99 protein-coding genes, 3 tRNA genes and 1 pseudogene are annotated in these 110,736 nt (G+C 49.5%); 43 read left to right on the top strand and 60 right to left on the bottom strand.

Annotation, left to right across the window (positions count from 1 at the left end):
- A partial coding sequence (locus F566_RS36370; RefSeq protein WP_020405615.1) for a transposase occupies positions 1–212 on the bottom strand: 212 nt, incomplete at its 3' end.
- Between the two features lie 245 nt (positions 213–457).
- Between F566_RS36370 and F566_RS36950 the strand changes: the two genes are divergently transcribed.
- A complete protein-coding gene (locus tag F566_RS36950; RefSeq protein ID WP_020408407.1) occupies positions 458–631 on the top strand; it encodes a hypothetical protein in 174 nt (57 codons plus the stop codon).
- Between the two features lie 44 nt (positions 632–675).
- The gene (locus tag F566_RS0117980) at positions 676–888 is read left to right on the top strand and encodes a hypothetical protein (protein ID WP_020408408.1); all 213 of its coding nucleotides are present in this window, start codon (positions 676–678) and stop codon (positions 886–888) included.
- A gap of 4 nt (positions 889–892) precedes the next feature.
- Here F566_RS0117980 and tmk read toward each other — a convergent pair whose 3' ends face one another.
- The 9 genes from tmk to F566_RS0118025 form a co-directional block, all read right to left on the bottom strand.
- The gene (gene tmk, locus F566_RS0117985; RefSeq protein WP_020408409.1) at positions 893–1,519 is read right to left on the bottom strand and encodes a dTMP kinase; all 627 of its coding nucleotides are present in this window, start codon (positions 1,517–1,519) and stop codon (positions 893–895) included.
- A gap of 19 nt (positions 1,520–1,538) precedes the next feature.
- Positions 1,539–2,549 carry an endolytic transglycosylase MltG gene (gene mltG / locus F566_RS0117990; RefSeq protein ID WP_020408410.1) on the bottom strand — a complete coding sequence of 337 codons (1,011 nt, stop codon included), beginning with the start codon at positions 2,547–2,549 and terminating at the stop codon, positions 1,539–1,541.
- Between the two features lie 16 nt (positions 2,550–2,565).
- Positions 2,566–3,408, bottom strand: coding sequence for an aminodeoxychorismate lyase (gene pabC, locus F566_RS0117995; RefSeq protein ID WP_020408411.1), 843 nt, complete (start codon positions 3,406–3,408; stop codon positions 2,566–2,568).
- A gap of 103 nt (positions 3,409–3,511) precedes the next feature.
- Positions 3,512–3,745 carry an acyl carrier protein gene (acpP, locus tag F566_RS0118000; RefSeq protein ID WP_020408412.1) on the bottom strand — a complete coding sequence of 78 codons (234 nt, stop codon included), beginning with the start codon at positions 3,743–3,745 and terminating at the stop codon, positions 3,512–3,514.
- 146 nt (positions 3,746–3,891) lie between these two features.
- Complete coding sequence (fabG, locus tag F566_RS0118005; protein WP_020408413.1) at positions 3,892–4,623, bottom strand: 3-oxoacyl-ACP reductase FabG; 732 nt, start codon at positions 4,621–4,623, stop codon at positions 3,892–3,894.
- A gap of 23 nt (positions 4,624–4,646) precedes the next feature.
- The gene (gene fabD / locus F566_RS0118010; RefSeq protein ID WP_051085369.1) at positions 4,647–5,570 is read right to left on the bottom strand and encodes an ACP S-malonyltransferase; all 924 of its coding nucleotides are present in this window, start codon (positions 5,568–5,570) and stop codon (positions 4,647–4,649) included.
- 126 nt (positions 5,571–5,696) lie between these two features.
- A complete protein-coding gene (plsX, locus tag F566_RS0118015) occupies positions 5,697–6,701 on the bottom strand; it encodes a phosphate acyltransferase PlsX (protein ID WP_085942886.1) in 1,005 nt (334 codons plus the stop codon).
- Positions 6,702–6,726: 25 nt separating this feature from the next.
- On the bottom strand, positions 6,727–6,906 hold the full coding sequence (gene rpmF / locus F566_RS0118020) for a 50S ribosomal protein L32 (RefSeq protein ID WP_020408416.1): 180 nt from the start codon (positions 6,904–6,906) through the stop codon (positions 6,727–6,729).
- Between the two features lie 39 nt (positions 6,907–6,945).
- On the bottom strand, positions 6,946–7,467 hold the full coding sequence (locus F566_RS0118025) for a YceD family protein (RefSeq protein ID WP_020408417.1): 522 nt from the start codon (positions 7,465–7,467) through the stop codon (positions 6,946–6,948).
- A 108-nt stretch (positions 7,468–7,575) separates the two neighbouring features.
- On the opposite strand from F566_RS0118025, the gene F566_RS0118030 reads away from it, so the two are divergent.
- Positions 7,576–8,172 carry a Maf family protein gene (locus F566_RS0118030; RefSeq protein ID WP_020408418.1) on the top strand — a complete coding sequence of 199 codons (597 nt, stop codon included), beginning with the start codon at positions 7,576–7,578 and terminating at the stop codon, positions 8,170–8,172.
- Positions 8,173–8,201: 29 nt separating this feature from the next.
- On the opposite strand, the gene F566_RS0118035 is transcribed toward F566_RS0118030, so the two are convergent.
- The 3 genes from F566_RS0118035 to rluC form a co-directional block, all read right to left on the bottom strand.
- Positions 8,202–9,176 carry a S49 family peptidase gene (locus F566_RS0118035; RefSeq protein WP_020408419.1) on the bottom strand — a complete coding sequence of 325 codons (975 nt, stop codon included), beginning with the start codon at positions 9,174–9,176 and terminating at the stop codon, positions 8,202–8,204.
- A gap of 132 nt (positions 9,177–9,308) precedes the next feature.
- Complete coding sequence (locus F566_RS0118040) at positions 9,309–9,956, bottom strand: HAD family hydrolase (RefSeq protein ID WP_020408420.1); 648 nt, start codon at positions 9,954–9,956, stop codon at positions 9,309–9,311.
- Positions 9,957–10,035: 79 nt separating this feature from the next.
- Positions 10,036–10,986, bottom strand: coding sequence for a 23S rRNA pseudouridine(955/2504/2580) synthase RluC (rluC, locus tag F566_RS0118045; RefSeq protein ID WP_083921124.1), 951 nt, complete (start codon positions 10,984–10,986; stop codon positions 10,036–10,038).
- A gap of 579 nt (positions 10,987–11,565) precedes the next feature.
- Here rluC and rne point away from each other — a divergent pair.
- Together rne and F566_RS0118055 are read left to right on the top strand one after the other, a co-directional pair.
- On the top strand, positions 11,566–14,886 hold the full coding sequence (gene rne / locus F566_RS0118050) for a ribonuclease E (RefSeq protein WP_020408422.1): 3,321 nt from the start codon (positions 11,566–11,568) through the stop codon (positions 14,884–14,886).
- A 140-nt stretch (positions 14,887–15,026) separates the two neighbouring features.
- On the top strand, positions 15,027–15,578 hold the full coding sequence (locus F566_RS0118055) for a YecA/YgfB family protein (protein WP_020408423.1): 552 nt from the start codon (positions 15,027–15,029) through the stop codon (positions 15,576–15,578).
- 9 nt (positions 15,579–15,587) lie between these two features.
- On the opposite strand, the gene F566_RS0118060 is transcribed toward F566_RS0118055, so the two are convergent.
- Both F566_RS0118060 and F566_RS0118065 read right to left on the bottom strand, forming a co-directional pair.
- Complete coding sequence (locus tag F566_RS0118060) at positions 15,588–16,718, bottom strand: phospholipase D-like domain-containing protein (RefSeq protein WP_020408424.1); 1,131 nt, start codon at positions 16,716–16,718, stop codon at positions 15,588–15,590.
- A gap of 18 nt (positions 16,719–16,736) precedes the next feature.
- A complete protein-coding gene (locus tag F566_RS0118065; RefSeq protein WP_020408425.1) occupies positions 16,737–17,588 on the bottom strand; it encodes a PHP domain-containing protein in 852 nt (283 codons plus the stop codon).
- A 243-nt stretch (positions 17,589–17,831) separates the two neighbouring features.
- Here F566_RS0118065 and F566_RS0118070 point away from each other — a divergent pair, with 243 nt between their 5' ends.
- The 3 genes from F566_RS0118070 to F566_RS0118080 all read left to right on the top strand — a co-directional run bounded on the left by F566_RS0118070 (position 17,832) and on the right by F566_RS0118080 (position 19,367).
- Complete coding sequence (locus F566_RS0118070; RefSeq protein WP_020408426.1) at positions 17,832–18,131, top strand: YciI family protein; 300 nt, start codon at positions 17,832–17,834, stop codon at positions 18,129–18,131.
- 74 nt (positions 18,132–18,205) lie between these two features.
- Positions 18,206–18,886 (top strand): TIGR04211 family SH3 domain-containing protein, encoded by a 681-nt coding sequence (locus tag F566_RS0118075; RefSeq protein WP_020408427.1) that lies wholly within the window; start codon positions 18,206–18,208, stop codon positions 18,884–18,886.
- Positions 18,887–19,055: 169 nt separating this feature from the next.
- Complete coding sequence (locus F566_RS0118080; protein ID WP_157496875.1) at positions 19,056–19,367, top strand: PilZ domain-containing protein; 312 nt, start codon at positions 19,056–19,058, stop codon at positions 19,365–19,367.
- Positions 19,368–19,466: 99 nt separating this feature from the next.
- Here F566_RS0118080 and rraA read toward each other — a convergent pair whose 3' ends face one another.
- The 4 genes from rraA to ppsA form a co-directional block, all read right to left on the bottom strand.
- Positions 19,467–19,955, bottom strand: coding sequence for a ribonuclease E activity regulator RraA (rraA, locus tag F566_RS0118085; protein ID WP_020408429.1), 489 nt, complete (start codon positions 19,953–19,955; stop codon positions 19,467–19,469).
- 49 nt (positions 19,956–20,004) lie between these two features.
- Complete coding sequence (locus tag F566_RS0118090; protein WP_020408430.1) at positions 20,005–20,697, bottom strand: NAD-dependent epimerase/dehydratase family protein; 693 nt, start codon at positions 20,695–20,697, stop codon at positions 20,005–20,007.
- Positions 20,698–20,699: 2 nt separating this feature from the next.
- The gene (locus tag F566_RS35595; RefSeq protein ID WP_020408431.1) at positions 20,700–21,632 is read right to left on the bottom strand and encodes an alpha/beta hydrolase; all 933 of its coding nucleotides are present in this window, start codon (positions 21,630–21,632) and stop codon (positions 20,700–20,702) included.
- A 254-nt stretch (positions 21,633–21,886) separates the two neighbouring features.
- Positions 21,887–24,253, bottom strand: a complete 2,367-nt coding sequence (gene ppsA / locus F566_RS0118100) for a phosphoenolpyruvate synthase (RefSeq protein ID WP_026180117.1) — start codon at positions 24,251–24,253, stop codon at positions 21,887–21,889.
- 362 nt (positions 24,254–24,615) lie between these two features.
- Here ppsA and ppsR point away from each other — a divergent pair, with 362 nt between their 5' ends.
- Entirely contained in the window at positions 24,616–25,434 is an 819-nt protein-coding gene (gene ppsR / locus F566_RS0118105; RefSeq protein ID WP_020408433.1) for a posphoenolpyruvate synthetase regulatory kinase/phosphorylase PpsR, read from the top strand.
- A gap of 108 nt (positions 25,435–25,542) precedes the next feature.
- Here ppsR and F566_RS0118110 read toward each other — a convergent pair whose 3' ends face one another.
- Together F566_RS0118110 and F566_RS0118115 are read right to left on the bottom strand one after the other, a co-directional pair.
- Positions 25,543–28,473: an insulinase family protein gene (locus tag F566_RS0118110; RefSeq protein WP_020408434.1), complete on the bottom strand. Its 2,931-nt coding sequence runs from the start codon at positions 28,471–28,473 to the stop codon at positions 25,543–25,545.
- A gap of 79 nt (positions 28,474–28,552) precedes the next feature.
- Complete coding sequence (locus tag F566_RS0118115; RefSeq protein ID WP_020408435.1) at positions 28,553–29,008, bottom strand: methylglyoxal synthase; 456 nt, start codon at positions 29,006–29,008, stop codon at positions 28,553–28,555.
- An 81-nt stretch (positions 29,009–29,089) separates the two neighbouring features.
- Here F566_RS0118115 and F566_RS33345 point away from each other — a divergent pair, with 81 nt between their 5' ends.
- The 5 genes from F566_RS33345 to F566_RS0118140 all read left to right on the top strand — a co-directional run bounded on the left by F566_RS33345 (position 29,090) and on the right by F566_RS0118140 (position 34,084).
- Positions 29,090–29,782: a hypothetical protein gene (locus F566_RS33345; protein WP_020408436.1), complete on the top strand. Its 693-nt coding sequence runs from the start codon at positions 29,090–29,092 to the stop codon at positions 29,780–29,782.
- A 183-nt stretch (positions 29,783–29,965) separates the two neighbouring features.
- Positions 29,966–31,366 (top strand): PEGA domain-containing protein, encoded by a 1,401-nt coding sequence (locus F566_RS0118125; protein ID WP_020408437.1) that lies wholly within the window; start codon positions 29,966–29,968, stop codon positions 31,364–31,366.
- A 42-nt stretch (positions 31,367–31,408) separates the two neighbouring features.
- On the top strand, positions 31,409–32,527 hold the full coding sequence (locus tag F566_RS0118130) for a response regulator (protein ID WP_020408438.1): 1,119 nt from the start codon (positions 31,409–31,411) through the stop codon (positions 32,525–32,527).
- 33 nt (positions 32,528–32,560) lie between these two features.
- Positions 32,561–33,145 (top strand): NUDIX hydrolase, encoded by a 585-nt coding sequence (locus tag F566_RS33350; RefSeq protein ID WP_157496877.1) that lies wholly within the window; start codon positions 32,561–32,563, stop codon positions 33,143–33,145.
- A gap of 87 nt (positions 33,146–33,232) precedes the next feature.
- Positions 33,233–34,084, top strand: a complete 852-nt coding sequence (locus tag F566_RS0118140) for a 6-pyruvoyl trahydropterin synthase family protein (protein WP_020408440.1) — start codon at positions 33,233–33,235, stop codon at positions 34,082–34,084.
- Positions 34,085–34,114: 30 nt separating this feature from the next.
- Here F566_RS0118140 and F566_RS0118145 read toward each other — a convergent pair whose 3' ends face one another.
- Complete coding sequence (locus F566_RS0118145) at positions 34,115–35,989, bottom strand: MFS transporter (protein ID WP_020408441.1); 1,875 nt, start codon at positions 35,987–35,989, stop codon at positions 34,115–34,117.
- A 275-nt stretch (positions 35,990–36,264) separates the two neighbouring features.
- Between F566_RS0118145 and F566_RS0118150 the strand changes: the two genes are divergently transcribed.
- Positions 36,265–37,128, top strand: a complete 864-nt coding sequence (locus F566_RS0118150; RefSeq protein WP_020408442.1) for an AEC family transporter — start codon at positions 36,265–36,267, stop codon at positions 37,126–37,128.
- Between the two features lie 79 nt (positions 37,129–37,207).
- Positions 37,208–37,486, top strand: coding sequence for a hypothetical protein (locus F566_RS0118155; RefSeq protein WP_020408443.1), 279 nt, complete (start codon positions 37,208–37,210; stop codon positions 37,484–37,486).
- 484 nt (positions 37,487–37,970) lie between these two features.
- Here the strand turns inward: F566_RS0118155 and F566_RS0118160 are convergent.
- The 6 genes from F566_RS0118160 to F566_RS35600 all read right to left on the bottom strand — a co-directional run bounded on the left by F566_RS0118160 (position 37,971) and on the right by F566_RS35600 (position 45,513).
- Positions 37,971–38,046, bottom strand: a tRNA-Glu gene (locus tag F566_RS0118160).
- A gap of 29 nt (positions 38,047–38,075) precedes the next feature.
- Positions 38,076–38,151 (bottom strand) — tRNA-Ala (locus F566_RS0118165).
- A 72-nt stretch (positions 38,152–38,223) separates the two neighbouring features.
- Complete coding sequence (gene gltX / locus F566_RS0118170; protein WP_020408444.1) at positions 38,224–39,720, bottom strand: glutamate--tRNA ligase; 1,497 nt, start codon at positions 39,718–39,720, stop codon at positions 38,224–38,226.
- A gap of 89 nt (positions 39,721–39,809) precedes the next feature.
- A complete protein-coding gene (locus F566_RS0118175; protein WP_026180118.1) occupies positions 39,810–42,308 on the bottom strand; it encodes a bifunctional diguanylate cyclase/phosphodiesterase in 2,499 nt (832 codons plus the stop codon).
- A gap of 1 nt (position 42,309) precedes the next feature.
- A complete protein-coding gene (locus tag F566_RS0118180; RefSeq protein ID WP_020408446.1) occupies positions 42,310–43,488 on the bottom strand; it encodes a polyamine ABC transporter substrate-binding protein in 1,179 nt (392 codons plus the stop codon).
- A gap of 396 nt (positions 43,489–43,884) precedes the next feature.
- Positions 43,885–45,513 (bottom strand): sensor domain-containing diguanylate cyclase, encoded by a 1,629-nt coding sequence (locus F566_RS35600; RefSeq protein ID WP_020408448.1) that lies wholly within the window; start codon positions 45,511–45,513, stop codon positions 43,885–43,887.
- 495 nt (positions 45,514–46,008) lie between these two features.
- Here F566_RS35600 and F566_RS0118205 point away from each other — a divergent pair, with 495 nt between their 5' ends.
- Positions 46,009–46,434 (top strand): hypothetical protein, encoded by a 426-nt coding sequence (locus F566_RS0118205; protein ID WP_020408451.1) that lies wholly within the window; start codon positions 46,009–46,011, stop codon positions 46,432–46,434.
- Positions 46,435–46,540: 106 nt separating this feature from the next.
- Here the strand turns inward: F566_RS0118205 and msrA are convergent, their stop codons facing one another.
- Both msrA and F566_RS0118215 read right to left on the bottom strand, forming a co-directional pair.
- Positions 46,541–47,188: a peptide-methionine (S)-S-oxide reductase MsrA gene (gene msrA, locus F566_RS0118210; protein WP_020408452.1), complete on the bottom strand. Its 648-nt coding sequence runs from the start codon at positions 47,186–47,188 to the stop codon at positions 46,541–46,543.
- Between the two features lie 121 nt (positions 47,189–47,309).
- Entirely contained in the window at positions 47,310–48,113 is an 804-nt protein-coding gene (locus tag F566_RS0118215) for a UDP-2,3-diacylglucosamine diphosphatase (RefSeq protein ID WP_020408453.1), read from the bottom strand.
- Positions 48,114–48,396: 283 nt separating this feature from the next.
- On the opposite strand from F566_RS0118215, the gene F566_RS35605 reads away from it, so the two are divergent.
- On the top strand, positions 48,397–49,995 hold the full coding sequence (locus F566_RS35605) for a response regulator (protein WP_157496879.1): 1,599 nt from the start codon (positions 48,397–48,399) through the stop codon (positions 49,993–49,995).
- 110 nt (positions 49,996–50,105) lie between these two features.
- Here the strand turns inward: F566_RS35605 and F566_RS35610 are convergent, their stop codons facing one another.
- Positions 50,106–52,511, bottom strand: a complete 2,406-nt coding sequence (locus F566_RS35610) for a parallel beta-helix domain-containing protein (protein WP_083921125.1) — start codon at positions 52,509–52,511, stop codon at positions 50,106–50,108.
- Positions 52,512–52,820: 309 nt separating this feature from the next.
- Here F566_RS35610 and F566_RS0118230 point away from each other — a divergent pair, with 309 nt between their 5' ends.
- The 3 genes from F566_RS0118230 (at position 52,821) to F566_RS0118240 (ending at position 55,626) form a co-directional block, all read left to right on the top strand.
- Positions 52,821–53,414 carry a TetR/AcrR family transcriptional regulator gene (locus F566_RS0118230; protein WP_020408456.1) on the top strand — a complete coding sequence of 198 codons (594 nt, stop codon included), beginning with the start codon at positions 52,821–52,823 and terminating at the stop codon, positions 53,412–53,414.
- A 431-nt stretch (positions 53,415–53,845) separates the two neighbouring features.
- Positions 53,846–54,679, top strand: coding sequence for an SGNH/GDSL hydrolase family protein (locus tag F566_RS0118235; protein WP_157496881.1), 834 nt, complete (start codon positions 53,846–53,848; stop codon positions 54,677–54,679).
- 323 nt (positions 54,680–55,002) lie between these two features.
- Positions 55,003–55,626: a cation diffusion facilitator family transporter gene (locus tag F566_RS0118240; RefSeq protein ID WP_020408458.1), complete on the top strand. Its 624-nt coding sequence runs from the start codon at positions 55,003–55,005 to the stop codon at positions 55,624–55,626.
- A gap of 74 nt (positions 55,627–55,700) precedes the next feature.
- Here the strand turns inward: F566_RS0118240 and F566_RS0118245 are convergent, their stop codons facing one another.
- Positions 55,701–56,177 (bottom strand): Cd(II)/Pb(II)-responsive transcriptional regulator, encoded by a 477-nt coding sequence (locus F566_RS0118245; protein WP_020408459.1) that lies wholly within the window; start codon positions 56,175–56,177, stop codon positions 55,701–55,703.
- 304 nt (positions 56,178–56,481) lie between these two features.
- Between F566_RS0118245 and F566_RS0118250 the strand changes: the two genes are divergently transcribed.
- The 3 genes from F566_RS0118250 (at position 56,482) to F566_RS0118260 (ending at position 59,043) form a co-directional block, all read left to right on the top strand.
- Positions 56,482–57,237, top strand: coding sequence for a substrate-binding periplasmic protein (locus F566_RS0118250; protein WP_020408460.1), 756 nt, complete (start codon positions 56,482–56,484; stop codon positions 57,235–57,237).
- A 72-nt stretch (positions 57,238–57,309) separates the two neighbouring features.
- Positions 57,310–58,110, top strand: a complete 801-nt coding sequence (locus tag F566_RS33370; RefSeq protein ID WP_020408461.1) for a substrate-binding periplasmic protein — start codon at positions 57,310–57,312, stop codon at positions 58,108–58,110.
- 105 nt (positions 58,111–58,215) lie between these two features.
- Positions 58,216–59,043, top strand: a complete 828-nt coding sequence (locus tag F566_RS0118260; RefSeq protein WP_020408462.1) for a substrate-binding periplasmic protein — start codon at positions 58,216–58,218, stop codon at positions 59,041–59,043.
- Positions 59,044–59,066: 23 nt separating this feature from the next.
- On the opposite strand, the gene F566_RS0118265 is transcribed toward F566_RS0118260, so the two are convergent.
- A complete protein-coding gene (locus F566_RS0118265) occupies positions 59,067–59,447 on the bottom strand; it encodes a DoxX-like family protein (RefSeq protein ID WP_020408463.1) in 381 nt (126 codons plus the stop codon).
- A gap of 412 nt (positions 59,448–59,859) precedes the next feature.
- Between F566_RS0118265 and F566_RS0118270 the strand changes: the two genes are divergently transcribed.
- The 4 genes from F566_RS0118270 (at position 59,860) to F566_RS35615 (ending at position 63,891) form a co-directional block, all read left to right on the top strand.
- Positions 59,860–60,300, top strand: a complete 441-nt coding sequence (locus tag F566_RS0118270; RefSeq protein WP_020408465.1) for a hypothetical protein — start codon at positions 59,860–59,862, stop codon at positions 60,298–60,300.
- Between the two features lie 419 nt (positions 60,301–60,719).
- Entirely contained in the window at positions 60,720–61,481 is a 762-nt protein-coding gene (locus F566_RS0118275) for an AfsA-related hotdog domain-containing protein (protein ID WP_020408466.1), read from the top strand.
- Positions 61,482–61,501: 20 nt separating this feature from the next.
- Entirely contained in the window at positions 61,502–63,193 is a 1,692-nt protein-coding gene (locus F566_RS0118280; RefSeq protein ID WP_020408467.1) for an FAD-binding protein, read from the top strand.
- Positions 63,194–63,294: 101 nt separating this feature from the next.
- Complete coding sequence (locus F566_RS35615; protein WP_020408468.1) at positions 63,295–63,891, top strand: hypothetical protein; 597 nt, start codon at positions 63,295–63,297, stop codon at positions 63,889–63,891.
- Between the two features lie 114 nt (positions 63,892–64,005).
- On the opposite strand, the gene F566_RS33380 is transcribed toward F566_RS35615, so the two are convergent.
- Positions 64,006–64,863, bottom strand: a complete 858-nt coding sequence (locus tag F566_RS33380; protein ID WP_020408469.1) for a LysR family transcriptional regulator — start codon at positions 64,861–64,863, stop codon at positions 64,006–64,008.
- A gap of 146 nt (positions 64,864–65,009) precedes the next feature.
- On the opposite strand from F566_RS33380, the gene F566_RS0118295 reads away from it, so the two are divergent.
- Positions 65,010–65,738, top strand: coding sequence for an HAD family hydrolase (locus F566_RS0118295; RefSeq protein WP_281169115.1), 729 nt, complete (start codon positions 65,010–65,012; stop codon positions 65,736–65,738).
- Positions 65,731–66,663 carry an SMP-30/gluconolactonase/LRE family protein gene (locus tag F566_RS0118300; RefSeq protein ID WP_157496883.1) on the top strand — a complete coding sequence of 311 codons (933 nt, stop codon included), beginning with the start codon at positions 65,731–65,733 and terminating at the stop codon, positions 66,661–66,663. Before F566_RS0118295 ends, F566_RS0118300 begins: the two co-directional genes overlap by 8 nt.
- An 89-nt stretch (positions 66,664–66,752) precedes the next feature.
- Here the strand turns inward: F566_RS0118300 and F566_RS0118305 are convergent, their stop codons facing one another.
- A complete protein-coding gene (locus F566_RS0118305) occupies positions 66,753–68,414 on the bottom strand; it encodes an FAD-dependent oxidoreductase (RefSeq protein WP_020408472.1) in 1,662 nt (553 codons plus the stop codon).
- A gap of 393 nt (positions 68,415–68,807) precedes the next feature.
- On the opposite strand from F566_RS0118305, the gene F566_RS0118310 reads away from it, so the two are divergent.
- Complete coding sequence (locus tag F566_RS0118310) at positions 68,808–69,803, top strand: zinc-binding dehydrogenase (RefSeq protein WP_020408473.1); 996 nt, start codon at positions 68,808–68,810, stop codon at positions 69,801–69,803.
- Positions 69,804–69,816: 13 nt separating this feature from the next.
- On the top strand, positions 69,817–70,233 hold the full coding sequence (locus tag F566_RS0118315; protein ID WP_020408474.1) for a nuclear transport factor 2 family protein: 417 nt from the start codon (positions 69,817–69,819) through the stop codon (positions 70,231–70,233).
- A 72-nt stretch (positions 70,234–70,305) separates the two neighbouring features.
- Here the strand turns inward: F566_RS0118315 and asnS are convergent, their stop codons facing one another.
- Positions 70,306–71,703, bottom strand: coding sequence for an asparagine--tRNA ligase (gene asnS, locus F566_RS0118320; RefSeq protein WP_020408475.1), 1,398 nt, complete (start codon positions 71,701–71,703; stop codon positions 70,306–70,308).
- A 541-nt stretch (positions 71,704–72,244) separates the two neighbouring features.
- Between asnS and cmoA the strand changes: the two genes are divergently transcribed.
- Both cmoA and cmoB read left to right on the top strand, forming a co-directional pair.
- Positions 72,245–72,994: a carboxy-S-adenosyl-L-methionine synthase CmoA gene (gene cmoA, locus F566_RS0118325; RefSeq protein WP_020408476.1), complete on the top strand. Its 750-nt coding sequence runs from the start codon at positions 72,245–72,247 to the stop codon at positions 72,992–72,994.
- A 196-nt stretch (positions 72,995–73,190) separates the two neighbouring features.
- The gene (cmoB, locus tag F566_RS0118330; RefSeq protein ID WP_020408477.1) at positions 73,191–74,165 is read left to right on the top strand and encodes a tRNA 5-methoxyuridine(34)/uridine 5-oxyacetic acid(34) synthase CmoB; all 975 of its coding nucleotides are present in this window, start codon (positions 73,191–73,193) and stop codon (positions 74,163–74,165) included.
- A 61-nt stretch (positions 74,166–74,226) separates the two neighbouring features.
- Here the strand turns inward: cmoB and F566_RS0118335 are convergent, their stop codons facing one another.
- Positions 74,227–75,024: a methyltransferase domain-containing protein gene (locus tag F566_RS0118335; protein WP_026180123.1), complete on the bottom strand. Its 798-nt coding sequence runs from the start codon at positions 75,022–75,024 to the stop codon at positions 74,227–74,229.
- 70 nt (positions 75,025–75,094) lie between these two features.
- Between F566_RS0118335 and F566_RS0118340 the strand changes: the two genes are divergently transcribed.
- Entirely contained in the window at positions 75,095–75,544 is a 450-nt protein-coding gene (locus F566_RS0118340) for a CopD family protein (protein WP_020408479.1), read from the top strand.
- Positions 75,545–75,564: 20 nt separating this feature from the next.
- On the opposite strand, the gene miaA is transcribed toward F566_RS0118340, so the two are convergent.
- Genes miaA through F566_RS0118360 form a run of 4 tightly spaced genes read right to left on the bottom strand, consistent with a single transcriptional unit; the run spans position 75,565 to position 79,169 of the window.
- Positions 75,565–76,509: a tRNA (adenosine(37)-N6)-dimethylallyltransferase MiaA gene (gene miaA / locus F566_RS0118345; RefSeq protein WP_020408480.1), complete on the bottom strand. Its 945-nt coding sequence runs from the start codon at positions 76,507–76,509 to the stop codon at positions 75,565–75,567.
- A 17-nt stretch (positions 76,510–76,526) separates the two neighbouring features.
- On the bottom strand, positions 76,527–77,432 hold the full coding sequence (locus tag F566_RS33385; RefSeq protein ID WP_020408481.1) for an RluA family pseudouridine synthase: 906 nt from the start codon (positions 77,430–77,432) through the stop codon (positions 76,527–76,529).
- Positions 77,419–78,540, bottom strand: a complete 1,122-nt coding sequence (locus tag F566_RS0118355; RefSeq protein ID WP_020408482.1) for a class I SAM-dependent methyltransferase — start codon at positions 78,538–78,540, stop codon at positions 77,419–77,421. The genes F566_RS33385 and F566_RS0118355 overlap by 14 nt, the downstream gene beginning before the upstream one ends.
- Positions 78,537–79,169, bottom strand: coding sequence for a flavin reductase family protein (locus F566_RS0118360; RefSeq protein ID WP_020408483.1), 633 nt, complete (start codon positions 79,167–79,169; stop codon positions 78,537–78,539). Before F566_RS0118360 ends, F566_RS0118355 begins: the two co-directional genes overlap by 4 nt.
- A 488-nt stretch (positions 79,170–79,657) precedes the next feature.
- Between F566_RS0118360 and F566_RS0118375 the strand changes: the two genes are divergently transcribed.
- Both F566_RS0118375 and F566_RS38075 read left to right on the top strand, forming a co-directional pair.
- Positions 79,658–80,287: a chalcone isomerase family protein gene (locus tag F566_RS0118375; RefSeq protein WP_020408485.1), complete on the top strand. Its 630-nt coding sequence runs from the start codon at positions 79,658–79,660 to the stop codon at positions 80,285–80,287.
- Positions 80,288–80,527: 240 nt separating this feature from the next.
- A complete protein-coding gene (locus F566_RS38075) occupies positions 80,528–80,605 on the top strand; it encodes a hypothetical protein (protein ID WP_342662560.1) in 78 nt (25 codons plus the stop codon).
- Positions 80,606–80,707: 102 nt separating this feature from the next.
- Here F566_RS38075 and F566_RS0118385 read toward each other — a convergent pair whose 3' ends face one another.
- From F566_RS0118385 to F566_RS0118400, 4 genes are read right to left on the bottom strand one after another with little or no spacing between them, the layout of a single operon-like run.
- Positions 80,708–84,595: a translocation/assembly module TamB domain-containing protein gene (locus F566_RS0118385; RefSeq protein WP_157496887.1), complete on the bottom strand. Its 3,888-nt coding sequence runs from the start codon at positions 84,593–84,595 to the stop codon at positions 80,708–80,710.
- 14 nt (positions 84,596–84,609) lie between these two features.
- The gene (locus F566_RS0118390) at positions 84,610–86,484 is read right to left on the bottom strand and encodes an autotransporter assembly complex protein TamA (protein WP_020408488.1); all 1,875 of its coding nucleotides are present in this window, start codon (positions 86,482–86,484) and stop codon (positions 84,610–84,612) included.
- Between the two features lie 48 nt (positions 86,485–86,532).
- On the bottom strand, positions 86,533–86,952 hold the full coding sequence (locus tag F566_RS0118395; RefSeq protein ID WP_211210684.1) for a hypothetical protein: 420 nt from the start codon (positions 86,950–86,952) through the stop codon (positions 86,533–86,535).
- A complete protein-coding gene (locus tag F566_RS0118400) occupies positions 86,942–87,181 on the bottom strand; it encodes a DUF1653 domain-containing protein (protein WP_026180126.1) in 240 nt (79 codons plus the stop codon). The genes F566_RS0118395 and F566_RS0118400 overlap by 11 nt, the downstream gene beginning before the upstream one ends.
- Positions 87,182–87,446: 265 nt before the next feature.
- Between F566_RS0118400 and F566_RS0118405 the strand changes: the two genes are divergently transcribed.
- Entirely contained in the window at positions 87,447–88,172 is a 726-nt protein-coding gene (locus F566_RS0118405) for a VC0807 family protein (RefSeq protein ID WP_020408491.1), read from the top strand.
- Between the two features lie 65 nt (positions 88,173–88,237).
- On the opposite strand, the gene can is transcribed toward F566_RS0118405, so the two are convergent.
- Positions 88,238–88,882: a carbonate dehydratase gene (can, locus tag F566_RS0118410; protein WP_020408492.1), complete on the bottom strand. Its 645-nt coding sequence runs from the start codon at positions 88,880–88,882 to the stop codon at positions 88,238–88,240.
- A 291-nt stretch (positions 88,883–89,173) separates the two neighbouring features.
- A tRNA-Glu gene (locus F566_RS0118415) sits at positions 89,174–89,248 on the bottom strand.
- A gap of 231 nt (positions 89,249–89,479) precedes the next feature.
- On the opposite strand from F566_RS0118415, the gene F566_RS0118420 reads away from it, so the two are divergent.
- Positions 89,480–90,679, top strand: coding sequence for an EAL and HDOD domain-containing protein (locus tag F566_RS0118420; RefSeq protein WP_020408493.1), 1,200 nt, complete (start codon positions 89,480–89,482; stop codon positions 90,677–90,679).
- 46 nt (positions 90,680–90,725) lie between these two features.
- Complete coding sequence (locus F566_RS33390; RefSeq protein ID WP_020408494.1) at positions 90,726–91,565, top strand: TatD family hydrolase; 840 nt, start codon at positions 90,726–90,728, stop codon at positions 91,563–91,565.
- Positions 91,566–91,666: 101 nt separating this feature from the next.
- Here F566_RS33390 and F566_RS0118430 read toward each other — a convergent pair whose 3' ends face one another.
- Positions 91,667–92,068 carry a hypothetical protein gene (locus F566_RS0118430; RefSeq protein WP_020408495.1) on the bottom strand — a complete coding sequence of 134 codons (402 nt, stop codon included), beginning with the start codon at positions 92,066–92,068 and terminating at the stop codon, positions 91,667–91,669.
- A 621-nt stretch (positions 92,069–92,689) separates the two neighbouring features.
- Between F566_RS0118430 and F566_RS0118435 the strand changes: the two genes are divergently transcribed.
- The 3 genes from F566_RS0118435 to pta all read left to right on the top strand — a co-directional run bounded on the left by F566_RS0118435 (position 92,690) and on the right by pta (position 98,676).
- Positions 92,690–95,110, top strand: a complete 2,421-nt coding sequence (locus tag F566_RS0118435; RefSeq protein ID WP_020408496.1) for a bifunctional diguanylate cyclase/phosphodiesterase — start codon at positions 92,690–92,692, stop codon at positions 95,108–95,110.
- Positions 95,111–95,160: 50 nt separating this feature from the next.
- On the top strand, positions 95,161–96,393 hold the full coding sequence (locus tag F566_RS0118440) for an acetate kinase (protein ID WP_020408497.1): 1,233 nt from the start codon (positions 95,161–95,163) through the stop codon (positions 96,391–96,393).
- Positions 96,394–96,525: 132 nt separating this feature from the next.
- Positions 96,526–98,676 (top strand): phosphate acetyltransferase, encoded by a 2,151-nt coding sequence (gene pta / locus F566_RS0118445; RefSeq protein ID WP_020408498.1) that lies wholly within the window; start codon positions 96,526–96,528, stop codon positions 98,674–98,676.
- A 79-nt stretch (positions 98,677–98,755) separates the two neighbouring features.
- On the opposite strand, the gene der is transcribed toward pta, so the two are convergent.
- The 12 genes and pseudogenes from der to F566_RS36375 all read right to left on the bottom strand — a co-directional run.
- The gene (der, locus tag F566_RS0118450) at positions 98,756–100,171 is read right to left on the bottom strand and encodes a ribosome biogenesis GTPase Der (protein WP_020408499.1); all 1,416 of its coding nucleotides are present in this window, start codon (positions 100,169–100,171) and stop codon (positions 98,756–98,758) included.
- 97 nt (positions 100,172–100,268) lie between these two features.
- Positions 100,269–101,420 (bottom strand): outer membrane protein assembly factor BamB, encoded by a 1,152-nt coding sequence (gene bamB, locus F566_RS0118455; protein WP_020408500.1) that lies wholly within the window; start codon positions 101,418–101,420, stop codon positions 100,269–100,271.
- A gap of 60 nt (positions 101,421–101,480) precedes the next feature.
- Positions 101,481–102,134: a YfgM family protein gene (locus tag F566_RS0118460; protein WP_020408501.1), complete on the bottom strand. Its 654-nt coding sequence runs from the start codon at positions 102,132–102,134 to the stop codon at positions 101,481–101,483.
- Between the two features lie 132 nt (positions 102,135–102,266).
- Positions 102,267–103,541: a histidine--tRNA ligase gene (gene hisS, locus F566_RS0118465; protein WP_026180127.1), complete on the bottom strand. Its 1,275-nt coding sequence runs from the start codon at positions 103,539–103,541 to the stop codon at positions 102,267–102,269.
- A 154-nt stretch (positions 103,542–103,695) separates the two neighbouring features.
- Positions 103,696–104,808, bottom strand: a complete 1,113-nt coding sequence (gene ispG, locus F566_RS0118470) for a flavodoxin-dependent (E)-4-hydroxy-3-methylbut-2-enyl-diphosphate synthase (protein ID WP_033416538.1) — start codon at positions 104,806–104,808, stop codon at positions 103,696–103,698.
- 10 nt (positions 104,809–104,818) lie between these two features.
- The gene (locus F566_RS0118475) at positions 104,819–105,853 is read right to left on the bottom strand and encodes a RodZ domain-containing protein (protein ID WP_020408504.1); all 1,035 of its coding nucleotides are present in this window, start codon (positions 105,851–105,853) and stop codon (positions 104,819–104,821) included.
- Positions 105,853–106,686, bottom strand: a complete 834-nt coding sequence (gene pilW / locus F566_RS0118480) for a type IV pilus biogenesis/stability protein PilW (protein ID WP_020408505.1) — start codon at positions 106,684–106,686, stop codon at positions 105,853–105,855. Before pilW ends, F566_RS0118475 begins: the two co-directional genes overlap by 1 nt.
- Positions 106,687–106,796: 110 nt before the next feature.
- Entirely contained in the window at positions 106,797–107,975 is a 1,179-nt protein-coding gene (gene rlmN / locus F566_RS0118485; RefSeq protein ID WP_020408506.1) for a dual-specificity RNA methyltransferase RlmN, read from the bottom strand.
- Positions 107,976–108,073: 98 nt separating this feature from the next.
- Positions 108,074–108,502, bottom strand: a complete 429-nt coding sequence (gene ndk, locus F566_RS0118490) for a nucleoside-diphosphate kinase (protein ID WP_020408507.1) — start codon at positions 108,500–108,502, stop codon at positions 108,074–108,076.
- A gap of 129 nt (positions 108,503–108,631) precedes the next feature.
- Positions 108,632–109,810: an IscS subfamily cysteine desulfurase gene (locus F566_RS0118495; protein WP_020408508.1), complete on the bottom strand. Its 1,179-nt coding sequence runs from the start codon at positions 109,808–109,810 to the stop codon at positions 108,632–108,634.
- 43 nt (positions 109,811–109,853) lie between these two features.
- Entirely contained in the window at positions 109,854–110,342 is a 489-nt protein-coding gene (gene iscR / locus F566_RS0118500; protein WP_020408509.1) for a Fe-S cluster assembly transcriptional regulator IscR, read from the bottom strand.
- Between the two features lie 134 nt (positions 110,343–110,476).
- Positions 110,477–110,736 (bottom strand): annotated as a pseudogene (locus F566_RS36375) (IS4 family transposase); the annotation flags it as partial.

The raw sequence follows: 110,736 nt of genomic DNA on the forward strand, positions 1-110,736 counted from the left end.
AGGTTTATGGGGACAAATGCCGACGTGGTAGAGCCGAGTTTCTTCGCGTCGCTGATCCAGCGTCGAACCAGATTGGCATTGAGCCCGTTATCCAGAGCGATGGCAGAAACAGAGACCCCCGGCTGTTGGCAGGCAGCAATAATCTTAGCTTTAAATTCTGCGGAATATTGGCGACGTTTTCTGGAGGAGCGAGGTGCGCTTATGACAATCATAACAAGTGTCCACTAAAAAATAAGTGGACACTATCCAGTCAGTTGGTAGCGCGCTCAAGATGGGGTTACCGGACGCTTACAATTAAACAGCTAGGCGTGAAGGACGTTTACATAGACACCCTTCGAGGCTTGGACGCAAAACACGCTCCAACCCAACAGGAAGTCGATCAACTAAACCAGCAAAAACTGGAAAAAGCGGCTCCCTGCGGCCTAGCAACAAACCCCGCATAAGCGTTACTAATGAGATGGTAGCAGCCAAAAAAATTCACGATCAAGCCATCGATCTGGTCAACTCTGCTCTTGAAGACATAAAGCTGGGCGCTGCCATAGAAATCGCCAGCTTCGAGGAAGTGGCCGAGAACATGGTAGACTCCATCTTTCGTAACCACAGCGCACTCACCTGGACAGTTCGCTGGTAGATCACTTCATAAGATGTATTGGTATTTATCCGGTCGGATCACTGGTGTTACTTGAAAGTGGAAAGCTTGGAGTGGTAACCGAGACCAACGAAGCAGATCAACGTCTCCCCACGCTCAGAGTAATGTATCACACCAAATTTCGGACATTTATCAAGGTTAAGACACTGGACTTGGCCAGACCCATTGTTCAGGATCGCATCGTCAAAGCAGTTGATCCAAGACATTACGCCATCAAAGTCGCCGATTTTTTATCCTGATCCGTTATTCAGCCAGCTTATTCAACAGAGCCTGTCGGATTTTCGGCTGAATGAGCTCTAAAGGGTCCTGAGCATTGATAACACAGTAGCGCTCAGGCGCTTCAGCGACCCGCTTCATATAAGCATCTTGAACTCTTGTATAAAATTCGAGCTTTTCCTGCTCAAACCTGTCCAGCTCTCCCCTTTTTTTGGCTCGCGCAATACCTACTTCAGGGTTTACACATAAAAGTAGTGTCAGATCTGGCCGGAAATTTCTCTGGACTATTTTCTCCAGATTGGCAATCAGCTCCCAGGACAAGCCCCTGCCACCTCCTTGATAAGCATAGGTCGCATCAGTAAACCGATCAGACAAGACATGAACCCCCGATTTGAGCAAAGGCATGATCTTCTGCTCCAGATGCTGAGCCCTGGCGGCAAACATCATCAACAACTCAGCTGTCGAAGACACTTGCTCATCTCTGGGCCTCAGCAATAGCTCCCTGATCTCTTCAGCCAGCGGCGTTCCCCCAGGCTCTCGAGTCGTCACGACCTCCATATCCAGTTCGCCCAGGACCGAGCGCACAAATTCGAGATTTGTCGTCTTTCCAGCCCCCTCAATCCCTTCGACTGTAATAAATAGACCACGACTCAAGGTGTATCCTCCAAAGAGTTTATTGGCTGGAACGGTAATCTGAACGCCGTTTTAGCTGATAAGCGCGGACAGCATTGGTATGTTCACGCAGTGTTTTGGAAAAGGCATGCGTGCCATCCCCCTTGGCCACAAAATACAAATCCCCTGTAATATCCGGATTCAAAGCAGCCTTTATACTCGCCTCCCCCGGCATGGAAATCGGAGTTGGAGGCAATCCCTTGATAACATAGGTATTATATGGAGTCGGTTGCTTCAGATGCTTGCGAGTGATATTTCCCTGATAAGCCTCACCCAATCCATAAATAACGGTTGGATCGGTCTGCAAGCGCATCTTCAGTCGCAGTCTTTCTGTAAATACACCAGAAATCACTTCCCGCTCTGAATCCACACTGGTTTCCCGTTCAACAATCGAGGCCAAAATCAGCGCCTCATAAGGACTCTTGACGATAGCGTCAGATGATCGCTGCTTCCACTCTTTCGACAACACCTCCATCGTCTTGCGATAAGCTTGCTGAAGAATATCCAGATCACTCATACCCTTACGATAAAAATAAGTATCGGGAAAGATCAAACCTTCCGCATGCGGATACTCCATCCCCAACTGACTGGCAACCTCTGCCGGGTCTTTAGAGTTGAGCACTCTTTCGAGTTTGGGATGATTATCCAGCTCCGCCAAAACCTCGCGAATATTCCACCCTTCAATAAAGGTAATACTGTAATTAACCGTTTTCCCGGACGTTAAAACAGGAAACAGCCCCATAGCTGTATACTCTGGAGACAGCCAATATTCGCCAGCCTTCAGCAAACGCCCCTGCTCCTTGAATCTTCCAATCCAATAGAACCAGAAGCCGGAGTTTATCACCCCTTCGCCTTCAAGCCGTTGAGTAACACTTCTGAGTGTATCCCCCTTTCTCACCTCAAATACTGCCGCCTCTTGAATACCAATAGGCTCCTGCAACGCCTGCACCCCCTGATACACCACCCCGATCGCGGCAAAGCTCACAACCAGAGAGAGAATAACGAGATACAACGCGATCTTCTTAAGACTAAAAGAACGGGATTTCTTTGTGGATTTTGTCTTGGACTTCTTGGAGGACACTGTATACGTCTAATTCAGTTTCGTTAAATCTATTGACGGGAATGATACCGAAAACACTATTCATAAGCGCCATGGCCTGAATGCCAGCCAATTCTGCCTGACCCAACCGACCTTCTTCAACCTTCAATCCCAATTTTTCAGACTTGGCCAACAAATACTGCCGAACAACCCCATTAACACCTGCAAGCGATAATTCAGGCGTTATCCATCGCCCCTTAATCCTGACCAGTATATTGGATCTTGTTCCTTCTATAAGCTGCCCGTCAGGAAGACACATTATCCCCTCAAACTCGTCTTCCTCCAACTCAGCCGAAGCAATCACCTGATCCAGGCGATTCAAGTGCTTGTGCCCGGCCAGCAACAGGTTTTGGGAAACTGGAGTTTTCAGGGTTCTGACGGCCACCCCATGAAGATAAAGCTCAGATGAAAAACTGGGCGCAGGATAAACGGCGACGATCTCTGTCGGATTAACCTTTCCCGGAGGGCGATAACCTCTGCCACCACTTCCTCGGGTGACAATAATTTTGATAACGTAACGGTTATCGGAACTGGAGTGGGACTCACACCAAAGATCTATCAATGCCAACACACGCGATAATAATACCTCGCGGTCAACCAGATAGGGAATTCCCAGTGCACAGCACCCCTTCTCCAGCCTGGTTAAGTGCTCTTTCCAAAGCACAGGGGTCAGCTTTTGCACCAGTATGGTTTCAAACACACCATCACCATATTGCAGACCTCTGTCTGCTACCTGGCAACCATCTGTTAAAGTACCATTAACCAGGAACACGTGACCAACCCCAGCAGTTAACCTGATACCTCACACAAACAAAAAAGCCGTCTGCAAATTATTGCAAACGGCTACTTTATGCTTGGCGTGAAAAATTTTCAGATTATTGATTAGCTACAATAAAGTCGATAGCGTCTTGTACTGTTGTAATCTTTTCTGCTTCCTCATCAGGAATCTCAGTTTCAAACTCTTCTTCCAGAGCCATAACCAATTCAACGGTATCAAGCGAGTCGGCACCCAAGTCCTCAACAAACTTTGAGGTCAACTGGACTTCAGCTTCCTTAACGCCTAACTGTTCACAAACAATTTTCTTTACTCGCTCTTCGACAGTACTCATATTTTCCTCACTAACTCTAGTTTCAAACCAAGCACTTAGTTCGCGTGCTAGTCTAGTTTAACCCTATTTAATTAATCAAGCTAAAATGAGACTTTGCCTACAACTGAAAGACAGTTCAATCAATTTATCGACAAAAGTCCACAATCTTAGCTCATATACATGCCGCCATTCACGTTCACTGTTTCACCAGTAACGTAGGCTGCAGCATCAGATACCAAAAACTCAACAACTCCGGCAATTTCAGCGGGACTTCCCAACCTTTGCAAAGGAATTGCCGCAAGAAGCGCCTCTTTCTGCGCTTCAGGAAGCTCATTGGTCATATCCGTCTCAATAAACCCCGGAGCCACAGCATTAACCGTAATATTACGGGAACCAAGCTCTTTGGCCATTGACCGGCTCAACCCTTCTATCCCGGCTTTGGCTGCCGCATAGTTAATCTGACCGGCATTCCCCATGGACGCAACCACGGAGCTAATATTAACAATACGACCCCAACGCGCCTTCATCATTCCCTTCATAAGCGCCTTGCTCATACGAAACACAGAGCTGAGATTAGTCTGAATCACCTGATCCCAATCCTCATCCTTCATTCGCATGAGCAATGTATCCTTGGTGATCCCAGCGTTATTCACCAGGATGGTCGGAACACCGAACTGCTCTTCAACACTCTTGATACATGCCTGAATCGACTCCGGTGATGCAACATCAAGCACCATGCCAGCACCCTTACCGATCGCCCCGAGACGCTCTGTAATTTTTGCAGCACCCGCTTCGGAAGTTGCCGTTCCAACAGTGACGTATCCTTTTTCCGCAAGTTTATCGGCAATTGCAGCACCGATACCTCTTGAAGCACCTGTGACAAGTGCAACTTTATCCATAGTCATTCCTCTATCCGGTTCACTTATTCAGCTGATGACTGCCAGGCAGCCAGGTCAGACAGGCAAACGACATCGAAGCTACGGTCCACTTTCTTCACCAGACCAGCCAGGACTTTACCCGGACCACACTCATAAAATCGATCAACACCCAGACCAGCCATACTCTGCACACTCTGCGTCCACAACACAGAAGAGTATAATTGCTTGATCAGATTGGCTTTTAGCTCATCAAGACCAGAAGGTACCGCGGCATTAACATTCTGGATCACCGGAATGGATGGCTCATTCAGGGCAACACTTTCTAGCGTCTCCGCCAGAAGGTCCGCGGCAGGCTTCATTAATGCACAGTGTGAAGGCACGCTCACAGCCAACTTTATCGCTCTTTTGGCTCCAGCCTGCTTCAGCCCTCCGATCGCCCGATCTACAGCCGCAGCATCACCGGCGATGACCACCTGTCCGGGACAATTGAAATTAACCGCTTCCACGCACTCATCCAGAGCCGAATCACGACAAACATCAACGACCACCTGATCTTCCAATCCAAGAACAGCCGCCATTGCAGTCTCACGACCTTTAACAGCTTTTTGCATGAGCTGCCCCCGCTGCTCTACCAGCTTAACACCAGTAGCCAAATCAATAACACCAGCCGCAACCAGGGCACTATATTCACCCAGGCTATGACCTGCAAAGCATTTGGCTTCAACGGGATTGACGGATTGGAGAAGACGCCACAACGAAATACTGGCCGTTAGAATTGCCGGCTGAGTAACTTCAGTTGAGTTAAGACGTTCTTCAGGACCTTCCTGCGAAACCTGCCAAAGGTCATACCCCAAAGCATCAGAGGCTTCCTGAAAGGTGTCTTTAATTTGAGGGTAAATGTCACAAATGTCGGCCAACATGCCGAGACTTTGCGAACCTTGTCCTGGAAATAGAATTGCTGTAGTCATGGGCGCATGATACTCAATGATTTCTTCGGGTAGTAATTAGATCAAAGTTGTATGACAGAAAGTAGCCAACAATAGCTTCCTTTAATAAACAAACACTAGTTGGGAACAGCAAACAGCTATAGCCGATCAGATCAACTCATCCAACCGAGCATTTATCATTTCAGGAACACCGCGCTGCGCTTCAAATAAAGCCTGGTTTATTGCCGTGTAAAACCCTCTTTCCGTAGCATTCCCGTGACTTTTTACCACAGTGGCCTGCAATCCGATGAGACTGGCCCCATTATGCCTAGCCGGATCAAATATCGCCTGCAGCCTGCCAAGAATTGGCAACGCCAGATAACCGACACACTTGCTATACCAGTTACGCTCGAAAGCCCCTTTGACCACTTTCAACAGTAGCTCAACGACCCCCTCGCCCGACTTAAGCGCGACGTTCCCGACAAAACCATCACAAACAACCACATCGGCGATTGTCTTGAATATATCACCACCCTCTACATAGCCGATGTAATTCAACATCTCACATTCAGCCAGCATCCGTGAGGCCAGCCTGACCTGCTCATTCCCCTTGATGTCTTCCTCGCCGACATTCAGAAGTGCGATCCGAGGCTCGGAAGTATTCTCCACCGCCTCCACCAACGCAGACCCCATCAAGGCGAACTGATACAGATGCTCTGCAGTGCAGTCGACATTCGCCCCCAAATCAAGCACATAACAGCGATTACTGGGCGAAGGTATCTTTTTCACTATTGCCGGCCGATCAACTCCCGGGTGGGTCTTAAGGATTGACCTCGCCAACAACATCAGAGCGCCAGTATTACCTGCACTGACACAGGCATGAGCCTCCCCATCACGAACGAGACCAAGCGCCACAGCCATCGATGAATCCTGCTTTTTCCTCAGAGCATGACTCGGCCTGTCATCCATTCTGACAACATCCGGAGCATGGACGATCGAAATACGAGGGCAGTGCTGACCTTTGAGAAGATTTTTCAACTCAAGCTCATCACCAACAAGAATCAGGGAAGCGAAAGGATTTTTTTCTACAGAACGAAGTGCGGCAGGGACAACGACGGCGGGACCGAAGTCACCGCTCATCGTATCAATTGCAACAGTGATATTGCGTTCCAAAACTCAAAGTATGTTTTGGAGAAAATCAGTCTTGCGAGGTTTCAACCACTTTCTTGCCACGGTAAAAACCGTCGGCAGACACGTGGTGACGACGATGCTTCTCACCAGTAGTCGGGTCGATAGACAAAGCGGAAGTATTCAGTGCATCGTGCGAACGACGCATACCACGCTTGGAACGAGTTTTACGGTTTTGTTGAACAGCCATTCTAAATCTCCTGAGCCAGCTCTTTTTTCGCGAATTCAGCTACTTTTTGAGCAGTTCGCCGAGAACTGCAAACGGATTGTCTGCTCTTTGTTCTTCAGCTTTGCTCTTAATATCATTCAACTCACTACTGCAATGCTCATCATCGTGATACGCAAACATTGGTAAACTTAGCAGTAGTTCGTCTTCCAGTGCCTGAAACAGATTAACTTCCTGATTTTCGACCAATACCGGATCGTAAGATTTAGGTAGCAACTCCAGATCTTCCTCATTATCGGAAAATACCAGGGTTACCTCCCCTTCGATCTTATAATCCACTCTTCCCAGACATCTCTGACATGGAAGCTTGGCAGAAGTATTATATGACATTGCTGCCACTTTAAGATTCTGCTCATCACGATCAAATCTAAATTTAACCGTAACCACCTCCAGATCACCCACACCCTGCATTTGCAGGTCGGCAAATCTGGGAAGATTTTCAGTCGAAACAGCGCCCTCAAAGGTGAGTTTTTTCTCACAGCTTTTAGTTGGGTCTACAAGTTCCGGGATACCAGGCGTTTTCATAAGCGCGCAATTTTAGTGAGCCGCCCTGCCAAAGTCAAAGAGTTGTATGTAAAATCCTGATACTCAGCCTTAATTTTTCACTTATCAACCGGAATTTACCTGTTTTCTATGAAAAATCCCCCTCTTCCAACCCAAATTGTGCTTGCTTCGACCTCCAGCTATCGGGCCTCACTCATCAAACAACTGGGATTGGAGTTTACCACCGAAGCACCAAACTTCATTGAAGAACACACATCCGAGAGCCAACCGAAGCAGATTGCTGAATTTTTTGCCCAGGGGAAAGCCCTCTCTCTAAAGGACAAATACAAGCAGCATCTCATCATTGGCAGCGACCAAACCGCCTCACTGGAAGGTCGCCTTCTAACCAAACCCGGAACAATAGATCGGGCATGCGACCAACTTGAGCGCTGCGCAGGCAAACAGGTAACTTTCTATACAGGACTGGCTTTACTGAACAGCCAAACAAATCGACTGCAATCCTGCGTTGACACGATTGAAGTATCTTTCAGGAAGCTCACCCAGAACCAAATTGAAAATTACGTGAAGCGCGAACTGCCACTAGATTGTTGCGGCAGCTTTAAAGTTGAAGGCCTGGGGATTTCACTATTTACTTCAATAAACGGCAAGGACCCCAATAGCCTGATTGGGTTACCGCTTATTGATTTGGTAACTTTTCTCAATAAAGAAGGGGTTAACATCCCTTAACCCCTTCAGACGAATGATAACCATCCGCTCTAGCGAAGCTGGACAGCGTTACCCATTACCGTCTGCGCAACCCCTTTACCAATACTGGCCCCAAGCTTACTGAATATCTCATCCAACTTGCTTGGGCGAGGCGTGTAATTGACAATTTCCTCCACTCCAACAACCTCTCTGGCAACATAGCTACTGCTACCCAAGCCATCAATCAAACCAATATCCAGTGCCTGCTCCCCGCTCCATACAACGCCAGAATACAGAAGTGAATTATCTTTTTTCAGACGATCTCCCCGCCCCTTTTCAACTTGTTCGATAAACTGCTTATGTGTTGTATCGAGCACCTCTTGCCAAAACACCTTCTCCTCTTCATTCACCGGAAGAAATGGATCAAGAAATGTTTTATGCTCCCCGGCAGTAAAAATCCGCCGCTCCACACCGAGCTTATCCATCGTTTCAACAAAACCGAACCCAGAAGCCGTCACCCCAATTGAGCCCACAAGACTGGCTTTATCAGCATAGATCTCATCAGCCGCTGCTGCTATATAGTAGCCGCCACTGGCGCCAATATCGGCAATGACCGCATAGACTTTTTTATCGGGATACTCCAAACGCAGACGCACGATTTCATCATAGATATAACCTGCCTGAACCGGACTTCCTCCCGGACTGTTAATCCGGATAATCACAGCCCTGGCCTCCGATTTCTCAAACGCATTGCGCAACCCGGTCACCACCAGATCAGCACTGGCATCTTCCGACGCAGCAATCACGCCCTGCACATCGATTAACGCTGTATGAGGACCCGATTTGAGCGACACCCCGGATTCCAACCCCGGACGAAGCAGAATGACCAGCAACGCAAACAAATAGACAAATGTCAGAATTTTGAAGAATATCCCCCAACGACGCGCTTTCTTCTGCTCTCCCACAGAAGTCATAATCAGCTTTTCAATAAGACGCCACTCTTTTTCTGTCGCCGGACGAGAAGAGGACTGATCTGAATCATACATAGACATTTAATTCCCTAAACCCAAATATTTTAGTGCTCTACAAGACGCTATTTATAATCTTTTCACCACTGACTCAACTTAAATGTCTGCAAGTGTTGCCAACCAACCCTGCAGACCTGAATATCCGCCACCTCAATCCATGACCAACTCCAGCAACTCCAGAGGCGCAGCGATGATTGCTTCCGGCCCGAATGCAGCTAAACGATCAGGAGCATGAGCACCGTAATCAACACCTATACGAGGCATACCTATTTTGAAAGCCATATTCATATCGTATTCAGTGTCCCCGATCATGACCGCCCGTTGCGGAATCACCTTATGCTCATCAAGCAACTGCTCCAGCATCAACGGATCAGGCTTAGAACGCGTTTCATCAGCACACTTTATTCCAGAGAAGTATTGCAACAGATCCAACTGCTCCAGAGCCCGATCCATCCCGCGTCGACTTTTTCCAGTTGCGATTGCCAGTTGGCACCCCATCGACTGGAGACGCTCAAGCGTTTCTACAGCCCCCTCATACAGGTCTTCACGACTCATCGGCGCACGAAAAAAATACTCCGAGTACGCCGTCCGAAAACGATCAATAAAGCGCTGGTCCCGCTCTCCAAACAGCTGAACCAATGCCTCGTGCATCCCTAGCCCAATGATATTGCGCGAAGCCTCACTTCCAGGAAACTCTTCTCTGGTAACCTCGCAGGCATGACGTATGCAGTCCACAATATGCCCCGTGGAATCAGCAAGTGTCCCATCCCAATCGAATATCACCAACTCATACTTCATAAAATTATTACCACTATCTATATAAGCCCCCGCCCCCTATATGGACACCAGAAGCTTCAGACCGCCAATTATGAGCAATCTAGTCATCACGAAGCAGTGGGCTATATTCCATTTCCCAGGGAGCATCAATTCGCTGCATCGGGCGATCCGGCCAACGCAATTCCAGCGCCCTTGCATGCAGACACATACGCCGAACACCTTTCTCTTTATAGTGCTTCAACGATTCATCAGGACAGTATTTTTCATCACCGATAATCGGATGACCGGCAAACTGGGCATGAACCCTTATCTGATGGGTTCGACCGGTAATGGGGCGCGCCTGAACCAACGAGTGGCCATCCCCAACATATAATACGTCGAACAGCGTTTCACTTGGCTTACCATCCTGGCTGACGATCACCATTCGCTCACCAGACTTCAGCGAATTCTTCCTTAGCGGAGCAGTCACTTCCGTCTTGTGTTTAGGCCAGCGTCCAACAACCCAGGCCTGATAGATTTTATTAACCCGCCCGTTCTGTAACATGTTATGTAATTGAACCAGCACCCGCCGTTTTTTAGCCAACATCAGCACCCCAGAGGTATCACGATCCAATCGGTGCACCAATTCAAGAAAGCGCTGCTCCGGGCGCGCGGCGCGCAATATTTCTATCACACCAAAACTTAACCCACTCCCACCATGGACCGCCAACCCAGCCGGCTTATTTATGACCAGCAATCCATCATCCTCAAAGAGCACACTGTCATTTAAAGTCTTTAGCAATGACTCAGGCACCCGAATCTGGCCGCCTTCGTTTTGCTCCAGCCTGATTGGCGGTACTCTGACCTGATCTCCGGACCTGAGCTTTGTTTCGGGCTTGCATCGTCCTTTGTTAACCCTCACCTCACCTTTGCGGATGATTCGATATATCTTGCTTTTGGGGACACCTTTTAGCTGCCTGATTAAATAATTATCGAGCCGCTGCCCCTCTGAGTCACTGTCAATGGACAAAAACCGTACATTTGCTGATGATGTTGAACCTGATGAGGACACCTGAACCTAACCATTATGATGATAGACTGTCTAACAAGATTGAACGCCTAGGGGTAACCTGCTATATTTCCAAGGCGCTAACTCGACTCCATAACTGTAACTTTTAGTATCGAAGCTTACTTAGTCCAGCTTCGGGATAGTTACCCAGCAGCCGGGAGATGCTTCATACAAAGCATCGGGCGCGAGAGATTATACAGCGACAAACCCACTGATGATACCGAGGTTTGTCATGAAGACAATGCTAGAAAGTCATAGCAACCAATAAACTGGGTGCTGACATCAAGGCAGGAACCAGAACGAATTCTGTTGAGGAAGCAGTAGCTTCCCAACCAGCTTGGATGCCAAATGGGCATCGGGGCTTAAAGCGAGAATTAGGGTTGGTAATAGCAAAACATTTACCGTAACCCGTTAATAAAAGACGATTTTCCACAAGATAAAGACTGTGGAAATTAGCCCCATAAGCTTGTTACCCAAGCCATGGGGCTCGCTAGCGCGAGCCTGTTCGCTTCAATGATGCCCGGCCCACCTTCGTTCCCTTCCCGCCTGCTGTTAATGCCCCTTATGCAAAACGGAACATAGATGAAACGTATGTTAATAAACGCAACTCAACCAGAAGAGTTGCGTGTGGCTCTGGTGGACGGACAAAAACTTTACGACCTCGACATTGAGTCAGGTACGAGAGAGCAAAAAAAAGCCAATATATACAAGGGCAAAGTCACCAGAATAGAGCCCAGCCTTGAAGCAGCATTTGTTGATTTCGGCGCAGAACGCCATGGCTTCCTCCCCCTGAAAGAAATTTCCCGCGAATACTTCAAATCCCAACCCCAGAAAGGCTCCCGCATGAATATCAAGGAGCTGCTTCAGGAAGGTCAGGAGGTGATCGTTCAGGTTGACAAGGAAGAACGTGGCAATAAAGGCGCCGCACTGACCACCTTTATCAGTCTGGCTGGCCGATATCTGGTACTGATGCCTAATAATCCACGGGCAGGCGGCATATCACGTCGAATCGAGGGAGAGGAAAGAGACCAGCTGAAAGAAGCTATTTCTGGCCTGAACGTCCCCAAAGAAATGGGCATGATTGTCAGAACCGCCGGAGTTGGACGCTCCAGTAAAGAATTGCAATGGGATTTTGATTATCTGATGCAGTTCTGGGACTCCATCAGATCAGCGGCTGAAAGCAAATCAGCCCCGTTCCTGATTTACCAGGAAAGCAACGTCGTTATTCGCGCCGTCCGTGACTACTTACGTCAGGATATCGGCGAAGTTCTGATTGACCATCCCCAGGTTCAGGAAGAAGCCCTGAATTTTGTCAAAGCCGTCATGCCGAACTTCGAAAACCGAATCAAGCTCTACCAGGACGACATCCCCCTGTTTAACCGTTATCAGATCGAAAGCCAGATCGAAACCGCCTACCAGAGAGAAGTTAAACTTCCTTCTGGCGGCTCTATCGTTATCGATCCAACGGAAGCCCTGGTATCAATAGACATCAACTCTGCCAGAGCCACAAAAGGCGGCGATATTGAAGAAACCGCCCTGCAGACCAACCTGGAAGCTGCTGACGAGATTGCACGCCAGTTGAGACTTCGCGATATCGGCGGTCTAATCGTCATTGATTTTATCGACATGACACCCGCAAAAAATCAGCGGGAAGTTGAAAACAAACTGAAAGCCGCACTTGATTTGGATCGCGCCAGAGTTCAGATCGGCAAGATCTCACGGTTCGGCCTACTTGAAATGTCCCGTCAGAGACTACGCCCCTCTCTGGGTGAGACCCGGAATGAAATCTGCCCACGCTGTAAAGGTCAGGGCACCATTCGTGGCATCGAGTCCCTCGCCCTGTCGATAATGCGCCTGATTGAAGAAGAAGCCTTCAAAGAGCGCACCGCAGAGGTCAGAGCTATCTGCCCGGTGACAGTAGCCACTTATTTGCTCAACGAGAAACGCGTACATCTGGCCAAGACAGAGAAACGTCATGGCGTCAAAGTGGTTGTCGTACCGAATGCACATATCGACACCCCACATTTTGAGGTACAGCGAATTCGCGATGACAACGAAACCATCAATGAAACAAGCTATAACTTGAGACCTGAAGCTGAGGAAGAAAGCGAACTGGAAGTGATGCTGCAAAAAGACGTAGTACGTCAGGAAGCAGCAGTTAAGTCTGTCGTACCTAAATCACCCGCTCCAGAACCCGAAGTCAGCGAAGTTGGCCTACTCAAGAGAATTAGTCTGCGAATTGCGCGTGCATTCAGCTCAGAGAAATCTGAACAGGAATCCGAAAAAGAAACGACTCCGGCGCGCAACAAATCAGACCAAGGTCGTCGCAAAGTTAAAGTAGGAGACCAGAAAGATAGACGGGACTCCTCAGACAAACAGGCACGAGACAACCGGGACAACAGCAAGCGTGACCGGAATGATCGGGGCGACCGCAAAGACAAAGGTCAACGTAGTGAACGCCGCGACAACCGGGATAACAGCGACAGCAGAGACAACAAGGACGGCAAAGACAATCGTCGCCAGAATCGTAACAAGCCCTCCGATGATCGCAATCAGAACCGTGGTCAGAGCAAGCGCTCTGAAGGCGGACGCAATCGTCGCAGCGACTCACCAGACCAGGATGCGAAAACTCAGGACAAACAGGACAGGAGTCAGAACAGACAAAGTACGACCGAAGGCAAGACTGACAACGATTCGAAATCTGAATTCAGCCGCCCGCGTCGCGACCGCTCATCCAATCGTCCAACACCTCCTGTAGTTAAAGAGCAAGCCAAAGAGAAAGACGCTGACTCACAACCGCAGAACCAGACGACCGGCAAAGCTGAGGAAAAACCTGCAAATTCTGTTACCAAAGAACAGAGCCAATCACCTCAAAGACCTGCCAATGCGCCTGAGAAAGAAGCAGAAGACAGCAAAGCCAGGGCTAACCAACCGAGCAAACCTGAGCAGAGAACTGAAGCAAAAGCAGATCAGAGCAGCAGCGAGCCCAAAGCACAGGAAAAAACGACTGATAACCGAAACAGTCGTGACCCAGGCCGGAAAACGCGGGAGAGAACCAGCAGCTCCGAGGGTCGACGCCCACAATCCCGAGGCGAAAGACCCTCTGCACCAGCCAAGTCGGCCGACACAGAGACAAAAGCTCCCGCTGCAAGTGAAAAGAAAGAATCTACAGCTGCAGAAATGACGACTGAGAAGCCCGCAGCCAAGAGCACTGAGACCACTACTGCACCCAGAGAGGTTCCGCCAGCGAAGGAAGAAACCTCCAAGACGACTGCAGACGTCCAAAATAGTGTAAAGGAAAAAGCTTCTACGGAAGAAAAGGCAGGGATCAGCACCCCAGCTTCCAGCGCGACAGCATCGACTAGCACTGAGTCCTCTCAGCCTAGAAGAGCCCCTAACGACCCCAGGGAAGTAAGGCGTCGCCAGCAGGAAATGCAAAAACAGGCAGAACCTCAGAAAACGCCAACACCAAAGGCGAAAAACCCTGATCACAACGAGGCATCTCCTGCAGTTAATCAGGAACAGACTGAGAACCCCCCTCAGGCAGAGGTACCTGTAGCAGTAGAGGCCGCCAAGTCCGAGCAATCTCAGGCAGAATCCTCCAAGCCGACCACACCTCAACCGAAACAGATCGATTTCATTGAGGATTCAGCAGGCAAAAAGACGACTTTCGGAAAGGCGAAAGATGAGGCTGCACCGAAAGCCTCACCCGAACCCCAGAAAGAAAAACCAGCTTCCGAACCTGTAAATAAAACAGATTCAGGGAAGCCAGCCCAAGCTGAAAAGACACCTCCTGCAACACAGGAAGCTCCACTCCCCTCTTCAGAAGCTTCAACGCAACAAGGCGATGATTCGAAGAAGGGTGAGTCAGCAACTCGGGATACTTCCGGCAGCACTTCCTGAAATAGCCCTACCCGAATCGACCTGTAAAACAGTTCGGGCGTAACAACAATGACTGCAAGTCACATGACTTGCAGTCATTGGCTCACCAAACTAATACTGATAAAGTACCTTCAACCTCCATCGCCTTTCAGGATTTCTTAATGGCTAACGAAAGCTTTCCATTCTCACCGGATTTTCTGGACTCGGTGGAATCCGTATTATTCGACAATGACCAGAATGACGATTGCCTGGATTTATTCGGCATTCACGGCTTGGTATGCGCGTTCCTTGTCGCCCCCCAAACTCCGGATAGGGATCAGTGGATTCAGTATGTCATAGGCGAAAATCCTGACCTGAATCAAGATCAGAAAAACATACTGGAAGAGGCAATCACCCAGCTTCAATCCAGTCTCGCAGACCAACTTGAATCTGATGATGACTTCAGCCTCCCAGAGGAGGCATACGATGATGATAACGCCCTGATAAACTGGTGCGCAGGATTTATCGAAGGTTTTCTTTCATGTGAGCAGGCATGGTTTGAAGAACAGGACGAAGCCAATGTAGCAGGACTTCTGCTTCCTATCATGGCACATTCTGAACTATTCCAGGACGATGACTTTGAAGATATTCGTCAAAACGATAAATTGATGGCACAAATGGTGACAGAGATCCCTGAAAACGTCGTGGACCTCTACTTACTCTATAGATCCTGAAGACATCAATTATCCGATAATTTTCAACAGTACCTGTTCCAGCTTACCTGATAAATAGGTCAGCAGTCTGTCCAACAGCCTCTGCTTCTTTAAATAATCCATCGTGATTTCAGTACTGAACTCAAGGCAGCCTTCATAAAACTGCCCTACCTCATTGGAAAACGACTCACTGACAACCTCCTGATTTGCCTCCAGGTTAAATCGGTAGGTCCAGTGGTCGAGATTGAATGACCCCATCGATACCCATTGATCGCATATGTAGATCTTTGAGTGGATAAAAGACTTCTGGTATTCGAACAGCCTGACTCCTGCACGAAGCAATCGCAGGTAATAACGCCGACTTGCATAGGTCACAGGAGGATGGTCAGTATAATAAGCACCTGGAACGAGAATTCTCACATCCAACCCACGCCGACTGGCTCTTCTCAGCAGTCTGCGAATTCGCCATGAAGTCAAAAAATAAGGTGAAACAATCCAGATCCGATCAGAAGCTTTACGAATCCTAACCCTTAGCTCGCGGACAATATCCTGCCTCCCCCAGCCCAGCCCATATGCTACCCGACCAGGGGTCTGCCCTTGCGCCTGCATCACCTGACCATTACCGAGGACAGGCTCTCCATTCCAGGTATCGCAGAATAGTTGCCGCCAGTCAGCCACGACCTCTCCCCTGACAAATACAGCCGTATCAAGCCAGGGCGGTGTCGCCGATGCCGGCCGCTTTACCAGCGCCTCATAAAATTCGTCGTTGATACCAAATCCGGAAATAATTGCAATGGACTGGTCTATCACTATTAACTTGCGATGATCCCGATGAAAGTTGGATTTAAAACGCCTGAACGAGATTGGGTTATAAACCGACAGCGCTAAATTCGGCCACTCCTGAACCGCCCCCTGAAGAAAAGACAGGACCTGACGACTGCCATACCCATCCAGCAGAAGACTTACTTTCACCCCCTTCTCAAGTGCCTGCGACACAGCCGCCCAGAAAAGATCAAAAGCCCGCCCCTGCTCGACCAGATACATTTCCACCAGAATTTCGCTCCTGGCAGACTGTACATACGCCAGAAGGGAAGAAAGATAAGCATCGCCACCAACGACGAGCTGAAATCTATTCGCCAGGCGCAGCGGATATCTATGCATTCAAATCCATATCCTTTTTTATGAAGCAGAAAGCAATTCCTGAATGCTCGGCACTCCTTTAGCCAGAGACGGGAACTTGCCCAAGCGAGCCCAAGGTGTCACCTTGCCATGAAAATCACTCCCCCCGCTCTGATAGAGCTTCCGCTTCCTTAGCTCATCAGCAAGCCAACCAAATTGGCCTGCGTTGGTGTTGGGAACTCCGACTTCAACTCCATGACCATGGAACGCCTGAAACTCATCCAGCAATCTGCGCAACTTTGTAGCGGTCATCTTGTAATGAAAAGGGTGAGCAATAACACTCACACCACCAGCTCCACTAACCGCCCCCATCAACTCCTCTAGCTGCGGCCAAAATAACTTCACGTCCCCCCATTTGCCAGCACCAAGATGTTTGTTGAAAGCCTCCGCCTGATGGCTGACCAAACCAAGTTCGACCATCAGTCTGGCAAAATGCGGGCGCGCCGGTAGTCGAGAAGAAGAGATACGGCATGCCTGTTCGTACACTCCTTCAATTTTAAATTTCTTTTCAAATTTTTCAGCTATCCGCACTGCACGCTCCTCTCGCCTCTGCCCTTGAAGCTTGAGGAAATCAGCCAGGCTGGCTGCCTCAGAATCAAACCCAAAAGCAAGAACATGGAGCGTGATACCATGCCAGTCGCAAGTCAGTTCCACTCCCGGTATCAATTGCAGACTATCGGGCGGACCACCGACACACAATTGACGGTAACCTTCTATAGTATCGTGATCAGTCAATGACCACTGGGTTAAGCCAGCCTCCACCGCCAGCTCTAGCATTTCCTGCGGAGTCAAGGATCCATCAGAGGCTGTGCTATGGCAGTGAAAATCAAAATTGTGCAGGATTGACTGCATTCCTCACCTTCTATTAATTTCAAAGCCCAATCAAAATACAGTATCATCCGGCATACCGCAAAATGCATGTATTACCATGACAGATACTGCCTCTGTCGACATGACATAACAGCCAAAAAACGACGATAATGAATAAACAATGATAATGATTGTAACCGTACAGGGCATGATTCACCGGCAGTCGGTTACCCGAATTTATTTGCCGAACATAAACCGATAACTCAATCCATCGACGGACAATCTATGTTTTACGTAATTTTCTCTCAAGATGTTCCTGACAGCCTCGAGAAACGAAAAGTCGCCCGGCCGGATCATCTGGCCAGACTTGAAACACTTAAGCAGGAAGGCCGACTACTTCTTGCAGGCCCCACACCAGCAATTGACAGTGAGGATCCGGGGCCAGCAGGTTTCAGCGGTAGCTGTGTGATAGCTGAATTCAACTCTCTTGAGGAGGCCAAGTCCTGGGCTGACGCCGACCCTTATGTGGCTGCCGGTGTTTATCAGGACGTTATCATCAAACCATTCAAGAAAGTTCTACCTTAATCTTGCTCCGCCCCGATCAAATGACAATCGGCAGGCAGAACAGATTACTCCTTTTTGCTAGCAAGGATAACTAAGTGAACAAAGTACTAAGATTCACGATCAATATACTACTTCTGGCGACGGCCAGCGCCCTGTCCCTAAATAGTCAGGCGGAAACCCGCTATATTGACGACACGTTATACGCCCCACTGAGAAGCGGTGAAGGCCTGGAATTCCGGGTTGTTCATAAAGGTGTAAAAAGCGGCACCCCGGTTGAACTCCTTGGCACTAACCCAGGCTCAGGTTATTCCAAAGTCAGAACACCAGATGGCATTGAAGGCTATATTCCCACACGTTTTCTGATTAACGAGCCGGTAGCTGCAGACAAACTGGCCAGACTGGCGAAAGAACACGAAGCTCTTAAAGCAAAATTTGCCGAGATATCGCAGTCCAACAACGAGATTTCACAGACCAGCGGACAGGTACAGGCTGATAATGAACGCCTCCGGGCCGAGAATCTCCGTTTCCAGGAAGAGCTGTCGAACATTAAACGGATTTCTGAAAACGCCATTACCCTGGATCGTCGCAACAGAGAACTCCGTGAGACCAACGAACAACTGAAAAACGAAGTCGAAGTACTTACAGCAGACAATATACGCCTGAAGGAAAATAACGAAAGGGACAAGATGCTTTTGGGTGCCGGATTGGTTTTGCTGGGAGCATGTATCGCGTTAGTGGCCCCCATGTTCAAACGCGATAAACGCAACAGCTGGTGACCCGATAATGTGGGGGAAAGATTTTGATAGTATCAATATCTAGTATTGGTAAACAATAGGTACTACGAAATATTCTACACACCGCCTCCTTTATAATTATTTCTGCTTTGACAGCGCTTTTTTAGCAGCGTATAAAATTTACGGCGAATAAAAATAATGTGAGGCTAAAATGAGACTGACAACGATGCGTGATTATGCGGAAAAACGCGACTTCATTCGAATGAAAGTCGATTCCGAAATTACTCTCAGGGATTCCAGAAGCGGTGAATCCTGCAAGGGAATATGCCGTGATCTCAGCGGCACTGGAATGTCCATAGAAGTCGGTCAACCGTTCGCTGCTGGCAGCGAACTCAACACCTCCCTTCCCTCCAACAACGAAGCTTTCCCATCATTTGACACAACCGTCAAAGTGCTTCGCTGCGACGATCTTGGTAACGAACGTTACCAGCTTGGCGTAGAGATCATCAAAGTGGAAAGCTGACTCTGAAAGCTCAGGGTTAAACAAGGCGCCAGGGAGGCGCCTTTTTGAATTGGTAATGGTTGATTGCCGACGCCCTTTTGTTGTCAGTAGCCAGCCTACTTATTCCGGCATGGAAAGTGGCTCGGAAGAGACGACAATACCATTATTATCCGCATAGACGTATTCCCCCGGACGAAACGTAACGCCACCAAAGCGGATCTCTACATTTAAATCACCAATCCCCTTCTTCTCTGTCTTTAACGGAATTGTCCCCAAAGCCTGAACACCAAGTTCAGTTTGGTTAATAACATCCACATCCCGAATACATCCATAGATGATGATACCTTCCCAACCATTCGATGAAGCTTTTTCTGCCAGCATATCGCCCAACAAAGCTTTGCGCATTGACCCCCCCCCATCGACAACCATCACCTTTCCACGCCCCGGCTCATCAACCAAGCTCTTAACCACAGAGTTATCTTCAAAACACTTCACTGTCACAATTTCACCGCCAAAAGAGTCCCTGGCACCAAAGTTTCGAAACATCGGCTCAACTACCCTGACAAGTTCCGGGTATGCATCGCAGAGATCAGGAGTGACGTATTTCATGATGAGCACCTTTAGAAAGTTTACCAGTTGAAAGGATTATTAATATTTTTTATAAGCGGCCAATATGTTGTGATTCAATCACCCGGACGCCTGTTGGTTCAGGTTCTTTCAATGCATTTGATGCCGCTCTGACCAATGTCCGCGCGACATCCTCAGCTTCGACTGGGGCATAATTGGCCAAAGGTCCAATTAACATTGGACTGACCAGTCCGGCCATTTGGATGCCAATGGATTCCATAATTCTTGAGCTTTTCCCGTCGCTCCTGGGGTTTCGTTCACCCAACAGTAAAGAGGGGCGCACAATGGTGATATTGCCATAACCCAATGCAGCCAAAGCTTCCTCAAGCCGCCCTTTTACCCGATTGTAGAAGAAATTTGAGGATGAATCGGCACCAATTGCTGAAACCAATAAAAAATGGTCTGCAACAGGCTTAAGAATTTCAGCTGCCTTCAGTGGGTATTCGTAATCAACCTGATTAAAAGCCTTCTTGCTCCCTGCCTGCTTGATTGTCGTTCCCAAACAACAGTAAATATCATTGACAGACAGTGTCTCCAGAGTTGACTCGAAATCTTTAAACTCAATGACGTGCTGCTTCAGTCTTGGATTATTACAGGCAATGTTGCGACGCGTCAGAGTCAGAATCCGACTATAAAGGGAATCAGCGAGCAGCAGCTTCAGCAGATGGCTCCCGACAAGCCCTGTCGCCCCCAATATCAATGCAGAACGATCACCGCCCTCCACTGTTAGGCACTCTGCTCCAGGTCACTCTCAGATTTCTCGGATCGATTAAGCCACTTGTCTATATCTTTCCATACATGATGTCGCGCATGACTGCTTTTGACCATGGACAGCTCATCAACAGCATTTGAGTAGCGCATGAAGTCTTTATCAGAACCTCCCCAATGCTGAAATATTTTGTGGCTGGTGATCAGTTTACCTTCCTCTTCGGGACCGGAACACATCAGTAATGGTACCTCCAACTGAGCCAGACCTCCGGTAAACTCACGAACCTGCTTTCGACTCGTAAATATGGACATGCGCTTCAATGGATTGAGTTGACCATGAATCACGCCATATGGCTCGCTTTCCGTGGCTCCATCATCCTTTCCGCCAGGAATAAAGCCCCGCTTTCGGTCCCGCCACTGCAGTGCACGAATCAATGCCCCTTTGCGCCAGGCCCCTCTGGGATCGTCAAGCCCCAACAGCACCACGCCCTCAACCAGGTTTTGACTCAATGTCCCTTTGGCCAGCGCCAGTGTCAATGCCACTCCTGACAAGCCGTAGGCCACCCAGATACAGGGAGAGTCGATCCTTGTTGAGAGATAACTCTGAAGCGCAGGAAAATCAAAGTCCACATAATCAACGAGAGAGTTATTCCGGTACCGCTGATTGACAGGAGAAAAGCCATGCCCTCTCATTTCAGGCATCCAGACATCATACCCCCGCTCCACCAGATGACGAGCCAAACCATCTCCACCCAGGTCAAACCAGACGGAACGGTTGGAAAACTGACCATGAATCAACACCACCGGCGTAGCCGAAGCCCGATCCGCCCGGGACAGGTGGGTAACCGCCAATGCGACCGAACTATCGTCACTGTTATTGGGGTATATAAGATAAACATCTTCAACCAACCCATTTTGCAACAGATCGGCGGAGACAAGTTGTTCCTTCATAGAATGCTATCCAAGCCTGCTTCTGATCATTTTTTATTATTTTGAAATAAAATATTGAACGCGTGATATCGACAACCCAGCCCCATATGGCGGAAAACGGATTAATTCAGTTAGTCGACAACTCACCCATCACCACACGTGGTTATAGAATATCGAGACAAATCGGGTTTCGGAAGTCTTGACAGCCTCCTTAAACAAAAAAACCAGCCCCAAAAGGCTGGTTCTTATCATCAAAGGACAGCCAGCACCCTAGATCAACCGTGTTTCTCCGCCAGGAAGAACCAGGTATCCAGGACCGAGTCGGGGTTCAGGGACACACTGTCGATTCCCTGCTCCATCAACCACTTGGCAAGATCCGGATGGTCCGAAGGCCCCTGCCCACATATGCCAATATACTTATTGGCAGCCTTACACGCCTGAATTGCTTTTGAAAGTAGCGCCAGAACTGCTTCATTCCTCTCATCAAATAAATGAGCAATGATACCGGAATCCCGATCAAGCCCCAGTGTCAGCTGGGTCAGGTCGTTGGAACCAATTGAGAAGCCGTCAAAATATTCAATGAATTGCTCAGCCAACAGCGCATTGGAAGGCAGTTCACACATCATAATGACACGTAATCCGTTCTCGCCACGTTTGAGACCGTTTTCCTCCAGCAGTTCGACCACCTGCTTGGCTTCGCCAAGAGTCCGCACGAAGGGAACCATGATTTCCACATTGGTCAGCCCCATTTCATTGCGCACTTTCTTCATCGCACGACACTCAAGCTCAAAGCAATCGCGGAAGGAATCAGAAATGTAGCGGGAAGCACCGCGGAAGCCCAACATGGGGTTTTCTTCTTCCGGCTCATAAATGGTGCCGCCAATCAGATTGGCATATTCGTTGGATTTGAAGTCAGACAGGCGAACGATCACGCGCTTCGGAGCAAAAGCTGCCGCCAGAGTGGATATACCCTCAACCAGTTTTTCGACGTAAAAATCAACGGGAGAGGCATATCCTGAAATGCGTTTTTCAACCACCTGCTTAACATCACGTGGCAGCGTATCAAAATTCAGCAGCGCCTTTGGATGAACACCGATCATACGATTGATGATGAATTCCAGACGCGCCAGCCCAACACCTTCATTCGGTAATGCCTGGAAGTCAAAAGCGCGGTCCGGATTGCCGACGTTCATCATGATTTTGAACGGCAATTTAGGCATGGATTCAACGCTGTTTTCGCGTAATTCAAATTCCAGCAAACCTTCATAGATCAGACCAGTATCGCCCTCAGCACAGGAGACAGTTACCTCATCAGCACCTTTCAGTAATTGCGTGGCATCACCACAACCGACAACTGCAGGAATCCCCAGCTCACGAGCAATAATAGCGGCGTGACAAGTACGACCGCCACGATCCGTTACAATTGCCGAAGCACGCTTCATCACTGGCTCCCAGTCAGGATCGGTCATATCAGTTACCAGAACATCTCCGTCCTTCACCAAGTCCATCTCATGAATACTGGTAATGATTTTGACCGGACCACGGCCAATCTTCTGACCGATACTGCGACCTTCGCAAATCACCTTTCCGGTTTCTTTAAGAAGATAACGCTCCATCACTGCAGATGAGCGACTCTTAACGGTTTCGGGACGTGCCTGCACGATGTAGAGCTTGCCGTCATCACCGTCTTTGGCCCATTCGATATCCATTGGACGCTGGTAATGCTTTTCTATCACAAGCGCCTGACGGGTCAGTTCATAAACTTCATCGTCGGTCAGCGCGAATTTGCCACGATCATCCGCGTCCACATTGACAGTCTGAACGGACTTACCGGCAGCACCGTGATCGCCGTAGATCATCTTGATCGCTTTACTGCCCAGGTTACGTCTCAGGATCGCTGGACGCCCGTCAGCAAAAGTGGGCTTGTGGACATAGAACTCATCCGGGTTAACCGCACCCTGTACAACAGTTTCACCCAGACCATAGGAGGCGGTGATAAAGACAACATCGTTAAATCCGGATTCTGTATCCAGAGTAAACATGACACCACTGCTGGCAGATTCACTGCGCACCATTCTCTGAATACCAGCAGACAACGCTACCAGACTATGCTCAAAACCATGATGAGCCCGATAGGAAATGGCGCGATCATTAAACAGTGAGGCAAATACTTCATGGATGGCGTGTTTGACGTTATCAATCCCGATGATGTTCAGAAAAGTTTCCTGCTGGCCGGCAAAGGAGGCGTCCGGCAGGTCTTCCGCTGTAGCCGAGGAACGTACAGCAACTGCTAATTGCTCATTACCTTCCTGCAGTTTGGCAAATGATTGCTCAATGGCGTCATTAAGTGCCTTGGGGAACGGTGTTTCCAGAACCCACTGACGAATTTTGGCTCCGGTTTCCGCCAACGCCACGACGTCGTTGACATCCAATTGCTCCAGAATTTCATGAATCCTTTTGTCCAGCCCTTCCGTTTGCAGGAACTCACGATACGCATGAGCGGTTGTTGCGAAACCGGTTGGAACGGTTACCCCGGCACTGGCCAGATTACTGATCATCTCACCCAGTGAGGCATTTTTGCCCCCGACGCGCTCAACGTCGCCCATACCAAGGTGTTCAAACCAAACTATGTAGTCTTCCAAGATGCTTCTCCCAAGTATTATCAACGCTCATGGTCAGGCCACCGATCTCTTGCCGAGTTATTCTTGTAGCCTGAGGATGGTCAAACGGGCGATTTCCCGACCCAAAAAACTCCGGGATCGCGACCGAGGGCCTAGTCTAGCATCTGATTTAATGGCTGTGTATCTGATCGTGTCGCTGAAAGGCAATCCAGACGCCATATTGCGCGCGATTTGACCGAAATCACAACGATTCTCCTGAAGAGACACAACAAACTTCTTAAAATTAAACAACATGGGTATGCTAAAGCCAGTTGAAGATTCGTATGATGCATCGTCAGGTTCTCCTCCGGAACGCTTATTGCCACAAATAAAACGGACAAAAAATGAAACGAACCGCATTCTTTATCTCAGATGGTACCGGTATTACCGCTGAAGCTTTAGGGCAGAGCCTGTTGGCTCAGTTTGAGTATATTGATTTCGAAAAAATCACCATTCCCTACATTGATTCGGTTGAAAAAGCTCGTAGTGTTGTGGAGCGGATCGATAAGGCCGCAGCCATTGACGATGGCAAGCCAATCATTTTTGACACCATTGTTAATAGCGACGTCCGTGCAGAAATCCGTAAAAGCCAAGGGTACATGATCGATATATTCGGAACCTTCCTGGAGCCACTGGAGCAGGAGCTTGGTTCAAAGTCCTCCTACACTGTGGGGAAATCACACTCGATCACCGGGAAAGCTTCCTATAACAGGCGCATCGACGCCATGAATTTTGCCTTGGAAAATGATGACGGCGCCCGCACACGATACTACTCTAATGCCGACATCATTCTGGTCGGTGTATCACGTAGCGGTAAGACCCCGACCTGCATTTACCTGGCATTGCAGTACGGAATCAAGGCCGCTAATTATCCACTAACGGAAGATGATATTGTTGACCAGCGTCTGCCGGAGGTATTACGCAAGCATCGCCAAAAACTGTTTGGTCTGACGATTGACCCCGTACGCCTGCAATTGATTCGCAATGAGCGTAAACCCAATTCCAAGTATGCCTCGATTAAACAATGCAATTATGAGGTGGAGGAAGTTGAACTCATCTATCGGCGTGAAAGGATTCCGTTCCTTAATTCCACTGACTATTCCGTCGAGGAAATATCGACGCGTCTGCTGATGATGACGGGAATAGAAAGAAGGATCAGCTAATGGCGAAAGATGCCGGGACTAACCGTTCCCGGCATCTGGCGTTCCGTTAGTACCGGCAGCTTACAAGAGCTAATGCTCCCGAATACTGACGGTTAACACTTACAGAAACTACAGCTTCTGAATATCAAGCCCCAGAGATTCAAACGCACTTCTCGCGCTTTCACCTCCAACTACCGCAACACTGCAGGTCTCTGTAGACAGATACTTTTCCGCGACACGTTTCAGATCATCCATGCTCACCTGCAGAATTCGCCGACGAAATTCTTTTCGCTGCGCAGGTGTGCGACCGAACAATTCACTATGGTAGGCTGACTTTGCCTCTCCCGCAGGCGACTTAGGTTTATCAATGCTGGACACCACACCGAGCACCGCCTGCTCCAACTCCTCTTCACTGTGATCCGATTCCAGCATCCACTTCACTGAACCGGCAAAATCTTCCAGTGTTCCCTCAATTCGAGGGTCGCGGTAAGAAAAAAAGCGAAATACAGCATTGGCATTATCCTGACTGGCACCGGAACCATAGGCTCCACCTTGTTCACGGATTGCCCGATGCAGGTAGCCATTGCGAAGGTAATGTCCCAGCACGGTCAAAGCCGCAGCATCAGCATGGTCTCCAGCAACTGTTGCAAAGGCTTTAGCACAGAAATTCACCTGACTATTGGTGACCCAGCCAACCTTTACGTGCTCCCTGGTTGCGGGAAGCGACAATTGGGAAGCAGATTGCTCAGCGCCCTTTTCCCATCCTTCTGCGATCGAAGTTTTCAGCGCTTCGACATTCGCTGGCTCAGCAATCGCCAGGAACTGCATTGGGTTAGCCATCACTTTCTGGTGCAGTGCTTCTAGATCTGCAGCCAAACGTTGTAAAGCCTCAGCCTCACGAATTTCACGATCGAGTTTTTTGATCCAGCGAATACCTTCCAGACCAGAGGTTTTATGTGACACTGACGCACTCGGACTCAACAGACTTCCAGCCGCAGCCATCGCCAGCCCATGACCGTTACTGGTCACTCCCTGCTCCCGCCTTGATGCCAGCAAGGCAATCAGCTCACGCAGACGCTCGTGTTCATCAAATCGCGGTTGGCTGAGTGTCAGCTTCATCAGATCAACCAGCCTGGACTGATTTCGTTCCAATGCCTTGCCAGAAAAGACCAGGTAGCCTTTGCATTTCTGCTCATCATCCACCTCACCACGGATCTCCCAATATGATGAGAGACCGCCTGTGTAGGCTGATTGGAGCTCCTGCATTTCCAGATAGCTTTTATCCCCTGCTCCGACTTCTGGCAGGCAGTAGGAAAGAAGCGGCAACAGCTGTATTTCGCTGTCAGTAAGATCCGGCAATGGAATCACAGCCTGGTGATATACCAATCCGTTGGTGCCCTGCGCATAAGCCGTGATTCCAGATACTTCAGAACCTGCCACAGGGTCAGGAATATGGATATCAAGAGGCACGTCATCCAGGCCGACCTTTGGCAACATCTCTTCCGGATCTTTCTGGTTCTGCCTGTCCAGCAATGCCTTGGCTTGAGAGACAATTGCCGCTTTCTCGTCATCTGACAGCCGGCTCTTGATCCCCTCAAGCTTGGCTTTCATAAATGCTTCACGCTGTTCCTCCAGAGAGGAATCAGGGGCCAGAGTCAGGGTAATACGATGCCGATTATCCAGGAGATGCTTACGTACCAGGGACTTGATGTACTCAGGGTCTTTAATGCGTTCGCGCATTTTAACCAGCACCGGTCCAATATCCAGCACCTGGGCCGGATTCTGTCCCTGTAGGGCCGGCGTCATCGCCGTCAGAATCAACTGCAAACCGTAGGGATAAGAGTCGCCGGAAATCTCACGCTGACTCAATTCCAACTGATGAAGAACCGCTTCCACTTTCTCCTGAGGCACTCCATCACGGGCGACCTCTTCCAGAACTGAAAGAACCAAGGCCTCAAAATCAGCGGCCTGCTCAGGATCCGAACCTTCGATACCACACACAAAGGCCATTTCCTTATATGAATCTTCCAGGCCACAGAGTCCTGAGGGAGAATGCCCGATATCCGTCGTCTCCAGTGCATGCATCAACGGGGAGGCACTGTTTTCCAACAGCACATTGGTCAATAGATGGGCTTCAAGGTTGTTCTCAAGGTCTGCACTTTCGTTCAGAAGCCAACCGATAATCTGATGAGTTTTATGACCGGTTTCCTCCTCCCCAGACAATGGATAGCATTCCTGGACTCTCACGGGCGCGAAGTAACGTTTTTCGTTGCTGACAAACGCCTTCTCACCCGGACCGTCAAAATGACTCAGGGCTTTGTCCTCAAACTCAGCCTGCAGGCTTTTTGCCTCGATATCACCATAAGTCATAAACAAAGCATTACTTGGGTGATAGTGTTTTTTATAAAACGCCTGCAGCTGATCATAGGTCAGATCAGGAATATGATCTGGCTCACCGCCGCTATTGTAGTGGTAGGTGGATGAGGGATAGAGATGCTTGGTAAAGCTGGCCCACAGCTGCGACATCGGAGAGCTCATCGCTCCTTTCATCTCGTTGTAAACCACACCTTTGTAGACCAGAGAAGAGTCAGTATTTTCCGTCTCTTCGAATTCCAGACGATGACCTTCCTGGGCGAAATCCAGTTCGTTCAGATTTGCAAAAAATACCGCATCCAGATATACATCCAGCAGATTGAAGTAATCCTTGCGATTCTGACTGGCAAACGGATAGGCCGTCCAGTCGCTCGAAGTGAACGCGTTCATGAAAGTGTTCAGAGAACGCCTTGTCATCATGAAGAACGGGTCACGCACCGGATACCGCTGACTGCCACACAAAGTGGTATGCTCCAGGATATGGGCCACACCGGTTGAATCACCGGGCACTGTACGCAGAGCAACCAGGAAAACATTCTCTTTCTGGTCGGCATGCAAATGAAAATGCCGAGCCCCGGTACGCAAGTGCCTGAACTCCTGGAGTTCTATATGCAGGGCTTCAATAGGTGTACGTGCGACACATTCGAAGGATTGATGAGCGATATCTAGAGATAACTGCTGTGACATTGAATTCCAACCAAATTCTGTTCAAGTTTCAGACTGATTATAGTCTTGTGAATCGGAAAGCTGACGACGATGACTGACTTTAAGGAACCGACCGCCCCAGATACCCCTCAAAACTTGGTCGCTCAGGTCGGTAAGAACTGAATGACGGAGAGGAAACCAGGAAATTGGCAGTCGATTCATTACAGGCTGTCGGCACATTCCATAATGTTGCCAAGCGAAGCAGGGCTTTTATGTCAGGATCATGGGACATCGGCTCCAGCGGATCCCAAAAAAATATCAGAAGGTCGATTTTCCCTTCGGAAATCAACGCTCCAATCTGCTGATCCCCACCCAGAGGGCCGCTATGAAAACGATGGACCTGCATACCACTTTGTTCCTCGATCAATTTGCCCGTAGTGCCGGTGGCATGGAGCTGGCATCCTTCCAGCCTGCCGCGGTGCCTGACAACCCAGTTACACAGCTTCTGCTTACAGTTATCATGGGCAATCAGTGCGATATTTTTAACTCCGCTGGCACTAACATCTTGATCTGTCATAAGGTTACATCCATTATTTTCATCATTATCCGACTATCTCATTTGGAAAAGATGTTGCTTCACTAAGGCGAAACATACTACATGTCAACAGATAACAGCAACGAAACCGCTTCTATCAACCCGATTAAAAATCCTGAACAGGATGCTGCGGACAGTCCTGAAAATGAGGCTGAAGCCAGTCTTGGGCATGTTGATAGCCCTGATGAGCAGGCAAACAATCCTGAGCAGGCAAGTAACCCTGAGAAGGTAAGTAGCCCGGGGGAAGAAAAAAGTCCTGAACCGAAGGACAACCCTCTGCAAGTCAAAGAGGATGCTTCAGATCAGTCAACCACAGACTCTAAAGAACAGGAAAGTCCGAGAGTCGAAATTGAAGCCTACTGGGTGGAAAGAAAACGCTATTTGCAGGTCATCCGGAAGATCCCCGAACTCAAGCGACGCTATGTAAAAGCCATACTGATTTATCTGCTACGGCGTTTTTTATGGTCCTTCACTTTCTTCCCTGTTTTTATCGCATTCTGGGTGCCTTTGGTACTGAACCGCTTCAATCCTGTTGCCATGGTTCAGAACCTTCTGCCCAGCCTGCAGGCTTTTGTCGAAGCCAACCCACAGAGCCAGGCCGCAACCATTGAAACCCTGTTTATCGCATGGTTTTCCATCGGCTTTACCTTCGCTGTCTTTGACTTCATTCTCACCCCTTTCAAAAGCCCTTATGAATATGAGGCGGATGTACATATGAGGTCTTGGGAGGAATTACACTTACGTAACAAAATATAAACAGATCAAACATTTGGCGGGAATTATTTGCCTTTAGGGCGTGAGCTATTTCCAGGTATAGTGTGACACTATATGCAAAACTTCCATGCTAGTGGCGATTTGGTTACATTCCTCTAATTTACTCGCTAACATGAGTTACAATTGATCTGATCAACAGGTCCAAATTCTTGTCAGGTAGGTGTAATGGTCGATCTTAGACCACTTCTGTTCGTTAATGCGCTGGCTGCCATGCTGTTTGCCACGGCAGGGCTTGCAGTACACCAGCGCGATTTCGGCGACATAGCTCAAGCAGCCTCACAACCGGAAACGGTCGTGTCCACAGCGGCTGAAAAAACATGGGCGGAGAAGATACCATCCGATATTGCCGCGCCAGACACCCAAAGCTCTAAAGACAGATTCAAAGAGGAAGTAAAACAGTTTCGTCCCACTGAGGACATTCCCGGAGAATCTGTCGAAGATGCCGTTCTGTTTGTTGATCAACTAACGCCAGAACAACAACAGGAAAGGGTCCAGCAGGAAGTCAGCCAGGAGAAAAGCACGCAGATGCTGGCGTCCTTGGATACCAATCCTCCGCCCTCGACGGCACAGCAGGCAGCAGCGCAGGCCAGCACAACTCCAGCCCCGGTAATCGAACCGAAACCCGCACTACCCAAAACCGGCTTCCTCTATATCCACTCCAATGTGGTGAAAGATAAGGTCGTCATTAATGGCAAAAGCTATGGATCAAGTGCAGTCAACGCTGAGTTGCCGGCAGGCGAATATGAGGTCATTGTATCAAAGGAAGGATACAAGACCTGGCGCTCGACGATTGATGTCGCCCGGGGCGATCGGCGAAGCCTCAGCGTAACACTGGACCGCATCACCGTCGTTCAATATGTAGATGGCGTGTGGAAGCAAGGTGTGGTGACCGGTCAGGGCTCCTATACCGGGAGTGACGGAACGGTATATCATGGCGACTTTGAAAATAAGCTGTTTCATGGTCGCGGCGAACTGAAATTAGCCGATGGCACTGAATATTCGGGCGACTGGTATGAAGGCCGTCGGCATGGGGAAGGCACACTGAGCAAACCCAACGGCGACAGCTATACTGGGGAGTTCAGAAATGACGGCTTTAATGGCGAAGGCACATTGACTCTCGCCAACGGAGATATTTACACCGGGTATTGGGTGGATGGAAAACTCAACGGCCAGGGTACATTCACCGCGAAAGATGGCACCCTGTACGTTGGTGGTTTTTCTGAAAATCAGTATCACGGTAACGGCAGCCTGACACTATCGGATGGAACTCATTATGAAGGCGGCTTTGCCAATGGCGAATTCCAGGGCAAAGGTGATCTGGTTTATGCCGACGGCAAGAAATACTCCGGACAGTTTTTTGAAGGAAAGTTCCACGGCCAGGGAGAGCTGAAGAACCCCAATGGCAGTTCCATCAGTGGAACATTCAAATTTGGCAAGCCTTTCGGTATGGCAACACTGACCACTCCCGAAGGCGAAATATTTACAGCACGCAGTAGTGAGCCAGGGGTTTGCTACAGACTCAAGAGCTATCGCGCGACACAGTGCCCTCCAATGGAAGGCTGGTAGGCGGAAGATCTTGATTGGCATTGAAGGTATTTGAGGTACACCATGACTATAAAGAGTGCATTACTCGTTGATGATTCCAAAGTGGCACGTTTTGCCCTGAGCAAACTACTTGAGAATGTCAGCATGAATGTAGACATGGCCGGCTCGGCAGAGGAAGCTTTGGATTATCTGGACAAAAACGATTGCCCGGACGTGATATTCATGGACCACCTGATGCCGGGCATGAACGGCGTGGAGGCAACCAAAGCGATCAAGTCCAACCCACAGACTGCCGGCATTCCCATCATCATGTGCACTTCCAAAAAGTCTAAGGAGTTTGAGGATGCTGCGAAGAGATTCGGAATCTACAACATATTGACCAAGCCGCCTCAAAACGAGGGACTGTCCAACATTCTCGACCAACTGAACAAAGACCTTGAGGCAGGCACACTACCCGACGAGCCAATCGATCTTACCGCACTGGACTTCACCTTCAGCGATCACGATGTCGATGACAACGAGGACGAGCCTGAAGCACAGACTCCGGCGGCAAAAGCCCAGAGCCCTGTCCAGCGCCAACTTCACGAACAGGTGAACGGCGCTGCCGTTAACCTGCCGATCGAACTGATTGAACAGGTTGCCCGCTCCTCAGTCAAAACAACACTGAATACTCGTATGCATGAGCTACTGAGTGACCTGTTTGACGAACAGTATGCTCACCTCAAACGCCTGTCAGACGACCTGCAATCACGCCAGGAAGAACGCTTTAATGGATTTGAGGAAAAGCTGGAAGACCGTCTTTCCACTTTGAAGGAAGAAATTGCCGCAGAGCTGGCCGTCTCCATCAGCGATCAGCTTCTTGAAATCAAAGATGAAATCAAGTCCGGCGGAGGCGCTGCTTCAGGCTCATCGATGACCCAGAATCAACTGGATGAACTTAAGGACCACATGACAACGGTTCAGTCCATCGACACAGAGTTCTGGCAGACCCTGCAGGCAGAAGCTATTCAACAGGCACATGATATTTCCCGCGAAACCGCTGAGGACATTGCCCAGAGAACGATAGAACTCTATGCAAAATCCCAGAAGGCGGCTAACAACAAAGCCTATATGATTGCCTTGTCAATCAGCATTGGCGTGTTTGCTGCAGGCATTGCCTTCATCTCAGGAGTTTTTGGCTGACAGCTATAGATAACCGAAAGCCAGGCACCCAGCGTGACAGATACCGGTCCGAGGATATTCCGCGACATAGGGACAAGGTATCTGTCACCTATACAAAGACTGGCCAACCACTCATCGGTCGCCCTTCTTTGCAGCATCTCTCCCGCCCCCCATATCCTGATGATCAAGAGAGCTGAACGGGCCGGAGATCCCTGGTCTGGTGATATGGCATTTCCTGGAGGGCGACGAAGCCCTTCAGACCAACACCACATTGACACTGCTTTAAGAGAATTGCATGAGGAGGTAGGCCTGCATATCAGCAGTCGCCCTGTACTGTCACTGAACACTGTATGGACAAAATCCCATAACACATTACGCCCGATGGCCATCCACCCCTACGTTTTTGAAGTCGACAAACCTCTCAGTTTTGAGCTTTCCCATGAAGTTTCCGATGCGGTCTGGATACCGGTAGAGATTTTTAAAAATTCACCCAGAGAGCACTTTCCATGGAAAGTCAGCCACTTCAAACTCACAATGCCATGTTTTTACTACAGAAAGTTCCGTATCTGGGGACTATCACTGAAAATGATCGACAACCTTATGGCCACGGATTACTTTGCAAGGCTTTCAGGGAAGTAATAGTCTATGACTGCGCGCACCTGTATACTTCGCGGGGCTGATCGCAGCCCCCGTGAATATCCACCTGGAGTTTAAAATCGCTGACTTATGAATCGCTTGTTTGTTGACCATCTTACGGTACTGGATTTTTCTTACCTGCACCCAACCAGAGGCATTGTGGGCGAGAGCTGGATTCTTGACATCGAACTTGCCGGCAAGCTCGATGAACAAGGCATGGTTTTCGATTTCGGCGATGTTAAAAAAGTACTTAGGGATGCTGCAGAGGATCTCATAGATCACAAACTAGTAATTCCGCAGGAAATTGATGGGCTGGAGGTTGATCGAGACGGCAATCGGATCAACGTTGCCTACAATCTGCTGTCCGGCGGCAGAATTGAAAGCAAAACACCAGAGAGTGCGATCGCATTACTCCCCTGCTCCGACATCACTATTGATGAAATTCAGCCGATCCTGAATGAGCACCTGCAATCAGTTGTCCCCGACAACGTCAAGTCCGTCAAGGTCACCCTGCGCGAAGAGCTCATTCAGGGCGCTTATTACCACTACACACACGGACTGAAAAAACACAAGGGGAACTGCCAGAGAATCGCTCACGGGCATCGCTCCAAGCTTGAGATTTTCACTGATGGGCAACGTAGCCAACTGACTGAATATCAATGGGCAAAAAAATGGAAGGACATATATCTCGGCAGCAAGACAGACGTTATAGGCGAAGAGTCCCACCAAGGCACTCCCCATATCCGGTTTGGCTATGAAGCCGAGCAAGGCCAGTTCGAGCTATTGGTTCCGAGCCCCTCCACCTACCTGATCGACACTGATACGACGGTTGAATGGATCGCGGAGCATATTGCGCAGACCCTGAAACAACAGCGCCCTCAGAACATTTTCCTGGTACGCTGTTATGAAGGCGTAAAAAAAGGGGCGATTGCGGAACGCTAATCCCTTTTTGAACTTACGCCTGAAAGTTACTCAGGCGTATGCGCCTCTCAATTCCTTTACCCTTGATTCCAAACCTTCGGCCGTCGCATTCTCCGGTGAGACAGAAGTATCAACGACCAATTCCACTTTCGACCAGAACCGACTCGGTAACTTGGCCAGGGCCGGCTTATCCTTGTGACTGAAGTAAGACCCCCACAACCCTCGCAGAGCCATTGGAATGACAGGCACAGGATTGCGCTCCAGGATAACTTCAATCCCTTTTCTGAAACGATCAATCTCGCCATCTTTGGTCAACCTGCCTTCAGGGAAAATACACACCAGCTCACCGTTTGCCAATGCTTCATCAATTGATCTGAACGCCTGCGCATAGACTTCCGGATCACGCTTTTCAGAAGTAATAGGGATCGTTCTGGCCAACCTGAAGAACCATGCCATGCCTCTCATTCGGGCAATGTCGCGATCCATCACAAACCTGACCGGCCGCCTGACAGCACCACCGATCAAGAGCGCATCAACATAACTGACATGATTACAAACCAGCACGGCGGCCCCCTCCTGAGGGATATGTTCCATTCCGGATTTTGAAACCCGGTACATGGTATGGCTCAGTAACCAGATACAGAACCTGAGAACAAACTCCGGTACCTGTCGATAGATATAAAGTGCCACCACCCCGTTCATGATGGCCAACACTAAAAAATACTCAGGAATGGACAGCTCAATGACCGACAACATCAGAATTGCCGCAGCTGCGCTTACCACCATAAAAATAGCATTCATAACATTGTTCAGAGCTATGACCTGAGCCCGACGTTTCTCGTCTGTTCGCTCCTGAATCAGCGCATACAAAGGCACAATATAAAACCCACCAAAAACGCCAATCAACAGAAGATCCAGCAATACTCCGTAACCCCGACTGTCAGCCAGAAATTCACCAACACCACGCTCGGCCACCCCAACCAATTCAGGTGTTGCAAAGTAGAGATCTATACCAAATATCGTCAGCCCCAGAGAGCCTATAGGCACCAATCCGATCTCAACCTGCCCTTCAGATAGCTTCGAACAAAGTAACGACCCTACTGCGATCCCAACAGAGAACAGAGTCAACAGGCCCGTTGCGACAGCCGGATCGCCCATCAGGAAATCCTTCGTGAACAAATTAAACTGGGTCAGATAACTGGCCCCCAGAAACCAGAACCAACTGATTGCCATAATTGACAGAAACACGGCCCGGTTACCTTGAATGTTACGAGCAGTATCCAGAGTTTCTGCAAACGGATTAAAGTTGATTTTCAAATCAGGATTGGAAGAAGGTGCATTGGGAATATAGCGACTACAGAAAAAGCCCAGGACCGCGACAACAACTATACCAATGGAAATGATATTGATCCCTCCCGGTATGATGAACAACACTCCGGCGATAATCGTACCAAACAGAATGGCCAGAAATGTCCCCATTTCCACCAGCGCATTACCGGCCAGCAGCTCTTTGGGCCCAAGATGCTGAGGAAGGATCGAGTACTTCACCGGACCGAACATGGAAGACTGCGTTCCCATCAAAAACAGCAGTAGCAACAACATTTCCTTCGACTGCAGAATAAATGCCACTGCAGCCAGGAGCATCAGCACGATCTCCGCCATTTTAATCCACTGAATCAATTTGGCTTTTTCAACTTTGTCTGCAATCTGCCCTGCCAAAGGTGAAAACAGGAAGAACGGCAGAATAAATAAACCTGATGCCAAATTAATCAGTGATGCGCTGCTTGAAGTGGCGATGACATAAGTAAACAGCAGAAGAATGCCCTGTTTGAAAAGATTGTCGTTAAAAGCCCCAAAAGCCTGGGTCAGAAAGTAAGGTAAAAAACGCCTCTTTCCAAGAAGACTGAATACGCCGCCGTCCGCCATGTTCATTTCCTTCAAATAATCATTCTACGGGAACACGCCCCCGATTTTTGCCAGGGCCTGTTCACACTAAATTGTATGGAAGGCTAGCATTGCTCATATGGCATTGCCATATTCTGCTATCAAGTGTCCTTATCGGCACCCCAAAGTGGCAAAAAACAATACTCACCTATAGGCGATAAGTCTAACCAAGAGCGGAAGGCCGGCAGCCACGCTATACTGCATCATTTCCGATTCTGCTGAAGCGTAAATATCCCCACCCATTCAGAGAGACTTCCATGTTCAGCCAGGTAATCAGTATTGTCGTTCCAGTCTTTGCCGTGGCGCTGATTGGATTTGCCTACCAGAAAGCCAAACCCATCAGTGCAGGCACTCTCAATCAGACCAATCTGGATGTGTTTGTCCCTATTCTCATTTTTTCTGCCTTGTCAAAAGACGCACTGGACCTATCAGGCTATACACCTTTAATTCTCGCCACGGTCGCAGTGGTGTTACTACCGGGGATTTTGTCTCTGGCCTGGAGCAAAGTCATTCCTCCCAAAGTTCTGATCCCTCCAATGATGTTCCGTAACACAGGCAATTTGGGCCTCCCCCTGGCAGTCTACACATTCGGCGAGGAGATCCTGCCTCTGGCGGTGCTGCTGTTCGTTATCGCCAACACCCTGCACTTTACTGTCGGCCTGAAAATTCTGACTTCCCACGGAGGCTTTAAACTTCTGCGCAGCCCCATGATTATAGCCACAATCCTTGGACTCACCGCCGGTCAGCTGGAAATTCCTTTTCCATTATGGCTGGAGAGAGGCCTGGACCTGGCCGGCCAGGTTGCGATTCCGTTAATGTTGTTCACGCTGGGAACACGCATGGTAGCAATACAATGGTCAGACTGGATTATCGGCTCTCTGATGGCGATCTGGGCACCTTTGTCGGGTGTGGCCATTGCCATAGGCGCTATCGAGCTTTTTGCCCTGGAGGGTGTCGAGAGGCAGCTTTTGATACTTTACTCCTTACTCCCACCAGCAGTGCTTAATTATCTGCTGGCCGATCAATACCACCAATCACCCAACCGGGTCGCCACTATTGTACTGTTTGGAAATGCCGGAAGCCTGCTGGTGTATCCCATTGCCCTGCCATTTATCATCTAAGTTAAGGGAAACATCATGAAAGATCGCTTATCAGGTCAAGCAGGGTTAAAAAATTCAGTACAAGATCAAGGGTACATCCATGAGCGACGTCATCTACTATATCGATGAAGAAGAAGTAAACGCTGACACATTCCGCGAGGAAGAGGAGCGCCAGGACGCCGAAGATTATCTGGTTTCCACCTATCGCGAGGCTATCGGCGATATTCAGTGCCAAGAGCACCAGAAGCCAGCCTCCTATGCACTGCACTTTGAATCAAAAACCGGTGAATGTCGCATCAAGACTGTTGCCTGCTGCCCTGCATTTGACCACAGCATGAATGTTGCACTGATGACTCAGTTTACAGCGGATGTGGAATGATCCCACACAGCTCAAACAATGATAGGAAGGCCTCGCATTTTGCGGGGCTTTTTTTTTGCTTTTCAGAAAACAACAGAGGATCGGATAGAAAATTACAGAGCCTACAAAGCTCCCCCTGAACCTTGTGCATAAAAAAAGCCCATACTGGTATGTATGGGCTTTTCTATATAGTGGCGATCCTGTCAGCACTTTTTGGCGCTTTGCGCCTCTTTTGGGTGCTGCCGCTCAACCTGACGGTTGAGCCCCCTAGGCGATTCTCGTTCGAATCCCCCTGAACCTTGTGCATAAAAAAAGCCCCTACTGGTATGTATGGGCTTTTCTATATAGTGGCGATCCTGTCAGCACTTTTTGGCGCTTTGCGCCTCTTTTGGGTGCTGCCGCTCAACCTGACGGTTGAGCCCCCTAGGCGATTCTCGTTCGAATCCCCCTGAACCTTGTGCATAAAAAAAAGCCCATACTGGTATGTATGGGCTTTTCTATATAGTGGCGTCCCCTAGGGGATTCGAACCCCTGTTACTGCCGTGAAAGGGCAGTGTCCTAGGCCTCTAGACGAAGGGGACTAGAAACTTTTTACTTCCTGAGAAGGAAGTGGTGGAGCCAGACGGGATCGAACCGTCGACCTCAACGCTGCCAGCGTTGCGCTCTCCCAGCTGAGCTATGGCCCCAAACAACGGAGGCGTATGTTAGAGAGTACGGGGGACCGAGTCAAGAACAATTCGCCATTAATTTCATTTTTTTTACGCGTCTGCTGAAACCGCCTGTAATTCGGCGAATTCCTTCTCCAGTTTCTTTAATCCTTTCTTGGAAAGACCACCCAAAGTTTCGATAGCGTCACGCAAACGAGCACGGGACATATCCGGACCGATAAACTCAAGCGATTCCATGACAGACCATGAGTTTGGCGAGCCGGCAATTGATACAAAGATCGGAAACATGAAATCGCCCATTTTGATACCGAGCTGTTTGGACAGGCGCTTGGCATGAGCAAAGAGATTGTCCTTGTTCCACTCTCTTTCCTGCTCATAGGTCCAGAGAATTAACTGCAGCACTTTCTTTTGCGTATCCAGGTCCAGCTTGCCGTTACTGAAATCGCTTTCCGTCAACCCCAGGTAACCGCTGCGCAGGAATGTGGTCATGGGAGCGACATCAGATAACACTTCTGCCCGACCGCGAATCTGAGGCACCAGCGGTGTCAGCTTGGACAAACCGTACCCCCACTCCTCGACTCGCTCGATAAAACTTTCATCGGTCAGTGAATCACGAATCCATAGGGCATTGAGCCAGCGCAGTTTGACCAGATCGAAGATGGGACCACCGAGGGATACCCGGCTAATGTCAAAGTTCTCGATCATTTCTGCCAAAGTAAATTTCTCGCGCTCGTCCGGCATGGACCAGCCCATTCGTCCCAGGTAATTCATCAATGCTTCCGGCAAAACCCCGAAACGCTCATAGAAATTGATACTGGTGGGGTTCTTGCGCTTGCTCAGCTTGCTTTTATCCGGATTACGCAACAAAGGCATATGACAAAGCGTCGGCATATCCCAGCCAAAGTATTCATACAACAACTGGTGCTTAGGAGCAGAGTTGATCCATTCCTCGCCGCGAATCACATGGGTAATTCCCATCAAATGATCATCCACCACGTTGGCAAGATGGTAGGTAGGCATACCGTCGGATTTCAGCAAAATCTGACAGTCAACCTGAGCCCAGTCTATCTCGATCGTACCGCGCAGCATGTCATTAATCATGCAGACACCTTCATCAGGCACCTTCATACGAATGACGTACGGAACCCCTTCCGCCAATCGTTTCTGGACTTCCTCGGCAGGTAGCTCAAGATCCCCTTTGACGCCGGGGTTCAAGCCACGAGCTTTACGGTCTTCACGAATCGCATCAAGCTCTTCCGGGGTCCGGAAGCAATAGAAGGCATGCCCCTTTTCCACCAGCTGCTCCGCATAGGCCTTATAGCTATCTTTGCGTTCACTCTGGCGATACGGGCCATGTGGACCTCCCACATCGGGACCTTCATCCCATTCCAGCCCCATCCAGCGTAACGCATTCAGAATGTCATCTTCTGATTGCTGCGTGCTTCGGGTTTGATCTGTGTCCTCAATACGAAGAATAAACTGGCCGCCATGTTGGCGGGCAAAGCAGAGATTAAACAGCGCAATATAGGCGGTACCGACGTGAGGATCCCCCGTCGGAGAAGGTGCAATTCGGGTTCTTACCGTCATTAATGAAAATCCTGTAGCGGAACGAAAGTAAAACGAGGACGCATTATATCGACCGAAGGGGGCTTTTTACACTGATTCCGTATATAGGCTTACAGGTCTGTGGTCATGATGGGGGGCGTGGTATTGAAAATATCCGTCCGGAAGTCCGCTCTCAGTTGCTCCGGAGCAACAGCAGACTGCAAATACCCTCCCTGGACATAGTCACCACCAAAACGCTTCATCATAATGATACTGGTACTTTTCTCAATTCCCATGACTACGACTTCGATGCCGAGGCTGTGAGCCAGCTTCATGGTGGATTCGGTGATTCTCTCATTCCGGGAATCGTATTCAATCTCCCGGACCATGGTTGAGGCTATCTTCATGCGATCAAAAGGATACTTTCTGAGCATGGTGAGGGACACTTCTTCCCGGCCAAAATCATCCAGCGTTACCTTAATTCCCCGACTCTGGAACTCCTTGAAAATATCCAGCAGGCTGGACTCCTCAGGAAACTCTCGCACTACCGTCTCGCTGATTTCCAACTCCAGGAGCTGACCGTTGATTTCATGCTTATCCAAACAGTTATCGATTTGCTGTACCAGTTTGCCCGAGCAAAGTTGCTTCAACGACACATTGAAGGACACCCTCACCGGCTCGGCAAAACGCTCATTGATTTCTTTACAGGCCTGACACATCAGATCCACTGACAGAGAATCAAGATCAGCACGCTGCCCAGTCTCCTCGGCAACACTGAAAAACTGTTCCTGGGACATGATACCGTGTTCCGGATGATTCCAGCGCAGTACCGCTTCAAACTCTGTCGCCACACCAGTTCCCAGTGATACCTTGGGCTGCAAATAGACTTCGAATTGATCACTGTTGATTGCCCTTCTCAAGGCTTTTTCGATTACCAGACGTTTCTCTGATGATGCATTCAGGGCATGGGTGAAAAACCGATAACGGTTTCCGGACAACTGTTTGGCATCATACATGGCCAGATCAGCGCTTTTCATTAACAGATCAGGTGACTGGCCGTCCAGGGGATAAATGGAGATACCAATACTGACGTTAATGGACAGTGAAATTCCTTTGACATCAAATGCCTTCTGGAACTGCTCGACAATTCGCGATGCCACCACAGAAGCCTGATGAGCTTTCTTGATATCTCTCAGCAGAACACTGAATTCATCGCCACCGGTTCTAACCAGCACCTGGTCCGTCACCCCGTCTTCCGACATCACCTGCCGGGAAATGTCATCCGACAGCCGCAGGCATGACTGAATACGTGTCGAAGCTTCCTTGACCAGCTCATCACCTATCGCGTTACCGTATTTCAGGTTAATGTCCTTGAATCCATTCATATCGATATAGAGAACCCCGAACACCTGGTCCTGACGGCTTGCCAGACCCACGGCCTTATCCAGAATCTGGGTAAAGGCCTGACGATTCGGTAGACCGGTGAGAGGATCAAAGTAGGTCATCTCCTTGATTCGGGTTCTCACCAGACGCTGCGATTCCGCCAGATCATTCACCAGCGTATACAACTCACCAAACTCATCCTGACGATGATCTGTCAGAATCATTTCCCTGCCTGCGCGGAAATCGAGCAGTTGATTCTTCAATCTCATCAGCGGCGTTACCAGCATGCCATTCAGGGTGGAATAGATCAGCAGGAAGGCGACAATACAGACCCCGACAATACTCCAGGCGATTCCCCAGACAATCGGACTAACCACCCTGCTGATCACCTCCTGAGTGATCACTCCGACGGCCAGCAACTGGTCGGTTACCCGATAGAATCCACCCAGGTAGTATTCCTGGTCGATATTGATACTCCGCAATCGGCCAATACCGGAATTAACAACCTGATTAACCAGGGATCGCATTTTGTCGTCCAGCACCAATGTGGAGAAATAGGGATCTCCTGTCGAACTGGTCAGCGCCACCAAACCTTCCGGCAAGTCCAGGGTGGAAGCCAGACGATTGTTGATATTGGGAATGCGCAACACCAGCACCAGATAACCTTTGTATCGCGAAATACCAGTCCCTGTACCTGGAGTTTCATCTTCCGGTGCGAGAATGCGCTGAGCAATCACATAATCGATAAAACCGCCGGAGCTGTTATCAAAATAAAGCTTATCCATAAATTTCGGGCTTTCAGATATCAGCCGTTTATGGAAGTCCTCTTTATCGCTGGGGCTGGCAAATTCGTCGACCACCAGGGTGTCTGCTCTACCGTCAGGCAGATAAATACCAATCTCGGTATATTGTGGAAATGCGCGACGATAATCGCTGAGGATACTCAATACTGCCGGTTGCATGACCCGATATCGGGTCGTCTCAGGCAATGCCAGATAACGTCCAATCACTTCATTGGTGGCAAACAGATCTAGATTGGCGCGAGCAGTGGCCAGCTCTTTGGAAAGTTCCGAACTCAGGCTACGCAAGGCCAGCTCCATCTGATTTTCCAATATACGCAGGCTGTTTTCCCGCATATACAGATAAGACATGGAGCCTATCGCAATCAACGGTAGCGTGATCAACGGCAATACGACCAGGAAGATCTTTAACCTGAGGTTTGATTTCGATACAAAGCGGCCAAACATATTACTTAGTTAACTCGAGAAATAGCTGATTGCGGTGTCGCACCAGCTCAGGACTGACCGGAATATAGGATTCCGCCCGCTTAAGAATCTCGTCGGGTGGGTAAATAATCTGATTCTTCCGATGCTTCAGGCTCTGAAACGCCTCCACCCCATCAACTGTTGAGGCATAGTTCAGCGATTCCGCCATTAGCGCCGCGTTTTCCGGCTCCAACAGGAAATTGATAAAGCGATGGGCATTTTCAGGTTGTCTGGACGCCTTAGCGACAGCAATATAGTCCACCCACAGATTTGTGCCTTCTTCCGGATGGACGTAGGCAATCCGTCGATCAATGTCCTGCAACGTCTGCGCGTCCCCGCTATAAACCATAGCCATGGCAATTCGTCCGTGCAGCAATTCCGATGATTCATCCAGTCTTGGATAAGCATAGCTCAAGACAAACTCTTTTTGGCGAATTAATACCTGATAGGCGGCATCCAAGTCAGCCCTAGATGCCGGATTCAATGACAATCCCATGGATTTTTGTGCCATTCCAAAGACATCCACAGAATCATTGATCATCATGATGTGCTGCCACAAATCTGGATTTGGACTGAAGAAATCCTTCCACGACTCCGGTGGTTTCTCCAGCAGGTCTGACCTGAATGCAATTCCGATGGTTCCCCATAACAAAGGTATGGCATATTCCTCGAGTTCTGGCGTAAACATCAGCCACTTGGGCTTGATATAAGCCCGGTTCGGGAGCGCCAGCCGGTCCAGTCGATCTATCCAGTTGGGCGCTATATATTCCCGCATGCTCGCACCGGAGCCAATAATAAGATCCAGCCCCTCTCCCCCGGTTTGAGCCAAAAGGGCTTGTTTGCCCTCATCTGATGTGAAGTAGTGAAAACCAACCCTGATACCGGTTTCACGTCGGAATTTTTCGGTAAGTTCAACCGGCATGTAGTCAGGCCAGTTATATATCATCAGGACATTTTGGGGAGTCGGATCGCTGTTTTTGATTTGTAGATTCGGCCTGAGTTCTTCATTAGGCCGGAGGCCTATATTAGCGCCAGGTTCTTCATCTGAAACAGGCAGGGCCTCAACAGAATAGGCGGCAGGAACACAGACCAGCATCAGGCTGGCAAGCATCAGCAGCAAGCGCGGTAGGAAAGTAAAACTGCCGTATTTGATATCCTGCATGTAAACGTGTGGCAACCCCTGGGAGCTATGCGTTGGAAAATCACGTGGTAAACGTTACAAAGATTATCAAACTAGCAGGAATTAATAAAAGAAAAAGCCAGCTCACTGAGCTGGCTTTTTCACAGAAATCAAATGGCTGCTGCGCTTATCAGGCCTTGAACTCCGCCACCCACTCACCGTTGGTATCCGGCCAGCACTTGATAAGAACCGCTGAACATGCAGTCAGGTATGCATCCAAAGCACCATATGAATCGAATCTCTTAACCATGGTTTACTCTCAAATACTGCTAAACACATTCAAAAAAATCGGAGGGTGATTGTAGTCTGGCAGACTGCCGATAAAATTCGTAATAGTACGTAATTTATACAGACTAGTACGGTTGGTTGGGACACTAATCACACATCCGCGGAAGCCAAACAATTGGTGGGACGTACCTTCGCGGCCTGATCCCGGCCACGATTTTTCGCCATATACATTGCCTGATCGGCCCAGGCGATCCAGTCATCAGGACAGTCTTCGGTGTCGGGCACTCCCCCTGTCACGCCACAGCTGATCGTGATCCACTTGGAGTGAGAAGCGTATTGATGAGGAATCTGCATTTCCCGAACCGATTCGCAAAGACGCTCAGCCACTGCCACCCCCTGCTCATAAGACGTATTCGGTAACACGATAATAAATTCTTCACCACCGTAGCGTGCCGTAAGGTCATAACGCTTATTCGCCGACTTCGAGAGTGCCGACGCAACCTCTTTGAGCACAGAATCGCCCATGGCATGGCCATAGTTATCATTGTATTTCTTAAAGAAGTCGACATCACACACAATGATCGACAGCGGACAGCCTTTGGATACACAGTACTTCCATTGCTCCACCATGTATTGATCAAACGCACGCCTGTTCGCCAGTCCAGTCAGCGGATCAGTTAATGAAAGGTCGCGTAACTGAGCACTCTGGTCGCGCAATTGCCCGACCAGCCGATAGAACATATCGCCAATCGTCCCAATTTCATCCTGATTTAATCTAGGAGCCTGTAATGCCTCGTCCTCCGGCAGATTTTTGACCCACAGGACATAGTTTTTCAAATCTGCCAGCGGACTGATCACCAAAATGTAAATCAGAAACGCAAACGCCAACATAACCAGAAAGATGGCTGCAGACATATAAAAGCTGAAATCGGTGAAGGCCTTTGAAACCAATCTAAAAAAATCCCTTGAGATATTTACCTCCACCAGAATGGACAGGTCACTATATAAATCCGGTAACAGGGTATAGCTGAGCAATTTTTTGTCGTTGATTTTCTTGACATAGATGGGTGTTTCATTCGTGATTTTTGCCACCACACTCTGATGCATCATCCTCGGCTCGTTGTCCCCAAGCATATAAAGGTTGAAAGGAATACCAGCCGCTTTTTGAATTTTACCGAGTACAGACCCGGTAATCAGGCGTCCGAGAAGTAACCCGCCAACCGGAGGACCACTGAGATCTGAACGTAGAACAGGCTTTAATGAAATCAACATCAGACCATACCTGGTCTGCAACAACCCTGTATATCCGGCCTCCTTGTCAGTACCCGAATTCAGGGCCAGTGAAAGCATAAAACCTGGGATCGGAGGACTATTCAGAGGGAGTTCCTCAATATGCATATCGAGCCCGGCGTCAAAGTCCCAGGTTTTGCCCCAGACCACGTCGCCATTTTCCCGATAGTAAATCACCGCATGAAGCCCCAGGTTGGCCAGGGATTCATCATTCAGATTGGACTTGATGAAAGAGGCTTTCTGATTAAGGATGAATTCATAACTGTCATCCCAGGCTGACCAGTCAAGATTGACCTGTTCCAGAACTTCCAGTTCATGGAAAATAGCGCCGGTGATACGATCCACCTCTATTCTCGCACGCTGCCCCTCCAGTTCCTCCACAGCAGGCAATAACTTTGTGAGAACCACCACAGCCAACAGAACTGCCATGACCAAAATACTGAAGGCTAACGAAGCACCGAATTTAAACCAGAGTGACAGAGTTTTCATTGCTGGGCATAACAACCATATATTTATCGATTCCAGCAGGCTGTTGAAAAACTACCTGTGTTGCAGCTGCGGCGTTAAAAACAGCCTCAAAATGCTCATTTACTCCCTGTAAAGCCCGCTTTTTCAGTCATTTTTGCCTTGCATCGGCTGCCTCGCCAAAGTTTTTGAACGGCCTGCCAGAGACCAGGAGTTTTTCTGCCTACTGATCCGCTGATAATCCCGCCCGCCGGATAAACTGGTCGCCCCGACCTCCCGAAACATTCGGATGAATAGATACAACGGCTATACCAAAAGCATAGCCTCCCCTTCCTCACTGTCTACGAAAAATTCCATTAAATAGCTGTATAAAAAAGAATCAGGAGAACTTTTTTACCCAGTGCCCGCTATAGACCAAATTAGGATGATTATTCTAAAAATAATTCCTAGTATCGATTTAACCTCGTTAACCATGCTGAACAAAGGCTTGTTCAGCACTATGGACTCAAAGCAAAGAATATGACTCAAAGCAAAACGCCTCCAAATTCCGAGCAGTCAAACGAAGTTATCGGAAAATTCCAATCCCAGATATCCAGTGGTATTTCCCTGCTGGAAACTGAAGGCAGGAAGTTTCTCAACAATCTGGGCGCTGATCTGGATAATGAAGACAGGAGCCTGACGGCCATCATCACCAGACTTCGTCAGAAAAATCCAACATTGAAACAATTCACATTGAATCTGGACACCTCGACCTATGACCTGAGAGAAAAAGCCAGCTGGAACCTGCACATGATGTCCGCCTACGCCAGGATACAGGCTGAAAAAGCTTATCAACGGGATCTCAGGCCGAGAATTGTCGCGGTTATTGAAAGGCTGGATGCTGGATTTAAAAAGCTTTCGGAAAGACCGAAGAGAGACAGTCATGAGGAGACTGAACAGGAGTAACCTGTAAATTGCCCCTTAACCCTCACTACTCTTAGAGCTAGAGTGGATTTAGGCCCCGTTTGGGGCCTTTTTTTCTATAGCCAGCTCAAAAGACACTTAGGATATCTCAGCTCTGCAGACAAACTCCCACACCCGCCAGTCCACAATACCCGTTAGGGTTCTTGGCAAGATACTGTTGATGATAGGTCTCGGCGTAATAGAAATTGTCCAAAGGACAGATTTCAGTAGTAATTTCTCCCACTTGGCTCTGATCCAGGGCCTGCTGAAATTGCGTCCTTGAAGCCAGCGCCGCCTCTTCCTGTACTTCAGTGGTGAAATAAATGGCAGAACGGTACTGGGTTCCCACATCGTTTCCCTGACGCATCCCCTGGGTTGGATTGTGGTTTTCCCAAAAGATCTTCAACAGAGACTGATAATCTATTCTGGCAGGCTCATAAACTACAAGGACAGCCTCAGCATGACCGGTTAAACCGGAACAGGCCTCTTCATAGGTAGGATTGGGTGTATAGCCGCCAGTATAGCCAACCGCCGTGGTATAGACGCCTGATTGTTGCCAGAACAAACGTTCAGCCCCCCAGAAACACCCCAAAGCAAATGCCGCAGTCTCGATCCCTTCAGGAAAAGGCCCGATAAAACTGACACCGGTAACATAATGGATTGGATCGACTGCCAGAGGCGTATCTCTGCCGGGAAGCGCTTCCTCCGGCCGGGGAATCATTTGCTTGTGTAGCATCCAATCTTTTAGGAGACTCATGTCATTACCCTTTTCGCTGAAACTGTTATCACTTTGATATCTATACGCTATCTCTTTGACAACAGTCCAGCAGCAATGGTTCAACAGGGTCTCTTAGCACTTCATATTACTCATAGTCAGCCTACTCAGATGCGACTGGCTTCCCTTCCCATTCCAGGGAATCTCTGGGCTCTGAAGCAATCCAGCGCGGTTGTTCGGACCAATGGATAATGTTGAGCTCTCCCTGATAATTCTCAACCAGAGCAGTGCAGTGTTCCACCCAGTCCCCGTCGTTGCAGTAAAGCTTGCCGTTTTTCAGGCGAAAGGAAGCAAAATGTATATGTCCACAGATAAAACCGTCCACTGTGCGTCCGCTGGCGGCTTTCAATGCCGCAAGCTCAAACCGTTCAATGAATTGCTGTGCTTTGCTGAGGTGACTCTTGAGATAACCGGCAAAAGACCAGTAGGGTAACCCCATCAATCTCCGCATACCATTGACCCATCCATTCAACTTCAGCATCAGGCTATGGGCGCGATCCCCAATGGCGAGCATTAGAGGGCTCAGTTTCACCATCTGATCAAACTCATCGCCATGGCTCACATGAAAGGTTCTGCCGTCACAGGTTTCATGGGAGGCGTTAAGCTTTATTTTAATACCGGCAAATACCTGACCTGACATCTGCCGGAAAAAAGCATCATGGTTACCAGGTATGTAAACCACTTCTGTTCCTTCCCTGGCCTTTTTCATGACAGTACTGATGATCTGCCGATGAACTTCGGGGAAATGTGCCTTTCGTCTCATTTCCTGCAGGTCGACAATATCACCAACCAGATAAAGTTTCAGTGTTTCTACTTTTTTCAGGAAATCCAGCAAATGATGTGCCTGGCAGGCAGGGGTTCCGAGATGGACGTCGGATATGAACACGGCACGATAGGATGTTTGCATCCCACTTCTCCTCAGGGGTTAGTAGGCGATGCTAGGTTGACCGGGTGACGTTTTTGTGACTGAAAAAAGACGGTTTGATTAAATAACCGGCAAGGACGTGCACGAAAACTGTGCAACATCTTTCCAATTACGCATCAGTTAGTCCCGTTTAACCTCGAAACGACGACATGAAAGGGGCTTGATCACAAAAAATAACGGCTGTGAAACAGTTTTCAAGCAGGCAAGCGTCCAGATTGTGCTAGATTTATTTGAGAATTTTGTCGATAGAAAAGAAGGTTGTTCAATGACGCTTCAAACTGCTCTGGTGGTGGATGATTCCAAGCTGGCCCGCATTACCCTGCAAAGACTGTTACAAAAACACAATTTGCAGGTAGAACTCGCCGAATCCGGTGTACAGGCCATTGAAATGCTTGAAAGCGCAAGGCCAGACATTATTTTTATGGATCATCTCATGCCAGTACTGGATGGCTTCGAGGCGACAAAGAAAATCAAAGCAAACCCCAATACTGCCCATATTCCGGTCATCATGTGTACCGGGAAAGAAGTCGAGAATTATGATGAGCAGGCCCGCGGAATAGGGGCCTCGGGAACCCTGTCAAAACCCCCGAAACCGGACCAGCTCTCTGTGGTCCTGGCAGCTGCCCGCTCCGGGGAAAACCTGGTCAGTCATCGGGTTGCGGAACCACAACCAGAAACCAAACCCCGTGAAGAATCTATACCCACTGCGACGACTGTGGCTCAGAAACCAGCCGCACCAGATACACAAACAGCCGGCGCTGACATAAGTGACTTGGTGGCACGCATTGAAACGCTGGAAAAACAGAAGAAAGACATTCCATCTTTCGATGCTTTTGAAACCCGAATGACCGCCTCGGAAACCAGTATTCTTGGCCTACAGGATGCGATCATTGATCTGAAAGGGGCGATGAGTGACGCTAATCCCCAGATCAGTGATGAACAGTTGTCGCCCCTTCGGACTCAGTTGGATTCGTTCAATGAAAAACTGACCGAATTCAAAAATCAGATCCCACAGGCAGAATCCCTTCGAGAAGAAATCCAGGCCCACATGGAGGAAAGCGTCGCCACCCGCATGAATAGTGTGCTGGGCACCTTCCGGGAAGAGCTGGTCAATTCTCAGGAAAACATGCCTGACACCAAAGAAATTACCGCTAGAGTGGTGCAGGAAGTTGAGCAGGCCATCACTCCCCTGCTGGAAGAGGAGATCAAGAATCTTGAGAAGCGGCTATCAGTGACGATAGATGATGCTGTCAGTGAATCCCGCAAGGATCTTGATGACCAATTACATGAATCTATCAAGGAAGCAGAACTCAAAGCCAAACCTATTCCCGGTGAGCCTGACCTGGACAATCTGATAGAGAGAATCCGGGCTGACATTTCCGATATTGCCACGCACACGGCAACTGCAGCCGTGGATGTTAACCTGGAAGATCGGCTCGCCGCCTTCAAGGAGCAGATCACCAAAGCTCGCGAAGACATCCAGAATGTTGCCCAATCGGCGGCTGAAAAGGCTGATGTGAAGGGTATCGTCAATGACCCGCAGTTACAGACGATGATTGAAGGTACTGTGGAAGAAATGCTGCGGGTTCAGATCAGCAAACAAGGTCAGGAACTGGTGCAGCAGATTGCCAAGGCGATTCGGGAGCAAACCGAGGAAAAAGAGCAGGAAATTGCAGAAATCTCCAGTAAGTTTGAAACTCTTGAGCAGAGCAACATTGAACTGGTTGGAAAAATCAGTGACCTTGAGCAAAGAAATCAGGCGCCGGCCGAGACTTCCGGCTCAGGTAGCGCGGGAATCATTGTGGGAGCTATTGCTCTGTTAACCGCCGTCGCTGCAGCGGCAAAGGCATTTGGGGTTTTCTAGTCAATATCAGGTTATAGAGATCAAGACAGGTAAGCCGACAGTGAGATCCACTCACTGTCGGCAATATCTAGAAGATCACTATCTCATTAGATCTTCCAAGGATTTAATGCCTACATCTGGACACTTGGTGTTTCACAGACCTCCGTTAACGTACTGATCCAATCACTGACCACATCAACTCCCCCCATGTGGTGGATACTGCGCCCCAGCTCCGGCATACGTATAGCGGGATCATTCGACTTCATACGGTAGACCAGGATGGACTCGTCCGGTTTGCCAGGATAAATATCGAAGGCATAACCACCAGATCCCCGACCTGCCGCCACCGGACTCTTGCAGATGCCATACGCTATGTCCACCGGCTGTTCTTCATTCAACAGCAGCCCTGTTGCATAGGCACGCCCGCCCGCACTGTGGCAATGAGCACAGTTAATATCCAGGTAGGCTTTTGCCCTCGCCTGCAGGGTACCGTCAGATGGATCATTCCAGACAGGTGTGCGATCAATTTCTGAGGCATCAGGAGCTCCCTGTAGAAGCGCCAACTGTCCCATCAGGTCCAACTGATTCACACCCTCAGCCACAGCGATATCCCCGGCAAAGGCGTATTCCTTATTCATCAGGCGGGCTTTAGGCCCAATTGGCAGCAGAACGCCACCACTGGCGTGACAGCTCTTGCACTGATTGGCATTTGGTACCCGGTAATTCACCGTCACGGCTTCGCCCTCAGGGCTGGTCAATTCAAAAGTTTCACTACCGCCTCCCAAGGCCAGATGAGCCATGCCTGTCTCTCGATCCCAAATATAGGGTAAGCCAACCCAGCCGGATGCCCGTTTGATCAACAACCGTGTTTCCACAATCGTTTCAGGGCTGCCGGGCTGCTCAGCCACCAAAGGCATAGCAAAGGTCTTGGCGATAATGGTCCCTACAGGGAAATCCATCAGACCTGCGCCCTGATAATTCGCAGCCGTTCCTTCCGGCAGGAAGATAAAGCGGTACTTATTGGCGTAATCACTGAACAGTGGACTGGTCAGATCATAATGGAATCCGTTGTTTGGCCCACCGGTTGGATCTGCCGCATCAGTAAACAGATTATAGCTTTGCAGTTCCGGGCAGTTCACGACATGTGCACCGAAGTTAACTCCTGAGGTGTCCTCTCCACAAAGGGCCGCAATTTCCTCAGGCGTGTATTCATCGTCATTGTCGTCAGGCACAGGCGGAAAGTCTCCCAGTTCTACCGGCGGTAGTGGCAGGTTCTGACACTGGTAAGGGTCCAGGTCTGTTAATACAGGCCCTCCGGGCAGACCAAAGAACTTGTACAACCAGGTATCCGTGTTCATTAACTGAAGATTACCGAACAGTGAGCGGAAACCCAGCTTGGTTTTATTGTTGGTGACGCATAATGAGGCGTACTCCGTACCGGCAGCCGTAATCCCGTCCGTACTGATGTCCGAGACTGCTTTAAAGCTGGTCAGGTGTAGGATGTTGTTCAGAGTGTTAAAATCTGAACCGTCATAGTAGGGAAACCTGGGACGGTTGATCACATTGTCCCGCACCGACACCCGTTCAGGGAAAGGATCGTACCCGGGCGGCAATGGCAAATCATTGAGTAGCGCAATCGCCACATAGCTGACGATTGTCGCCCCCACTGTCTTGTTACCCACCACATAGTTGTCATAAATATCCACATCATCGGTCGCCATCACCATCACGCCGGTGCCCGAAGGGACATTGCCAACAATGTTGCCAGCCGGGGCAAAGTTCGGTGTATTGTTATTGACAACAGTATTGTTGAATACCCGCGATCCGGAGCCCGCCTGGGACAGACCCGGCAAGTCAAATATCAGGATTCCTCCGGTATTGTGCTGAGCCACATTGTCATAGACATCCGCCCTTAAGGTATTCTCAATTTCGATGCCGGCCACGTTATATTCCGCCAGATTTCCCCGCACAATCACGTCCGCCGACTGCCCGACATAAACACCGGCGTCTGAAGCCCCACGTACAATACTGTCCTCAATCAGCACGTTTTGACTTAACACAGGGTATAACCCGTAGGCACCGTTGTTCTCATCCGGGCCATTGGTCCACTCCACGCGAACACGACGAATGACAATGCCATCCGCACCTTCAATACGCAGACCGTCACCGGCGGTGTCTTCGATTGCCAGATCCTCTGCTGTGAAGGCATCGGCCACCACCAGAATCCCCTGGGCACCGCTGGGTTGATCTTTGAAGGTAAGAATGGTCTTGTCCATCCCCTGCCCCTTCAGGGTAATGTGAGAGGTATTCAGAACAAGTTCATCGTCAAACTGGTAAGTACCGGAAGGAAGATTAATGGTGGTTCCCGGTTTGGCCGTAATGAATGCCTCCTGTAAACGGTATGGCAAATCAGGTCCGGGTTCCAGTGTGATGTCATCGGGATTATCCGCCAACGCATGCTGCCAGCTCATAAGAGCCATAATCAATATCCACAGCAGCGACCGGCGGGACGTGTCTTTGAGTAGTTTCGGTCTCATAACAGCCTCGCTTTGTTATTTTATATTTACAGCTGATGTTGCCGATCAACCTATCCATGGACAGCACATCCATGTTTTTGCTGAACAGCGTTAAGAAGATTAGGCGAGATTAAGACCGCATATTGTGATCACATTCACAAACTCAATTTTATTTCGAGTGATACTCAGGTTTTGCAATTCGAACCAATACGGAGATAAAACAGATCGTTGCCATTCCTCCGGTGGATAGGCCTTTCGTATTACTTGTGGGGGGGCACGAGATTCAGTAATCTGCACCGGTTCGCCCAGTTTCAGGAGCATGTTTTCATCGTGCGAGTTGTGCCCAAACAGAGCCGTTCCCAGGCCAAAATTGATCTAATCCTGACCACCACGGCTTCCATGCTGATTGAAGCAGGTGCCGACGCAATCACTATGAGCGATATCGCCACCCGGTGTGACTTGCCTATAGGTACGCTTTACCACTACTTCCCAAATAAAAACGAAGTTCTGAAAACATTGGCAGAAATTTCGATCAATAAAATTGATGAAGAGCTTAGCGAAGCGATCACTCAGGCCTCCATGTCGAAGATCGACTGGATGTCGCTGGTGGATATGGTATTCGAAGCCTATCGGGAATCACCGGGGTTGTTGCCATTATTGCAGGCCATCAAAGCAATTCCGGAACTCCGAGACATTGTAGACCAGTCCAATGCCAGGGTGGCCGAAGTGCTGGCTGACCACGTAGATCCCGCCAATAGACTTCCTTCCGAACGACGGCAACTGGTTTGCCGGCTGATATCCGAGCTGGTGCAGTCATGTCTTGAATATGCGCTGATCCAGTGCGCTGACCCTGTCAGGATCAAGGAGATATCCAACGAGCTGAAAGTCATGCTCAGCGCGCTGCAGAATCACTATTTCCAATAGGCTGGCCCTGTGTCTCGGAGTAATTTAGTATCTTCTTCAGCGTGAATCCCGTTTTCTCATTATGCTCAACATATCCTTCCGTTCCTTCTAATAACCTCTTTTCCCTCCCGTTATTCTGTAGCGGCCAATTCTCACTCTAAGCGGCCAACTAACGACCAATACCGAGCCTAATCATGCCTGTCGATTCCGACTGTAGATCCCTAATCTTCATTTCACCCATTCCCTAACACCAAATATAAGTGTTTATGCTTATGCCGGATAGCCGATATGTGTACTATTACTAACTTGTCTGCTTTTTAACCGGCAGACAGCGGGGGTAGCAGACAACATAAAAAATCCACTTAATCCATAACGCGCTACTCAACCACCCTAAAACTGAACTGAAAACTTTTGGTTGCAGTCACTTATATCATCAACAGGGAGATTACTAAGTGAATCGGAAGAACACTCTCATCTATTCGTTAATGACATTGATCCTATCCACCTTCGCCGGAGGTACCTATGCCTATGAGCATTTCTTTTTGCCTGACAAACCGCTCATATTAATCGGAGGCTCCTATGCCAATGCCAACACACCGCTTACCCAAGATCTTCAGGGACCACTACAGGGGCTTTCAGTGGGCTCAGGAGACTATGTGGATCTGGGCACGGCCCTAACCCGCTATGGTGCCAAAGTGCGCAATGAGGGACAGGCGGGCGCCACAACATTCAGTAGGATCAGTTGTAACCCGGTCTGTGGTCAAGCCACCTGGGACAGCTATTCCACTCAACTGCAACGCGCATTACGCCGTGTAGCCACTTTTGATATCTCAGGACCCACCGGTTATAACGCTGAGTATGCCATCGTCAGCATTGGTAATGATTGCCTGCACTCTGATTCCTTTGGCAAAGATCAATCACAGACACGACCTTGTTCCGTCGCAGAAATGAATGCTGCGATTGACCGACTGATTGCCGTGGGTCAGGAGGTTCTGGATCTTGGTATGACGCCGGTGTTCCCCTTGTATCCAAAAGCCAGAAACCTGAACCTGTCTCACTTCGCTCAGGTGTCAGGTCTGATCTGGGCAGTGACCAACGAGCAGTTCGACGCCTTTGGGCAACTCTATGCCTCAAGAATTCATCAGGAATTGCCTGACGCGCTTCTGGTGAAAGCCTGGAAGCGCTTTGATCATATGGGAGACGGAATTCACCCTGACGAGCGCTCAGTCATGAGTGCCGCTTACCGGATCCTGTGGGCAATCTATCGGGATCAGTGGTATCACTAGTTCTTGACTCCCACCCGGCCGGGAATTTTCTTTAAAAGCAAGCCCGGCCGGGTAACTGCATTCAGCGCTATTTACAGACGAGTTTCCTTATTAAAAAAGATTTTGCCTACAAATCCTGCATAAAACGCCCCTCGTGAATCTCCAATGCCTACACCACAAAGAGCTTAGAATCATCCCCTACCCCAGACCGCTATGTTGTTACGAGCCTGTTACAGCAAGCTAAAGAAGAGGGTTTTGCGCATCGATTCACAAAACAGTTGACCCTGTAGTCGCTACAGGGTTTTTAATGACTGTCATGATCAACCGATTAAGAGGAATAACCCATGGCAGGTTGTTGTGAAATGGACGCCAAACAGGACAGGCAGCGCCGACTGCTCTGGATGGTTCTGATACTGAACGGCGGGATGTTTGTTGTAGAACTGATTGCCGGATTAATTGCCCAGTCCACAGGACTACTCGCCGACTCCCTGGATATGCTGGCCGATGCAGCGGTTTACGCCATCAGTCTTTATGCAGTCGGCCGGGCGGCGTCAGTGAAAATTACCGCCGCGCAGGTCAACGGAATTTTCCAGCTCACACTGGGAATCGGAGTCCTGATAGAAATAGGGCGCCGGATCTGGCTGGGCAGCACACCGGATGAAGGTGTGATGATGTCGGTTGCACTAGCCGCCCTGCTGGTCAATATTACCTGCTTTGTGGTGCTTTATAGTCAGCGCCAGGGAGATATCAATATCAGAGCCGCCTGGATCTGTTCACGCAACGATATGCTGGCTAATGTCGGGGTAATTGCCGCTGCCGCGCTGGTTTCCTGGTCCGGCGAGGCCTGGCCAGACTGGGTTATTGGAGGCGTGATTGCCTTACTGGTGATTCATTCGTCCATTGGCATCCTGCGTGAGGCACGTCAGGGAAAGATGCACAGTTGCGCTGATACTGCCTGCAGCAACTAAATAAGCCCGAGAGTCGTTAATTCCTCAAGTTCCTTTCGCTCTGGTGGAACTTGCGAACCATGTGCAGACTGTTTTTAACGCCGCTGCGGCAACGCGGATCGTTTTTCAATAGTCTGCTCGGAAGGATCTTCCCCGTGACAACCGCAATCGCCTTCCAACACGGGATGATCCAGATCCTTGAGGATGCCACACTCAGCAGCCTCGCGATCACTATCACACCGACTTCGCAATGTTGTCAGCCGGGATTTCAGTGCCACGAGAGACTCGATTTTCTGTTCGATATTATCAATGTGACGATCAATACTCTGATTCACCTCATCGCACTTGAGGTCAGGATGACTCTGATAATGCAGCAACACTTCGATATCTTTCAGGGATAACTCCAATGCCCTGCAATGGCGGATAAAATGTAAGGCATCCAGGTGATTCTGCCGATAGTCCCGATAGCCTGACTCCAGACGAGCAGGCGCCGGAAGCAACCCAATCCGCTCATAGTAGCGCACAGTTTCAACATCACATTGTGCTTTCTTCGCCAGAACACCAATTCTCATTTCTTTGTCCGCTTAACTGATTGCCCGGAATCATGACCCAGACTCTTATGGCAAGTTTACCTCAAAGCCATTTTATTTGTGCGGATTCCCACACAAAGGATATTTCATTCTGGGTGACAACCCGCACAATAATAGATCTAAGAGGCATAACCAGACACCTACACCTCTTTGTTCTCATGAGCATTTTCCCACTTTCTTCGACTTTGGTCTAAGGCTTGCACAACAATCTGCGAGCCGATCAAAGTTGTAGCTCATCTTTGGCGCCTCACGGGACCCTAAAAATAACCTTTACCCGGAGAACCCCATGAAACGATTATCAATAGGCACGCTTTTATTTTTAACATGTACCCTCACCCAGGCAGCCAGCCTCACGTTCAATACCCAAGACTTCCGCCCTTTTACGTATTTGCAGGAAAATACCGTTTCCGGCCCAGGGGCTGAACTGGTGAGCCTGATCTGCCAATCCGCCGGATTCAATTGTTCTGTCAATCTGATGGACTGGACAGAGGCCCAAAAAGAAGCCAGAGATAAAAAGGTCGACGGTCTATTTGTTATTGGCTGGAATGAGAAGAGAAGTGAATGGCTGCATTATTCCCTGCCCATTATCACGACCCAATATGGTTTCTTCGTCCAGGAGAGCAATAGCAAATCCTACACAACCCTGACCAGCTTCTCGGAACACAATGTAGGGGTATTCGGTCCATCCAATACCTCCAGATCCCTGGAAAAGATTCAAAAGGCTGTCCCTTCATTGAATATCAGTATGGCGCCTGATGATCTGGTTTCCTTTCAAATGCTCAGTAATGGCAAGGTTGATGCCGTATATTCCAACCGGGATGTGGGGCTTGAGATATTGCAACAACTCAAAATCAATAACGTTCGTTATGCATGGCGCCATAAGACACTTAATTACTACATCGGATTTGTTAAACATCACACCAGCCGCCGCTTGATCAATGATTTCAATAAAACACTGAAATCTCTCTATAAATCCGGTGAAGCGCAGAAAATTCTGGCAAAGTACGGGATCGATTCCCCAATGGAAGCCGATCAGCCTTAGTCTTTGTGGTTTTAAAAATTTAAATAAGATCAGCAATCACACTCATCCGAGTTCGGATGGGGAGTCACGAGCATGAAACTTATTGCACTATCGTTATTAAGCCTCATCCTTGGCATTGCCGTCAGTACTGTCAGGGCACAACCAGAATTGTCCTTTGTCACGCAGGATTTCGGCCCGTTTCAGGTCGACTCTGATACCGGAGCCCGAGGTCCCGCGGTTGAGATCGTTCGTCGAGCCTGCGAAATTTCCAGGATCAATTGTCGCGTAAGACTCTACCCCTGGAGACGAGCCCTGCAGCTCGCCCATGACGCTGCAGTCAATGGGCTGTTTGTGATCGGCCGGAATCCAGAGCGCGAAGACTGGCTATATTTCTCAGAGCCGATTATCGCAACTGAATACGGTTTTTTTGTTCCTTTGAACGACACTGGTAACTACGAGCGGATAGACGACTTTGCCAATCTGCGGGTTGGCGTATTCGGTCCTTCGAATACATCCAGATCTTTAACGCAAATCGCCAAAAAGCTTGGCAATCTGACCATGGAAATGTCGCCGGATGATCTCGACGGTTTTCGCAAACTCAATGCCAACAGAATTCAGGCCGTCTATTCCAATAAAAGTGTTGGAATGTACATCCGTCAGCAACTTTCGCTGACGAATATCCGCTACGCCCACAGTGATCGGAAGTTGCTTTATTACATTGGTTTTGTACGGGCTGTAACCCCCAAGACCATTGTTGATGATTTTAATGAGGCACTCAGAGAAATGAACATGATGGGTGAATTACAAGAGATATTACTTCGCCACAATCTGACACCTGCCCAGTTATCCATTTCTCCGAAAAAACTCTACACACAAGCAGGCGGGCAACAGTGATTACATCCCCCGTGTGACAAAGATCACAATTTGAGTGCAAAACTTCCGCGGGGGAACTATTATTCACTTTAAGGGTGGCTTTAGTTCATAGTCAGGCTAAGGACAGTGATTCTTTCATTTATTCAACCGCTTATCGTTACCTTAAACAGCTGGAAGGCTGTCGGGTTTCTGAATCCGGCGGCCAGGGCATCTTTCTACCGCCCAATTCATCTGACAATCCTCTGCTTTCTCATACTCCTGTCTGTGTCGGTTCGTTCAGAAGAGACCTCACCTGAAATTCAGGTCAGGGTTGCAGTAAATAATGCCCCACCTTACCGAATTATTGACGACTCACAGGTTGGAGGCCTTTACATTGATATATTCAACGCACTGGCTGACCGTTTACGCTGGCATGTTATCTATGAGGAAGTCCCCTTTCCCAGAGCACTTCATATGATGGAGTTCGGGCAGGCAGATATCATGCTTGGCCCGATCCGTCGGCCGGAACGGGAAGCTTTCATGGATTATTCAATTCCCGCATTTCCTCCGGAAAGAAAACTGTTTTTGGTTAAAAGCCAGGAACAATTGATACACAGCTATCAAGACCTGAAAGACAAAAACATCGGTACACTGCGCGGCAGTGTCTATTTTATCCGCTTTGACAGGGATAAGAGCCTGACAAAAATTGAAGGGAGTAACTACCGAAACCTACTCCGAATGCTGGAATTTGGACGTCTGGATACCGTCATTATCCCGGAACTTCTGGCAGTGGCTCTGCAAAAAGAAATGGGACTGCAGTTTCTGGCTTCACCCTACACTATTCCAGGAGAGACCTCTTATATCACCCTATCCCGCAAGTCGTTGCTCAAAGAGCACGTCCGTGAGATCAAAGAAGCACTGGACCAGCTCAAATCCGATCAGACCTACAGCAGGCTAGTGGACAAGTACCGCTGACTGTAAATGTTTGATTCGACTGACTACTGTTTTTGACGTGACTGATGTGGATCTCCTGAGAGCCCAATAAGACAAAGAACGATGGCTGTTATGTTCGTTGTCAGGGGATTAAATGCCTCAATCAAAAGCCCAGGGCTGAATATCATGACATCCAGCAGCAACATTACCAAAGCTGCCAGGGCAATGATCAGCGGCCACCTGGAATACCTGAACCAAAGAATAAGCAAGGCCAGCCCGATTTCCATCCCTCCGCCGACAGTTGCCACCACTTCGGCCGGAAGGTTAATCCCGTGAGCATCAATCATGCTCACTTCCACCGGGCTCAGGAAAAGTATTTTTGGAACCAGTCCATGATAGAAAAACACAAATGCCAGAGTAATACGGCTCCAAAAATGATGATTCATACATTCCTCAAAACTGAATAATGAGGATTCCAGTCCTCATAAGCCGCCACTTCTTGTAAACACCTGCTATTGGTGGACACGCCCAGAAGATCAATATTTCACCAAGGCAAACCTTCAGGGATCTGGAATTCCTCATAGATGGCACAAAAGGGTGTCTCATATAAATTTCTTCGTCAATCTCTTGTATAGCCATCTCTTGTATAGCGATAGAAACCTGACTCTATCGATCAAAGATACAACGACATATTTAAGAACATCATACAAGGGCTATAGTTTTCGCCGATAAGGTTCCCCGGTAAAAACGATGACTCCTCAGTTAGTGAACAGGTTAGACTTCAGACCTGTCAGGCTTTCAGTTTTTTCAATCTGGCAGCCTTACCACCAAAGAAAAATCAATGAAAGGGAGAGCACAATGACCTCAAACCAAATACGTGGAATTCTTATTGGCGGCATGCTTTTACTGCTGGGTTCGGCCGGCCTTGCCCACAGCGAAACACAAACCCTCAGCGTTGACGGCGTCGAAAACACCTCCATCGTCGACTACAAGGAAATCCTAAACAAAGGCGCTCAATTGACCCTGGAGCCCGGCCATTACCTGATCAATATCACTGAAGGAAAGTTTTCCTACGGCCCAACCTTCCCCGCCGAGCCCTTTGTCATGGTATTTCTTGACGGCGAAATCACCAAACATGCCAACGGTGTGACCCCGCCTGCATCCTGGGCCACATTACAATCCTATGATGATGTATTGAATGTATCGGTCACCAAGACCACCAAGCTCTACGCCACCTACCTTGACCGCAACCAGAAGAACAACAGTGGCGGTGTCAAGCTTTCGGTTACCCGTCAGTAATTCCCATTACCAGTACTTTTATCGTAAATAATGGGCAGCTTAGTCTGTCCGTTATTTTTCTATCAGCCGGGTCAATTTCCCTGGCTCTTCAGGCGCTTTAAAATCGCGCCCGTACGACCTCCTCTCATAACAATTTTATTTCTTATCCGTCATACACTTAGAAATATAATTCGCTTCATTACCAATTTATTTCCAACTATAGACGGAACTGATAACACCCCAAGACAAAAGATTCTTTAACCTTTTTCTCCCCCCCCATAACATGCTGTTGAGCGTTGCAGAAAGATCATCTCCTGGTCTGCTGTGGTATGGCTCATCAATAAGGGTAATCAGTTAACCGGCAGTTTGACTACCCGCAAACAACTATCTCGATTTTGATTTACTTACTTTCAACATATCTTTTCAAAGGAATTGCAGCCATGGATCAGAAAGTTATCTACGTGGTGGGAGACCCCTTCGCGGAAATGAAGAGACTGGGAAATATCATCACAGTATCAGACCTGAAAAAGCAGCTGGCTGAAGGCTCGACACTTGATGAAGAAATCTCCTATGTTATGGCACAGGGTGCGGACAGAGTGAACGAAGGCGGTTTTCTAAAATTTATCACCGCAGATACCACCCAATCCCGTCCACTTGCCAGCTCTTTGGCAACCCATAAGCACAAATCTCACAATATACTGATTTCTGCACCTCAGAAGGTCTCGGATGTGCTTTATCGCAGCAATGTATTGATTGACGGAAACTGTGCAGAAATCAGCGATCACAGCACCGGGTTGCACGTTCAGGGAATGGTCATCATGGAAGCTGCGCGCCAGATGGTCACTGCAGTGACAGAGGACCACATTTTCCCGGCGGAATCCCGAGGATCATATTTTTTCGTTTTGAATCAAATGGACGCAAACTTTCATCGCTTTGCTTTTCCGTTTGCCATGCATATTGATTGCCGTTTGGACCGTTGTGAGTTGGATGAACGCGGCAACTACAGCTGTGATTATGTTATGGACGTCATCCAGAACGGCCAGTCTACAGCGACCATCCGCATTGTCTTCAAGTGTTATGACAAATCCTTGATTGCCAGAAAAGAGGAAAAAATGGCAGCACAGACGTTGGAGAGTCTTCTGGCAGAAGATACGAGACGTCTGGCCGACCAGTATCAACCTTCACAGTTAGAACCAGCCTGAACCCTGTAAAGGAAAGCTCAATGAAAATTCTAAAAACACTGCTTCTTTCATTATCGCTGTCTTTAATCGGCAGCTTTGCCATGGCCTCAGAGGAATTTCCCACCCGTGCGGAGGTGCTGGCACAGTTACTCGACAGCACCAATGACTTCTTTTCGACCTACGGCAACTGTCCTCGCACTGACATCGCTACCAGTTGCGGTGACGGTGTCTGTGCAACCGGCAACGGTGAGACGGCTGCAATGTGCCCGCAGGATTGTAACTCTGCACCGGTCATTGGCTGGACCAAACAAGCCTTCTGCGATGAAGTCAAAGCAGTCTACGAGCCATCTTCCTTTGAGGAAATGGCCGACATCATGCAGGAAGCCAGAGTCAAGGGCCAGAAAGTCAAGATTCTGGGCAGCCGCTATTCCATGTCCAGGATCATCTGTACTGACGGTATCGTCATTATCACCACCCACCTCAATCGCATCCATGGCATTGAGCAGTACCAGGGTGAACAAACCGTTCTGGTTGACGGCGGTGTCACACTCAAAGCATTGAATGAGTGGCTTTATGACCGTGGACTCGCTCTCGGCTACGGCACGATTGCCCCCTACCGGACCACTGTCGCAGGTGTCATCGGCACCGGCTCACACGGCGGTTCCTACAAGCACAATGCCGTTCTCTCGAATGACGTCGCCAGCGTTGAGATCATTAACTCTGAAGGAGATCTGGTAGAGTACTCTGACCAGTCAAAAGATCCCAATATTATCAAAGCCCTGAGAGCTCACCTTGGTCTTCTGGGTGTAGTGACTAAAGTTCGATTGAAGGTTCAGCCTACTTTTAATCTCCACGTGGAAATCGACACCAAACCAGAAGAAGCCCTGTTCGCTGGAGAAGGTATCCGTGGACTGGTTGATGACTGCGACTACAGTGGTATCACCTGGTTCCCTCATACTGGCAAAATCGTCCGGGCCTGTGGTCAGGAAACGGACGCTCCAGCCGACCCAGGCGCCAGAACGGTCCTGCTTAAACCTCAGGGAGGCGATCTCGCGCTACTTCATCGTCTGCAGAAGGGTATTCATCTGAGTGCCTGCTACAAACCAGTGGCGGCTTTAACTGAGTGGTACCAGTATGAGCTCTACAGCAGTGGCCCCTACCTGTTGAAGCACGATGGCAACGGAGACGTCATCCAGACTTACGAGGCCACAGGCCCGGCCCATATGATGCTCAGCGGTGAAGCGACTCCAAGCCCAGTACTGCACTTTATCACCGATTACGCTTTCTCGGTTCCGAACCAGAACGCGGAAGCAGCTGTCGCCTTTATTAACGACTATCTGCGTGAACGTCACCTGAGCCTGCCGATTGGTGCCGTTTACATGCGATTCTCTCCTTCTGACGACGCCTCGCTGATGGCACATTCAAGCGCCGGCGGCGACTTCAATCTAAACCAGCCAGCCTTGAACCTAGAGTTTCTGGTTTATCGTCCCAAGGGCTTCGATGATGCTCAAAACGCTGAGTTCACTGCTACTTACGACAACCTGGCCAGTGAATTGATGTCCCGTTTCAGTGCTCGTCCTCATTGGGGCAAGTCAAAACAATCCCTGTTTAAAGAAGCTGTTGCAAAAGGTCTGTACGGAGACAATCTGGAGGCTTTCAAAGCCGTAGCTGTAAAGCTTGATCCCGCCGGAATCTTTAGCAATGACTGGGCGGAGGACATCGGATTGCGGTAACGCAACTCTCTGGGCCCGGTCAGGACCTGGTGTCCATCCCCTGACCGGGCCATTTTTTATAAACAAAATAATTAACCCCTTTTGAGATTAAGAGGTCATCCATGAAACACCATCCTACTCGCCCCCCCCTGTTTACCTCATTGGCAACCTGCCTGATGGCTGCCACAATTTCCAGCGGCGCGGCAGCGGCTCCTCCTTCCAGTACCAACCCCCAGGGCAACGTCTTCATTTTTACTTCTGAAAGCGATCCCAATGTCCCTGCCGATGAGGAGTTCTGTGCTACTGCGCCTTTTGAGACAACTGCAACATTCGGCGCCAGCCTGTGGTCACTGCACACCTGGATACATAACGGCAAGCTCATGTATAACAAACTGCTGCAGATCGGAACAGCCACATCCTGTCTTGAAATCGACCCGGACGAACTGGTGCCTGGCGGTCTGTTGCCTATCTATCTGAAGTTTGAGCTTCCCAGCGTGACATTTACCGCTGCCGGACTCTGTCAGAATACTACTGGAGATGTGCCTATCGATGGGGTTCTGTTGACAGGATGCACCCTGAATATGGTGAACATTCCTGCAAACTCCAACATTGTCGGCGGGATGGCTTCCAGTAATTCCGTGCTGAACCCTGAGGGCCTTCCCGGGGTTAATACCGGTTCTGTGTGGACCATCAAGTACTACGAAAGCACGGAAAACTGAGGCTGAAGTCAGGGAGTTTTATCCCTGGCCTGACAATTGACAACTACCTGAACTGACAATTGAAGACAAAAAGTGGGCTTGCTCACGAATCCACTTTTCACAGAGCCTGTAATATCAGGCTCTTTTCATTTCAAACTCCTCCACCCCGCCAGAATAAGAAATGACCTGCTGCAGTGTTTGCGAAACCGGTGTGTCTTCCGGGTAAGCCAGACCGATGCGCCGCTGAAAATCAACGTTACTAAACCGATGTACCGTAACATCATCATGACGCCCAACGCTGCTTTCCGGCACAATGGCGACTCCCAGCCCTGACTTCACCAGGCCTATAGCCCATTCAGAACTACTGACAGAAGCTTTGATCCTGACCTGTACGTTGTCACGAATCATGATGCTTTTGATCACCGGATCCAGCTCACAGGGTTTGCGCTGGATATACGGGAAATCATTGATGTCCCTGATGGTGACCATCTCAGGCAGGTTGATATAGCGGTTCTTCGGCGCCACCAGGACGTATTCCTCACGCCACAGCGTGATAAAGACATCATTGGGTCGTATCAGGTGATCGGATACGATATTGGCATCAGACTTGTCACCCGGATAATCCACCAGAGTCAGGTCCAGATGTTTGATGTTGGCCAACCAGTGCTTAAGCCAGATAGACACCATATCAAGGTCCAGGGAGGGCATCACGCCCAGGGTGATGTTGTGTGAATCCTCCTCTTCCTGAAACAGGTTCTTCAGTGAGTGCATTTCTGACACCAGCCGTTTGGCAATGGGGTATAGCCTTTTGGCTGAATCTGTGGGGGTAACTCCCTTCTTGTGTCTGACAAACAACTTCACATTCATCGAACTTTCCAGTTGGGTGATTGCAGCAGAAATCGATGGTTGTGAGATGTGGCAGACCTTGGCCGCAGAACTCAGGTTTTTCTCCTGAAACACAGCAGCAAAGTATCGTAGTGAGCGAATATCCATGGCAAAACTCCTAACCTATCCAAAGTCAGTACCTATAGCCCATCCTGTCAAAAACGATTTCGGACAAACCATAGTCTTTCCATAAAATCAAAATACCTTACTACGTTTACCAAGGAGGCAACGTGAGCGGGATATTTCAACCACAAGTGCACCGACAGCCACATTCTTATGCTTTTTTTGATTTCGACGGCACTCTCATCAATATTAAAAGCATGCTCAGCTTTTTGGAATATTATTCCAAAATAAAATTTAAATCGTGTCACTTTTATGACGAATTCATGAGCAAGGCCAGCAGACTACAGACTCAGGGCTGTGCAAGATCTGATCTTAACACCCTTTATTACCAGCACTTTGCAGGATCTTCTTACACAGAGCTACTTGAACTTGGTGATGAATGGTATGAGCAGGAAATTATCAATAAGCGTCACCGGCTGATCACTCACACGATTCGAATACTGGAACAACACCGCTACATGGGTGATACCGTTGTGTTGGTGACAGGCAGTATGTGGCCGCTGCTGCGCCGATTCTGCGAAGACTACAGAATCAAAGATGCCCTGTACGCTGAACTGACTTGCCATGGAGATACGGTCACAGGCGCTTTGGAGCATGGGCCGATCATCAGCGAAGGCAAAGCCAAAGCCATATCCCGCTATCTCAAACATCAAAAAGTGCCCGCCAGTCTTGAACAATGTTACGCCTATGGCGATCACATCAGCGACCTGTCGATGTTGGAAATGGTCGGCCATCCGGTTGTGGTCAGCGGAGATCCTGAACTTGAGACGATCGCAGATGACCGTGATTGGTCACTTTTATGGGTACATAACACGGATGCATGGTATGCAGAGAATAAGGAGCAACCCACACATGTCTAGAACCATCACGTCTAGAACCATCACGTTTAGAAGCATCATGTTTAGAGCTATCTTCAGTCACTCAACCTTGTTCGCCACTGCGTTTTCTTTCTCGTTTCTCAGTCTCTCAGCACCTCCGGAAGTGACTGAAATCTGGCGCCTGACAGAGGGACTGGAGCAGCCTGAATCCGTTATCTTCGATCCGATCCGTTCCCGTTACTACGTCAGCAACATGGCGGGCGATCCCCTCGCTCATGACGGCAAAGGTGGGATCGCTATTGTCTCAGCAGACGGCAAACTGGTGAACCCTGAATGGATCACCGGACTGGACGCCCCCAAAGGTATGACGATAACCAACAATGAGCTGGTCGTCACCGATATTAACCGGGTCTGCTTCATTAATCTGGAAGATGTCAGTCAACAGCGGTTTTTTATCGTTGAAGGAGCCAAATCTCTCAACGATGTTACCGTGTCAGAAGACGGCACAGTCTACGTCAGTGATGTGCTGGATAATACTCTGTATCGCATCAGGGGCAACCAACTCGATCAATTGCTGAGTAGTGCAGATTTGCAGACGCCAAATGGCCTCTATGCCTATGACAACAGATTGTATGTTGCCTCATGGGGCGATCTGACCGACGGTTTCAACACCGAAGTTCCAGGACATGTCAAAGCATTGGACATCAGCTCCGGCGAGTTAAGATCACTGGGAGAAGGCAACAGCCTGGGAAATCTTGATGGTTTGGAAAGGCTCTCAAACGGGAGTTTCTTCGCCACAGACTGGATGCAGGGATCTCTTCTGCACGTCTCGGCCGACGGCTCAGGCCAACAGGTGTTGCAACTGGAGCAAGGGTCAGCGGACCTCACGGTTGTGGAAACGCAGTCTACAGTGGTCATTCCTCTCATGCTGTCGAATCAGGTCGTTGCCTACAAATACCGGTTCTGACGTAACTTTTTCTGAATCATCATGAATTCCCGTCAGGGCCTCAAGAAGCTGGTATTCCAGCCACTGGGGCCCTGATAGAATCAGTGGGTTTACTCTACATTTTCTGAAACCAGCCGCTCTGTCGTTTCTACGGAATGCTGCAGCGGCGCAAAATAGCGCTGGAAATAGATCTTGATCGAATTAAGGAAATTCATGTTGCCAGCATAGCCAATATACAAATCCGGCCGGATCATGAACATATCCCCGTCCCTGGCATCATAGGCTCGTTTTATTTTCTGCCCGGCATCAACAATCAAGTCGACGGCTTCCACAATAACGTCAGATACTACCGGCTTTTCAGTAATGACAAATATACGCAGATACTCCCGACTAATATCCGGTAAGGCATCCATCAGCTCTGCGAGCATTTTTGTATCACCCGTGTCCGCGAACAACAGTATGCTTAATGCTCCCCGGCCATAGAACTCCTGGCTGTCTACAGACTTCTGTCCATAGGTAATCTCTTTTACAAAAGGCGCCATCTGGCCTGGTTGAATGTTTTGTCCGATTGCCTGGTTACGGTCATCCCTGACGAAATCACTGAGATGATAAAACTGGGAAGTGCCCCCAGTCTGCTGCGCCATTCCGTATCGAAAGAATCGTCGATTCGACATTTTCGGCCACAGCGGCTCCAGAGCTTCGACATCCGGGTTCAGGCGCGAAATCAATTGGGTTGAGCGGTCAGTGTGGGCCAAAAGCTGCCCGGCCATGAATAGGCGCTCATCACGATAGCTTTCCAGCACGGCAGGATTCATTCTCCCTTTCATCACGAGACCCAGTTTCCAGGCAAGGTTAGCAGCATCCTGCAAGCCCGTATTCATCCCCAGGCCGCCGATCGGGCTGAACAAATGGCTAGCGTCCCCAGCCAGAAAACATCGACCACTGACATTGTCACTGGTAATCCGATTGTAGAAAGGTGCACTCGAAATCCAGATGGGATCATGCAGTTTCATGCCGGCAGGCCCGATCCTGGCCGCATATTGTTGAAACAGCTCCAGCGGCGGCGTATCGCCCTCCTCCTGATATTCGCCATCCACCTTAATCACAATCCGATGTTTATCACCGGTAAGCGGAATCAGAATGAGAAAACAATCTTCCTCAACGAAGTAATGCACCTTGTCTCTGGGCCCATCCCAATCCACAGAGAGATCGGCCAGGATGAAATACATGTCGTAGTTCAGCCCGGTAAAGGAAAAGCCCAGTTCGTCTCTGACCCTACTCTTGCCGCCATCACACCCGACAAGATAGGAAAAACTGCAGATTTCCTCTGTCTGATCCTTAACATGATGCAGGCGAACACTGACGTAATCGGAGTTGTTTTCGATGATATCGACAAGTTCAACCTCACGATCAACCTCACCGCCCAAAGCTTCGAACTGCTTCAGTATTGCCTGCTCTGTCACTGGCTGGGGTTGCATGGCGAGATAATTGAAATGCTCGTCCACATGACGGAAATCAATATGCAGAAAATCCCGCCCCTGCCAGTGAACATAGATATCGTCCACACGTTGAGCGGTTTGTTGAATCGAATCGCTGACACCAAGATCATGCAGCAGTTTTAATGAAGCACAGTTAATCGTCAGGGCCTTCGAGTGGGAAATTGAGGTCGCCCGCTTTTCAATCACGCGAACATCAACACCTTGTCGCAACAAATGGCAACCCATCAGCAGGCCTGTTGGTCCGGCACCGACAATCAATATGGTCTGGTTCATGGAGGTTGTTTCCTTTTTCTTTGACAAACAAAACCTTGTTAAACCTCACGTCGCTGGAAAGCTTACTGAACATTTCCTCAACTATGCAATGCCATAACGCTGCCAACTAACGGCCAGTTCAAATTTAGACGACTTTCAACTCTCATCGCACAAACAGAAAATGTCTTTATATCACTTTATTGGTGTGCATAGGTTATTGAAAAAAATAACATTAGTTCGAATTTCCTTCACCAGCAGGCCGATATATAGCTGTGCCAGACTCATAGATTCAGCCTTCATAGGGTATCAGAACTTCATATTATCCAGCGTCGGTTGATTCTATCTATGATGACCTTGAACGAGCCTCACGTCACAGCTCTTCAATTTTTCAACCAATGGAAGGAAATAATAACGATGAAAGCTATCGCCATGACCGACTTTGGCTCTAACAACGTTTTCAAAACCGTTGATATAGAGCCACCTCAGATAGGTGATCACGATCTCTTGATCGAAGTCCTGGCATCGAGTGTAAACCCCATAGATATTAAACTTCGTCAGGGCGCGTTTCCGCAGCTTTGTCCCAATATGCCGGCGGTATTGAACTCTGACGTAGCAGGCGTTGTTGTGGAGACTGGACGGGCTGTCAAGAACTTCAGCCCGGGGGATGAAGTTTTTGCCTGTGCCGGTGGCATTGCGGGGATTCAGGGAGCGCTGGCGCAACATATGGCAGTGCCCGAAAAGTTCGTTGCCAAAAAGCCTCAGAAGCTCTCATTCACAGAAGCCGCCGCCCTGCCGCTGGTCGCCCTGACAGCCTGGGAAGTTATTGCCAAACGCGCCCTCGTCAGTCGGGATGACAAGGTGCTGGTCATCGGTGGTACCGGTGGCGTTGGCCACATTGCCGCTCAACTTGCCAAGCTGCGTGGTTCTGAAGTCACCGTGACTGTTGGCTCTGAAGCCAAATGGGGACGAATTAAGGACTGGGGTATTGATCATTATATCAATTACCGGGAAGAATCCTTCGAAGACGCACTGCAGCGGGTGAATGCTCCCCACGGATTCAATGTGGTGGTGGACACCGTGGGTGACGCCATGTTCCAGCAGGCCCAGTCGGTGATCGGCCCTCAGGGTAGACTCTGCAGTCTGGTCGCTGCCGGCACTCACGATCTGACGCAGGCTTATATCAAAAGTACCCGAATCGATCTGATCAATATATTGCTCCCCATTATCACCGGTATCGGGGGAGATGACCGCGGCATGATACTGACCGAGATTGCCCAGTTGGTCGACTCAGGACAGCTTCACCTGCTGGTGGATTCCCACCGCTTCAGATTTACCGAAGTGGCAGAGGCCCATGCCTATATGGAAACCAAATCTCACACAGGAAAGATTGTCCTGGAATCGAACTTCTGATCGGGAGCTCAGTATGCAAAGGCTATCATCTTCAGCAACCAACCTTGACCTGATCAAAGGCTTCTTTGAGGCTTTTTCCAGAAAAGATCTTGGGACCATTGAAAGCCTCCTGGCACCGGATATTCATTACCGGTTCCCTTCCTCCAGCCATATACCTTTCGCGGGTTCCTGGCAGGGCAAGGATAAGTTCATGGAGTTTCTGCAGGTTGTCGATGAGCATCTGGATATCGATGAGTTTTCCCCGGAAACCTATCTTCCCTCTGAAAACCACGTTGTTGTACTCGGGCAGGAAAAAGCACTGGTAAAAAAAACCAATAAGCCCTTCACCAGTCAATGGGCATTGGTATTCCATATAACAAACGAAAAAATCACAGAACTCTGGGACTATTCCGACTCCCTTGCGGTAGCGGAAGCTTTTGAGAGCAAATAAATATAATGAAACAGCCTGTGGACCTCTTGGTCCACAGGCATATCCGCGGCGCTTATTATCAGCAGCCGCTGATCAGAACGGAGCGCTCTTCGGTGCCCTTGGGAAAGGAATCACATCGCGAACGTTCTCCATCCCGGTCACGTACGCTATCAGGCGTTCGAAGCCCAATCCGAACCCGGCATGTGGAACGGTGCCATAACGGCGCAGGTCTCGGTACCACCACAAATCTTCTTTGTGGTCCATATTGCCCAGGCGATAGTCCAGGACATCAAGGCGCTCTTCCCTCTGGCTGCCTCCGATAATCTCCCCGATACCCGGTGCCAGTACGTCCATGGCCGCAACAGTCGTCTCATCAGGATTGAGGCGCATATAGAATGCTTTGATATCTTTGGGGTAGTTCTTGATGATGACTGGCGCTCCAACATGTTTCTCAGCCAGGTAACGCTCGTGCTCAGACTGCAGATCCAGACCCCAGGTGACCGGATATTCGAAGGACTGGCCGGAAGCCTGCAGAATCTTGATGGCTTCGCCATAATCCATACGCACGAATTCCTTATTCACAATGTTCTCAAGCCGGCTGATGACGTCCGGATTGATCCTCTGGGCAAAGAATGACATGTCGTCACTGCGTTCTTCCAGCACCACTTTGAACAAGTACTTGAGGAAGTGCTCAGCCAGATCCGCATTATCATTCAGATCGGCAAACGCGATTTCCGGTTCGATCATCCAAAATTCGGCCAGATGCCGGCTGGTGTTGGAATTCTCCGCACGGAAGGTAGGACCAAACGTATACACCTTGGACATGGCCAGACAATAGGACTCCACGTTCAACTGCCCGGAAACTGTCAAAAAGGTTTCCTTACCGAAGAAATCTTCCTGGAAATCCACCTCTCCTCCAGGGCCTTTGGGGAGATTGGCAAAATCCAGTGTACTGACCCGAAACAGTTCTCCGGCACCTTCACAATCGCTGGCGGTTAAAATGGGCGTATTAATCCACTGAAAACCATTTTTATAGAAATAATCGTGCACGGCATGGGACAAAGTACTTCTGACCCGAGTCACGGCACCGATTGCATTGGTACGCGGACGAAGATGTGCGACACCCCGCAGAAATTCCAGGGTATGGCGCTTCTTGGCAATGGGATAGGTTTCCGGATCATCGACCCAGCCAACAACCTCTACCGAGGTAGCCTGAATCTCGCAGGCCTGGCCTTGCGCCGGCGATTCCACGAGCTCTCCTTCCACGATCACTGAACACCCCGTCGTCAGGTGGAGAACATTCTCCTGGTATCCAGGTATGTCCTTGTCGATAACCGCCTGAATGGGGTCAAAGCAGGATCCGTCATGTACGTGCAGAAATGACATGCCGGCTTTGGAGTCACGCCGGGATCTTACCCAGCCCTTTACAACGACTTTGGTGCCGGTGGCTTCTTTTTTGGACAACAAGTCCGCAATACGATGATAAGACATCTGAAATTCTCTTTTGCCAAGATTGTGATTGGATCATCCCGATCGAGGTTCTGCTCCCTTTTGGGGACACCGGAAGCCTGTCACCGGCCCTCCTGCAGCCTCTCGAATGGGCTAGGGTCTGTTGAGGTTTCATATGATGCACATGCTGGAGTCACATTTTGTTCTCTGCAAAGCGGAGAGAGTGCAGTGTAGTCATTCTACACAAACGATCGACAATACCGCAGAGGGCAAAATGTGGCCCAGCCCTGCGGGCTAGTGCCCCTTCAGTGGGTAGAGAACCTGAAAGCAGGCCCCTCATTGTTGCTCGGCGTTTATTTAGAATGACTAAACTTCACTTCTCGCGCCTCGACTGGCCTGCTTTCAGGTTCTCCATGAGCATCATATGAAACGTCAACAGACCCTAGTATTCTGTAAGGACACCAAGTCTAGCAAAAGTCCGCACTGTCACCTACACCGCACTGACATCTGCATCACAATTAGCGGCTACTTATTATTTCAACATGAAGGTACAATGCGCGGCTGGACGAGGAGTGACAAACCGATGACCGATCAGCAAGACCAGATATATGCCAATCCACTGGATCAGGTGAAAAGTTTCGTATTCGACGAGCGAGTGGCGCACGTCTTTACGGACATGATCAACCGTTCAGTGCCCGGCTATGCCATGACGCTGGAAATGCTGGGCATCATTACCCGTCGCTTCGCACAATCCGGCTCCTCACTTTATGACCTGGGTTGCTCCCTGGGTGCCTCCACATTGGCCATGCGCTGCAGTCTTGATGACTCTTCCAGAGGCAAACCCGGGGAATACCAGGTGATTGGCGTGGATAATTCTGAAGCCATGATAGAGCGTTGCCAGGTCAATCTTGCCAGGGTGCCCAGTCAAGTTCCAACAGAGCTTAACTGTCAAGGACTGGAGGAAACGCCTATTGATAACGCCTCCATGGTGGTACTGAATTTTACTCTACAGTTCATCCCCATTGCAGAACGTCTTCCATTGCTTACACGTATCGCTGCGGGAACTCTCCCAGGCGGTGCCCTGGTGCTGTCGGAAAAGATTATCTTCGACAACCCGGAAGGCCAGGCATTGATGACAGAACTGCACCACGATTTCAAACGGTCACGGGGCTACAGTGACTTGGAAATCGCCCAGAAACGGGCGGCGATTGAAAACGTTTTGGTACCTGAGTCGGTTGAAACACATCTGAACCGCCTGAAAGACGCCGGCTTTAGCCGAGCCGCCGTGTGGTACCAGTGTTTTAATTTTGTCTCCTTTCTGGCGATCAGGTAGCGCTTTTTAATACGAATAACTTTTAAAACCGGCCGATCTTATTGAATATGGCCGGTTTTATAAAATAGCGGGATATCACAAACGCTTGGGCTCGAAAAAACGCAGGAGCTCAAAAAACAGAAGCAGGGGGTCTCATACTCAGAGACCAGTTTCAACAACACGCGAATTTTGAAAGTTAAACACAGATACACTGACCATGAATTTTTTCGACGATTTCTATCAGCACATTTCCCACAACCGTTTGGATAAACACCTGGAAGCCTTCCGCCAGGCGGTTGATGTCCGCTTCCAGCGGGATCATGGAGATATGCCTGCCTGGAAGAAGGCTTTCGGACAGCTCCCGGATGCCTCCCCCTCTGTGTTCAACTGCTCAACCGATACTCTGATGATTGGTCAAGAAACGGATCTGACACCTGATCAACATCAGCAAATGATCGCTGGCCTACGCGGGCTACATCCCTGGCGCAAAGGTCCGTTCAATTTCTTTGGTGAGTTTATCGACACCGAATGGCGTTCAGACTGGAAGTGGCAGCGCCTGGCGCCGCACATCTCCCCTTTACAGGGTCGATTTGTTCTGGACGTTGGCTGTGGCAGTGGCTATCACTGCTGGCGCATGCTCGGCGACGGAGCCGGATTTGTATTGGGAGTCGACCCCTCTCCCAAGTTTTTGTTTCAGTTTCAGGCAGTCAAAAAGTACCAACCCCGAGCACCGATCCATTACCTGCCTCTGCGATCAGAAGACCTGCCCCAGAATATGCAGGCATTTGACACCGTCTTTTCCATGGGGGTGCTCTATCACAGGCGTTCAACTTTCGACCATATTGATGAACTGAAAGCCACGCTGAAACCCGGTGGTGAGCTGGTACTGGAAACGCTGGTGATCCTCGGTGACGAGAACACCGTGCTGACACCGAGTGACCGTTATGCACAGATGCGCAATGTCTGGAGCATTGGCAGCGCCAAGGCCACTCAACGATGGATTGAGCGCTGCGGTTTCGTGAATGTCAGAATTGTTGATGAAAGCGACACGTCTCTGGAAGAACAAAGACAAACCGACTGGATGACCTTCCAGTCTCTGAAGGATTTCCTGGACCCGAATGATCTCAGCAAAACCATTGAAGGTTATCCTGCTCCCCGCCGAGCCATATTAGTGGCCGACAAACCGTCTTGACGCGATTCAATCTGACGATTGGTCAAAGCCCCGCCTGAGACAGGCTTCCCAGGCGGGGCTTTCAGTCCGGGCGCCGGTATAGCACATGAATATATCGGGCAATGGAAAGAAAAGGCTCTGTGGTGGAATATCGACGTTCCATTTCCAGAACATCCTCATAGCTTCGCCCTTCTCTTACGTGGCGTTGCATAAAATCATAAAAGGTCCTGATCCCACGCCGGCATACCTGCTCAAAGTTCGCTTCCTGTAGAATGTCATAGACAAGATCCGGAGGAATTGGGTTTTGTGGTGTCAGTCCTCCCTTTCGCTGATCCCAGTCCCCTTTCTTCAATTTCTTGAAATTACCCTGTAACAGATTTCTGTAGGTCAGACCGTTCTCATTGTAAAATGCCAGAGACAGCCAACCGCCAGGTGCGACTTTTGAAGCAATCAGTGCAAGCGCTTCGGCAGGCTCATCGACCCACTCCAGAACCGCGTGAGCAATGACCAGATCAAAAGATGAAGAAATAGCGGGCAATACTTCCTGCAAGGGTCCTTGATGGTAAGTCAAACGTTCTTCTGATACGCCTTCAGACTTGGCACGTCCAGCCGCCGCATCCAGCATATCAGTGGATATATCCGTCAGTGTCAACTGGTGGCACTGGTTTGCCAGCCTCATGCTGAATATGGCATCGCCGCATCCCACATCCAGCACCCGAAGTTTCTTCTCAGCCACCTCGGGAACAAAATAGAGTTCAAAATCCTCCTGAATCAGATCCAGCCTTAATTTACCTTTCGGAGTGCCATAAATATTGGACTGAAACCTGGATTTCAGTTCATTGAAATTTTGTCCATGTGACGTTACTTTCTGGTCTTTCACGGTGATTTCCGACATCCTGTTTCAAGATGCATTCAGATGCACTTGGGGTGCATAAACAAAAGGATCTATTGTGTATAGACTACTCATTATTTTGCATATTATGGCCGCGATAGTATGGCTGGGCGGCATGTTCTTCGCTTATTTTTCGTTACGTCCCAGTGCAGGTCAACTACTACAGCCTCCGCAGAGACTTCCTCTGTGGGCAGAAGTGCTGACTCACTTCTTTCGCTGGGTGTGGATCGCCATCATTATACTCTGGATAAGCGGACTCAGCATGATGCGTATGCTGGGAGAGACAATGCCGCTTTACGTCCACATTATGATGGGCCTTGGATTGATCATGACGGTTATTTTCGCACTCGTGTTCTTCTTTCCATTCCGCATGCTTAAAACAAGATCACTGGAACAGCTCTGGAAAGAAGCAGCAGTTGGACTGAATCAAATCAGAATTGCTGTCGCCACCAACCTGATCCTGGGCGGTCTCATCGTCCTCTTTGCAGCCGGAAAATGGCCGGTTTGAATTCCGACACCTCTACTCACTCAACCCGGCAGCGACAACTGCCGGGAAACCACATTCACCACTGTCTCGGTGTCAACCTGACCGGATTCAAACCACTGAATACTGGTTCCGCGCCGCTCCATACGACGAAACCACTTAATCTGTTGTCTGGCAAACTGGTAGATGGCTGAAGCGAGCTTCTGCTTCATATCATTGAAATTGAGTTCCCCTTTCAGGTAATCAGACACAAAGCGATATTCAAGCCCGAAATTATAGAGTTGCTGGTGACTGACACCACACTCTAGCAGCCCCCTCACTTCGTCCACCATGCCTTCATCAAGGCGTGCAGCAAGCCTCTTCTCAATCCGGTTCCGCAGCACTTCAGACTCACAGCGAAGGCCGACGATCACAGGATTGAGGTCAACCTGTATGACGTCGGTTTCTCCCCGCGCTTCAGCTTCCGCGATTTCAATGGCACGGATTGTCCTCTCGCGATCCTGCGTATCTGTTGTATTGTGCAGGGGTTTGAGGCTTTCAAGGCGGGCATTCAACTGGGTCTGGGTCAATTCGCTCAACTCAGCTCGTAATCCCTCATTTCTCGGCGCGGACTGCAACGCATAACCACGAATCAAAGCATCCAGAAATAGCCCCGTACCGCCGGAAAATATAGGTAGTTTCCTTCTTTTGGACAGGTCATTCAGGGTTTGCCGGGCTGCACAAAGAAAATCAAACAGGCTGAACTCTGTGGTCGGTTCCACAATATCGATCAGGTGATAGGGGGTATCGCCATATTCCTGCAGGTCCTTGCCGCTGCCGATATCGAGGCCACGGTAAACCTGTCGTGAATCCACCGATACCACCTCTCCGGATAAACGACGGGCAAGCTCAACAGCCAAGCGGGTCTTACCTGTGGCAGTGGCGCCCAGGACAATCACCGAAGTGGCAGATGTTAATACTGATTCGGAGGATATCAATGAAGGTGACATAGACTGGACCACAACTATCAGGAAGATGCCACGCCAAGACTGCTCAGCCAGACCGGCATCAGCTCACTGGGCAGAGCAATATCTCGGGCCTTTCCAGTCAGAGGGCATTTGAAATTCAATTCCACTGCTGCCAGACACAGGCCGTCAGTCGACGCGGGTCCGCCATAGTCCCGATCACCAACCAAAGGACACCCGATGCTACTGAAGTGGCGGCGTATCTGATGTTTCCGCCCGGTGATCAGATCAATTTCCACGCCGACCCTATCCGTGTCAGATACCGGCAGCAAAGTCCGGTAACGGGTTTCAGCTTCCTGGCCGTCAACTTTCATCCTCAGAACACCATCAGTAGGCTCCGGTGATGCAGACAATACCGCCCGGTACCGTTTACTGATAGTCCGCTTCTTAAGCATCTCTCCCAGTTTGGCAGCAGCCTTTGGTGAATGGGCAATCACGATCAGCCCACAAGCTTCCCGGTCCAGCCGGTGCAACAGAAACACTTTTCTGCCGCTCAAAGTTTGTTCGGCAATGCGAAGCAAAGAACAATGATCTCCCCACTGCGTGCCCTGACTCAATAGCCCTGGAGGTTTGTACCACACGGAGTATTCGTTGAAGTCCTGCAGTAGGGTGGCTGTGGGCGGTTCACTGCCAAGCAATCTGGGGTCATAGAAGACTTCCAAAACATCGCCTGCCAGCAAAGAGGTTTTGGCACGGCGAAGACGCTTACGGGGTTTACGCCCCCTCTTCAGCCATACGGCGCCTTTAAGCATGGCATCTTTGACTTTCTGTTTGGAGAGGACCGTTTCTCCTGACAGAATATCAACGGCTGCCCCATTCTCAGATATCTCAATGGTTTGCTCAAAGCGTTTTAGTGGTTCAGACGCATTGTTGGCGTCTTTTGCGGGAGTAGACTTAACGTCTGGCATGGTACACCTTATAACGACTATCCTCGGCCAACACCGACACCGATCCCAAAGAATCCTCGATCCAATCCGCATAGGGCAGAAAACGGTTAGCGACCAGTATCAGGGAGCCGCCAGGTCGTAACTTGGTCTGACAGTCTTTCAGGAACTGCTGAGTGGTCCTGGTATCCTGCTTCACTCCTTGATGAAAAGGGGGATTGGTCACTATCGCCGATAATCCCGGCTCAACTTGAGACAAGCCATCTGACGCATAAACGTTGACCTCCATCCCCATCTTCTCAGCAGAACACCGGGCACTTTCCAGGGCCAGTGCATTGACATCCACCAGTTCTAGTTGAGCCGCCGGCCATTGTTTCTTCAGACTCAGGCCAACAACGCCGCACCCGCACCCAAAGTCCAGAATTCGAGCGCCTCCCCTGCCTTTTCTCATATGACCGAGGAGAGATTTAATCTCCGGCAGTTGCAGGCTTTCCAACAACAATTGAGTTCCATCGTCCAGTCGTCCGGCGCTGAATACACCGGGCAGATTGTACAGTTCCAGTATTTCTTTATCCGGCAACGTTACAGAATACTGCTGCCACAGGCTTTCCAGGGTCCCATTATTCAGCCCTTTAAACGTCTTGTCAGCAGCAGTGATTTCCCATAACTGACAATGGCGTGCGGAGTCCAGCTTGATACAGGACATTCCACGGGTCTTCAATTTCTTGGCGACACTTTCCACGCCTTCGCGTTTTTCCCCCACCAGCCAGACACTGCCCGCATTGGCTAACACCTCACCGAACATCACCAGGTAAAGTTCAATCACGTCCTTGCTTTTCGGCATAAACAGGATCACCTGATCAAACGCCCCCGCTTTCGAAATTAACTTCTCGGTTTCCGAAGTTGTCGGAGAAGAAAAACCAAAGTGACAGCGTTCACGGTTTTCTGCCGCCAGCGACTGCTGCTGTGCTTCGTAGGCCTGGAAGTCCCAGCATAGACTCGTGGTGGTATGCCCATTTTGCTCAAGTTCAGCATGCAACCGATCAATAGGCGGGCAAACCAGCAACAGAGAGTTCTGTAATTGGTCACTCTGACGCATCAACACCTGACTGGTGTTTTCCAATCCGTTCATTTTGGTCTTTCCAGAGTAATAATGTCACCGATTGAGGCGTATTCATTAGCGCCCAGTCTCGCCAGAGGGTTCACCTTCTTAGCATCCACTTTCAGCCGACCCTTGGCATCAGTAACAGCAACCTCGTCATCCAGATACAGCGTCTCAATTTCCAACAGGATCAGCGCCTGTGGCACCGGTCCAAGCTCAATGACCTGGGACACACGACAACCGAAGGCCACGCGACACTCTGCCAGTCTGGGTAATTCAAAGTGTTCAAATTCAGAGAGATTCAATGCCAGAGAATCCAGCTCAGATTCGCCATACCCTAAAGTGCGGGAAGAATCTGACACCATCTGGACCTGGTCAGCACTGGCAATATGCACAACACAGGGACGGCCTTCGACAAGATTGGCCCGAGTATCCTTCAAATCACCATCCGGCTTTTTCCCGATAGAGACAATTAAAGTCGGAGGTGCACTGGCCAGCGCATTAAAGAAAGAAAACGGCGCCAGGTTGTATTGACCAGCAGGTGATCCGTCAGACTGACCGTTCTCACTCAATATCCAGGCAATAGGTCGGGGAATCACCGTTTGTGTCATCAGGTGATAGATTTCAGGGGCATTAAGCTGGGATAAATCTATATTCATTGAAAATCCGGATTCACGATGAATGGGGAGCCAGTATCTGAAAAGGTGGTTCAGTTATTGTGCGATCTACCACCATTTCAGATACTGGCTCAAATTGACCAAGGGGCCATCATTCTAAAGTTTTCCCGTTTTTGTTTCACGGCTCATCAACAATATTTTTACCACACCATCAAGCCCCTGGAGCCGCACCAGCAAATTCAGCCATTATCGAGAGGACCCAGCCCAGTCAACCGCAATACACCAATCTATTGGGACCAACCCCCAACTCAAGATCCCGCGTATTTTGTGATCAGGATCTCTCTAATTGACTACCTGTTGTGCAAAAATCCGCCCACACACATAAATAACAATAAATTGCGATTCCACAACAATAATCAACACAAGCATACAAGCTGCGCATTCTAAGGGGTCAGCAACATCCAGGATGGGGTGAGCGCAGAACAGTAAGCACCCGGAATCGCGGTGGAATCTTTCACCAGGGTCATACTATGAAACACTCCATCGCAGCCTTGATGGCTATTTGCCTGATCTATTGGTCACAACCCTCCCCGGCCGCTGTCGTAGATGGCATGGAAATCCCCGAACAGCTGCCAGCTGACGGCGCACGCCCCACCCTTTATCTGAACGGAGCGGCGAAACGGAAGTTTCTGTTGTTCGTTGATGTTTATGTCGGCTCACTTTATGTTGAAACTGTTTCTGACAACCCCAGCCAACTATTGAACGACAATGGATATCGTCGCATGGAGTTTCAGATGCTCCGCAATGTTAGAGGTCGCAAAATAGCGGACGCGTTTTATGACGGCATGCAATTGAATGTCACCCCGAATGAAGCCCTGTCCATGGAACCGGCCATTGAACAAATGGTTGAAATGTTCGATCAGCGTCTGAGTAAGGGCGATATCGCGGTGGTCGAATATATCCCTGGGAAAGGTACTCACGTGGTTCTGGCAGGCAATGACAGAGGCACCATCCCCAGCAAAGAGCTATTCGATGCCATTCTGTCCATATGGATCGGCGAGTTCCCGGTGAGCCAGGATTTCAAATCTGGCATCCTGGGGATTGAAACTGCATCACTCGAACAACCATCGCACCACCGTCGGGATGAAGACGAATTCTAGCAGGCTCCTGAAATACACCCTGCGTTGCAGGTTAGACGTTAGACCTGCCTGCCAGGGTATGATTTCCGAGAAAATCCCAAACAGCAACAGTTTGTTCTCTTGATACAAGTCAACAGGTTTCGATATTGACTGGGCAATAATCAACTCATCGATTTTTCATTTGGCGACTCAGACAAATTAAGAAGTGAGGCGATTATGTATATTGATGAAACCGTTATTGCAGGCTTGCTAGTAGTCGGGATGACCATCGCGTTTTTCGGTGGTGTCTATGTAGTATTGAAAAAGGACAACGAGAAACACAAACATCACCCCAAGTAATCGACCACTTTTTCCGGGCTTGTCCCGGCGGCTGTCCATAGAGACACTCAGCCTATTGATGTAGAGTGCGGCCATCGCGTTTCACTGAATCGTCAATAGGCCCTAGTAGTCATGCTTCCACAGCAACTCAACACCACCGAAGCCTGACTTACCGCCAGTGGTGGTCTCAAGATTCAGTTTGGGCGTCAGCTCAATTTCCACCGAGCCTTTCCAGGGTTGGCTGGGTTCAGGGGTTCTTTCCAACTCCACGTAGACTTTCTCAGTAACATATTTCCCCACACCTACCGCCACACCGCTCTCCCCGTTTTCCGTTTCCTGGGAATCAATGGTCAGAGTATCCACACCGAGCACATCACGCGTTGCCGCTATCGGATCAAAACCACCTTCTCCTCGCAGAGTCTGTACTGCAGCCGCCAGTCTGGCGGCCTGAAGCGGACTGATATTCTGGATGGACTTGCCAAACAGCAGACGGGAAAGGGCTTCATCTTCCGGCAGATCCGGAATCGTTCTCAAGCTGATATTTAATTCTTCCAATGTCCCGGAAAGGGTCGCAATGTATTCCAGGTCTGACGCCACATGGCGCCCTTCCACCAACATTGCGATACTCTCATTGGCGAAAATCACATTACCGTTGCTCAAGTTAAAGCGTTTGCCGAAAAGCTCGAAGGTCCCTCTGACAACACTGAATTCACCTTTGTAATTAGACGCTTCCAATGGCCCGGTAACACGAACTTCCCCCTGTAACTCGGCATCAAGTCCTCTGCCACGAATAAAGCCCTGCTGATCAACTCTCAGCGTAATATCCAATGTCACATCAGGTATTGGTATTTCCGAATCCATGGTAGTGCCGGACAATTCTTCCTGTCTCCTGACGGTTACCTCAAGCTCAGGAATATCTGAGTTCGGAATCAAATCCAATAATAACTGAAACGGGGAGACCTCGATGTTCCCGGACACCAGAATATTCTGAAGATCTCCTGTGGCCATGAGCTCGCCGCTCACCGCTCCCTCCATGTCATCACGTCGCAGCAGACTCATCTTATCCGCCGTCACCTTCAGGTCGACCTTCCCATGATTTCCGTCATTCCAACGTGAATAACCCGTGGCATAAAGATGCCCGCCAAGTGTATCGGATGCAGAGCCCTGGATAATTTCAAATTCATTCCCTCTGAAAGCGAGCTCCATACCGATGTCATCCATGGTGGTTTGGGTCAGCTGATTCTCATAGAAGCCCTCCCTGACCGATACGGAACCATATAACTCGGGCGCAGACAGACGTCCTGACATCTTCAGGTCTATATTGGTTCGTCCACGAATGGTCTGAATATCTTCATCCACCAATTCATTCAGCCAGGCAATATCCAGATCACCAGACACAGATAGATCCAGAGGAAGATCAGGCTGGAGCATCGCGGCGGGATCTTCCTGCCACCTTTCAAAATAGGGACGCCAAGCCAGGGACAGATCCAGATTGCCGTGTTTTTTATCGTTCTCGAGCAGATCGTTATCCACTCTCAGCGTTTCATCCTGAAGATAAAACGCCATTATCCAATTAAACTCTGATGGTTTTCTGCTCGCATCCGGCCCCAGGGTATACGTGGCCGAAGCATTCATTTGACCCGTGATTTCGGGGTGCTGAGGAGTCCCTTTAACAGAAGCCGTGAGATCTACCTTCGCCGGAAGGACATCCACTCCGAACCCCCGCAGGTATTGAGTGTCAAATTTGGCCAGTTCCAGCTCCAGATTGTAACTGTCAGGCGCAATATAACCCGCCACCATCAATACGCTGTCGCGCCACTCAATTCTGGTGTTGTTGAAATCAACCCGGTCCTGCTGTCCCTTCCCACCAATATTGATGGAAAACGGTTCTCCAGCCAAAGAGCCACGACTGACCAAACTTCCCTGAACGACCGGCAATGGCAATGTCCCATTCAGCTCCAGGTCAGCACTGAGCGTCCCTTCCAGATCCGAAGGATACTCCACATCAGCCAGTTGCAGCACAGCAAAAGGCAGGTCGGAAATGGTCGTTGAGGCGTCAATACTCAGCTTTTCGATATCCAAAGTGCCACTAGCTTGAAGGCAGCCTTCCGGTATGTTTTCCATTCCTGATCGCTGACTCATATTCAGCCTTGCATCGAGATCACGGAACTCAACGCGACGGGCAGAGGCATTCAATAATGAGTCAATCTTTATGCGAGCCTCACGCCACCGACCCGCCACCTCAGCGCGACCATCAAACAGGATATTATCAAAAGGACCCCAGACACGACCTTTGGCCGAAGCAGCCCCCTCAAGCCCTTCTGGAATTTCCACTTCCACCCATTCAAGCAGTTGAAACGGAACCTCTGATGCGACTGCCTGTAAATCAACCAGCCCCTTATCCCAATCAATCACCCCGCTGGCGTCAAGCCTGCTCTGTAGCGAATCAAGCCGGGCATTGCTTAATTGAATCTGCTGAATATTCCCTTTAAAGGCACCTTTCACTGATAAAGGCCGCTCTCTGAAAGACCCGGTCGCCTGTAATCTGCCTTGATAGTCGGGCGAATCCCAGGGACCCGTGACAGAAGCATCTGACACTTTGAACTGCAACAGGAGATCGTTTGTCAGCTCAACCTCAAGCAGGGACAAATACCCCAGACTTCCTTCAAACTCCCGGATCTTCAGATCGAGGCGACTGTTTTCCACATCCACCTCTCCGCCGACCTGGATACGCAACGCACCGAGAGAACCTTCGACTGAATCCAACCTTATCTTGTGCTGATTACCGCCGCCTTTGACCTGAATATTGGCAGGATAACCATCATATTGGGTCTGAGCAGATAACTTTCCCTGGGCATCAATCTCATTCCAGACTCCTGTCAACGCTACCTGCCCACTGACTTGACCACCCTTTAACTTAGGCACCCAGGGCTCGACAAGTGTCAGGGGCAACTGATTCAGGACAAGATCCAGATTCGCCTCTTCCTCTGACAACGTTCCACTGATCTTCTGCGGCGCACCATCAAGCGACAGGAGCAATGAGTGCAACGTCAATCGACGTGATGCAACATCAACGGTCATTTGTCCATGAGAGTCCAGTACATGCGACTGCCAGGGCACTCGAAGATCCTGCAGATCGATATCGACCAGTTGCCTGTGACGACGGGTGGCTTCAAGTTGCAGATTAATATCCAACGGCTGTCGCGCAGGAATCTGCATCTGGCGACCGATCCAACCACCGGCCGGTTCTACCAGTGTTAGATTGACAGCACCGTTACTGGCACTGGTAAGCTTTCCATCCAATGAAATCTCCGCCGCCAGGTCTGTCAGTGTATTGACCTTGAGGGCTGATTCCAGCCAATTGTCACCCCAGAATGCCATCAACTGGCCATTGGCAGAGAATGGCGGAATATCCTGCCCGGGAACATTGATGCGCACTTGCGTCATTCCTAACTGCTGAATCCGGATCGCCGGCAAACCACTCACAGACAGTTCCGATATTTCGAAGCTCTGCCCCTCCTCCTCTACGGGCTCCCCGGCACCAGTTTCAGCCACCCAGACCTCCAGAGAAGCCGCCTGCAGCAAAGACACATCGATCGTTTTATTGAACAGTTTCTGCCAGGCAACCTGAATCTCCAGATGCCGGGCATCTATTACCGGCTCCTGGTCAATAGAAAAAGCGAGTCGCTCAAAAGTCCAGTGCCCAAGATCCGGAGATGAGGGACTTTCAATCTCCATTTGGTATTCAGTACCCTGCAGAACCGTGGGCAACACCGAGTTCACAAGCCACAACCGCCCCCCTTCACTGCCCAGCACCAGAGCCACAACTGCAAACAAAGCCAGAAGAAACGTCATCAGCCCGGCACTTAAATGCGCCAGGGATAACAGCCAGACACGCCCAGCCTTGACAGTGACGTGCTTCAATCTTCTTTTACCGGTGGGTTTCTCCGGACTTTCTCCTGCCTGAGCCTTGTCAGATGAAGCTTCGTCAACAGCGGCAGGTTTTGTCACTCCCGACGTCCCCATCAAAATGCCTGCCCGATACTGATGTATAACTGGAAGTCATCATCGACCGATTCTCTCTTATTCAACGGGATACCGACATCCGCCCGGATTGGAGCAAACAATGTGTAATACCGGATTCCAATACCCGTGCCCCACCTTAGTTCCTGCTGTACATCCTGGGAGGCATCCTCGAAGGCATAACCACCATCAAGAAAGGTTACCAGGCCCCAGTTTTCGCCAATACGAAAACGGGTTTCCACAGACACTTCCTGAAAGGAACTGCCTCCCACCGGGTCATCATCCTCGATCGTACTCAGAGTCTGGTAGGGGTATCCGCGTACCGATCCGCCACCACCCACATAGAATCGTTCGTCGGCAGGCAGATCACGATTTCCCACGCCGGAGATCGATCCGGCAGATGCCCGCATGGCAAGAGTGGGACGGAGCCAGGTATCAAAAGTGAAGTAAATACTGCCGGAAGCGCTGGATTTCACGAAGTTGATTTCCTGATCCAACATATCCAGATAAGGACTGACATTACCGATAACAGACCAGCCTCGGGTTGGATTCAACAGATCATCCGTCGTTTCCCACTTCAATTGAAACGGGAAAGATAACAGGCCAAATTCCTCAGTCACACCGGTATCATTAACCAAGCTGTATTTAAACCGCGTTCCGGCAGATCCCAGCCAGTGTTCGGAAAAGCGATGCTCAAGCCTCATCCCCGCAAGAATGGTCTCTGAGTCGTAGCTATCCAACTCCTCGTTGCTGACAGATGCTTCCATAATCAAACGGTTATCCGGACTTCCAAAGGCAGGGACTTCGAATTCTCCATTCACATTCTGCCTGACCTCAGAAAAACGACTGCTGATATCAAGTTTTTGCCCGCCATTTAATATGTTCCGATGCTCCCATCCCAAAGAGATGTTCGGCCCTTCATCCGTGGAATAGCCTACTCCCGCCTTGATCGTCCTGTGAAACCGCTCCTGAACATTAAACTCCACATCGACCTTCCCCTCTTCAGGGACACCGATTCGGGTATCAGCACTCCCGATCAGGTTTGTTTTCAAAAGATTCAGTTTGGCCTGATCGACCTTTCTGCGTTTGAAACACTGCCCTTCCTCAAGAGAGAGCTTGCTGTACAGGTATTCATCAGTGATAGATTCCTGACCACTGATACCAATATGTCCAATATTGACCTGAGGGCTGTCCGCCATTTTAAAAGTGACCCCGGCCTGATACTTCCCAGGCTCAATATAAGCTTCGTATGAAACATTCACTTTATAAAAACAGTAACTATCCAGTACGGCCTTTTTAAGGAACTCCACATTCTCCAGCACTTTGGCGGCAACAAAAGGCTGTCCCGGACGCACTGAGAGTTCTCTTAGCTTTTCGATATCCACCTCTGAAGGAAATTCGAAATTGACTTCTTTGATAAAAAAACGATTACCGGGTTCAACCTGGTAAATAAAATCGGTGATCTGGGAATCTCCAGGCTGAAGCTCTCCGGTATTGGCTTGTCCCGACAGCCCCCCGGAAGACTCCTCGGCCACGCTTTCTTTTACCAAGGTGACAGTCACAGTGCCAGAGTAATAACCCTGAGAGCGCAGGGTTCTCTCGATGATGCCTTGCTCAAAGCGAGCAATCTTACGCGGATCTTTATAATTCTTTAGCGTCAGGTTTTCGCTGCGCTGCCCCTCCAGGTCCTCAATAATCTGATCTTTCAGACTGTCATTGCCCTGAAGTTCTATTTCATAAGGGATGTGACTGCTCAGGAAAGGAATATCGATCGCATAAGCCGGACGCCACGCCAGGAGTAATATCACCATCAGGCCAGACAACCATCTGATGGCAGCCGGACTGTGTTGAAGAATCAAAACAAACAAACTCTCCATGAAAGTGTATCTTTTCCTTATCGATAAAAAGGTACTCAAATAACGGGGCTAAAGTGGCAGTTCAATCATTAGGCATTCCGGACTGGAACCATGTACAGAGTCACTGCCACAGACTCTGACAATGTCCACCCCATCCGGAATGGATACACTGCTCAGCCGACGGGTAAAAGGCTGTTCATTGACGTGGGGGTGAAGCAATTCTCTGACGCCGACCATCTCACCGGAGGGGGTTTCAACCCGCCATTGATTAGCAAAGTGGTCCCAGCCTTCATCATCATGTGCCAGCGTCACATCAAAATCGCAGAGACGTTCTTCTCGGCAGTCAACAGCCACATTCACAACCTCGACTTCTCCTGCCTGTGCGGCTGAGGGCCATAAGCCCGACAACAGCACAACACAGGCCACCTGCCTGAGACGGCAGTTGAAACCGCTGAAACCCCGTCGGATCACCTTGCGACTACTCATCATCGGGCACAGTGATATTGTTGTGCTCAATCACTTCGAATCTTGGCGTGGGAATACCGTCTATATCAACCGTCTCCGAGAACATGGAGAGCGGCCTGACCCAAAGAGCGCGCTCACCGTAAAGGGGCCGGTAAACCACCAAAGGCTCTTCTGTTTCGCTATGGCGGGCTACACCGTACACCTGATAGCGCCCCCCTTTGTAGTGCTGATAAATACCGGTTTTGATTTTCATGCTATGAACCCAGAATAAAACGGACTTGAGGGCAGTTGACGCTTCATCAGACGTCTCCCCCAGCCCAACAGGAAACAATTTTAATAAAAAGATCACTATAACTTGAACACATCTCCCATTACACCTTGGCAATCCTACGCATATCAGTGCCAAAAGAAGTCCTTGAAAACCTTATCCAACGGCAGGATTAACAAGAAATAAAAGAAATTTCTCCTTTCTTTATGGTAGCCTTTGAATCCCAGATTTGATGTACAGGCACGGATCAGTGACGGCTGAACAAAAGACATTACAGAGCAAAACCAACTCAAACCAACAACGCGGCGGGCTGCTGACCAACCTGTTGTTCAATATCGTGATTCCCACTGTCATTCTGAGCAAATTCAGCTCTGACGAATACCTGGGCCCGATGTACAGCATCGTCGTCGCACTGAGTTTTCCAATCGCTTATGGCGTCAAGGATTACCTGAGCAGCCACAAGCCCAACTTTTTTTCCATTCTTGGCGTTATCAGTGTCATATTGACCGGCGGCATGAGCCTGCTGCAGCTGGATCCGCAATATATCGCCATTAAAGAAGCGGCTATCCCCGCCATGTTTGGCATTGCCACTTTGATATCCCTGAAAACCCGCTACCCCCTGGTCAGAACCTTTCTTTTCAATGAACAGGTAATGCAGGTTCGCAAAGTGAATGAAGCTCTTGAGGCGAATGGCAACCATAAAATTTTCGATCAGAAACTGGTCTACGCCTCTTACATGGTAGCCGGATCTTTCTTTTTATCGTCTGTACTTAACTATGTCCTGGCAAAAATGGTTTTGGTCAGCCCACCAGGCACCACTGCCTTTACGGAAGAGCTCGGTAAAATGACTGCCCTCAGCTTCCCGGTCATTGCTGTCCCCAGCACGCTGGTACTGATGGGTGCTCTCTGGTATCTGATCAGCCAGATTCAGAAGCTGAGCCATCTGAAGCTGGAAGACATCTTCGACCACATGTAAACATGGCAAAAAGAACAGGGCGCTGAGACAACACTTCACTTTGCCTCAGCCCGCCTTTTGAATAGCTATCGGGGAATTCGCTTCCCTTTCATATGAAATATTCCCGGCACTGTGTCCCGACAGTGCATATCAACTCCCAGATCGTGAATAATGCCGTCCGCAATATCATAGATCCAACCGTGAATTTTAAGCTCCTGCCCATTATCCCAGGCACGCTGCACACATTTCGTCTTAGCCAGATTGACGGCCTGTTCTATCACATTCAGTTCGCATAACCGCCGAACCTGAGCCTCTTCACCCAATTCATCGAGCTCTCCCTGATATTTGATATAGACTTCCTTGATAGTACGCAGCCAGTTATCGACAAAACCAAACTCATCATGCGATAGCGCCGCCCTCACCCCGCCGCAACCATAATGACCACAGACAATAATATGCTTAACCCTGAGAACTTCCACGGCAAACTGCATGACTGACAGACAATTGAAGTCGGTATGGTGAACCATATTGGCAATGTTCCGGTGCACAAACAGCTCACCTGGAGCCATGCCTACAATTTCATTGGCAGGCACTCTTGAATCAGAACATCCGATCCACAGATACTCCGGCTTTTGCTGCTTGGTCAGTCGGGCAAAGAACTCCGGATCTCTGTCAGTTTGATCTTTAGCCCACTGACGGTTCCGTTGTAACAATTCTTTTATTTCAGGCATCGGGATTTTCCACCGTTGATGTGATAACGGGATAATAGCCGGAGCCAAAAAAACGGAGCAATCGGACTTTGGGTGAGTATGAGGTAGATAAAGGAAAAAAGCCCATACTGGTTGGTATGGGCTTTTTGCGAATTTGGCGGTCCTGCCAGCACTATTGGGTGCTTACGCACCACTTAAGGGTGCTGTCGCTCAACCTGTCGGTTGAGCCCCCTAGGCGATTCTCGTTCGAATCCCCCTGAACTTCAGACCAAAAAAAAGCCCATACTGGTCGGTATGGGCTTTTTACGAATTTGGCGTCCCCTAGGGGATTCGAACCCCTGTTACCGCCGTGAAAGGGCGGTGTCCTAACCACTAGACGAAGGGGACGGAAACACCAACTCGATGAAGAGGCGCGTATTCTATGGAAGACTATGGGAGCTGTCAAACACTAATTTCAAAAAACTTTTTAATTTTCTTTATCGCGCCAATTTTTCAGCCACGGTCTACACTTAGGGTTAAAACCAGACAAGATGTAAGATTATATTTCGCTATTGCCATCGCCCTCTATAAACCTTTATATAGGCGCTGAAAATTCTAGTTTTAAGATGTGTTTAAACTGTGGATCAGATTCTATTTGCCCGGCAACCAATTGTTAACGGACGCAAAGCCATTGTGGGTTACGAGCTATTGTTTAGATCGAATACCCCAATCACTGCTATAGACGGCAACCTGGCGACTTCCCAGGTTCTACTTAATGCATTTACGGAAGGAGAAATCGACGCTGTCGTTTCTGACGGCAAAGCTTTTGTGAATTTCACGGAGCAACTCCTGATTAACCCACCTCCTTTTGGCAAAGAAAAACTGGTGGTGGAAATCCTGGAAACGGTTGACCTGACCCCGGAAGTCAGACTTGCCATTAAAAAGCTGCACCAAGAAGGGTTTAGTCTCGCTTTGGACGACTATGTCCCTGGCACCATATACGACGATTTATTACCCTTTATTGATATTGTGAAGCTGGAAATCCCCGCAATCGCCGATTCTGACCTTGAGAACACCATTCGAACGCTTAAGCAGCATAATGTCACTCTGCTCGCGGAAAAAATCGAAACCCACGAAGATTTTTACCGGTGCAAAAACCTTGGTTGCGATCTTTTTCAAGGATATTTCTTCAGCAAGCCTGAACTGGTCAGAGGCCGCAAAATGCCACAGAACCGAGTGGCTATCATGGAGCTTATCAGCAAGGTGAATCAGCCAACCATGTCTGTTCACGACATCACCCATATCATTACCCGAGATCCGTCACTGAGCGTCAAACTCCTGCAAACTGTCAACTCTCCCGCTTTCCGCCGCCCAGACAAGGTGGGCTCCATTCATATGGCAGTGATGATCCTGGGACTGAGCCGAATCAAATCCTGGGCCACACTTCTGGCGCTTTCCAATATTGATGACAAGCCGGCAGCCCTGGTGACTCTGGCATTGGTTAGAGCTAAAGTCTGTGAACTGATTGCGGAAGTAATCGAACCCAAAGCCAGAGAAACCTACTTCACAGTGGGGCTATTCTCTTGCCTGGAGGCATTCTTTGACCAGCCTTTCACAGAGATCCTGGAAAAGCTTCCCCTGGAAGAACGGGTGTGCGATGCACTGACCCGATTTAAAGGAAAACCGGGCCTGGCACTGAACACCGCCCTGCAATACGAACGCTGCAAATTGGATTCCATCCATTGGGGCTTGCTGGAAAAAATGCAGGTCAGCCAGAAAATGGTCAGCGATATCTACAAAGAGAGCATCACTTGGGCGAAAGAGGCTTCTCTCTATTAGGGCCCGTTGATGCACCTCACATTCAGGAATTTTCTCCCAACTCCATATGATCGATATAGGCGTTAATCTCAGTAGCAAGCTCCTGCAAAACAAACAGGGGCTGTCGGAAATCGAAGCTCTCGAGCAACTGGTTGCAACCTCCAGAACAAACGGAATGACCGCACTGGTTGCCATCGGCACTAATCTGAAACAGAGTCTGAAAGCTGTAGAGTTTGCCCGTCTCCATCCAGATTTCATCTATGCCACTGCTGGCGTGCACCCACATGACGCCAAGGATCTGGACGAGGCAGGCAAAAAGGGTCTGGCCTCGCTGATTGAAGCTCCCGAAGTGGTAGCCGTTGGCGAAATGGGCCTCGATTTCAATCGCAACTTTTCACCACCACTTATCCAGGAAGACGTTTTTTCGTTTCAACTGGAGCTTAACAAAGGTCAGCGCAAGCCACTTTATCTGCACGAACGGGATGCCATTGATCGTCAGCTTGATATTCTCGAAGCCCACAGACAACACTTCGAGTCAGGTGTGGTCCATTGCTTTACCGGCAACAAAGACAGCCTGAGGCGCTATCTGGATTTTGGACTCTACATTGGCATCACCGGATGGGTGTGCGATGAGCGCCGCGGAAACGATCTGGTCGAAGCAATCCCCTATCTTCCCTTGGATCGCCTACTGGTAGAAACCGACAGCCCTTACCTGCTTCCGAGAACATTGCGCCCCAAACCAAAAAACGGGCGCAACCAGCCCTGGTATGTGAAGGAAGTCATACAAAAAATTGCTGAAATCAAGCAAATGGATATTCTTGAAGTTGAAAACATTACTTCCAGGAATGCACGAGAACTCTTTACAGTCGGAAAAACTCGACCAGGGTCTGCAAACGAGGCTATATAGCTTTGAGGAAAGGGCACCTGGGACTTCGGAAGTACATAGACCTGCCGAATAGCAGACAATAAAAAACCCGGCAACGGGCCGGGTTCGGGGATTCACGACGGTCAGGATCGTATATCGATCACTGTACCCAGGGATTCATTGGCTGAACGCTCAAATTGACGCGTCACCTGAGATTCATTTTCTCTGGCAGGAGGACGGGCATTTTCCTCATCATCTTCCTCTTCCAGAGCCTGCCCGGCACTTTCAGCCTGCGTCGCCTGAGTGGCCGCCTGATTTTCAGCAGTCTGCGTAGGGGCACCTAGCTGCTGAGCAGTATTCAGACTGAGCTCCCTGGCTTCCTGAGACAACTCAACCTCAACATCTGCACTGGCATTCTGCTGAGGCTGCACCGGGGCCGTGTTGGCATTGGTTTCGCTTTGAGCCTGTTCTCGCTCTCTCTGCCGGCTGGCTTCGACTTGCTGAAGCGTCGCAGAGGCAGCACCACTTATAGTATTATCGGGCATAGACTGTACCTCCGCTCAAAATTATGGCACACACTGTCTATTTTTTAAACACACCAATAATAATATTCAACACCACAAGCTTTCCGCAAGATTAAACCCGGGCGCCTAATGTGGCTCTGAATACGCTGGCGAGACCGCTAGCTCAAGGTAAAGTTGGCCAAACATTAAAAAACCGAAAGAAAGCCCCCCCCTTATCGTGAATAAAGGAGCTTTTTAGACCAGGTTTTACACCGCAACGGCCAAATAGGTCGTTTTCAGAGCCTCCTTAGACCACCCGGCAATTGCATGGTGTTGTATCCTAAGCTAAGTTTAAATAATACCTTTTTTGAGAATGATTTAAGGGATTATCGATAGAGTTTTTCGGGAGCTATTTTCTGCCAGCAAGCAAAGGCTGCCGGAGGGGTTAATCAGGCAGGAGAATAATCCGCAGTCTCGGGTTTACCCGTGGAAGTGAAGTCCTGATTTACGGCAGTCCCCTGATGTATGCGCCGGAACACAACTCGATTGCCATGTGCATCTACGTAATTGGGGAAACATCAGGCATGACTCTTGATATAGCCGACCTGAGGGAACAGTCAAAGCAGTAGGATAGCAAGTAACCGGATTGAGTATCCATAGACTATGAGTAACCCTTTCAGTAAGCTCTGGCATCTCCGCGAAACATCTCCACTTTCCTTTCGCATGCTGGGCTACATACTTGTGTGCAGCTCGTTATTCACTCTGTTTGCCACAGGCTTTCAGGTGTATATCGACTATCGCAAGGACGTTTCACTGGTTGATCAACGAATGAAACTGATCGAAACCAGCTATCAGTCTTCACTGGCCAGAAGTCTTTGGTCTCTCGACCATAAACTTTTGAAAGTACAAATGCAGGGCATCCTGAATCTGCCGGATATCGTACACCTGCACTTGCGCATATATCCCGATTCCGAAATTTCCATGGGAGAAATCCCACCGGAAATTCCGACGATAGAACATAAGATTATGCTTCAGCATTTGTCAGACGACGTCTATGACCTTGGCGAACTGACAATTACCGCCAGCCTGGAGGAAATCTATCGATTACTTCGGCAGAGAATCTTTCTGATTCTGACCACACAGGCATTCAAAACCTTTTTCATCTCCGTGCTGATTTTATGGATATTTCAGTATCTTGTGACACGTCATCTGTCCAAGATGGCGAACTATGCACGCAGCCTGAATATCAATGAACTTGGCACCGAGCTTACCCTGGATCGGAAATACTACCCAGGCCAAACACCGGACGAACTGCAGCGCGTGACCGAAGCGATGAATGAAATGCGGGTCACATTGCTGAATGATATCGAAAAACAAAAGAACGATGCCGCCGAAATCCGGCGCCTGTCCATGGCGATTGAACAAAGCCCCTCCTCTGTTCTGATTTGCGACCATCGCTGGCGTATCACATACGCCAACCACAAATTCGGACAAATGACCGGGCACACTCTGAAGAACATTCTCGGCAAACACCCGAAAGAGCTGACCCACATCAGCCCGGATGAATCCCAGAATGAACAACTGTGGAACAATATCGAGATCCAGGTCGAACGTGCGGGTATCTGGCAAGGGGAAATGCACAGCACCCGTCATGGTGGGGAGAAGTTTTGGGAACAGGTCGTTATTACACCCATCCGGGACAACGAAGGCCATCCCACTCAGTTTCTGATTCTCGGTGAGGATATCAGTGTTCGTAAACGCTATGAGCAACAGTTATTAAGACAGGCCAACTACGACCTGTTAACTGGCCTCCCCAACCGTATGCTGGCACTGGATCGACTCAAACTCGCTTTGGCCCAATCGCGCCGCGACAATTCCAAGGTCGGCCTGATGTTTCTAGACCTGGATAACTTCAAGCATATTAACGACACCATGGGACATGACGCGGGAGACAGTCTGTTAATTGAAGCTTCCCGCCGCATTGCCTCGGCCCTGCGTGGCAATAGTACCGTTGCCCGCCTGGGAGGTGATGAATTCCTGATTATTTTGCCGTCTCTGGAAGAACCTGAAGATTCAGAGGTGGTGGCTCAGCGCATACTGGAGGCGTTTGCTGTTCCCTATATGCTGAATAACCAGGAAGTGTTTATCAGCACCAGTATCGGCATCACGATTTATCCAACAGACAGCGAAAGCTCGAGTACATTGCTGCAGCAGGCTGATGCCGCCATGTATCAGGCCAAAAACAAAGGCAAGAGTGCGTATCACCGCTTCACACCGGATCTAAATCAACAGTCACGCGAGCGATTGAAGCTGGAAACTCAGTTACGCAAAGCACTGGAACAGAATGAATTACTGCTTTACTACCAGCCCATAGTCGAAACAGCAACCGGCAAACTCGTGGCAGCGGAAGCCCTGATTCGCTGGGACAACCCTCTGCTCGGACTGGTTGCTCCGGACAAATTCATCCCTCTGGCCGAAGAGACCGGACTGATCACCGCCATAGGAGAATGGGTAATCCATAAAGCCTGTGAGGATGCCAAACGCTGGCATCAGGAAACCGGCCGGAAGCTGTCTATTGCAGTCAACGTCTCTCCCCGCCAGTTCAGGGACATCAAATTTGTGGAAACCGTTAGACACGCCCTTCTGACCAACGATCTCGGCGGAGAGTATCTTGAGCTGGAAATTACCGAAAGGCTGCTTTTGGACGACTCCATCGAAACCTATGAAATTCTTAATCAACTGGATCAGATGGGAGTCAAACTGTCCGTTGACGACTTTGGAACCGGTTACTCAGCATTAAGTTATCTGAAGAGCTATCCTTTTGATTCACTTAAAATTGACCGCTCTTTCGTCAAAGATGTCATCACCGAAACTGAAGACGCAGCATTGGTGAGCGCTATCATTACCATGGCACACAGCCTGGGACTGAAAGTCATCGGTGAAGGCGTGGAAAATGCGGAGCAACAGGCCTTTTTACGCAAAAAAGGCTGTGACTATGCACAAGGCTTTTACTATAACCGCCCAGTTCCCGAACAGGAGTTTCTGGATTGGATTCACGCCAACAAACAGGCAGCGGTCTCATAAATTGCTCTGCACGAAGCTAAATCAAACCCAGATGGAACAACAGACCACTCATGATCGTCAAGGATTGCATACTTGTCCTGAACAGCGGAAGCTCGTCGCTTAAATTTGCCATTATAGAGCCGGAGTCCGGTCTGGCCCGCTTGACCGGACTAGCAGAAAAGCTCGGTAAACCCGACGCATTGATCAAATATACCTGGCACAACGAAAATGCAAAACATCGCATTTCCCTTTCCGGTGCCAGTCACCAATCAGCTATAGAGTTTGTACTCAGACTGATAGGTGGCCAGGAAGATGGCATGAATCGAATTACCGGCGTCGGCCACCGCGTGGTGCATGGAGGCGAAGCCTTCACCGCGTCAGCCCTGATAACACCAGATGTTCTTGATAAGATCGAAGACTGCAATCAACTGGCTCCCCTGCATAACCCTGCCAACGTGCAGGGAATTAAAACCATCAGTGACCAGTTGCCCGAGATTCCTCAGGTCGCCGTTTTCGATACAGCTTTTCACCAGTCCTTACCTCAGGCAGCCTACATGTATGCTCTGCCTTACGAGCTGTACAAACAACATGGAGTCAGACGTTACGGCTTTCACGGAACCAGCCATCGTTTCGTGGCCGAGCAGGCAGCTGAGTACCTCGGGAAAGACCTGAAGGAAACCAATCTGATTACGGCTCATCTGGGTAACGGCTGCAGCGCCACAGCCATCCGAAATGGACAGTCAGTGGATACCACCATGGGAATGACGCCTCTGGAAGGTCTGGTGATGGGAACACGCAGCGGTGACGTCGACCCGGGGCTTATCCTTCACCTAAGCCACACCCTCGGTTACGACGCCACAAAGCTTAACCGCTTACTGAACAAAGAAAGCGGCCTTCTTGGGCTATCAGGCATCAGCAACGATATGCGGACACTCATTGAACATGCAACTGACGGTCATCAACTTGCGGCACTGGCGATTGATGTATTCTGCTACCGACTGAGTAAGGCAATAGCAGGACTATGGGTAGCAGCCAACCCATTAGATGCATTGGTCTTCACTGGCGGAATTGGTGAAAACGCCAGTTTGATACGCTCCAGAGTATGTTCTCAGTTGCAATATCTGAACATTCATCTAAACAACAAAAACAACGACCAAAACGGTTTTGACTCACTCGGTTTGATCTCTGAGCAACACAGCCTTCCAGTGCTGGTCATTCCCACCAATGAGGAACTGATGATTGCCAGAGACACCCAGAATATTATTGACAGGAGCGCAGTGCACCATACTGACGATCACCCGTAATAACCAGCAACACCTATAACAACTGATATAGACAACAACCAGAACAAATCAGTACCGAAGTAACCAGAGAAAAACGCACTTTCGATTTCTGCGCTACCAGCCTAATCTGCGGTAGACGACAAAGGAGTTAACGTGGCCAAAGTATTTTTCATTGCCCCCGCCTCAGCCGGCGTGGGCTTGACATCAGTATGTCTGGGTCTGTTGCGGGCGCTGGACAGTGCCGGGCTGAGAGTAGGCTTTTTCAAGCCTTTTGCCCAATCCTTCGATTCAAACCATGACGACCCCTCCCCCAACGACAGATCAGTGGTTTTTGCCCGTGAGATGATGGGGCTGAAAGTTCCTGCTCCCATGTCCGTCAAATACGGCCACACTTTAATGAGCCAGAAGCAGTCCAGCTTTCTGATGGAGCAGGTCGTCCAACTCTTCCACACAGCAGAAGAAGATGCGGATGTCGTGATTGTTGAGGGCCTGGTCCCTTCTCAGGGTGACGACTATTCCTCTTCCATCAATGTTGAAGTGGCCCGTAATCTGGATGCGGAAGTCATTCTGGTGGCTACTCCGGAGGAAAGAACTCTGGAAGATCTGGAAGAGCATATCAGCTTATCCGCTCGCTTGTTTGCCTCCCCATCGGACCCGGACATTATTGGCTGCATACTGAATAAAACCGGGAGCCCTGCCGGACATCATTACAGCAAAGCGGCATTACTGGCCGGTGCTCAAGACAAGCCAGATATTGACTATCGCGAGAAAAGCCGACTTTTTCATCCCAAGAAGTTTCATCTGATAGCACAGATTCCCTGGCGACCAGACCTTGTCGCACCACGCACCTCTGACATCACCAAAGCACTCAGTGCCAGAGTGATCAATTACGGTGACAGCGAACAGCGTCGGGTCATGCAACTGTCCGTGGTCGCCAGAACATTGCCAAATATGGTCGCCCGGCTGAAGCCAGGGACGCTGGTCGTTGTCCCGGGCGACCGGGAAGATATTATTGTTGCCTGCAGCCTTGCCGCTCTGACTGGCGTCCCGCTGGCAGGTCTTTTACTGACAGGCGGACTGGAACCGGATCCAAGAACCCTGAAACTCTGTCTTCCCGCGATGGACACCGGCCTCCCCATCATTACCACCACCGAAGATACCTTTACCACGGCCAACCAACTGGCAACCCTGGATACCGAAGTGCCGGTAGATGACAAGGACCGCTTTGAAATGGTAGTGGCCAGCGTAGCGAATCAGGTAGATATCGAATGGCTGTCAGAGAAGGTCAAAATCACTCGCCAACCCCGAATGTCCCCGGCGGCGTTCCGCTACCAGCTCACGAAAAGAGCCAGAGAAGCCGACAAAACCATCGTTCTTCCTGAAGGCGCCGAGCCCCGTACGGTTCAGGCCGCAGCAATCTGTAGTGAGCGCGGTATTGCCCGATGCATTCTACTGGGACGGAAAACGGAAATTGAATCTGTCGCTGAGGCACAAGGCATTACACTTCCCGACGCCATCGGTATTATCGACCCTGAAGATGTCAGAGAAAAATATATCGACCCGATGGTTGAGTTGAGAAAACACAAAGGCCTGACACCTCAAATGGCAGAAGCACAGCTTGAGGACAATGTGGTTCTCGGCACCATGATGCTGGCCATGGGAGAAGTGGACGGATTGGTCTCAGGCGCGATCCATACAACGGCGAATACTGTCCGCCCAGCCTTCCAGCTCATCAAGGCCCGGCCGGATTGCCGCATCGTTTCCTCAGTTTTCTTTATGTGCCTGCCGGAACAGGTGGTTGTGTATGGTGATTGCGCCATTAATCCTGACCCCGATGCAGAAGAACTGGCAGACATAGCTCTGCAATGTGCTGACTCTGCGAGCTTGTTCGGCATTAATCCCAAGGTCGCCATGCTAAGTTACAGCACCGGTACTTCCGGCTCAGGCAGCGATGTAGACAAGGTCAAGGAAGCCACAAGACTAGCCAAAGAACAGCGCCCTGAACTTCTTCTTGACGGACCACTACAGTATGACGCCGCAGCCATTGAAGATGTCGCACGCAAAAAAACCCCCAACAGCAAGGTAGCAGGCCAGGCAACCGTATTCGTCTTCCCTGACCTGAATACTGGTAACACGACGTACAAAGCCGTCCAGAGAAGCGCCAATGTCATTAGCGTTGGCCCGATGCTACAGGGCTTAAAAAAACCGGTGAACGATCTCTCCCGCGGAGCTCTGGTGGATGACATTGTGTTTACCATTGCCCTGACGGCAGTCCAGGCAACACAAAACACAGAGGTGCTCTAATCTGTTAGAGCACCAACAGTAGGGAAATAAAAAAGGGGTGGACCAGCCACCCCTTTTTAGTATTCGCACTTCAATTTGTTTAACGCTTATTCTTTTTCTTGAGCTTGTGTTTTTGTTTCTTCACGTGCTTCATTAAGCGCTCTTTTTTCTTTTGCTGACGCGGAGTCAATCGATTCGCCTTGCCGGCAAAAGGATTATCGCCACTGCGGAATTCGAACCTTATCGGCGTTCCTACTATATTCAGAACCCGGCGGAAGGTGTTTTCAAGAAAGCGCCGATAACTGTTGGGCAGCGAGTCTGTCTGATTGCCATGCACGATGACCAGAGGAGGATTTGAACCACCCTGGTGAGCATATCTCAACTTGATACGACGACCACTGACCATGGGAGGTGGGTGTTGACTGATGGCATCCTCAAGCAGCGTGGTCAACTGATTCGTCGACCATTTCGACATCGCACTCCTGTAACCCTCGTGGACGGACTCGTACAAAAGCCCCACACCAGTGCCATGCAAAGCGGAAATAAATTCGATCTGCGCGTATTCCACAAATCCCAAACGACGGTCAATATCACGCCGCACTTTATCCTTTTCATCCTGGGACATTCCATCCCACTTGTTGACCGCAATCACCAGGGCGCGTCCTGCTTCGATTGCAAATCCTAACAGGTGCAAATCCTGATCAACGATCCCTTCGCGGGCATCCATGACCAGGATAACCACGTGAGAATCCTTGATCGCCTGCAATGTCTTGACGATTGAGAACTTCTCCACCGCTTCACTGACGTTTTTACGCCGTCTGACCCCGGCAGTATCGATCAGGGTATAAAGTTCTCCCTGCCTTTCGTACGGGATATAGATTGAATCACGGGTAGTTCCTGGCTTGTCATATACCACAACCCTATCTTCACCCAGCAGTCGATTAACCAGCGTGGATTTACCCACATTAGGCCTACCGATAACACCGATACGAATACCCGTTTCTTCATCTTCCGGCTCTTCCTGATCCGGCATATCATCCAGTACTCGCTCCAGCAACCCCAGCACACCTCGGTTATGGGACGCCACAGTGAACGCATGCTCACTAAATCCAAGGCTGTAAAAATCAGCGGCGGCCATTTCGGGTTCCAGACCGTCCACTTTATTAATAACCAGCAGTGTAGGTTTGCCCCGCGTTCTCAAGTCACGGGCAATTTGCTCGTCTGTGGGAGTGACACCCGCCCGGGCGTCCACAACAAAGAGCACAACATCAGCTTCATTGATTGCAGTATAGGATTGCCCTGCCATGGCGGCATCAATGCCCTGTTCACCGCCGGTAATACCACCGGTGTCCACCACAATAAAACTCTTACCTTCGAGCTTCCCTTCGCCGTACTGCCGATCTCTGGTTAAGCCAGGCAAATCAGCCACAATGGCATCTTTGGTCCGGGTCATACGGTTAAAGAGGGTCGATTTCCCAACATTAGGACGTCCGACCAACGCGATTACTGGTTTCATGGCACACTGCCCCAAGGCATAACAAGACTTACGCTATTTACTACTACCCCACTCCACAAACATCGAGTGACAGATGCAGAGCTCAGGGACATGGATTTCAACGAATTTCCCAGGCACTGACTGAGCCGTCGCTGCCCGTCACAATCAGTTTGTTATCATAGATGACCGGTGCGACAGCAATGTACTCCGAAGCTGGCTGAATCCGCGCAACAAACGCCCCGTCCACCTGTGAAAGAACATGGATATACCCTTCCAGATCACCGACGACGATATAATTTCCCCACACCACAGGCGCTGTAAGCTCACGATAGGCAAGATCAGACTGCTTCCAGATTTCTGTCTGGGTTTCCCGATCATATGCGACCACGTCGCCTTCTATCGTGGATACATAGATGTTGGTAAACCCTGCTGTTGGCGCGGTGCGGCTTGAAACGGGAATTGACCATACCGGTTTACCGTTAAACAGATTCAAGCGGGAAAGCTGCCCCTGATAGGCAACAGCATAAATTGCATCGTCAGAAAGCAGGACGCCACCGTCCACATCCACCAGCCTTTCCAGTTCGGTTTTACCTTTGGGAACAGCTATCTTCTGCTCCCAGAATAATTGACCATTCCGGGCACTCACGGCGACAACGGCACCATTGGACATCCCGGTAATCACAGCATCCTGAAATACCGTTGGCCGGCTGGTCCCTCTCAAGGTCAATGCAGGCTCAGTACTGCGGTATTCCCACTTGGGTTCACCGTCATTTCTGTCATACCCGGCCAATTTTCCATCGACCGTCTGCACGATCACCGTGTCGAGAAACAGAGTCGCCGGAGCCATTACTTCCGCCGATATCGCTTTCCTCCATAACTCAGCTCCATCGACAGCGTTCAGGGCAACCAGTTCACCATCAAAAGTGGTTACGAAGACCTGCTGCGTATCTCCACCTACACCACCAACCAGCGGTTCATCAAGATCAACGTCCCAGAGATCATCACCACTTTCCAGATCTATTGCATAGATTTCGCCATCGTACTCAAGATCATAAAGCGTACCGCCAGCGAGCAAGGGGGCAAATTGCAAAAACTGCTCATCCTGGCCATCCCCAAATGAATTCTTCCAGACACGATCCAGCTCAATCTGGGGTTCAAATGATTGCAACTCTGCGGGAGGTGGGCGAACCGCATCATCGCCACAACCAACCAATAGACTTACAACGAAAAAAAGCGCCCAGTACGAGCGCCTGTCAGAATAAAAATTCATGGTCGACTTATCTCAAGTAACTTAGCTGCAGACGGTGAATACCGAAATCTCTGCAGTCATTTACGCATCAGCAAGATCGTTTATTTTAATTTCCAGTATCTGGGTAGGCTGGTTTAATACCTTGGCCTGGTCTAGAGCATTCTGATACGCTGCTTTTGCTTCGGCCCGGCTGCCTTTCATTTTCAGGATATCCCCTTTCAGCTCTTCGTAGGAGACATAAAAGGGATCATCCTTACCGGTATTCAGATAACTAACCGCAGCATCATACTCTTGTAATGCTGCCTTAACCCTGGCCAAGCGAGTGTTGATGACCGCATTCAAGGCGTCGTCATCACTCTTGGCTTTCACTTCCGCCAATACTGCCTCTGCCTCAGCGTATTTTTCGTCGGAAACCAGCTCTTTGGCTTCAAACAGACTCGCATAATGCGCATAAATACTGTCAGGAAACTTGTCCTTTAGCTCTCCGGCAAGGTACACAACGTTCGCTTCTGCATTTTCCGCTGCCGCTCCCTGTTGTGATGCGACGGCCTGAGTCAATTTATCGTAAAGAATCGAAGCCTGCTCTTTTTGCTCTTTCTCATGCTGCTGATAGGCTTTCCAGCCGAAAATGGCTGCCAAGGCAAGACCAACTCCGATCAACAGAGAATTACCGTTTTCCTTCCACCAGCGCTTAAGTGCTGCAACATCTTCGTCTTCAGAGCGTAAGTAGTCCACTCTTGATCTCTCCTAACCGATTAAAACTTCATCAACTGTTATTATGCCAGGCCAAATGACGCTGGCCTTCCTGTGCGCTTATTATTCGCTCCCCGCAGCTTTATACCTTGCATCAGGGAAAACGTCCAATTTTCAAAGCATCTGTGGCACAGATTTAATAAAATCATCCAGCGGCAATGTCTTTTGAGCCTGATCAGAGCGCAGAGGCTTCACCGTCACAGTCCGCTGCTGAATTTCATCTTCACCCAACAACAGAGCAAAAGTCGCCGTACTTTTATCAGCTTTCTTCATTTGTGCTTTGAAACCGCCGCCACCGCAGTGGGTTACCACACGGACATCCTGAGGCAGATCCCGCAACAGCTCAGCCACCTCAAAAGCATAAAGGCTCGAACCCTCCCCTAAAGCACAAATATAGAAATCAGCGCGATCATGCAGACTTGCCGGCACCAGATCAAGGGTTTCCAACATTAGGATCAGTCGCTCAACCCCCATGGCAAACCCAACAGCCGGCGTTGACCGACCGCCCAGTTGCTCTACCAGACCATCATAACGTCCACCAGCACACACGGTTCCCTGCGCACCAAGGCTTGTGGTCACCCATTCAAACACCGTTTTACCGTAGTAATCCAGACCGCGCACCAGACGAGGATTCACCACATAAGCGATCCCGGCACGATCAAGGTATTGGCAAAGGCCAGCAAAGTGTTCTTTGGATTCATCGTCCAGATAGTCTGAAAACTCAGGAGCTTTCACAAGAATTTCCTGGGTTTTTGGATCTTTACTGTCCAGAATTCGCAGCGGATTGGTATCCAGTCGACGCTGACTGTCTTCGTCCAGCTGATCTTTATACTGACTCAGATAGTCCACCAGAGCATTCTTATAGGCTTGCCTGGCAGCAGCGCTACCAATGGAGTTAAGCTGCAGTTCCACATGCTCAGACAGACCAAGCTTTTGCCACAATCTGGCAGTCAGGATAATCAACTCGGCATCAATATCCGGACCGTTAAAACCGAAACATTCAAGCCCGATCTGATGAAACTGACGGTAGCGCCCTTTTTGTGGACGCTCATGTCGGAACATAGGTCCCGTATACCAAAGACGACGCACCTGATTAAACAGGAGGCCATGCTCCTCGCCTGCCCTAACACAGCCGGCAGTCCCCTCCGGACGCAGAGTTAAACTGTCACCGTTACGGTCTTCAAAGGTATACATTTCCTTTTCGACAATATCCGTCACTTCGCCGATAGAGCGCTTAAACAACTCGGTTTGCTCAACAATTGGCATTCTGATTTCTTCAACACCATATTGTTCGAACAATGCTCTTGCTGTGTCCTCCAAATACCGCCACACAGGGGTTTGCTCAGGAAGGACATCATTCATACCACGAATGGCTTGAATGCGTGCCAATTTACACCTCAATATTTTAAGTTAGTCTTCTCACTGCCGACGCCCTTAGTGAACGAAAAGACAATGAGAGAATGGTTATTTATCTGTCACCCCTTCAGCTCTTCTGTAAAAGACTGCCGGGAGAGTGTTGTCACTGATCGTAAGACACAGCCTCTCAGGCTTTGACAATCAGATCGTCGATTTCTTTCTGCTTATCGGCCGCTTTTTCCCTGATCAAGGCTTCAAAACGGTCTACCAGCTCATCGTTATCCAGCTTATGATCAGGCTTCCCACCGACATAAATAAGATTATTGGGAGACCCACCGGTTAAGCCCACATCCGCCTCTTTGGCTTCGCCAGGTCCATTCACCACGCAGCCAATCACAGCGACATCCATTGGCGTAGATATATCCTCAAGACGGCTTTCCAGCTCATTCATGGTCTTGATGACATCAAAGTTCTGACGGGAGCAGCTCGGGCAGGCAATAAAATTGATACCTTTAGTTCGCAGATGAAGGCTCTTCAGGATATCAAACCCGACTTTAATCTCTTCAACCGGATCTGCAGCCAGAGATACACGAATCGTGTCACCAATGCCATCCATCAGCAACATGCCCAAACCGATCGATGATTTAACCGCCCCCGATCTGAAACCGCCTGCCTCAGTAATCCCCAAATGCAGAGGCTGCTCAATCTGATCGGCGATCAATCGATATGCCGCCACTGTCATAAAGACATCCGATGCCTTCAGACTGATTTTGTAATTGGTAAAGTCATGCCGATCCAGAATATCAATGTGCCGCATTGCCGACTCAACCAACGCTTCCGGAGTCGGCTCTCCATATTTTTTCTGCAGATCTTTTTCCAATGATCCCGCGTTCACACCAATCCGGATTGGAATCCCATTATCCCGTGCAGCACTAATCACAGCCTGAACACGATCCTCCCGGCCAATGTTGCCGGGATTGATCCTCAGACAGTCCACTCCATACTCCGCTACTTTCAGAGCGATTTTGTAGTCGAAATGGATATCTGCCACCAAGGGTAAATTTGCCCGCTGGCGAATTGCGGCAAAGGCGTCGGCTGCTTCCATTGTGGGAACAGACACTCTGACGATATCCGCGCCGGCTTCCTCCAGACGCCTGATCTGCCCGACAGTGGCATCAACATCACAGGTGTCTGTATTGGTCATGGATTGCACTGCAATAGGAGCATCACCACCAACTGGAACATTCCCCACCATAATCTGACGCGACTTACGTCGTTTGATGGGGGATTCACGAAACATGGACATTGACCTACTGCTCCAACACTAATTCGACTCGATTATTGCGAACCCGATACTGGGAAAAATCCAGGGGTTTACCATTCACATCAATAGATACCGCATTAACTGCACCGACCACAAACCTCAAAGGATAAGCACCGGAAAAATCGACGACATCCCCAGCTCTATAAAGGCCGACAGTGCGATTATTATCCCGATCTCTGAGATCAAACCAGCAATCCCCAGTGAATACAGCCTTTACCGTCACACTGGATGAGTCCGCCGATTCTGCAACACTCGACGACGCGGTCACCTCTTCAACAGCTTCAGCTGGCTCTGGCACCTGAACAACTGCTTCCTCTAAAGTAACTGACGGAGTCTCTGGCTCAGAACTCTCTGTTACCGTCTCAACACTCGGCTCCAAGGTCGGCTGGGCGTCAATAACTGCCTCAGATGCTGGAACAGGTTCTTCAGGTGTTATCAGCTCCTCTGCCACAATTGGAGCATTATCACTAACCGAAGCGGCATCTGTCGAAGTTGCCGTAGAGGTAACCGTTTCAGTATCGACGCCTTCCAACTGAGTCCGGTCCTGCTCCATCACTTCTTCTGGTTCAAGCGGCGCTGATGCTTCCGGAGTTGTGACCTGCTGCTGACTGAAATACTCCCAGGCGAAATAACCGACACCTGCCAGCACAATCACAATCCCCAGCAATAATACTTTTTTCCCGCCGCCTTTACTTTCCTCAAAACCCGCTGGCGAGACTGCAGCCGAACCAGTTTCCATCATGGGATCACTGGACATCAGGAGTTCCTGCTCAAGATCCTCAATCAAACGGTCTTCTGAGAGATTAACCAGCCTTGCATAGGAGCGAATGTAGCCTTTCAGAAATACCAGACCGGGAAGCTGATCGTACTCCCCTTCTTCTATCGCACGGACATAGCGGGGAATAACATGTAGCTTTTCTGCGGTATCGGAGACACTCCACCCTTTATCTTCCCTGGCTCGTTTCAGGCGGCTTCCGGGTTTGTTATTCGTCTTTTGTTGTACTGCATTTTCAGAAGACATCAGGAGGATTCCTTAATTTTCTGATATTCCATTGACTCCGGGAACAAATTCTTCAACAGGAGAGTCAGAGAAGCCTCTTCGTTCCGATCCTTCTTATCACGGGCGATATTAATCCCCAATGCCAGACTCTGCGCTGTGTGACTCGCCTGACCACTGCGTACCCTGTCCCAATAAACCTGATAATACCGGTCCGCTCTACTCAGGTCTTCAGTGTCGTAGTAAAGATTTGACAATGCCAGATAGGCGTTCACCTGATCTCTGCGCAGAGTCAGGGACTTTTCATAGGCATTAATCGCCTCATCCACCTGATTGAGCCTCACATGGATTAATCCCATATTACTGAAAATCTGCGCCCGGGACTCATAACGAATATCTTCTGAGGCAAGACGAAACTGATTCAGTGAATCTTTCAATCTACCCTGCTGATACAGAAAAGCACCGAAATAGGTTCTTCCACGAGTGTAATTGGGATCGTGCCTTAACGCAGTACGAAACTCTTCCTCTGCATGCTCAGGCTCATCCTGGGCCTGGTAAACCAAACCAAGTGCAGCATGGGCTGTAGCATTCTGCGGCTCCAGTTCCAGCGCTCTGGAAAGTTTTTCTGTAGCTCGGTCATATTCCCTGTTTTGAAAATAGGCCAACCCTAACTGAACATACTGTTCAGCAGCCTTACTTTTAGAGGCCTTTGCCCTGTATGGACCTTCCACTGTAGTGACACAACCAGACACAAACAGGAATTGAACAATGATGAGAAGGCTTAGCCGTCGCAGGCAGGATAGTCTGAGAAAACCTGTGGTTCTTTCTGTATTGGCGATCAGTTTTGTGTAAACCATAGTCGGTTTATAGCATCCGGTTTAAATAGTTCTCTGTATTCTATACTTATTTTGCCATAACGTTGAGCACCGGAAATTACACAACCGTATTCCGGCACTCTTGGGGCTGACTAACGGGCAACCTGTGTTGCCGGTGTTACGTCAGCCACTGGAATATACTTCTGACTTCGCCGTGTCCGATCTTCTACCCGGCCTACCAGCTGCCCACAGGCAGCATCAATATCATCCCCACGGGTAGTGCGGATAGTGGCTACATATCCGGCCTCATTCAACACCTTCTGAAACCTCATCACGGCATTTCTGGATGGGCGCCGGTATTCATTATTGGGGAATGGATTAAAGGGTATCAGATTGATCTTGCACGGCAGATCCTTCAATAGCACGACCAACTCATGGGCATGCTCGACAAGGTCATTCACCCCCTCGATCAAGGTATACTCTATCGTGATACGACGCTTGTCAGGAAGGTTCGCCAGGTAACGCTGGCACGCAGCGATCAGGTCTTTAATTGGATATTTTTTGTTTACGGGAACAAGCACATCCCTTAAAGGATCATTCGGGGCATGTAGAGAAATAGCCAATGACACATCAGTCACCGACCCTAGCTTATCAATCATGGGGACCAGACCTGAGGTACTGACCGTCAATCGCCTCTTGGATATGCCATAAGCAAAGTCGTCCATCATGAGATCACAGGCTGGAACGACATTGTCAAAATTCAATAGAGGCTCGCCCATCCCCATGAATACAATATTGGTGACATAGCGTTCTTTGGAGACATCAGCATTCCCAAATGAACGAGCCGCGATCCACAACTGTCCAATAATCTCTGCACTGGTGAGGTTGCGGTTGAAGCCCTGCTTCCCCGTGGAGCAAAAGCTGCAGTCAAGTGAACAGCCAATCTGGGACGATACGCAGAGAGTTCCCCGACCTCCGTCAGGAATATAAACTGTTTCAATACTGCTTCCGCCAGCCATCTGCATAACCCATTTTCGGGTACCATCAGCAGAGTGATCCTCGTAGGTAATTTCAGGCACCACGATCTCAGCAACCGACTTGAGCTTTTCCCGCAGGGCTTTGCTCATGTTGGTCATATCATCAAAGTCAGTTACCCCCAGTTGATGAACCCACTTCATCATCTGTGAGGCGCGGAACTTTTTCTCGCCAAGCGACTCGAAAAAAGTTTCCAGTTGAGAACGACTCATCCCGAGCAGATTGACCTTTTCGTCACCTGCTTCAGATTGTTTGGTCGACTCATCATTCGACTGCTGGACATGATTGTCTGTCATATTTACCTCTATGGCAACTCGCCATCTATAACGCAAAGTGCAGGACATCAGTCCTGCACTTGATTTCCTTCGTTGAAACTAAACAAAGGATAGGCTTATCAGCCCCGTGGGCAAATCTCGTTTTCACCGAAGAAATATGCAACTTCACGCTCTGCAGATGCTGCAGAATCAGAACCGTGAACAGCATTGGCATCGATAGAATCAGCAAAGTCTGCACGAATAGTTCCTGCTTCAGCTTCTTTAGGGTTAGTAGCCCCCATCAACTGACGATTAAGACCGATAGCACCTTCACCCTCAAGTACTTGCACAACAACTGGACCTGAAGTCATAAATGCAACCAGATCCGGAAAGAATGGGCGCTCTTTGTGCTCTGCGTAAAAACCTTCTGCCTGTTCCTGAGACAGATGCAGCATTTTGGAAGCGACAATACGCAGTCCGGCTTTCTCAAAACGAGAGTAGATTTCGCCAATGACGTTCTTCGCCACAGCATCTGGCTTGATAATTGAAAGCGTACGCTCAACAGCCATCGATGTATTCTCCGAATAAATTGATATGGATAAATTCTGAACACGCGATTATACGCATGTTCCGACTAAAGTTACACTCCAGTCTTCCCTTTCAGGTCACAGGACCCAAAGCTAATTTGTAAACTTTTATTAACCAGCAGTTTTGGCCTTCCAGGCGGGAGATAACTCTCTTAACTTACTGACACTATTACGAATGCACTCCACTGCCCGACGAATATCCTGCTCACCGGTATAGCGACCAATGGATATTCTAATGGAACTGAGAGCCAGCCCATCTTCCACACCGAGAGCCTTCAGCACATATGACGGCTCCAGTGACGCAGACGTGCAGGCTGAGCCCGAAGATACCGCAATATCACGCATGGACATCAGGAGCGACTCTCCGTCGACATAACCCACCCGGACATTCAAAATCCCGGAAACTCGTTGATCCGGATGACCATTAACAGCGATATCACCCAGATCTTTAATGCCATCCCAGAGCGCCTGGCGCAAATGCAGAATTCTGGCCTGCTCCTGCTCCATCAACTCTCCCGCCAGCGCAAATGCCGCCCCCATGCCCGCTATTTGATGCGTCGGCAGTGTCCCTGAGCGCATCCCCCGCTCATGGCCTCCGCCGTGAATCTGCGCATCCACACCGACAAAGGGATTCTTTCGAACATATAAAGCACCAACACCTTTAGGGCCATAAATCTTGTGAGCGCAACATGACAGCAAATCCACTTTCACCTTGGACATATCCAGAGGCAGCTTTCCTGCACTTTGAGCGGCATCGACATGATAAAAAGCCTGATGCCCCGACACCACTTCCGCAATTCCCTCAATATCATTTATAACACCCAGTTCATTATTCACATGCATGACAGACACCAGTATTGTGTCATCACGCAACGCTTCAGCCACCGCTTCCGCCGTGATTAATCCATCAGAATCAGGCTTTAGATAGGTAACCTCATATCCCTGCTCTTCGAGAAAAGCACATGGGTCAAGCACAGCTTTATGCTCGATGGAAGAGGTAATAATGTGACGCCCTTTATCAGCATATCGACCCGCCACACCCTTAATTGCCAGGTTATTGGCCTCCGTCGCCCCAGAAGTCCAGACAACCTCCCTTGGATCAGCACCAAGAAGATCTGCGACCTGCCTGCGTGCGCGTTCAACCACCTCCTCAGCACGCCACCCATAAACATGCGACCTGGAAGCCGGATTGGCAAAGACCCCGTCCATAGTCAGACATCCCACCATCACCTCAGCAACAGCAGGATCAACAGGCGTGGTGGCAGCATAGTCAAGGTATACAGGCTTCATGGAATTCTAAAATCTCTTCTAACTGTGATATTTTGCGACGGCATTACAACTCACTGGATGAGACCAGAGTCAACTCCGAACTGGAACTGATCTCATGACGTTTGTTTTGTCTCTCGGCGATTTCCATCACCTGAGGATTATTCATCAAATCCGCCAGGCTAATGCCACTCAGGAAATCATGAATCTTTACACTAAGCTCATTCCAGAGATGATGGGTCAGGCATATCTCCCCCCCCTGGCAATCACCACGATTTCCACAACGAGTAGCATCAATCGACTCATTGACCGAATCAATGATGTCAGATACTGCGACCTCCTCCATAGACCGCGCCAGGAGATACCCCCCTCCGGGACCACGAACACTTGACACCAGCTCGCTTCGCCTGAGCCTGGCAAACAGCTGCTCCAGATATGAAAGAGAGATTCCCTGACGCGCGGAAATATCAGCAAGACTCACAGGACCCGACTTCGAATTCATCGCCAGATCCAGCATTGCCGTCACAGCGTAACGCCCTTTTGTGGTTAACCTCATTCGCACACCCTTGGAGTTTTTGCGGCATTATGAAATAACCACACAACTTGATCAACTATTACCCTGCATCAGCCGTCAATCACTCCAACTTCATTAACCCAAATAAAAAAGCCCGACATCCGCCGCAATGCTGTTCACTTAAGAGGAGCAGCATTGCGATCTACTGGATATCGGGTCTTTGATATCTTAACCGTCCGAGGTGTCGTAGGCCTCGGACGCCTCTCCAAAAACAGACTACTAATTCCCGATCTTAACTCTGACAAGCGCCGACCTGTTCCAGATATCGGATTGGAAGCCGCCATCACAATTAACTGAACAGCAATATAATCACACACTGGTTTGAAGCGAATGTCAGACGGGGCTCGATCAAAGCTTACCGCCGCAATCGATGCTT

The organism is Hahella ganghwensis DSM 17046 (genome assembly GCF_000376785.1).
In the GTDB taxonomy this organism is placed as follows: domain Bacteria; phylum Pseudomonadota; class Gammaproteobacteria; order Pseudomonadales; family Oleiphilaceae; genus Hahella; species Hahella ganghwensis.

Bases quoted from the DNA above. Each gene is read 5' to 3' on its own strand.
- asnS (WP_020408475.1), bottom strand. From the start codon at position 71,703: ATGTCTTATCATCGTATTGCGGACTTGTTGTCCAAAAAAGAAGCCACC.
- F566_RS0118275 (WP_020408466.1), top strand. From the start codon at position 60,720: ATGGATCAGAAAGTTATCTACGTGGTGGGAGACCCCTTCGCGGAAATG.
- F566_RS35610 (WP_083921125.1), bottom strand. From the start codon at position 52,511: ATGAGACCGAAACTACTCAAAGACACGTCCCGCCGGTCGCTGCTGTGG.
- F566_RS0118180 (WP_020408446.1), bottom strand. From the start codon at position 43,488: ATGCAGGATATCAAATACGGCAGTTTTACTTTCCTACCGCGCTTGCTG.
- F566_RS0118065 (WP_020408425.1), bottom strand. From the start codon at position 17,588: ATGCAGTCAATCCTGCACAATTTTGATTTTCACTGCCATAGCACAGCC.
- F566_RS0118495 (WP_020408508.1), bottom strand. From the start codon at position 109,810: ATGAAGCCTGTATACCTTGACTATGCTGCCACCACGCCTGTTGATCCT.
- F566_RS0118265 (WP_020408463.1), bottom strand. From the start codon at position 59,447: ATGAATCATCATTTTTGGAGCCGTATTACTCTGGCATTTGTGTTTTTC.
- F566_RS0118360 (WP_020408483.1), bottom strand. From the start codon at position 79,169: ATGAATATAGATTTATCCCAGCTTAATGCCCCTGAAATCTATCACCTG.
- F566_RS0118205 (WP_020408451.1), top strand. From the start codon at position 46,009: ATGACTCAAAGCAAAACGCCTCCAAATTCCGAGCAGTCAAACGAAGTT.
- F566_RS0118055 (WP_020408423.1), top strand. From the start codon at position 15,027: ATGGCTAACGAAAGCTTTCCATTCTCACCGGATTTTCTGGACTCGGTG.
- F566_RS33390 (WP_020408494.1), top strand. From the start codon at position 90,726: ATGATCGATATAGGCGTTAATCTCAGTAGCAAGCTCCTGCAAAACAAA.
- F566_RS0118435 (WP_020408496.1), top strand. From the start codon at position 92,690: ATGAGTAACCCTTTCAGTAAGCTCTGGCATCTCCGCGAAACATCTCCA.
- F566_RS0118280 (WP_020408467.1), top strand. From the start codon at position 61,502: ATGAAAATTCTAAAAACACTGCTTCTTTCATTATCGCTGTCTTTAATC.
- F566_RS0118305 (WP_020408472.1), bottom strand. From the start codon at position 68,414: ATGAACCAGACCATATTGATTGTCGGTGCCGGACCAACAGGCCTGCTG.
- can (WP_020408492.1), bottom strand. From the start codon at position 88,882: ATGCCTGAAATAAAAGAATTGTTACAACGGAACCGTCAGTGGGCTAAA.
- F566_RS38075 (WP_342662560.1), top strand. From the start codon at position 80,528: ATGACCATCGCGTTTTTCGGTGGTGTCTATGTAGTATTGAAAAAGGAC.
- bamB (WP_020408500.1), bottom strand. From the start codon at position 101,420: ATGAATTTTTATTCTGACAGGCGCTCGTACTGGGCGCTTTTTTTCGTT.
- F566_RS33370 (WP_020408461.1), top strand. From the start codon at position 57,310: ATGAAACTTATTGCACTATCGTTATTAAGCCTCATCCTTGGCATTGCC.
- acpP (WP_020408412.1), bottom strand. From the start codon at position 3,745: ATGAGTACTGTCGAAGAGCGAGTAAAGAAAATTGTTTGTGAACAGTTA.
- F566_RS0118245 (WP_020408459.1), bottom strand. From the start codon at position 56,177: ATGAGAATTGGTGTTCTGGCGAAGAAAGCACAATGTGATGTTGAAACT.
- pilW (WP_020408505.1), bottom strand. From the start codon at position 106,686: ATGGTTTACACAAAACTGATCGCCAATACAGAAAGAACCACAGGTTTT.
- F566_RS0118115 (WP_020408435.1), bottom strand. From the start codon at position 29,008: ATGACAGATCAAGATGTTAGTGCCAGCGGAGTTAAAAATATCGCACTG.
- F566_RS0118040 (WP_020408420.1), bottom strand. From the start codon at position 9,956: ATGAAGTATGAGTTGGTGATATTCGATTGGGATGGGACACTTGCTGAT.
- F566_RS0118475 (WP_020408504.1), bottom strand. From the start codon at position 105,853: ATGTCTTCTGAAAATGCAGTACAACAAAAGACGAATAACAAACCCGGA.
- F566_RS0118315 (WP_020408474.1), top strand. From the start codon at position 69,817: ATGCAAAGGCTATCATCTTCAGCAACCAACCTTGACCTGATCAAAGGC.
- iscR (WP_020408509.1), bottom strand. From the start codon at position 110,342: ATGAGGTTAACCACAAAAGGGCGTTACGCTGTGACGGCAATGCTGGAT.
- F566_RS0118140 (WP_020408440.1), top strand. From the start codon at position 33,233: ATGAATCGCTTGTTTGTTGACCATCTTACGGTACTGGATTTTTCTTAC.
- ispG (WP_033416538.1), bottom strand. From the start codon at position 104,808: ATGTTTCGTGAATCCCCCATCAAACGACGTAAGTCGCGTCAGATTATG.
- F566_RS0118155 (WP_020408443.1), top strand. From the start codon at position 37,208: ATGAGCGACGTCATCTACTATATCGATGAAGAAGAAGTAAACGCTGAC.
- cmoB (WP_020408477.1), top strand. From the start codon at position 73,191: ATGAATTTTTTCGACGATTTCTATCAGCACATTTCCCACAACCGTTTG.
- F566_RS0118130 (WP_020408438.1), top strand. From the start codon at position 31,409: ATGACTATAAAGAGTGCATTACTCGTTGATGATTCCAAAGTGGCACGT.
- F566_RS0118250 (WP_020408460.1), top strand. From the start codon at position 56,482: ATGAAACGATTATCAATAGGCACGCTTTTATTTTTAACATGTACCCTC.
- F566_RS0118150 (WP_020408442.1), top strand. From the start codon at position 36,265: ATGTTCAGCCAGGTAATCAGTATTGTCGTTCCAGTCTTTGCCGTGGCG.
- ppsR (WP_020408433.1), top strand. From the start codon at position 24,616: ATGAAACGAACCGCATTCTTTATCTCAGATGGTACCGGTATTACCGCT.
- F566_RS33345 (WP_020408436.1), top strand. From the start codon at position 29,090: ATGTCAACAGATAACAGCAACGAAACCGCTTCTATCAACCCGATTAAA.
- rlmN (WP_020408506.1), bottom strand. From the start codon at position 107,975: ATGACAGACAATCATGTCCAGCAGTCGAATGATGAGTCGACCAAACAA.
- F566_RS0118060 (WP_020408424.1), bottom strand. From the start codon at position 16,718: ATGCATAGATATCCGCTGCGCCTGGCGAATAGATTTCAGCTCGTCGTT.
- fabG (WP_020408413.1), bottom strand. From the start codon at position 4,623: ATGGATAAAGTTGCACTTGTCACAGGTGCTTCAAGAGGTATCGGTGCT.
- gltX (WP_020408444.1), bottom strand. From the start codon at position 39,720: ATGACGGTAAGAACCCGAATTGCACCTTCTCCGACGGGGGATCCTCAC.
- F566_RS35595 (WP_020408431.1), bottom strand. From the start codon at position 21,632: ATGAAGGAACAACTTGTCTCCGCCGATCTGTTGCAAAATGGGTTGGTT.
- F566_RS35615 (WP_020408468.1), top strand. From the start codon at position 63,295: ATGAAACACCATCCTACTCGCCCCCCCCTGTTTACCTCATTGGCAACC.
- F566_RS0118390 (WP_020408488.1), bottom strand. From the start codon at position 86,484: ATGGAGAGTTTGTTTGTTTTGATTCTTCAACACAGTCCGGCTGCCATC.
- ndk (WP_020408507.1), bottom strand. From the start codon at position 108,502: ATGGCTGTTGAGCGTACGCTTTCAATTATCAAGCCAGATGCTGTGGCG.
- rraA (WP_020408429.1), bottom strand. From the start codon at position 19,955: ATGAAATACGTCACTCCTGATCTCTGCGATGCATACCCGGAACTTGTC.
- F566_RS0118240 (WP_020408458.1), top strand. From the start codon at position 55,003: ATGGCAGGTTGTTGTGAAATGGACGCCAAACAGGACAGGCAGCGCCGA.
- F566_RS0118080 (WP_157496875.1), top strand. From the start codon at position 19,056: ATGAGACTGACAACGATGCGTGATTATGCGGAAAAACGCGACTTCATT.
- F566_RS0118395 (WP_211210684.1), bottom strand. From the start codon at position 86,952: ATGATGAGTAGTCGCAAGGTGATCCGACGGGGTTTCAGCGGTTTCAAC.
- F566_RS0118030 (WP_020408418.1), top strand. From the start codon at position 7,576: ATGAAAAATCCCCCTCTTCCAACCCAAATTGTGCTTGCTTCGACCTCC.
- F566_RS0118300 (WP_157496883.1), top strand. From the start codon at position 65,731: ATGTCTAGAACCATCACGTCTAGAACCATCACGTTTAGAAGCATCATG.
- msrA (WP_020408452.1), bottom strand. From the start codon at position 47,188: ATGAGTCTCCTAAAAGATTGGATGCTACACAAGCAAATGATTCCCCGG.
- fabD (WP_051085369.1), bottom strand. From the start codon at position 5,570: ATGACTACAGCAATTCTATTTCCAGGACAAGGTTCGCAAAGTCTCGGC.
- F566_RS35600 (WP_020408448.1), bottom strand. From the start codon at position 45,513: ATGAAAACTCTGTCACTCTGGTTTAAATTCGGTGCTTCGTTAGCCTTC.
- F566_RS0118375 (WP_020408485.1), top strand. From the start codon at position 79,658: ATGAAACACTCCATCGCAGCCTTGATGGCTATTTGCCTGATCTATTGG.
- F566_RS0118070 (WP_020408426.1), top strand. From the start codon at position 17,832: ATGTTTTACGTAATTTTCTCTCAAGATGTTCCTGACAGCCTCGAGAAA.
- F566_RS0118310 (WP_020408473.1), top strand. From the start codon at position 68,808: ATGAAAGCTATCGCCATGACCGACTTTGGCTCTAACAACGTTTTCAAA.
- F566_RS0118175 (WP_026180118.1), bottom strand. From the start codon at position 42,308: ATGTTTGGCCGCTTTGTATCGAAATCAAACCTCAGGTTAAAGATCTTC.
- miaA (WP_020408480.1), bottom strand. From the start codon at position 76,509: ATGTCACCTTCATTGATATCCTCCGAATCAGTATTAACATCTGCCACT.
- F566_RS0118025 (WP_020408417.1), bottom strand. From the start codon at position 7,467: ATGAAAACGCCTGGTATCCCGGAACTTGTAGACCCAACTAAAAGCTGT.
- F566_RS33380 (WP_020408469.1), bottom strand. From the start codon at position 64,863: ATGGATATTCGCTCACTACGATACTTTGCTGCTGTGTTTCAGGAGAAA.
- F566_RS0118035 (WP_020408419.1), bottom strand. From the start codon at position 9,176: ATGTATGATTCAGATCAGTCCTCTTCTCGTCCGGCGACAGAAAAAGAG.
- F566_RS0118215 (WP_020408453.1), bottom strand. From the start codon at position 48,113: ATGCAAACATCCTATCGTGCCGTGTTCATATCCGACGTCCATCTCGGA.
- rne (WP_020408422.1), top strand. From the start codon at position 11,566: ATGAAACGTATGTTAATAAACGCAACTCAACCAGAAGAGTTGCGTGTG.
- F566_RS36950 (WP_020408407.1), top strand. From the start codon at position 458: ATGGTAGCAGCCAAAAAAATTCACGATCAAGCCATCGATCTGGTCAAC.
- F566_RS0118145 (WP_020408441.1), bottom strand. From the start codon at position 35,989: ATGGCGGACGGCGGCGTATTCAGTCTTCTTGGAAAGAGGCGTTTTTTA.
- cmoA (WP_020408476.1), top strand. From the start codon at position 72,245: ATGACCGATCAGCAAGACCAGATATATGCCAATCCACTGGATCAGGTG.
- F566_RS0118400 (WP_026180126.1), bottom strand. From the start codon at position 87,181: ATGAAAATCAAAACCGGTATTTATCAGCACTACAAAGGGGGGCGCTAT.
- der (WP_020408499.1), bottom strand. From the start codon at position 100,171: ATGAAACCAGTAATCGCGTTGGTCGGACGTCCTAATGTTGGGAAATCG.
- F566_RS0118355 (WP_020408482.1), bottom strand. From the start codon at position 78,540: ATGAACGGATTGGAAAACACCAGTCAGGTGTTGATGCGTCAGAGTGAC.
- F566_RS0118270 (WP_020408465.1), top strand. From the start codon at position 59,860: ATGACCTCAAACCAAATACGTGGAATTCTTATTGGCGGCATGCTTTTA.
- F566_RS0118440 (WP_020408497.1), top strand. From the start codon at position 95,161: ATGATCGTCAAGGATTGCATACTTGTCCTGAACAGCGGAAGCTCGTCG.
- F566_RS0118430 (WP_020408495.1), bottom strand. From the start codon at position 92,068: ATGCCCGATAATACTATAAGTGGTGCTGCCTCTGCGACGCTTCAGCAA.
- rpmF (WP_020408416.1), bottom strand. From the start codon at position 6,906: ATGGCTGTTCAACAAAACCGTAAAACTCGTTCCAAGCGTGGTATGCGT.
- F566_RS0118110 (WP_020408434.1), bottom strand. From the start codon at position 28,473: ATGTCACAGCAGTTATCTCTAGATATCGCTCATCAATCCTTCGAATGT.
- F566_RS35605 (WP_157496879.1), top strand. From the start codon at position 48,397: ATGACGCTTCAAACTGCTCTGGTGGTGGATGATTCCAAGCTGGCCCGC.
- F566_RS0118125 (WP_020408437.1), top strand. From the start codon at position 29,966: ATGGTCGATCTTAGACCACTTCTGTTCGTTAATGCGCTGGCTGCCATG.
- F566_RS33385 (WP_020408481.1), bottom strand. From the start codon at position 77,432: ATGCCAGACGTTAAGTCTACTCCCGCAAAAGACGCCAACAATGCGTCT.